The sequence below is a fragment of the Bacillus thermozeamaize genome (assembly GCA_002159075.1).
Classification (GTDB): domain Bacteria; phylum Bacillota; class Bacilli; order ZCTH02-B2; family ZCTH02-B2; genus Bacillus_BB; species Bacillus_BB thermozeamaize.
The window spans coordinates 1-93,906 of the sequence record LZRT01000066.1 but is presented as its reverse complement, the minus strand read 5'-3'; the positions used below and the strand labels follow the sequence as shown (position 1 = coordinate 93,906).

General features: G+C 56.1%; 87 protein-coding genes, 1 tRNA gene, 1 other RNA gene and 1 pseudogene. 81 read left to right on the top strand and 9 right to left on the bottom strand.

The window, feature by feature from the left end; all coding sequences use genetic code 11:
- Positions 1–311: 311 nt before the first annotated feature.
- The 9 genes from BAA01_14015 to BAA01_13975 all read left to right on the top strand — a co-directional run bounded on the left by BAA01_14015 (position 312) and on the right by BAA01_13975 (position 10,485).
- Positions 312–830 carry a hypothetical protein gene (locus tag BAA01_14015; protein OUM88116.1) on the top strand — a complete coding sequence of 173 codons (519 nt, stop codon included), beginning with the start codon at positions 312–314 and terminating at the stop codon, positions 828–830.
- Between the two features lie 47 nt (positions 831–877).
- Positions 878–1,642 carry a hypothetical protein gene (locus BAA01_14010; protein OUM88115.1) on the top strand — a complete coding sequence of 255 codons (765 nt, stop codon included), beginning with the start codon at positions 878–880 and terminating at the stop codon, positions 1,640–1,642.
- 241 nt (positions 1,643–1,883) lie between these two features.
- A complete protein-coding gene (locus BAA01_14005) occupies positions 1,884–3,071 on the top strand; it encodes a hypothetical protein (protein ID OUM88114.1) in 1,188 nt (395 codons plus the stop codon).
- A gap of 12 nt (positions 3,072–3,083) precedes the next feature.
- The gene (locus BAA01_14000) at positions 3,084–4,217 is read left to right on the top strand and encodes a hypothetical protein (protein ID OUM88113.1); all 1,134 of its coding nucleotides are present in this window, start codon (positions 3,084–3,086) and stop codon (positions 4,215–4,217) included.
- 56 nt (positions 4,218–4,273) lie between these two features.
- Entirely contained in the window at positions 4,274–5,029 is a 756-nt protein-coding gene (locus tag BAA01_13995) for a short-chain dehydrogenase (GenBank protein OUM88112.1), read from the top strand.
- A gap of 43 nt (positions 5,030–5,072) precedes the next feature.
- The gene (locus tag BAA01_13990) at positions 5,073–6,752 is read left to right on the top strand and encodes a hypothetical protein (protein ID OUM88131.1); all 1,680 of its coding nucleotides are present in this window, start codon (positions 5,073–5,075) and stop codon (positions 6,750–6,752) included.
- 94 nt (positions 6,753–6,846) lie between these two features.
- Positions 6,847–7,629 (top strand): gluconate 5-dehydrogenase, encoded by a 783-nt coding sequence (locus tag BAA01_13985; GenBank protein OUM88111.1) that lies wholly within the window; start codon positions 6,847–6,849, stop codon positions 7,627–7,629.
- 76 nt (positions 7,630–7,705) lie between these two features.
- Positions 7,706–8,869 carry an acetyl-CoA acetyltransferase gene (locus BAA01_13980; GenBank protein OUM88110.1) on the top strand — a complete coding sequence of 388 codons (1,164 nt, stop codon included), beginning with the start codon at positions 7,706–7,708 and terminating at the stop codon, positions 8,867–8,869.
- Positions 8,870–9,108: 239 nt separating this feature from the next.
- The gene (locus BAA01_13975; GenBank protein ID OUM88130.1) at positions 9,109–10,485 is read left to right on the top strand and encodes a 23S rRNA (uracil-5-)-methyltransferase RumA; all 1,377 of its coding nucleotides are present in this window, start codon (positions 9,109–9,111) and stop codon (positions 10,483–10,485) included.
- 278 nt (positions 10,486–10,763) lie between these two features.
- On the opposite strand, the gene BAA01_13970 is transcribed toward BAA01_13975, so the two are convergent.
- Entirely contained in the window at positions 10,764–12,458 is a 1,695-nt protein-coding gene (locus tag BAA01_13970) for a hypothetical protein (protein OUM88129.1), read from the bottom strand.
- A 1,572-nt stretch (positions 12,459–14,030) separates the two neighbouring features.
- Here BAA01_13970 and BAA01_13965 point away from each other — a divergent pair.
- Entirely contained in the window at positions 14,031–15,254 is a 1,224-nt protein-coding gene (locus BAA01_13965; protein ID OUM88109.1) for an alcohol dehydrogenase, read from the top strand.
- Between the two features lie 21 nt (positions 15,255–15,275).
- On the top strand, positions 15,276–16,361 hold the full coding sequence (locus tag BAA01_13960; GenBank protein ID OUM88108.1) for a ribulose phosphate epimerase: 1,086 nt from the start codon (positions 15,276–15,278) through the stop codon (positions 16,359–16,361).
- Between the two features lie 47 nt (positions 16,362–16,408).
- On the opposite strand, the gene BAA01_13955 is transcribed toward BAA01_13960, so the two are convergent.
- The gene (locus tag BAA01_13955) at positions 16,409–17,296 is read right to left on the bottom strand and encodes a lipid kinase (GenBank protein OUM88107.1); all 888 of its coding nucleotides are present in this window, start codon (positions 17,294–17,296) and stop codon (positions 16,409–16,411) included.
- 323 nt (positions 17,297–17,619) lie between these two features.
- Here BAA01_13955 and BAA01_13950 point away from each other — a divergent pair, with 323 nt between their 5' ends.
- The 10 genes from BAA01_13950 (at position 17,620) to BAA01_13905 (ending at position 26,428) form a co-directional block, all read left to right on the top strand.
- The gene (locus tag BAA01_13950) at positions 17,620–18,387 is read left to right on the top strand and encodes an ABC transporter ATP-binding protein (protein ID OUM88106.1); all 768 of its coding nucleotides are present in this window, start codon (positions 17,620–17,622) and stop codon (positions 18,385–18,387) included.
- 46 nt (positions 18,388–18,433) lie between these two features.
- Positions 18,434–20,350, top strand: coding sequence for a long-chain fatty acid--CoA ligase (locus tag BAA01_13945; protein ID OUM88105.1), 1,917 nt, complete (start codon positions 18,434–18,436; stop codon positions 20,348–20,350).
- Entirely contained in the window at positions 20,350–20,727 is a 378-nt protein-coding gene (locus BAA01_13940) for a hypothetical protein (GenBank protein OUM88104.1), read from the top strand. The genes BAA01_13945 and BAA01_13940 overlap by 1 nt, the downstream gene beginning before the upstream one ends.
- A gap of 24 nt (positions 20,728–20,751) precedes the next feature.
- Complete coding sequence (locus BAA01_13935) at positions 20,752–21,846, top strand: transposase (protein OUM88103.1); 1,095 nt, start codon at positions 20,752–20,754, stop codon at positions 21,844–21,846.
- 107 nt (positions 21,847–21,953) lie between these two features.
- Complete coding sequence (locus BAA01_13930) at positions 21,954–22,154, top strand: hypothetical protein (GenBank protein ID OUM88102.1); 201 nt, start codon at positions 21,954–21,956, stop codon at positions 22,152–22,154.
- 275 nt (positions 22,155–22,429) lie between these two features.
- Positions 22,430–23,494, top strand: a complete 1,065-nt coding sequence (locus BAA01_13925; GenBank protein ID OUM88101.1) for a fatty acid desaturase — start codon at positions 22,430–22,432, stop codon at positions 23,492–23,494.
- A gap of 67 nt (positions 23,495–23,561) precedes the next feature.
- Entirely contained in the window at positions 23,562–24,671 is a 1,110-nt protein-coding gene (locus BAA01_13920) for a histidine kinase (protein ID OUM88128.1), read from the top strand.
- A gap of 23 nt (positions 24,672–24,694) precedes the next feature.
- Positions 24,695–25,297, top strand: a complete 603-nt coding sequence (locus BAA01_13915) for a DNA-binding response regulator (protein OUM88100.1) — start codon at positions 24,695–24,697, stop codon at positions 25,295–25,297.
- 225 nt (positions 25,298–25,522) lie between these two features.
- Positions 25,523–26,008 carry an ECF transporter S component gene (locus tag BAA01_13910; GenBank protein ID OUM88099.1) on the top strand — a complete coding sequence of 162 codons (486 nt, stop codon included), beginning with the start codon at positions 25,523–25,525 and terminating at the stop codon, positions 26,006–26,008.
- Between the two features lie 72 nt (positions 26,009–26,080).
- Positions 26,081–26,428 carry a hypothetical protein gene (locus BAA01_13905; GenBank protein OUM88098.1) on the top strand — a complete coding sequence of 116 codons (348 nt, stop codon included), beginning with the start codon at positions 26,081–26,083 and terminating at the stop codon, positions 26,426–26,428.
- 52 nt (positions 26,429–26,480) lie between these two features.
- Here the strand turns inward: BAA01_13905 and BAA01_13900 are convergent, their stop codons facing one another.
- The gene (locus BAA01_13900; GenBank protein ID OUM88097.1) at positions 26,481–27,095 is read right to left on the bottom strand and encodes a coat protein F; all 615 of its coding nucleotides are present in this window, start codon (positions 27,093–27,095) and stop codon (positions 26,481–26,483) included.
- A gap of 461 nt (positions 27,096–27,556) precedes the next feature.
- Here BAA01_13900 and BAA01_13895 point away from each other — a divergent pair, with 461 nt between their 5' ends.
- The 27 genes and pseudogenes from BAA01_13895 to BAA01_13765 all read left to right on the top strand — a co-directional run bounded on the left by BAA01_13895 (position 27,557) and on the right by BAA01_13765 (position 51,364).
- Positions 27,557–28,576, top strand: a complete 1,020-nt coding sequence (locus BAA01_13895) for a hypothetical protein (protein ID OUM88096.1) — start codon at positions 27,557–27,559, stop codon at positions 28,574–28,576.
- A gap of 18 nt (positions 28,577–28,594) precedes the next feature.
- Positions 28,595–28,879, top strand: coding sequence for a hypothetical protein (locus tag BAA01_13890; protein OUM88095.1), 285 nt, complete (start codon positions 28,595–28,597; stop codon positions 28,877–28,879).
- Entirely contained in the window at positions 28,872–29,570 is a 699-nt protein-coding gene (locus tag BAA01_13885; protein OUM88094.1) for a thiamine-phosphate diphosphorylase, read from the top strand. Before BAA01_13890 ends, BAA01_13885 begins: the two co-directional genes overlap by 8 nt.
- Before the next feature lie 91 nt (positions 29,571–29,661).
- The gene (locus tag BAA01_13880; GenBank protein ID OUM88093.1) at positions 29,662–30,045 is read left to right on the top strand and encodes a hypothetical protein; all 384 of its coding nucleotides are present in this window, start codon (positions 29,662–29,664) and stop codon (positions 30,043–30,045) included.
- Between the two features lie 30 nt (positions 30,046–30,075).
- A pseudogene (locus tag BAA01_13875) lies at positions 30,076–31,125 on the top strand (selenide, water dikinase SelD).
- A 237-nt stretch (positions 31,126–31,362) separates the two neighbouring features.
- Positions 31,363–32,427, top strand: a complete 1,065-nt coding sequence (locus BAA01_13870; protein OUM88092.1) for a tartrate dehydrogenase — start codon at positions 31,363–31,365, stop codon at positions 32,425–32,427.
- A gap of 38 nt (positions 32,428–32,465) precedes the next feature.
- Positions 32,466–33,308: a fumarate hydratase gene (locus BAA01_13865; protein ID OUM88091.1), complete on the top strand. Its 843-nt coding sequence runs from the start codon at positions 32,466–32,468 to the stop codon at positions 33,306–33,308.
- Between the two features lie 54 nt (positions 33,309–33,362).
- Positions 33,363–33,917, top strand: coding sequence for a fumarate hydratase (locus BAA01_13860; protein ID OUM88090.1), 555 nt, complete (start codon positions 33,363–33,365; stop codon positions 33,915–33,917).
- Between the two features lie 115 nt (positions 33,918–34,032).
- Positions 34,033–34,866, top strand: coding sequence for a hypothetical protein (locus BAA01_13855; protein OUM88089.1), 834 nt, complete (start codon positions 34,033–34,035; stop codon positions 34,864–34,866).
- 73 nt (positions 34,867–34,939) lie between these two features.
- Entirely contained in the window at positions 34,940–35,920 is a 981-nt protein-coding gene (locus tag BAA01_13850) for a D-glycerate dehydrogenase (protein OUM88088.1), read from the top strand.
- A gap of 142 nt (positions 35,921–36,062) precedes the next feature.
- Positions 36,063–37,004 carry an HPr kinase/phosphorylase gene (locus tag BAA01_13845; protein ID OUM88127.1) on the top strand — a complete coding sequence of 314 codons (942 nt, stop codon included), beginning with the start codon at positions 36,063–36,065 and terminating at the stop codon, positions 37,002–37,004.
- A gap of 43 nt (positions 37,005–37,047) precedes the next feature.
- Entirely contained in the window at positions 37,048–37,953 is a 906-nt protein-coding gene (locus BAA01_13840; protein ID OUM88126.1) for a prolipoprotein diacylglyceryl transferase, read from the top strand.
- Positions 37,954–37,963: 10 nt separating this feature from the next.
- Positions 37,964–38,476: an acetyltransferase gene (locus BAA01_13835; protein OUM88087.1), complete on the top strand. Its 513-nt coding sequence runs from the start codon at positions 37,964–37,966 to the stop codon at positions 38,474–38,476.
- Positions 38,477–38,585: 109 nt separating this feature from the next.
- The gene (locus tag BAA01_13830; GenBank protein ID OUM88086.1) at positions 38,586–39,785 is read left to right on the top strand and encodes an ATP phosphoribosyltransferase regulatory subunit; all 1,200 of its coding nucleotides are present in this window, start codon (positions 38,586–38,588) and stop codon (positions 39,783–39,785) included.
- Positions 39,782–40,417 (top strand): ATP phosphoribosyltransferase, encoded by a 636-nt coding sequence (locus BAA01_13825; GenBank protein ID OUM88085.1) that lies wholly within the window; start codon positions 39,782–39,784, stop codon positions 40,415–40,417. The genes BAA01_13830 and BAA01_13825 overlap by 4 nt, the downstream gene beginning before the upstream one ends.
- A 26-nt stretch (positions 40,418–40,443) precedes the next feature.
- Positions 40,444–41,718, top strand: coding sequence for a histidinol dehydrogenase (locus BAA01_13820; protein ID OUM88125.1), 1,275 nt, complete (start codon positions 40,444–40,446; stop codon positions 41,716–41,718).
- Positions 41,718–42,320 (top strand): imidazoleglycerol-phosphate dehydratase, encoded by a 603-nt coding sequence (locus BAA01_13815; protein ID OUM88084.1) that lies wholly within the window; start codon positions 41,718–41,720, stop codon positions 42,318–42,320. Before BAA01_13820 ends, BAA01_13815 begins: the two co-directional genes overlap by 1 nt.
- Before the next feature lie 101 nt (positions 42,321–42,421).
- Entirely contained in the window at positions 42,422–43,183 is a 762-nt protein-coding gene (locus tag BAA01_13810) for a 1-(5-phosphoribosyl)-5-[(5-phosphoribosylamino)methylideneamino]imidazole-4-carboxamide isomerase (GenBank protein ID OUM88083.1), read from the top strand.
- A 19-nt stretch (positions 43,184–43,202) separates the two neighbouring features.
- Positions 43,203–43,970, top strand: a complete 768-nt coding sequence (locus tag BAA01_13805) for an imidazole glycerol phosphate synthase subunit HisF (GenBank protein ID OUM88082.1) — start codon at positions 43,203–43,205, stop codon at positions 43,968–43,970.
- A gap of 30 nt (positions 43,971–44,000) precedes the next feature.
- The gene (locus BAA01_13800) at positions 44,001–44,681 is read left to right on the top strand and encodes a bifunctional phosphoribosyl-AMP cyclohydrolase/phosphoribosyl-ATP pyrophosphatase (GenBank protein OUM88081.1); all 681 of its coding nucleotides are present in this window, start codon (positions 44,001–44,003) and stop codon (positions 44,679–44,681) included.
- Between the two features lie 34 nt (positions 44,682–44,715).
- Positions 44,716–45,669: a ribose-phosphate pyrophosphokinase gene (locus BAA01_13795; protein OUM88080.1), complete on the top strand. Its 954-nt coding sequence runs from the start codon at positions 44,716–44,718 to the stop codon at positions 45,667–45,669.
- Between the two features lie 117 nt (positions 45,670–45,786).
- Positions 45,787–47,394 carry a hypothetical protein gene (locus tag BAA01_13790; protein OUM88079.1) on the top strand — a complete coding sequence of 536 codons (1,608 nt, stop codon included), beginning with the start codon at positions 45,787–45,789 and terminating at the stop codon, positions 47,392–47,394.
- Positions 47,395–47,461: 67 nt separating this feature from the next.
- A complete protein-coding gene (locus BAA01_13785; protein OUM88078.1) occupies positions 47,462–47,944 on the top strand; it encodes an NUDIX hydrolase in 483 nt (160 codons plus the stop codon).
- 58 nt (positions 47,945–48,002) lie between these two features.
- Positions 48,003–48,884: an RNase adaptor protein RapZ gene (locus BAA01_13780; GenBank protein OUM88077.1), complete on the top strand. Its 882-nt coding sequence runs from the start codon at positions 48,003–48,005 to the stop codon at positions 48,882–48,884.
- A 136-nt stretch (positions 48,885–49,020) separates the two neighbouring features.
- Positions 49,021–49,998, top strand: coding sequence for a hypothetical protein (locus BAA01_13775; protein OUM88076.1), 978 nt, complete (start codon positions 49,021–49,023; stop codon positions 49,996–49,998).
- A 53-nt stretch (positions 49,999–50,051) separates the two neighbouring features.
- Entirely contained in the window at positions 50,052–51,044 is a 993-nt protein-coding gene (locus tag BAA01_13770) for a DNA-binding protein WhiA (protein OUM88124.1), read from the top strand.
- A gap of 56 nt (positions 51,045–51,100) precedes the next feature.
- Positions 51,101–51,364: a hypothetical protein gene (locus tag BAA01_13765; protein OUM88075.1), complete on the top strand. Its 264-nt coding sequence runs from the start codon at positions 51,101–51,103 to the stop codon at positions 51,362–51,364.
- Positions 51,365–51,469: 105 nt separating this feature from the next.
- On the opposite strand, the gene BAA01_13760 is transcribed toward BAA01_13765, so the two are convergent.
- Together BAA01_13760 and BAA01_13755 are read right to left on the bottom strand one after the other, a co-directional pair.
- Positions 51,470–52,063, bottom strand: coding sequence for an ATP-dependent Clp endopeptidase, proteolytic subunit ClpP (locus BAA01_13760; GenBank protein ID OUM88074.1), 594 nt, complete (start codon positions 52,061–52,063; stop codon positions 51,470–51,472).
- 154 nt (positions 52,064–52,217) lie between these two features.
- Positions 52,218–52,292 (bottom strand) — tRNA-Arg (locus BAA01_13755).
- A gap of 173 nt (positions 52,293–52,465) precedes the next feature.
- On the opposite strand from BAA01_13755, the gene BAA01_13750 reads away from it, so the two are divergent.
- The 16 genes from BAA01_13750 (at position 52,466) to ssrA (ending at position 68,450) form a co-directional block, all read left to right on the top strand.
- Positions 52,466–53,770: an RNA polymerase sigma-54 factor gene (locus tag BAA01_13750; GenBank protein ID OUM88123.1), complete on the top strand. Its 1,305-nt coding sequence runs from the start codon at positions 52,466–52,468 to the stop codon at positions 53,768–53,770.
- A gap of 78 nt (positions 53,771–53,848) precedes the next feature.
- Positions 53,849–54,130, top strand: a complete 282-nt coding sequence (locus BAA01_13745; GenBank protein OUM88073.1) for a hypothetical protein — start codon at positions 53,849–53,851, stop codon at positions 54,128–54,130.
- 51 nt (positions 54,131–54,181) lie between these two features.
- Entirely contained in the window at positions 54,182–54,895 is a 714-nt protein-coding gene (locus BAA01_13740) for a deoxyribose-phosphate aldolase (GenBank protein ID OUM88072.1), read from the top strand.
- A gap of 24 nt (positions 54,896–54,919) precedes the next feature.
- Positions 54,920–55,927, top strand: coding sequence for a type I glyceraldehyde-3-phosphate dehydrogenase (locus BAA01_13735; GenBank protein ID OUM88071.1), 1,008 nt, complete (start codon positions 54,920–54,922; stop codon positions 55,925–55,927).
- Positions 55,928–56,030: 103 nt separating this feature from the next.
- Complete coding sequence (gene pgk / locus BAA01_13730) at positions 56,031–57,215, top strand: phosphoglycerate kinase (protein ID OUM88070.1); 1,185 nt, start codon at positions 56,031–56,033, stop codon at positions 57,213–57,215.
- On the top strand, positions 57,216–58,016 hold the full coding sequence (locus BAA01_13725) for a triose-phosphate isomerase (protein OUM88069.1): 801 nt from the start codon (positions 57,216–57,218) through the stop codon (positions 58,014–58,016).
- Between the two features lie 16 nt (positions 58,017–58,032).
- Positions 58,033–59,577, top strand: coding sequence for a phosphoglycerate mutase (2,3-diphosphoglycerate-independent) (locus tag BAA01_13720; protein ID OUM88068.1), 1,545 nt, complete (start codon positions 58,033–58,035; stop codon positions 59,575–59,577).
- A gap of 134 nt (positions 59,578–59,711) precedes the next feature.
- Positions 59,712–61,001 carry a phosphopyruvate hydratase gene (locus tag BAA01_13715; GenBank protein ID OUM88122.1) on the top strand — a complete coding sequence of 430 codons (1,290 nt, stop codon included), beginning with the start codon at positions 59,712–59,714 and terminating at the stop codon, positions 60,999–61,001.
- Between the two features lie 709 nt (positions 61,002–61,710).
- Positions 61,711–61,941, top strand: coding sequence for a preprotein translocase subunit SecG (locus tag BAA01_13710; protein OUM88067.1), 231 nt, complete (start codon positions 61,711–61,713; stop codon positions 61,939–61,941).
- 144 nt (positions 61,942–62,085) lie between these two features.
- The gene (locus tag BAA01_13705; GenBank protein OUM88066.1) at positions 62,086–62,844 is read left to right on the top strand and encodes a hypothetical protein; all 759 of its coding nucleotides are present in this window, start codon (positions 62,086–62,088) and stop codon (positions 62,842–62,844) included.
- A gap of 36 nt (positions 62,845–62,880) precedes the next feature.
- Positions 62,881–65,157, top strand: a complete 2,277-nt coding sequence (locus BAA01_13700; protein ID OUM88065.1) for a ribonuclease R — start codon at positions 62,881–62,883, stop codon at positions 65,155–65,157.
- Between the two features lie 42 nt (positions 65,158–65,199).
- A complete protein-coding gene (locus BAA01_13695; protein OUM88064.1) occupies positions 65,200–65,667 on the top strand; it encodes an SsrA-binding protein in 468 nt (155 codons plus the stop codon).
- Positions 65,668–65,697: 30 nt separating this feature from the next.
- On the top strand, positions 65,698–66,027 hold the full coding sequence (locus BAA01_13690) for a sulfurtransferase (protein OUM88121.1): 330 nt from the start codon (positions 65,698–65,700) through the stop codon (positions 66,025–66,027).
- Between the two features lie 114 nt (positions 66,028–66,141).
- On the top strand, positions 66,142–67,413 hold the full coding sequence (locus BAA01_13685; GenBank protein ID OUM88120.1) for an MFS transporter: 1,272 nt from the start codon (positions 66,142–66,144) through the stop codon (positions 67,411–67,413).
- Positions 67,414–67,482: 69 nt separating this feature from the next.
- Positions 67,483–67,905, top strand: a complete 423-nt coding sequence (locus tag BAA01_13680; GenBank protein ID OUM88063.1) for a transcriptional regulator — start codon at positions 67,483–67,485, stop codon at positions 67,903–67,905.
- Between the two features lie 187 nt (positions 67,906–68,092).
- Positions 68,093–68,450, top strand: a transfer-messenger RNA (tmRNA) gene (ssrA, locus tag BAA01_13675).
- A 190-nt stretch (positions 68,451–68,640) separates the two neighbouring features.
- Here the strand turns inward: ssrA and BAA01_13670 are convergent.
- Positions 68,641–69,030, bottom strand: coding sequence for a glyoxalase (locus BAA01_13670; GenBank protein ID OUM88062.1), 390 nt, complete (start codon positions 69,028–69,030; stop codon positions 68,641–68,643).
- Positions 69,031–69,547: 517 nt separating this feature from the next.
- Between BAA01_13670 and BAA01_13665 the strand changes: the two genes are divergently transcribed.
- Entirely contained in the window at positions 69,548–69,934 is a 387-nt protein-coding gene (locus tag BAA01_13665; protein ID OUM88061.1) for a hypothetical protein, read from the top strand.
- Between the two features lie 93 nt (positions 69,935–70,027).
- Here BAA01_13665 and BAA01_13660 read toward each other — a convergent pair whose 3' ends face one another.
- Complete coding sequence (locus tag BAA01_13660; protein ID OUM88060.1) at positions 70,028–72,730, bottom strand: hypothetical protein; 2,703 nt, start codon at positions 72,728–72,730, stop codon at positions 70,028–70,030.
- A 175-nt stretch (positions 72,731–72,905) separates the two neighbouring features.
- Between BAA01_13660 and BAA01_13655 the strand changes: the two genes are divergently transcribed.
- Together BAA01_13655 and BAA01_13650 are read left to right on the top strand one after the other, a co-directional pair.
- A complete protein-coding gene (locus tag BAA01_13655) occupies positions 72,906–73,820 on the top strand; it encodes a 3-hydroxyisobutyrate dehydrogenase (GenBank protein OUM88059.1) in 915 nt (304 codons plus the stop codon).
- A 59-nt stretch (positions 73,821–73,879) separates the two neighbouring features.
- Positions 73,880–74,344, top strand: coding sequence for a hypothetical protein (locus tag BAA01_13650; GenBank protein OUM88058.1), 465 nt, complete (start codon positions 73,880–73,882; stop codon positions 74,342–74,344).
- 5 nt (positions 74,345–74,349) lie between these two features.
- On the opposite strand, the gene BAA01_13645 is transcribed toward BAA01_13650, so the two are convergent.
- Positions 74,350–75,027, bottom strand: coding sequence for a hypothetical protein (locus tag BAA01_13645; GenBank protein OUM88057.1), 678 nt, complete (start codon positions 75,025–75,027; stop codon positions 74,350–74,352).
- 395 nt (positions 75,028–75,422) lie between these two features.
- Here BAA01_13645 and BAA01_13640 point away from each other — a divergent pair, with 395 nt between their 5' ends.
- The 6 genes from BAA01_13640 to BAA01_13615 all read left to right on the top strand — a co-directional run bounded on the left by BAA01_13640 (position 75,423) and on the right by BAA01_13615 (position 82,515).
- Positions 75,423–76,574 (top strand): peptidase S1, encoded by a 1,152-nt coding sequence (locus BAA01_13640; GenBank protein ID OUM88119.1) that lies wholly within the window; start codon positions 75,423–75,425, stop codon positions 76,572–76,574.
- Between the two features lie 18 nt (positions 76,575–76,592).
- Positions 76,593–77,294, top strand: a complete 702-nt coding sequence (locus BAA01_13635; protein ID OUM88056.1) for a DNA-binding response regulator — start codon at positions 76,593–76,595, stop codon at positions 77,292–77,294.
- A 2-nt stretch (positions 77,295–77,296) separates the two neighbouring features.
- Positions 77,297–78,865, top strand: a complete 1,569-nt coding sequence (locus BAA01_13630; protein OUM88055.1) for a hypothetical protein — start codon at positions 77,297–77,299, stop codon at positions 78,863–78,865.
- Positions 78,852–79,814: a 4-hydroxy-3-methylbut-2-enyl diphosphate reductase gene (locus BAA01_13625; GenBank protein ID OUM88054.1), complete on the top strand. Its 963-nt coding sequence runs from the start codon at positions 78,852–78,854 to the stop codon at positions 79,812–79,814. The genes BAA01_13630 and BAA01_13625 overlap by 14 nt, the downstream gene beginning before the upstream one ends.
- Before the next feature lie 232 nt (positions 79,815–80,046).
- Positions 80,047–80,970, top strand: coding sequence for a glycosidase (locus tag BAA01_13620; GenBank protein ID OUM88118.1), 924 nt, complete (start codon positions 80,047–80,049; stop codon positions 80,968–80,970).
- A 69-nt stretch (positions 80,971–81,039) separates the two neighbouring features.
- On the top strand, positions 81,040–82,515 hold the full coding sequence (locus tag BAA01_13615) for a glycosidase (GenBank protein OUM88053.1): 1,476 nt from the start codon (positions 81,040–81,042) through the stop codon (positions 82,513–82,515).
- Between the two features lie 51 nt (positions 82,516–82,566).
- Here BAA01_13615 and BAA01_13610 read toward each other — a convergent pair whose 3' ends face one another.
- The gene (locus BAA01_13610; GenBank protein ID OUM88052.1) at positions 82,567–83,592 is read right to left on the bottom strand and encodes a hypothetical protein; all 1,026 of its coding nucleotides are present in this window, start codon (positions 83,590–83,592) and stop codon (positions 82,567–82,569) included.
- A gap of 165 nt (positions 83,593–83,757) precedes the next feature.
- On the opposite strand from BAA01_13610, the gene BAA01_13605 reads away from it, so the two are divergent.
- The 8 genes from BAA01_13605 to BAA01_13570 all read left to right on the top strand — a co-directional run.
- Entirely contained in the window at positions 83,758–84,729 is a 972-nt protein-coding gene (locus BAA01_13605; GenBank protein ID OUM88117.1) for a hypothetical protein, read from the top strand.
- Between the two features lie 46 nt (positions 84,730–84,775).
- On the top strand, positions 84,776–85,270 hold the full coding sequence (locus BAA01_13600; GenBank protein ID OUM88051.1) for a hypothetical protein: 495 nt from the start codon (positions 84,776–84,778) through the stop codon (positions 85,268–85,270).
- A 197-nt stretch (positions 85,271–85,467) separates the two neighbouring features.
- Positions 85,468–87,042 carry a phosphoenolpyruvate carboxykinase (ATP) gene (locus BAA01_13595; GenBank protein ID OUM88050.1) on the top strand — a complete coding sequence of 525 codons (1,575 nt, stop codon included), beginning with the start codon at positions 85,468–85,470 and terminating at the stop codon, positions 87,040–87,042.
- A gap of 173 nt (positions 87,043–87,215) precedes the next feature.
- Complete coding sequence (locus tag BAA01_13590; protein ID OUM88049.1) at positions 87,216–89,024, top strand: arginine--tRNA ligase; 1,809 nt, start codon at positions 87,216–87,218, stop codon at positions 89,022–89,024.
- A gap of 127 nt (positions 89,025–89,151) precedes the next feature.
- Positions 89,152–89,994 (top strand): hypothetical protein, encoded by an 843-nt coding sequence (locus tag BAA01_13585; GenBank protein OUM88048.1) that lies wholly within the window; start codon positions 89,152–89,154, stop codon positions 89,992–89,994.
- Positions 89,995–90,327: 333 nt separating this feature from the next.
- Entirely contained in the window at positions 90,328–91,626 is a 1,299-nt protein-coding gene (locus BAA01_13580; GenBank protein ID OUM88047.1) for an adenylosuccinate lyase, read from the top strand.
- Positions 91,627–91,646: 20 nt separating this feature from the next.
- On the top strand, positions 91,647–92,405 hold the full coding sequence (locus BAA01_13575; GenBank protein ID OUM88046.1) for a phosphoribosylaminoimidazolesuccinocarboxamide synthase: 759 nt from the start codon (positions 91,647–91,649) through the stop codon (positions 92,403–92,405).
- Positions 92,402–93,906: phosphoribosylformylglycinamidine synthase II (locus BAA01_13570; GenBank protein ID OUM88045.1), on the top strand; the 1,505-nt coding region annotated here is incomplete at its 3' end. The genes BAA01_13575 and BAA01_13570, both read left to right, overlap by 4 nt.

The following is a 93,906-nucleotide window of genomic DNA, read 5'->3' as shown; positions in this document are numbered from 1 at the left end:
GCTGAAGAAATCGCAAAGATCGCTTAACCGGAAACTCGTGATGGCAGGACACTAACGACGGCTTGACATGGGGCCCCTGCGGGCATGACTTCTTGCGATTGGGCGATGGTGGTAAGGCACATCGCATAGCTAATCAGCCTATCATGCCCGCCACCCAATATAAAGCCTACAAAAGGCTATAACGGTTACCACATAATGGAACCCGTGGTTTTGTTGCATTTAATATTGCAATTTAAGAAAGTAATATTTTTTCGAACATGTTAAAAATATCGGTGATCAGTCACGCGTGATGATCGGAGACGGGAGGCAGGATGGACATACAAACGGCCAAAGCGCAAAGAGAACAACTGAAGGAGTGGATTGAACGCTTTTCGGATCAGCAACTGGAGAGCCTGTATTACTATGCGGAGATTTTGGATAAGGCTTTTTCCGGGAGACGGGGTCCGGAAGGAAAAGTCATCGCGGGTTACCTGAGGATGGAAACGGAGGCGTCGGGGGAGAGGACGACGGTTTCCCGGTTGCCTGTCCGCTGGGAAATGTACAATGGCCTGGGAATTTTGCATGGAGGCGTATTGGCCACTTTTGTTGACAACGCCATGGGCCGGACCCTCTTTATGCTTTACCCCGGAACCATTCGCCGGCAGGTGACGGTGGACCTGAACATCCACTACCTGAAGGGGGCCAAGGGAAGGGAGCTGACGGCCAGGACCGAGCTGATCCAGGCCGGCAAAAGCCTGGCTGTTCTTGAAACAACCGTCTACGATGAAAACGGGGAGCCTGTCTGCAAAGCCATGGGAACATTCCGCATTTTCACGGAATCATCCGCATAGCATCAGAACAGACAGGTTGTCTGAATACCGCAATGGGGAGGATCGAGATGGCTCTGGCAGATTTTTCGGTCCGCGATCAGGTGATTGTGGTCACTGGCAGTTCGCAGGGCATCGGCAAGGCGCTGGCGATTGGCCTGGCCAAGGAAGGGGCCAAGGTGGCGATCAACAGCCGCAAGATGGAAAAGCTGCAGCCGATTGTCGAGGAAATCAAGGCTCTGGGCGGAAAGGTGCTGGCCTACCAGGCAGACATGCGGCTGTATGACGAAGTGGCTGCCTTCATGGAGGCCGCCAAGTTTCACTTTGGCCGGATTGATGTGCTCATCAACAACGCCGGAGGGAGCTTTGGGCATACGCTGGAAGAACTGAGCGCCAACGGGTTCAACGCGGTAGTGCAAAACAACCTCAACCAGGTGTTTCACGCTTGCCGGGCGGTGCGTCCGATCATGGCGGAACAGGGGGGCGGGAAGATCATCAACATCAGTTCGGTGGCCGGACTGCGTGGGGCTCCCGGACTGGGCGCGTATGGGGCGGCGAAAGCCGGCGTGATCAATCTGACGCAGACGCTGGCGATTGAATGGGCCAAGTACGGCATCCGCGTGAACGCGATTGCCCCCGGCTTGATTCTGACCGAAGGCGCAGAGGAAGTGCTGGTGCCCAACGAGGAAAAGAAGCGTGAATATGAGTCCCGGATCCTTGTCGGACGGTTGGGTGTGCCGGAAGACATTCTCAATGCCGTGCTTTACCTGGCTTCCGACGCTTCTTCCTATGTCAACGGCCAGACGCTGGTGGTAGACGGCGGAAGAATAGGTTGAGAGAAGGTTCGATTACCACCTTTTAGATCCCGGAAAAGTTGTGTTATATTTTTTTAGAGATAAGCTTTTTTAGAGATAAGCTTGATTTCAAAATTTGCAACCGCTAACATCTGTCGCTCATCACAGGAAGGGGATACCCTGAGCCAATCTGTGGATTGGCCTTGGTATCGGGTTCTTTTTTTCCGACGAAATGAATGAGCATTCAACCAGTACATCACATCAGACAAAGAGGTGAACATCGATGGATTTGTCGTTTACGCCGGAGCAGGAACAGTTTCGTTTGCGCGTGCGCCAGTGGCTGAAGGAGAACCTGCCGAAGGGATGGGGCACGCCCCATTTCAAGCTGCCGGAAGATGAGAAGGAACGCGGCAAGTGGTTAAGGGAATGGGAACGCAAATTGTACGATGCAGGGTTTGCCGGGTTGTCCTGGCCGAAGGAATACGGCGGCCAGGGGATGACCTTTGTGGAAGAGATTATTTTTGACGAAGAGGCAGGGAAGGTGAACGCCCCGCACAGCATCAACGTTCTCGGAAAGCTGTTGCTGGGGCCGACACTGCTGATGTACGGCACGGAGGAACAAAAAAAGCGCTTCCTGCCACCCTTGCTGCGGGGCGAGGAGGTCTGGTGCCAGGGCTTCTCCGAGCCCAACGCCGGTTCCGACTTGGCCAGTCTGCAGACGCGGGCGGTGCTGGACGGCGATGAATGGGTGATCAACGGCCAGAAGGTGTGGACCAGCTACGCCCACCATGCCGACTGGTGCTTCGTCCTGGCCCGTACCGATACCGAAGCGCCGAAGCACAAGGGGATCACGTTCTTCCTCGTGCCGATGAACAGCCCCGGGGTGACGGTCCGGCCGCTCGTCCAGATGAACGGCAACCGGGACTTCAACGAGGTGTTCTTCGACAACGTCCGGATTCCGAAGGAGAATGTGGTTGGCGGCGTCAACAACGGCTGGAAAGTGGCGATGAGTACCCTCGGATTTGAGCGGGGGACGCTGGCGCTCGGGCGGCAGGTGCGCTTCCAGCGGGAGCTGGACGAAATCGTCAGGGTCAGCGCCACGAAGCGGACCCCGGACGGGAGCCTGGCCATTGACAACCCCTACTACCGCCAGCGGTTGGCGCAGATGCAGGCGGAGGTCCGGATCTTCCGCTACCTGGGCCTGAAAACCATCAGCCAGCTGTTGAATGAGGGCAAGCTGGGTCCCGACGCTTCGTTGCAGAAACTGTACTGGAGCACGATGCACGTGCGGATGGGGAACCTGGGGATGGAAATCCTCGGACCGGAGGCACCTTATTGGGGTGAGGACAGCGTCAGCCGCGGCATGATCCAGCAGATTCACCTCACCTCGCGTGGGGAGATCATTTACGCCGGTTCCAGCCAGATTCAGAAAAACATCATCGCCGAGATGGTTCTCGGCATGCCGAAGTGAGGTGGATGAACCATGTTTTTTGGCTTTACCGAAGAAGAAAAGATGATTCAGCGCAGTGTCCGCGATATGTTGCGGGAACACTGCACCACGGAACATGTCCGGAAATTCATGGAACAGCCCAGGGTTTCCAGGGAATTGCAGGGGTTAATCGCGCAACAGGGCTTGCTGGGCATTTTGGATCCCAACGGCACCCAGGAAGAGGGCGGCAAAGGCGTGCTGAATGCGGTGCTCATCGCCCAGGAGGCGGGGCGCGCCCTGTTGCCGTTCCCGTTGCTGGAGAACATGGTCGGCCTGTATGCGTTGAAAACCTGCAAGCAGCACGGCGAGTTGATCGATGCGGTTGAATCCGGCCAGAAACTCCTCAGCATCGCCTGGGGCGAGGTGGACGCGCGGGCCTACCGGGAGGGGGACCAGTTTGTATTGTCCGGAACGCTCAAGGAGATTCCGTTTGCGGAGGATGTGGATGCGATCATCGCCAGTGTGCCGGTAGCCGGCATGGGCAACACCCCTCAGGATGAGGAGACCGTGATCGTGATCGACGCCAAGGATCCGGGTGTCAGTGTCCGCAATCGCAAGTCGATGGACGAAACCTATCCGCTGTACGAAATCTCGCTGAACCGGTATACCTTTACGACAAAGGCCATCGTCAAAGGGCTGGGGATGGGTGTCGGGCACAAGCTGATGGAAAAGCTGAAACAGCTCGGCGCACTGCTCATTTCTTCGGAAATGGTCGGCGGGGCGGAGCGGGCGCTCTACGAAGCGGTGGAATACACCAAGCAGCGCAAGCAATTCGGGACGGAAATCGCCCGCTTCCAGGCGCTCAAGCACATGGCGGCTGACATGTTCCTGCTGGTGGAAAGCGCCAAGGCAGCCGTGGAGTATGCGGGATGGGCCGTGGACAGCGACAGTGAGGATGCCGATCTGAGCGTCTCCATCGCCAAGTCGTACGCTTCCGATGCGGCGACGCAGGTGACGGGCGACGCCATCCAGATGCATGGTGGCATCGGCTTTACCTGGGAGAATGACATGCACCTGTTCTTCAAGCGGGCCCGTCGCAGCGCTTCTGTCCTCGGAGACGCCTATGCCCATCGGGAGAAGATTGCCCGTTACACGCTGGATCCGATCAAGGCGGAGGTATTGGCCTGACATTCTATACGCGCCGGCCTGAACCGTTTCAGGCCGCCAGAAGGGGGAAGGGTTGAATGCGCCTGGCAGGAAAGGTGGCCGTTGTCACCGGTGGTGCAAGTGGCATCGGCCGGGCAACGGCACAGCGTTTTGCCCGTGAAGGGGCAAAGGTGGTGGTGGCCGACGTCCAGACCGAGGGTGGCGAGGCGACCGTACGCAGCATTCAAGAAGCGGGTGGGGAAGCGATCTTTGTGCGAACCAACACGGCCAACTATGAAGAAGTGCAGGCCCTTGTGGATCAGGCGCTTTCCCGCTACGGACAGTTGGACGTCATGTTCAACAACGCGGGCATTTCCAGTGCGCGGGCCTCGGTTTTGGACATGCCGCTGGAGGAGTACCACCGTACGGTTTCGGTCAACCAGCATGGCGTCTTTTACGGGATCAAGGCAGCCGGCAATGCGATGAAGGAACGAGGCGGGGTGATTATCAATACCGCTTCGGTGTACGGCTTTTTGGCCGATCGGAAGCATTTCCCCTATCACGCCAGCAAGGCGGCAGTGGTCATGATGACCAAAGCGGCTGCCCTGGATCTGGCCCCTTACAACATCCGGGTGGTGGCGATCGCGCCGGGGCTGATTGAGACGGGCATCGTCACGGCCTGGAAGCAAATGCCCGACATTTGGGAGAAGGTTCAGCAGGCGCAGATGCGGCGCCGTGCCGGCACGCCGGAAGAAGTGGCCAACGTGGTCACCTTTTTGGCCAGTGACGAGGCCAGCTTTGTCAACGGAAGCGTGATCTTCGTCGATGACGGGGCGGCCTCGTTCAAAAAATGATGACGAAGGTCTTATCGAAGGATTTATCAGAGGGAAAAGAGGGATCCTGTTGCTGGGAAGAGACCTGGTCCTGCAAACCTTCAGGGAATACGGCGTCAAGTATCTGTTCGGCAATCCGGGGACCACGGAGCTGCCTTTGATTGACGGTCTCGTTCATTATCCGGAAATCGAGTACATCCTTGCCCTTCATGAGGATATCGCCGTAGGGATGGCCATGGGTTACGCCCAGGCAACAGGCAAGCCAGGTGTCGTCAACCTGCACGTCGCCCCCGGGACGGCGCATGGCCTGGGAAACCTTTACGAAGCCTGGCGCAGCAACGTGCCTCTGGTCGTGACGGCCGGCCAGCATGATTTGCGTTTGGCGGTGCAGGAACCGGGGCTGTGGGGGAACATGCTCAATATGGTCCGGGATGTGACCAAGTGGAGCTGGGAAGTGACGCGGGTGGAGGAATTGCAGGTGGTCTTGCAGCGGGCCTTCAAGGAGGCCTTAACCCATCCGCAAGGGCCGGTCTTTCTTTCCTTGCCCGTGGATGTGATGTGGCAGGAAACGGATCGCCTGCCTTTGCCGTTGACAGAGATCCGCCAGCTTCACTTTGCCGATCCGCAAAGCGTGGAGGAGGCGGCCCGGATGATCTGCCAGGCCAGGAATCCCGTTCTCGTCGTCGGCGACCGGGTCAGCCAAACCGGTGCGGTGGATGCCGTGATCCGGCTGGCTGAACTCATCGGGGCGCCGGTTTACCAGGAGCACATGAGCGCCGGCCTGAACTTTCCCTTTCATCACCCGCAGTTTGCCGGAAACTTTCCGCCCAATGGCCCGTACATCGCCAGGGTGTATGCCGAAGCCGACTTGGTTGTCTGGCTTGGCGTCACCAGCCAGGCGCCGCTCCTTTATTACGACAAGCCCCTGGTGCAGCCTGGTGTCCCAGTGATTGCCGTCGATTTGGACCCAAGGCAAATCGGCAAAAACATGCATGTGGATCTTCCGATCCTGGGGAATCCACGCGCCGTCCTTGAAAGCTGGACGGCATGGATCGGAGAACACGCTTCACCGGCCGAGCGGGAGCGCTTTGCGGCCGCTAAAACCCGGCTTCAGGAAAAGAGCGCCCGCTTTACGGCGCGAAAGGCGGAAGAACTGGCTGCGGCCAGTCGTCAGAACCCGCTGTCCCCTGCCGTTGTGATGGCCGAGCTGAACCGCTTTGTGGATGACCGCTTCATCCTGGTGGATGAGTCGGTGACCACCGGCGGCTTTGTCAACCGTTACCTGTCCCTCGCCCGCCCCGGAAGCCGCTACGCGCTCAAAGGCGGCGGGCTGGGGTACGGGATGGCCGCCGCGCTGGGCGTGCAATTGGGCCGGCCGGATGAACGGGTGGTGGCGGTTGTCGGGGACGGTTCCTCCCTTTATTACGTTCAGGCGCTTTGGGATGCGGCCCGGTACCGGTTGCCAGTCATCTTTCTGATTGCCAACAATACCAGCTACATGATTCTCAAGGGTGGCCTGATGTCCATTCAGGGGGAGTCAGCCAGGCGGGGCGTCTTTCCGGGGATGGACCTGGATCAGCCCCCGGTTGACATGGTAAAACTGGCTGCTTCCTTTGGCATCGAAGCGTTTCAGATTGAAAATGCCGAACAATTGGCTGCGGCCCTCAAGGAAGCCTTCAGCCATCGGAAGCCTTACCTGCTCAATGTGATGATTGAACGGACGCCACGTCCTGTATTGGCCTGAATTTGAGCGGGCATGTCGCGTCATCGAGGAAACAGCCGATGAACGACGATGGGACGACTGTCCAAACACTACCGGGAGAAAGGAACGTGCAGAAATGGCAGGAAAGAATGTCATGGAACTGTTCGACTTGTCGGGAAAAACGGCCATTGTCACCGGCGGCGGGCGCGGGCTAGGCGAGCAGATGGCCCATGCGCTGGTGGAGGCTGGGCTTTCCAATATTGTCCTTTGTTCACGCCGGGTGGAAAACTGTGAGGAAGTAGCCGAAGAGTTGCGGAAAAAAGGAGCCAATGCGGAAGCGATGGCCTGCAACGTGGCCGACGCGGCGGATGTGCAAAAAGTGGTCCAACATACGCTGGACAAATTTGGCCAGATTCACATTTTGATAAACAACAGCGGCACCTCTTGGGGAGCCGATGTGCTGGAGATGCCGGAGGACAAATGGGATCTGGTGTTTGACGTCAATGTCAAGGGGATTTTCCTCATGTCGCAGGCGGTTGGCCGTTCCATGATCGAAAACAAGTACGGCAAGATCATCAACATTGCCTCCGTGGCCGGCCTGAAAGGCGAACCGCCGGAAATCCTCAACGCCATCGGCTACAGCGCCAGCAAGGGGGCGGTGATCACATTCACCCGCGACCTGGCTGTCAAATGGGCGCGGCACAACATCACCGTGAACGCCATCGCGCCTGGGTTCTTCCCGACCAAGATGACAAAGGGCGTACTGGAGATGGTGGGGGACAAGGTCAAGCAACATTCGCCCATGGGCCGGATCGGCGATGAAAATGACTTGAAAGGCGTAACGGTGCTTTTGGCCTCTGACGCCTCCAAGTTTATCACGGGCGTTGTGATCCCTGTGGACGGCGGGGCCAGGGCTTGACAGACGGATAGCGGAATCGCAGGATAGGATAGCGTGGAAGAATGTAAAAAATATCTAACATTCAGGAGGAATCGTCATGCGGGAAGCTGTCATTGTATCTGCCGTACGAACGCCCATTGCCCGGGCAGGAGGGGCGCTCAAGGATCTGTTGCCGCACATTTATGGCGCGGAGGTGGTCAAGGAGGCGATCCGCAGGGCCAATGTGGATCCGCAGGAAATCGATGATGTGATCATGGGCAACGTGTTGTCGGGAGGAGGAAACGCCGCCCGCCTCACGGCCTTGCAAGCCGGTTTGCCCCTCGATATCCCCGGGATCACCATTGATCGCCAATGCGGTTCAGGGATGAATGCGGTCGCCCTGGCGGCGCAAGCGGTCCAGGCCGGCAGCGGTGACATTTTTGTCGCGGGCGGGACCGAAAGCATGACCCGGGCCCCCTATTTGATGGAGCCCCCTTCCAAAGCCTTCGACCGGATGCCGCCCAAGTTTGTCAACCGGCTCTTGTCGCCCGAACATATCGGCAATCCGCCGATGGGGATCACGGCCGAGAACCTGGCGGAAAAATACAATATCTCCCGCGAGGAGCAGGATGAGTATGCGCTGCGGAGCCAGCAGCGGATGGCCCACGCGATGCGGGAAGGCTATTTCAAAGAGCAGATCGTGCCCATCCAGGTGCCGCAGCGCAAGGGCGACCCCATCCTTTTCGACACCGATGAACACCCCCGTCCGGATACCACGCTGGAAGCTCTGGCCAAGCTGCCTCCAGCCTTTAAGAAAGGGGGCACGGTGACGGCGGGGAACTCCTCCGGGGTCAACGATGGCGCTTCCGCGCTGATCGTGATGGAACGGAAACTGGCGGAACAGCGGGGATTGGAAATCATGGCCAGCGTCCGCAGCTATGCGGTCGCCGGGGTGGATCCCAACATCATGGGTATCGGCCCGGTGCCTGCCGTGAAGAAGTTGCTGAAGAAAGAGGGGCTCACGCTGGATGACATCGATCTGATTGAGCTCAACGAAGCCTTCGCGGTGCAGGTGCTGGCCTGCGATCGGGAGCTGCACCTGGATTGGGAGAAGGTCAATGTCAACGGCGGCGCCATCGCGCATGGCCATCCGATTGCCGCCACGGGCGCCATGCTGGTCACCAAGCTGGTCTATGAAATGAAACGCCGCGACGTCAAGCGGGGAATCGTCACGGCCTGTATCGGCGGAGGGCAGGGAATTGCCGTGCTGCTTGAGCGGTAAGCTGCGAACGGCTTATGTTGACATCAAGCACCTGACAGCATCCATGTTGTCAGGTGCTTTGCTTTTGGTGTAGGTTACTGATGGGGTATCGGTTACAATAACCGTGGCGAGAAAGCCCGCAGGCTACTGCTGTGGGAGGATGCCGATGGGCACCCTATGGATCAGAACCACGCCAATCAGGATGTATCAGGATGTAGTGCATCCGATTCTGATGGTCATGGAAACGGGTGATGGAAAAATTGACAAGACAAGAACCGCATGTGGCAAAGAATGAGGTTTATGAGATAGAGATCACCGGGTTCAGCAACGATGGCTACGGCGTCGGAAGAGTGAACGGATTTACCTTGTTCGTTCCGGGGGTGTTGCCGGGAGAGAAGATTTTGGCGAAGGTGGTCAAGGTAAAGAAACAGTACGGTTATGGCCGCCTGCTTGAGCTGCGTTCACCCAGTCCCGATCGGGCAGAACCGGTTTGTCCGGTATATAAACGATGCGGCGGGTGCCAGTTGCAGCATCTTTCGTATGCAAAACAACTGGAATGGAAGCGGCAGTGGGTGGTGGACAGCCTGCAGCGCATCGGAGGGTTGTCTGATGTGTTGGTTCACCCGACGATTGGCATGTCGGCTCCATGGCGATACCGGAACAAGTCACAGGTTCCCGTTGGACAAAGGAATGGCCAGGTTGTGTCCGGATTTTACGCCCCCCGCAGCCATGAGATCATTCCGATTGAGCAATGCGGCATCCAGCATGAGGTGTCAGACCGGGTGCTGCGTCTGGTGCGCGAATGGGCCGGCGAATGGCAGATTCCGGTATACGATGAAGGGCGTCACCAGGGACTGTTGCGCCATGTGGTGGTCAAAACTGGTTTTGCCACGGGAGAGGTGATGGTGGTGCTCGTCACCAATGGCGAGCGCCTGCCGCACGGGGAGAAGCTGCTTAACCGGCTTCGGGAAGAGGTGCCCGGTTTGCAAAGCCTGGTCCAGAACATCCAGACGCGCAGGACCAATGTCATTTTGGGCGAACGGAGCAAACTGCTCTGGGGCAGGGAGGTCATTTATGACCGGATCGGCAACGTGCGGTTTGCCATTTCCGCCCGTTCTTTTTACCAGGTAAACCCGCTGCAGACAGAGGTGTTGTATGGGAAAGCGCTGGAATATGCGGCGTTGACCGGGGAAGAGGTGGTGATCGACGCATATTGCGGGATTGGCACCATCTCGCTGTTTCTTGCCCAAAAGGCGCGGCATGTGTACGGGGTGGAGGTGGTCCCGGAGGCCGTGGCTGACGCCCGCCGCAACGCGGCGCTGAATCAGATGCAGAACGTGACCTTTGTCGCAGGGGAGGCAGAAACGGTGATTCCCGAGTGGGCCAGCCAGGGTTTGCGCGCCGATGTGATGGTGGTGGACCCGCCGCGGAAGGGGTGCGGCGAGCCGTTGCTTATGGCCATTTTGGAGATGCGTCCCCGCCGGGTGGTGTATGTCTCCTGCAACCCGGCCACACTGGCCAGGGATTTGAAATATTTGTCCGAACATGGATATGTGGTTGCGGAAGTACAGCCGGTGGACATGTTTCCGCAGACGGTGCATGTGGAGAGTGTCACACTGTTGGTCAGAAAAGATTGAATGAACTTTTTGATCGTGCAGCCACTGCTTTTAATCTCAAAAAATTAGATACCCATCCCCATTGCCAACCAGAGCATGCCAGTGAGAAATCCTGATCTCCCGACCGGCAAAAGCAAGCGGATACAAATGATTCACGTGATGATTGGGACAAGTTTGCCTTGCAGCGTCTCGAGTCGGGGCATTCGGTGTCCAGGCCACTGGAAAAACATGAACCGAATCCGCATGATGAGCCAAACGCCGCTGCATGATCCGCGCCGCCGTCTGTGCGCAAAAAAGCCTTATCGGGAATTTGCTCTGAACAACCGTTCCGATATTTCCTTCGTCGTTAGCGGCGGACTCAACAGAAAACCCTGCGGCCCTTCACAGTCCAGCCTTTGCAAAATCTTTCTTTGTTGAGGGGTTTCGATCCCTTCTGCGATCACCGAGATCCGTAAATCGTGGGCCATTTGCAGAATCGCTTTGACGATGGAGAACGTTGCCCGGTTCTTTTCGATGCTTTGGGTGAAACTGCGGTCAATTTTGAGCGTGTCCACAGGAAAATCTTTTAGATAGCGCAGCGACGAGTATCCGGTGCCAAAGTCGTCAATCGCGATTCGGATACCTAAGCATTTCAATGAACGCATCGTTTCGATTGCTTCTTCAGGGTGATTCATAAACACGCTTTCCGTGATTTCTAATTCCAGCGATTCCGGTTTCATTTGGGTGATTTGCAGTATTTCTCTCACGTGATCAACAAAATCGCTTTGTTGGAATTGTGATGTGGAAATATTTACCGCAAGACGAATCGGTCGTTTCAGTTCCCATTGCCATTTCGAAAATTGCCGACAGGCCGTTTGTAAAACCCAGCGTTCAATCGGCTTGATTAATCCGGTTTCTTCGGCGATTGGAATAAACGTGCTGGGAGGAATCGGATCATTTCCTGCCGGCTTCCAGCGAATCAATGCTTCTATCCCGATGATCTCGCCCGTTTGGGCATGAAATTGCGGTTGATAGTGCAATTCGAAATCAGGATTTTGAATGGACTTCCGCAAAAGCGTTTCAAGCCGCATGCGATTGGTGTTGGATACCTGCATTTCGTCATCGTAGAAAACGACGCCGCCGCCGTTTTCCTTTGCCCGGTACATGGCGAGATCAGCATTTTGAATCAACGTTTCTTGATCTGTTCCATCCTTTGGATACACGCTTATCCCAATGCTGGCCCCAATCAAATATGGCCGACCGTATAAGTAGAATGGTTGTTCAATTTCTTCCAAAATGCGGTGCGCAACAACTTTCACTGCTTGAGGATCCGAAAATCCGGAGACAAGGATAACGAATTCATCACCACCGAATCGCGCAACGCAATCATACTCTTTGACTCCCTTCAGCAAGCGTTCGGCAACCTTCTGTAATAAACGGTCACCTGCCTCGTGCCCCAAGCTGTCATTGATTTGTTTAAACCGATCTAAATCCATGAAGATGACAGCCAAATGTTTTCCCGTTCGCTCGGCCTCGTTGATGACTGACTCAAGTTCGGCAAGAAATGCGGAACGGTTGGATATTCCCGTTAAAGGATCGTGATAAGCCTGAAAACGAATTTGTTCCTCCAACCGCTTTTTTTCAGTGATGTCTTTAATAAAACCTACAAAATGCGTGACGAATCCGGTTTCATCTTTGATGGCCGTGATGTTTAATTCTGCCAGAAACAACTCGCCATTCTTTTTTCGATCCCAAATTTCCCCGTGCCACATGCCGCATTGGTTCAATGACTGCCGTATTTCTTTGTAAAATTCCCGGTTATGAAGGCCGGACGACAGGATGACGGGTGTGGTTCCCAGTACTTCTTCCTGCTTGTATCCCGTTATATGCGTAAACGCTTGGTTGACCGAAATGATTGAACTGTTGCGGTCTGTCACGATCACCCCTTCTGACATGTTTTCCAGTATCCTGGTTGATACCCTTTCTTGTGTTTCATAACGTTTTTTTTCTGTCAGATCGCGTAAAGTGATGATGGCCCCGATTGGAACGGAAATCGATTGGGCAAGGATGGTCATTTGCATTTCGACGGGAATTTGGTTTCCGCTTCTGTTTTTTAAATGAAAAGTGAGGGGAAACTCCCACTTGTCTTGGCATTGTAAGGCTTGCCTCAATTTGTAGGTACAGTCTTCCCCGGATAATGGATGATAGATTTGGCAAATCTCGTCGATGGGTTTTCCAATCAACCGTTCCGGTGGCCATCCAATCAACTTTTCGGCCATCGGGTTGACGATCTGAATCTTGCCGAGCGGATCTGTTGCGAATATGGCTATCTCCGTATGGGCAAGTATGGTCTCCAATTGTTTTTCATGCTCCATTCTTTTTTGTTCCGAACGTTTCAGCCGTTCATAAGGGGCCTGGATGCCGTGCGTCAGGATGGTTGGCAGAAGAAAACCATGTGCGACGGCTTTATATACAAGACCTAGCAGAAGCAGAAAATCGTGAGAGGCTTGATGATAGTACATGAAAAACACTTCTCCGATTCCTGCCACCAAGATGAAGAGCAAAAAGGACGGGGACCGCAAAATAGCGGGAAGTTTTTCCCGACGCAACACCAGCCATGCGGCCCACAGATGCAATATTATGACACCCATCTCCATTCCTTGCTTAAGCCAGGTGGAGCCATATGTTTCACGAAAAGCAGCGGAAAAGAGATTTTCCCCCAAAAACACAATCCCCATGATCAAGAATAAGGACGAAAAACAAATCAAGATGAGCATGCTTTTGAACCAAGGACGATAAAACCGTTTCCAAGGCCAAAAGAGCACGACCAAAATCGACAGGCTTTCAACCAAGCGAGCCCCTAACCAAAAGTAGACGGCTTTTTCGGGAGAAATCGATGTGGCCAGATCCGTCATGCCAAGAAAAGACAAGATATGAGCCAAATCCAGCAATCCGACCTCCAGAAACGGAACCGCGATCAGCAAAACGAAAGGAGAATGGTTATATTGATAAGAGTGGCAGCCAATGATGAAAATTAACACGCTCACCAGAATGGATAACAGCTCCAACAACACATAGAGAGACGGATATTGAGAGAGGTTTTTGGGCAGGTGGGGGTAAAAGACGAAGGAAAGCACCAATACGAGCAGACTGCATGCGGTGACGAATACCACTCTTTTATTTAGGATGTCGGCCATGATGCGTTTTTGCTTGACCATTGTGATTCCCTCGCTGATTTCCTCACTATTGCGAATCCCACATCATAATTATCAGATATTGGTAATTATATACTATATAACAATTTGTACACGAAAACAATATAATTGACATCATTCAATTGATTGAAAAATTTATCGCTCTTGCCTTATCTTCAGCCCTCCCTCGCTTTGGTGAGGGCTTTTTCTTGCGCTCATTTTCTTGCGCTCAACGGATAAATCAGATGCTGTCTGGAAAAAACTAAGGAAAAAAGGTGCGTGCCTGCCAGTGTTCGCCAGTCTGGCGGCGCGAAGCCTAGACACATACACGTTGTGATCATGGATGTGTCGGTGTAGCATTGACCGCCAGCATCGTGGGAGGAAGTCTCAAATTTGAAAGCTGTCCAATTTGAGGTCAACAAGGTGCATTACGTTTTCAGCAAGGCAATCGGACGTTTTTTTCCGTCCGTATATTTCGGGCCGATGTCATGTCTTTCCTACCGCGACGTCGTGGAACCGGCTTTGCCCAATCAAGAATGGGTGAAGGTGCGGGTCAAGTATTGCGGCATCTGCGGCAGTGATCTCAACCTCATCTTTCTCCACGACAGCCCGGCCACTTCACCCTACGCTTCCTTTCCCTTCACCATCGGCCATGAAATCGTTGGCGTCATCGAAGAGGCTGGGAGTGAGGTCAAAGACCTGTCGATCGGGGAGCGGGTGGTCGTAGATCCCATCTTGTCATGTGAAGCAAGAGGGTTTCGCGAGCCTTGTCAGGCCTGTCTGCGGGGCGATTTGAGCCTGTGCGAACGAATGACCGCGGGCATTGTCTCACCGGGTTTGCTGATTGGCGCCTGCCGGGATACAGGCGGAGGTTGGAGTTCCCGTTTGGTCGCTCACCGCAGTCAGATTCTCAAGCTGCCTGCGGAAGTCAGTGATTTGAACGCGGTGATGATCGATCCGTTCGCCACCGCCTTGCACGGCATCATGCGCGACCCGCCCAAAAAAGGGCAAACCGTCCTGATTGTTGGTGCAGGGGTGATCGGGATTTGCGTGTTGGCCGCTCTCCGCGCGCTTGATATCCAAGCGCGTGTCGCCGTCTTGGCGAAGCATCCGTTTCAGGCGGAATTGGCCGGCCGATACGGCGCCGATGAAGTGGTTCTGATGAATTCCGATGGGGATTACGAACGCCGGCTGGCCGACATTCTCGGCGCGAAGGTGTTAAAGCCGATTTTCGGCCGTGCGGTCATCCAAGGAGGCGCCGACGTGGTCTACGAGTGTGTCGGCAAAGATCAAAGCATCAACGATGCGCTGCGCTTCGCAAAGAGCGGAGGGAAAGTGCACTTGCTTGGCGTGGCGAGCATTCCCCAGAAAGTGGATTGGACACCGATTTGGTTGAATGAATTGGAAATAAAGGGCAGTTTTGCCTGCAGCACGGAAGAATATCGCGGCCAGCGCCGGCGGACCTACGACGTGGCCATCGACCTTCTCAGCGCGGGAAAAGCGGACTTGGCGCCATTGGTGACCCATCGCTTCCCCTTGGACCATTACCGTGAGGCGCTTGCCACCGCCGCCGGCAAGGGAAAGACCAAAGCGATCAAAGTTGTTTTTGAACCGTAAAAACGTCAGGGGGCATTCCGTATGAATTTTTCTTTTGTCGGAGAGGTAAACAGTCCAAAAGGGAAATGGCTGTGCAACGGCATCACAGAGGAGTTAATGGCCAACGGGTTTCAATATTGTAAAGAACCTGCGGAGAACACACGCGTGATTTTTAATGTCTTAGATGGGGGAAACATGAAGCCGTATCGCCGCAAAGCGCAAGCCACTTTTTGTGTCGCCGTGGCAGAGACAGATCAAATTCCCTACAACATTTTGAAGGCAGGCTACCCGATCCTGGTGCGAACGCTGTCCAATCTGTTGTTGTACATGGTGCATGCAAAGGAAAGGCTTGAACTTTATTTCATTACCCTGGAACGCGGATGCTACTCGATCGCTTATGAAAATGGTGATGATCAGGCGTTTTTTCAGTGCGTTGTAGAAAGGTTGATCCCTTTAGCCACTTCCCGTTTGGTGATCAACAACGAATTTCACCCCAATTTGCCTGAAGAATGGTGGGACGGCGACGAAATAACCCTCCAACTGCGGGAGGCAGGGAGAAAATTGGACGAGTTGAATCTGTTGCCAGCTCCATTTCCTTTGGAAGAGCTGCTTACGGAGCAGGATTTGCGGCACGTGAAGCGGCTGTACGGGATTGGCGGGTTAAGTTACGGCAATCTCAGCGCGCGCAAAGATGGCCAGCGGTTTTGGATGAGCGCCAGCGGGGTAAACAAGGCAGATATGCGGGTGATCGGACGGGACATCCTGCTCGTAGACGATTATTGTGAGGAACGAAACGCGATGATCCTCCATATCCCGCCGAACATCGAACCCCGGAGGGTGTCTGTCGACGCGATCGAGCATTGGATGATTTACAGACGCCATCCCGAGGTCAAGGCGATTGTTCATATCCACGCCTGGATGGACGGGATCTCTTCGACCGAGATCAATTACCCTTGCGGCACATGGGAATTGGCAAAATCGGTGTCAGAATTGGTCAGCCAATCGGACGATCCGGCCAGGGCGATCATTGGCTTGAAGAACCATGGTTTAACGATTACCGGACGCTCATTGGAAGACATCTTTGAGCGGATTGACGGCCGCATCATTCGACAAGTCCCGATGACATGAGCAAAAAAATAAGGGCAGGATGTTCCTCTGGCTTATTCTCCTCTCGCTTATACGATGTAAAGGCCCTTTTGTTTGATATCCAATTCCAATGGGGTCTCGCCGAGAATCTCCCCGTCACCGTGGACGGTCAGCGGAACCGACGAGGTGATCTTGAACCGCTGTCCTGTCACTATCGTCACAGCCCGGTGATAGATATGTGTCCCGAAAAAGACGCGAGGGAACAAGGTGAGCAATTTCCAACGGGAAATTCCGTGAACGACACATACATGCAGCAGGCCATCGTCACATTTCGCCTGTGGACAGATCATCATGCCGCCCCCATAGTACGGGGTATTGGCGACGGCGACGAGCCACACATCTTTGAAGGTATGTTCCCGTTCATCAATAACCAGGCGTACTTCCGCAGGTCGGAAACGGAACAACTCCTTGAAAAAACCCACGACATAACTGACCGATCCTAACCGGAAGAGATTCAGCCATTTCTTGTATCGTGACTGGTTTGTCGCTTTTGCCACTTGCGCGTCAAACCCGATCCCGGCGGCAATGAGAAAGATATCCTGGTTGATATAGGCGAGGTCGATTTGCTGTTTTTCTCCAGACAACACGCGCTCTAGCGCTCGTTTGCGTTGTTTCGGTATTTGCAATGCTCTGGCAAAGTCATTGCCCGATCCCGCCGGGATGGAGCCGAGCGGGATTTCCGATCCCGCCAAGCCGTTGGCTACCTCGTGCAAGGTACCGTCCCCGCCAATGGCGATCACGGCGCGGACGTTTTTTTGTTGTGCCAGTTCCCTGGCGATATGGGTCGCATGTTTGGGCCCCTCCGTAAACACCACATCATAATCCACTTGTTTTTCCAAAAGCAGCCGCTCTACGTGTTTCCACACCCGGTGTCCCCTGCCGTTGCCAGAAACGCCGTTGACAATAAAACAGATCATGCCATCCCTCGCTATCTGCGTTGTTGACATTATTTTTGACGTGCCGCTGGCCCCTTAATCCACCCCGCAGCGTTTGTCGGAATCTCGCAATATTGATTGATGCAAAAAGTATAACGCATGGAGGCGATCCATTTCCATGTCGATCCGTTTTGTATTTGAAGGATTGTTCAAACTATAAAATAATAACATAAATATTAAGAACAAAAGTTTAAAAATGTGTAATAAAAAATTTGGAAAGAATCGATCTATTACTTGACAAACTAATCTAACTTTTGGATGATAATGATGTAGTTGAGATAACCACATCAACAAGGGGGTTCACGATGGGGCTGTTGGATGTCGATCAGGTCTCTTTGCAATTCGGAGGCGTCAAGGTTTTAACCGATGTCAGTTTCTCTGTCGAAGAGAATGAGATTTTTTCCCTCATTGGCCCCAACGGAGCGGGGAAGACCAGTATGCTCAATTGCATCAGCGGCCTCTATAAACCGTCGGGAGGTTCCATTTACTTTGACGGTAAAGAGATCACGAAAATGAAGCCCTATCAGCGTACGGCGCTGGGCATTGCGCGCTCCTTTCAGAACATCGAGCTGTTTAAGCACATGACGGTCTTGGAAAACCTGATGCTGGGCCGCCATGTGCTGATGAAGACGGGCATTCTTTCCGGCGGCCTCTACTGGGGAAAAGCGCAGCGGGAAGAAGTGGCCCACAGGGAAGCGGTGGAGGATGTGATCGATTTTTTGGAAATTGAGCATATTCGCCACCAGCCTGTAGGCATGTTGCCGTACGGTTTGCAAAAGCGGGTTGAACTGGGAAGGGCTTTGGTTTCGGAACCGAAGTTGCTGCTCCTGGATGAGCCGATGGCAGGGATGAACAACGAAGAAAAAGAGGATATGGCGCGTTTCATCCTGGATATTAACGAGGAGCGAGGCATCACCGTCGTCCTCATCGAACATGATATGGGTGTTGTCATGGAGCTTTCCCACCGCATCGCGGTTCTGGATTTCGGCAGGCGCATCGGTTACGGCAAACCGGAAGAGGTGCAAAATGATCCGCGTGTGATCGAAGCGTATCTGGGCCAGGAAGCGGTATGAGAAACGGCCACGACGGGTGATGTGAGGACAAAGGGGGGAGAGCGGCATGTCAGACGTGACGTTGCCCAAGTTGCTCAAACACAAAGCGGAGACGATGGGCAAGGCGGTTGCGCTCAGGGAAAAGGAGTTTGGCATCTGGCGGGAGTTTACCTGGGAACGTTATTGGGAAAATGTGAAATCGTTTTCATATGGATTGCTCGAACTCGGGTTTAAAAGAGGCGACCGCTTGGCCATCATCGGCGACAACCGGCCGGAATGGCTGTTTGGCGCCTTGGCGGCCCAGAGTCTGGGCGGGATTTCGGTGGGGATTTATCAGGATTCGCTCCCGAAAGAGATTGGTTATTACCTGAATCACAGTGAAGTCAAGATCGTGATCGCCGAGGATCAGGAACAAGTGGATAAGTTGCTGGAAATCAAGGACGAGATACCGGACGTGGAAACCATCATTTATTACGACCCGAAAGGGTTACGCTCATATACGACTGAGCGCTTGCTCAGCTTTCAGGACGTGCAGGACTTGGGCGAAACGTATCGGCAGCGTGCCGGCGCACTGGTTTTTGAAGAAGAGGTGGAGAAAGGCAAAGGCGATGATATCGCGATCTTTTGTTACACGTCCGGAACCACCGGCAATCCGAAGGCGGCGATGCTTTCTCATGACAATTTGATCAACATGGGGAAAAGCTTGATGCAGATGGATCCGATGAAACCTGGCGACGAGTTTCTCTCCTTTTTGCCGTTGGCCTGGATCGGGGAACAAATGATGAGCCTCTCCTCTGCCTTGAATGTGGGATTTGTCGTCAATTTTCCCGAAGAGACCAACACGGTGCAGGAGAATTTGCGGGAAATCGGTCCGCATACCATGTTTTCTCCGCCGCGCATATGGGAAGATATGGTTTCCCGTGTACAGGTTCGCATCCAGGATGCGGGCTGGCTGAAACGCCGTTTGTATGACTTGGCGCTGAAAGCCGGTTACAAGCGTGCCGATGCGATCCTCAACAAAAAACCCCTGGGGTTCTGGTCGAAACTTTCGTATCGGTTCTGGGACTGGCTGGTGTTAAGCGCTGTCCGGGATCATCTGGGATTGCTGCGCCTGCGCCGGGCTTATACGGGCGGGGCGGCATTGGGGCCGGACGTGACCCGTTTCTTTCATGCCATCGGCGTGAATCTCAAACAGATTTACGGCCAGACTGAGGTGGCGGGCATTGCCGTTGTCCATCCAGACGGGGACGTCAAGTTTGATACGGTGGGGGTCCCGATTCCTGGGACAGAGGTGAAGATTTCGGAAAAAGGCGAGGTGCTGATCAAAAGCCCGAGCGTGTTCAAAGGGTATTACAAGAATGAACAATCCACCCGCGAGACGATTGTCGATGGCTGGCTGCATACCGGGGATGCCGGCGAGCTGGACGAGGACGGCCACCTGATCGTCATCGACCGCCTGAAAGACGTGATTCGGCTGGCGAATGGGGACATGTACAGCCCGCAGTTCATTGAAAACAAGTTAAAGTTCAGCCCGTACATCAAAGAAGCGATGGCGGTGGGGACAGACCGGCCGTTCGTCGCTGCCATCCTGAACATCGACATGGAAAATGTGGGGCAGTGGGCTGAGAACAACCAGATTGCCTATACCACCTACACCGATTTGACGCAAAAGCCCGAAGTGTTGGAACTCATCCGCAAAGAGGTGGCGCGGGTGAACCGGGAGTTGCCGAAAACGGCCCGCGTGGAACGGTTTGTCCTGCTGTACAAGGAACTGGATGCCGATGACGAGGAGTTGACGCGGACCCGCAAGATCCGGCGCCAATTTGTGGCCCAGAAGTATGCGGATGTGATCGAAGGGCTGTATTCCGAGCAGCGCATCATTGATGTGAAAGGCACCATCCGTTACCAGGACGGCAGGGAGGTCGTGATTGAGACCCAGCTGGCCATCATTGATACCAGTCAGAAAGAGGAGGAAGTGGCTTAATGGACGTTTTCCTGCAAATTATGGTCAGCGGATTTGTCGTCGGGGGCATTTACTCGCTGGTGGCACTGGGATTTGTCCTGATTTATAAATCATCGGACGCGATCAATTTTGCGCAAGGGGAGTTTTTGCTCATCGGGGCATACGTCAGCCTGACACTGATTGCCACGTATCATGTGCCGTTGATTCCAGCGCTGATCATCACGTTGCTCTTCAGTGCCGCGCTCGGGTTGGCGATTGAAAGACTGGTCTTGAGACCATTATTTATAAAAATCGGGGAGGGTTTGGGAGGGGCAATAAAACCTACTCCTGTAGGGGTGGGATACATGGCCCTCTCCCAGCAAACATTTGTTCCATCTTCCTCTCCCATGGTATCATAAGGACAGAAAAGGAAGGTGGAACAAATGCACAAAACCTACCGATTCCGGATCTATCCCGACCGGAAACAGCGGGAACTCATCCATAAGACGTTCGGATGTTGCAGATACGTCTTCAATCACTTCCTCGCCAAACGGAAGGAAGTGTATGAGGCGGAAAGAAAGACGCTTGGGCATAATGCCTGCTCCGCTTTGCTCACCCGTCTCAAGAGAGAACTGGATTGGCTCAAGGAACCGGATGCCACGGCGTTGCAGACGGAACTGCGGCATCTGGATGACGCATTCAAACGTTTCTTCCGGGAGAAAAAGGGCTACCCACGTTTTAAGAGCCGGAAGAACCCGGTGCAATCCTATACATCCAAAAACAACAAGGGAACCATCACCATCCAAGGAAACCGGATTCGTTTCCCCAAACTGGGCTGGGTCAGGTTTGCCAGGTCCCGCGAGGTCAAGGGACGGATCGTCTCGGCCACCATCCGGCGGAACCCGACGGGAAAATACTTTGTGTCGGTGCTGGTGGAGACGGAAATCCAGCCGCTGCCGCCGTCAAACAGCCGGATTGGCATTGACCTTGGGGTAAAAGACTTTGCAGTGCTTTCCACGGGTGAGGCCATTGCCAATCCGAAGCATCTGTACAAACATGGACAACAGTTGATCTGCTGGCAACGCATCCTCTCCCGCCGAACCAAAGGCGGCAGGCGATGGGAGAAGGCCCGCTTGAAAGTAGCCCGTCTGCATGAGAAAGTGGGCAACTGCCGCAATGACTTTTTGCACAAACTGTCCACCCGGCTGATTCGCGAGAACCAAGTGATCTGCCTGGAGGACTTGCAGGTTAAAAACATGCAGAAGAATCACCATTTAGCCAAAAGCATCGCCGATGTGTCCTGGTCAACGTTTCGTGCCATGTTGGCATACAAGGCCGATTGGTACGGACGAACCATCGTGCTTGTGGACAAGACATTTCCATCAAGCCAACTTTGTTCCACATGCGGATACCGGAACAAAGAAGTGAAAAACCTGGCTTTGCGGGAATGGACATGTCCCTCATGCGGTACACCTCACGACCGGGACATCAATGCGGCAAGAAACATTTTGCAAGAAGGCTTGCGTCTGTTGGCTTAGCCAACTGAACCGTGGGACACACGGGGATAGCTCGGTCAAGAAGCGGCCGTTGGGTCGCTGTTCCCGAGAATCCCACGGCTTAAAGCCGTGTGGAGTGTCAACAGGCGGTGATCACGCATGCGCATGGACAGGACCGATTGACCATCAACCTTGAATTGAAGGAAACGCGTGCCGGTTCTCAGGATCAGCTGGAAGAATGGGCCAGAACGATTCAGAATGTCATTCGCGTCAAGCCGGATTTGAAAATCGTGCCAAACGGCTCCATTTCCAGGGAAGAAAAACAACTGGTGGATGCCCGATCGTCATAAGTAGATGAAAAACATCGTCTGGATGAAAAACCGACAGACCCCTCTGCCATCTGCATCAGGCATGGTGGAGGGGTTTGGCGTATGTTACAATCTTTCTTAAAACGGGACGCCCATAAAAGCGATTCAATCAAATTCATCAATATGACATTTGTCATATTCCCGGCTTGACGTTTATGACTTCAATCGCTCGCTTGCATCTTCTAGAATCAAAGGGAAACATGCCGCCGACATTCGGATGCGGTCATCTCACGTCAAGCCGAGGAGGAGCAACTGTGATGAACCAGTCCCATTTTTCCAGGCTGAAAAAAGACCTGGCTCCCTATGAGAGTGCGGACACGAAAAAGAGCATCATCCAGATCATCAATACCATAGGACCTTTTTTGCTGCTCTGGTGTGCCGCTTATTTCAGCCTGGCGGTATCGTACTGGCTTACGCTGCCGATTCTGATTATCGCTTCCGGGTTCCTAGTCCGGACGTTTATTATTTTCCACGATTGCTGTCACCAATCGTTTTTTAAGAGCCGTCTGGCCAATGACATCTTAGGCACCGTAACAAGTGTCCTCACCCTCGTGCCGTACCGGCAGTGGAGGCATTCCCATGCCGTTCACCATGCGACGAGCAGCAACCTTGATAAGCGGGGCACCGGGGACATCTGGCTTCTTACCGTGAACGAATATCTCGCCGCCCCCTGGTGGCGCCGGCTCGCTTACCGGATTTACCGGCATCCGCTCGTGATGTTCGGAATCGGTCCCGTTGCCATTTTTCTCATCGCCTACCGCTTTAACCGCAAAGGAGCGAAGCTTAGGGAACGAATGAACACGTACCTGACCAACGTCTGCAGCGCCGCTTTGTATGCGCTGCTCTGCTGGGCAATCGGCTGGCAGGCGTTCGTCATGATCCAGGGCCCGATCATTTACGTAGCCGGGCTGCTCGGGATCTGGCTGTTTTATGTACAGCATCAGTTTGAGGATTCCTACTTTGAGACCCAGGATGAATGGAGTTATGTGCTAGCCGCTGTGGAAGGCAGCTCTTATTACAAGCTGCCGAAGCTTTTACAATGGATAACCGGCAATATCGGGTTTCATCACGTTCATCATTTGAGCCCGAGAGTCCCCAACTACAACTTGGAGAAGGCGCATCACGCAGTGCCGCTCCTTCAGCAAGCGACGGCCGTCACGATCGGCACGAGCCTCAAGTCGCTGCGTTATCGCCTCTGGGACGAGAACAGCAAAACGTTCGTCAGTTTCAAAGATATCAAACATCAACTCCGCAAGCCTGATGCGGCTCCTCATTCTGTGAACGATCGGGCACGCAAGAGAGCAAGCTTGCAAAGAAATTAAACCGCTGTGAGGCAAAGGAGCATGCGAAAATCAAGTGAATAGCGGTGAAGGGAAAAGGGAGGGGAACATGCGGAGATTAAATCAGATGTTTATCAAAAACACGGGTCTCAGTCCGTATGTGTGGGTGGTTTTTTACATCCTCCCTTTTTACTTCATCTTTCGTTCTTCTTCTCCTTATCAAGCGGCCATCGGCATCGCGATGATCATCGCTTTTTTTGTTTTTTACTTGTTGTCCTTTGTTTCCAAAGGGTGGCTGGTGTACTTGTGGACCAGCGTGCAAATCGTGATTTCGACCGCGATGGGCCTGTTGTTCGGATATATCTATTTCTCCCTCTTCTTGGCGTTTTTTATTGGCAATCTCAAGCATCGGGCCGCATTTTTTACATTATATACCATCCATCTCGTCAGCACCTTTGCGACGATTAATTACAACTTTGTCACGCAAAATCCCGTGTTTATCACGCAGCTGCCGTTTGTGTTCTTAAGCCTGATTGCCGTCATCCTCCTTCCGGTCAGCACCTATAACAAAAATAAACAAGATAAGCTGCTGGGACAGTTGGAAGACGCGAACAAGCGGATTGCGGAACTGGTCAAGCTGGAAGAACGGCAAAGAATTGCCCGCGACCTGCACGATACGCTCGGCCAGAAGCTCTCGTTAATCGGCCTGAAGAGCGATCTGGCGGGAAAATTAATCAGCAAAAATCCGAAACAGGCGCTGGTGGAAATAAACGATATCCGTCAGACGGCCAGAACGGCGTTGAAGGAAGTGCGGGAAATGGTCACTCAAATGCGCGGGACGAAGTTGGAGGATGAAATGTTTCGCGTCAAGCAGATTCTGCAGGCGGCTCAAATCGATTTCATCCTGGAAGGAGATCCCAAGCTGACGCATTTATCCCCGATCACCGAGAATGTGGTGAGCATGTGCCTGAAAGAAGCGATCACCAATGTTGTGAAACATAGCAACGCTTCCACCTGCTCTGTCGTGATCGAGCCGCAACCGACCGAATTGGTGGTCAAGGTGAAGGATGATGGCGTCGGGACGACCCATCCTTCAGACAGTTACTGGGGGAATGGGCTGCGGGGGATGAAAGAGCGGCTCGAATTTGTGAACGGCAGTCTGGAAATCGTCTCTAACCATGGAACGACGGTTGTGATGAAAGTGCCGAACGTCCCCTGACTATACGGAAAAGGAGGAGGGATATGATTCGAATTGTCATCGCCGAGGACCAGAAGATGCTTCTTGGCGCGCTTGCCGCGTTGCTCGAACTGGAAGAAGACATGTCGGTTGTCGGAAGAGCGAGCAATGGCGAGGAAGCCGTCAAATTGGTTCACCTTCATCAGCCGGATATCTGTATTATGGACATTGAAATGCCGGGGAAGAGCGGGCTGGACGCGGCCGAGGAATTAAAGGGATGCGGCTGCAAAGTGATCATACTCACCACGTTTGCCCGTCCAGGCTATTTCGAACGCGCCGTGAAGGCCGGCGTAAGCGGATATTTGTTGAAAGACAGTCCCAGTGAGGAGCTTGCCGGTTCGATTCGCAGCATCATGGCCGGAAGGCGCATCTACGCATCGGAGCTGATAGAAGGGGCTTATCATCAGGAGAATCCATTGACGGAGCGGGAAAATGAAGTGCTGATGCTGATGGCCGACGGCAAAAGCACGAAGGAAATCGCCAGCCATCTCTACATCACAACGGGAACTGTCCGGAATTACATTTCCGCCATCCTCGACAAACTGGATGTCGGCAACCGCATTGAAGCGATTAAGCGTTACAAAGAGAAGGGATGGTTTAAATCATAAATCATAAAGGCGATGAAAGCAGAAACCAGACGCGCAGAGGGGGAGCTGGCCGGTGCAAGCGCACCTGGATCAGCTCTTTTTCTTTTCTATGATCCTTTTCTCGCCATCACCATCATAAAAACGTTGGCTTGAGGGGACAGAGCAGGTATAATGAGATTGTCAGATGTAAAGACAACAGACTATTCAAATGTAAAGATTCATGCAAACGAGAAAGGAGGGGTTGGGTTGAAGACACGCGAACTGGTCCTCAGCGCCATTTTGATCGCTTTCTCATTGATTATCCCGTTGTATTTTGTGAAGGTATACATTCCTCCCTTTTCGGCCACGATTGCCTCGCATGTGCCGGTGATGCTGGCCGTTTTTGTCAGTCCGTGGTCGGCCGTTTTGGTCGGTCTTGGCTCGACCGTGGGGTTTTGGCTCACATTGGGTCCGGTGATTGCGGCCCGGGCTTCTTCGCATATTGTCTTCGGCGGACTGGGAGCCTGGTTGTTTCGCCGCGGTGGCAAGCCGTGGCAGGCGCTGTTGGCGATGCTGCCCGTCCATGCCTTGATCGAATCGCTGATTGTCCTGCCTTTCGGCTTTTCGCTGTATGAGGGGTTCATCGTGGTGGGGATTGGCACGGCGCTGCATCATCTGGTGGACATGGCGATTACCCTCGCCCTGTTGCGTCCGCTTGGCGGGATGTTCCCGACAGGATTGGCAAAGCGTTAAGCGAAAAAGTGGTCATGTCTGCCTCCGTTTGTCCATACAATGGGAGTAGGGGATGGATGGGGGTGTCCGCGATTGAAGAGAGTGTATTGGGTTTTGGGACTGTTGCTGGTTGTGACAGTGGTTGTGCTAACGGTGCAAAAAAACATGCCGAAACAGACGCTGACCGATTTGGATGCGATGACCGCGGCCGGGGCGGCGCTGGAAGAGGATGTTCCGGAGTCTTACTTGTTTGACGACTACATCATTGACCAGCGACAGGTGCGAATCAACGACCAGGTACAGGATGCGATTGAGGTCAAGATGATTTACAGTCATCCCGAAACACGGGAACGCCTGCAGTATGTGGTCTATCTGGATCCGGAAAGTGCGGAACTTCTGGGATACGGGGCAAAAAGCGTGCTGGCGCCGGCCGCACAATGAGAAAAGCCCTCGGTTTTTCGTTTGGCAAAAACCGAGGGCTTTTTGTGTGAGGTTACTGCAGCGTTTTCCATGGCTGCTGCATCTGTTGGGGTGTGCTCCCCTGGATCATGGCGTTTTCGTTTCCAGGCTGGTAGACGTTCAGCATCGTCTGCGTCGTGTTCTCCATCATCGTCGGCACCTGATAATACCCTTTCTGGTTCATGAAAGACCATGTTTCGTAAGCCATTTCGGCACAGTTCTGGGCCGCTTGCAAGAGCATGCTGCGAAGCTGGGGATCGGAGCACTCCAGTGCCGCATGCATCCGCATGGCGGCGCTGCACTTGGCGCTGGAAAGCATGCAGGAGGCCACATCCCGATCATCAAACTGGGTGACGGAGGCGTTGGGAGCTGCCGGGGAAGGTTGGCGCAGGCCGTATTTGGGAGCCGCCGTTTTCTGGGCACGGTAAGGCACCGCTTGGCTTCTGCCTTGCGTATGCAATGTGTTGACCATGTTGTTGTATTCGTTTGCGAGAAAATCCAGTTGCCGATTCAAGATTTGCTTGAGCCCGGCGTCTGTGACGTGGTTTTGGAAGAGTTGGAAGGTGTTGATGCAATTGATGGTATCGGAGAGGACTTCGTGCATTTCCATGGTCTCATGCGCGCCTAAGGTTGCCGTCTGTTGATTCATCTTATTTTCCTCCTTCTAAATGGAAGTGTCTTTGAATGAAAAGGTTTTTTGGCCAGCAATAGTTTTTCCACTGCATTGGCGAATATGTACAAAAACCGCATTGAATGATGCAAAAACGGCGACGGATGGATACAATGAAAGGAAGATGCCGAAAACTAAAGGAGGATTCCAATGTACTTGACCGAAAGCGCCAAGCGCGTGTTGAAGCAATTCTGGCACGAGGAGCGTGAAGCAGGGGAAGCCTTGCGGATTCAGGTTTCGCCCGGGTGATGCGGTCCGCAATTTCGCTGGGTGCTGGATGCACCTCAAGAGGATGATGTGCGAATCAGGGTTGATGAGATGGAGCTGCTCATCGATCCAGTGACGCGGACGTACACCGAACGGCTGGTGGTTGATTTTGCGGAAACCCCGCACGGAGGACAGTTTATCTTTTCCGAGCGGTCCGAGCGGGATGAACAGCCGTGATCTTGATGGTCCTGCCTGCCCGCGCTCCTGAGAATGGAGGAAACTGGGTCCATGCCAGGCGTTTGCAAAAAGGCCTCCGCCAATGGGGCTGGGAAGTGGTGATCAAAACCCTGGAAAACGTGGAGGAGCGCGAGCTGGCCACGGCCGATCTGCTGCACCTGTTTAATGCCTACCGCACGGGGACGCCGTTGATGCCTGTCGTGCGCAAAAAATATCGGGAGAAACGGGTCATCATTTCATTGACGGGCACGGATATCAACGAATATCTGCATCATCCGTCAACGCGGGCGGATACCGTCCAGGCGATGGATTGGGCCGATCGCCTGGTCTGTATCACCCCGGCCGCACAACGCCGGCTGGCGCACCAGTTTCCGATGTGGCGGGAAAAGGTGACGGTTATCCCGCCGGCGGTCGATCTTCCCGTCGGTTCAGGGCATCTGAAGCGGGCAGAGCTGGGCTGGTCCGATGAGGAACTGATCTTTTTTTTGCCGGCCGGCTTGCGTTCGGTCAAAAACCCGCTGCTGGCCGTCGAGCCGCTCGGCCGCCTTTTTGCGGAGACGAAAAACATCCGTTTCTGTATCGCCGGCCCGCCGATGAATGGCAAAATTTTGGAAACCCTTCATCTGCTTGCGAGGAAAAACGCCTGGTTGACGTATTTGGGAACGATTCCTCAGAGCCAGATCGGCAATTATTACCTTTTGTCCGACGTGGTGCTGAACACGTCCCGTTCAGAAGGGCTTTCCCACGCTTTGCTGGAGGGCATGTTTTTCGGCAAGCCGGTTTTGGCCTCCCGCGTCCCGGGAAATCAGGATTTGGTCAGACATGGCGTCGATGGATTTCTTTTTTCGGATGCGGAAGAGATGTATGCGTATGCAAAGCGTTTGTACGAAGATCCCCAGTTGCGCATGGAGATGGGGCAGGAGGGGAAAAGGCGGGTCAGCGCCGAATACGTGCCTTCCGTTGAATGGCGCCGGTACCATGAACTGTACAGCGCCCTGCTGTCGGTTTACATATGAGCTGGAGAAGGGATCGCGATGCAAGTCCTGACAATCGAAATCTGCGGAAATAATGAACTCAGCTGGGAAGAGGGATGGCTGGACAAAATCAGGATGCTGGGCCTCCAGAAAGGGCTCGAGGTGCAGATTGATGTGAATGAGTGCCATGATCTGTGCAGCGAATGCATGATGTATCCCTATTTGATCGTCGAGCGCCACGTGCTGATGGCCGATTCGATTCCCGAGCTCTATCAGCGGCTGGTCAGGTACTTGGATGAAAAACTGAGTCAAGCATCGAGGCGGGAAGGGGACGAGCATGCCTGAATCCGGATGGTTGGAGAAGAAGCTGGCCGTCTATTTGTGTATGCCTGTGAAGGCCGGGGCGCAGGGGATGGAAGCGCTGCGTATTGCGGAGGCTGCCGTCGCGGGGGGCGTGACGGCGATTCAGCTGCGTGATAAAGAAAGTCCGTTGCCGGAAGTGCTGGCGCTGGGCCGAAAAATCAGAGCGATCTGCAGAGAAAACGGTGTGCTTTTTTTCGTCAATGATCGCGTGGACCTGGCCATGCTTCTTGATGCAGATGGGGTTCACGTCGGCCAGACGGATATTCCGGTGGCGGAAGCGAGAAAACTGCTCGGCGAGAAAAAATGGATTGGCGCATCGGCCGGCTCGCTGGAAGAGGCGGAGCGCGCCATCGCGCAGGGAGCGGACTATCTGGGCGTCGGAGCCATTTATGCCACCAGAAGCAAGGCGGACGCGGGAGAGCCGGTCGGTACAGGCCTGATCCGGGACATTCGGTCCCGCTGGGCCATTCCGATGGTCGGCATTGGCGGGATCAAGGCGGAAAACGCGGCGCCGGTCATCGAGGCGGGCGCCGACGGCGTCGCGGTCATTTCGGCCATCTTTGACGCCGCAGATCCGGAGGCGGCGGCCCGCCAGCTGCGCCAGGCGGTCGAGAAGACGCGTGCCGCTTTACCAGGTTGGCAGCATACTGTGAATGGAGAACGGCATGAATGACATGATATAATACTCGACGAAATCGGTTGTTCTGAAGGACGCGGCTGACCGCTATGTCAAGCGATGGCCAACACTGCAATGACTGATGCGTATGAAGAGGCTGATCCGTTACAGAAACAGGTATGAAAGGGATGAAAGCAGCGTGAAATCTGTGAGTAAGGAACCTGTATGCCCGATTGAGCGGACGTTGAATGTCATCGGTGGAAAATGGGTCATCCTCATCATTCGAGAACTTATCCAGGGAAAAAAACGTTTTTCCGAGCTGGAAAACGAACTGGGGGCCAGCTCCAAAATGATCAGCCAGCGGCTGAAGGAATTGGAGAAAAACGGAATTGTCAGGCGGACGGTGATTCCGGATGTGCCGCCCAAGGTGGAGTACACGCTGACGGAAAAAGGAGAAAGCCTGAACAAGATTCTGGATGCGATGGCGGAGTGGGGGCTGAGGTACGAATGCCCCAAGGATTCGGCCTCCTAAGGGCATCCATCGCAAGGGGGTGATGTCGGGATGGAACAATTCCTGGTCAAACTGACCAGCCTTTCCTCCAAAGCCGGGTGAGGGTGCAAAATAGGTCCGGCGGACCTGGCAGAGGTGTTGCAGTATCTGCCGTCTTCGCTCGGGGATCCGCGATTGCTCGTCGGCATGGAAACGTCCGACGACGCGGGGGTCTACCAGCTGACGGAAGACCTGGCTCTGGTCCAGACGGTGGATTTTTTCACCCCTGTGGTGGATGATCCGTATATGTTTGGCCAGATTGCGGCAGCCAATGCCCTGAGCGACGTCTACGCCATGGGCGGCAGGCCGTTGACGGCACTGAACATTGTCGGCTTTCCGGTGCGGAAGTTGGAAAAGCGGATTTTGGCCGAGATACTGCGAGGAGCGGCGGACAAGGTGGCGGAAGCGGGTGCCGTGCTGGTCGGCGGGCATACGATCGACGATCAAGAACCGAAGTTCGGGATGGCGGTGACCGGCGTGATCGATCCGCGACAGATTCGCCGCAACCGCGGTGCGGAACCGGGAGATGTGCTGATTTTGACCAAGCCGATTGGCGTTGGGATTTACACGACGGCCATCAAACGGGATCTGCTCAGCCCGAAGGAAATTCAGGAAGTGACGTCGGTGATGGCCGCTTTGAACCGGACGGCGGCAGAGGCGATGCGGGAATTTGATGTACATGCCTGCACGGATGTCACCGGCTTTGGCTTGCTTGGACACGCTTATGAGATGATCAAAGACACTACGATCGGCCTGGAAATTGACTATGAGAAGGTTCCGGTGCTGGAGCGGGCCAGGCATCTCAGCCAGCAGGGGGTCGTTCCTGGCGGCACAAAGGCCAATCACCAGTGGCTTCAGAATGTTGTGCAATACCGGGCCGGACTCATCAAGGAAGATCAGTGGGTGCTGTGCGACGCAGTGACCTCGGGAGGCTTGTTGATCGCCGTTCCGTCCGCGCAGGCCGAAGGGCTTCTCCAACGCCTGCATGAACAGGGAGTCTCGGCCGCCGCACAGATCGGGCGTTTTGTCGCGGATCATCCGGGATGCATCCGGGTGTTGTAAGGCTTTTCGAACCTCCTCTTTTGACCGTCCGCTCCCCTCTCACCTTTTCAGTTGCGAGAGGGAGCGGGCTTTCTTTTTTTGGAAAAAGATCTCATGTTTTGGAAAAAGATCGTGACGGCTTTACGTGATGAAACAATTTGGATTTAATATAAATGTATAGATGAAACGGGAAATGGATATTGTATACATTTTTCCCTGTTTCTTTTCTTTGAAGCAGAACATAAGGAGTGGAGAAAAATGAAAACGTTTGACATTGCGGTGATTCCCGGGGATGGGATTGGTAAAGAGGTGGTCCCGGCGGCCCTGAAGGTTTTGGACGCCGCCGCAGAGAGCCATGGCGGGATTGCCTTTCGATACGCCACCTACAACTGGGATTGTGATTATTATGTCAAACACGGGAAAATGATGCCGGAGGACGGCCTGAGCATCCTGGCCGGGTATGAGGCCATCTTTCTGGGAGCGATCGGCAACCCCAAGCTGGTCCCCGATCACATTTCGCTGTGGGGATTGCTTCTGAAGATTCGCCGCGAGTTTGAGCAGGTGCTCAATGTCAGGCCGGCGAAGTTTCTCAAAGGCTTGCCTTCACCGCTGGCCAACCCCCAAGCGTTTGATCTGGTTGTGGTCCGTGAGAACTCGGAAGGGGAATATTCGGAGATCGGCGGCCGTATTTTCAGAGGAGAAGAGGAGATCGCGATCCAGAACAACATCTTCACCCGCAGAGGCGTGGAGAGGGCGATGCGCTATGCCTTTGATCTGGCGAAAAAGCGGCGCCGGAAAGTGGCTTCTGCCACCAAGTCCAACGGCATCTTCCATACCATGCCGTTCTGGGATGAGGTGTTCGAGCAGGTGAAGGCGGATTACCCCGATGTGGAAACGGCCTCCTATCATATTGACGCGCTATCCGCCTTTTTTGTCACACGGCCGCATGCGTTTGACGTGATTGTGGCCAGCAACCTGTTTGGGGACATCCTCTCGGACCTGGGCGGTGCCATCATGGGCAGCATCGGTGTGGCGCCGGCGGCCAATGTCAATACCAACGGCAAATATCCCTCGATGTTCGAACCGGTTCACGGTTCCGCTCCCGATATCGCCGGCAAGGGAATCGCCAATCCGATCGGGCAGATCTGGACGGCCAAGATGATGCTGGATCACTTCGGGTATCCTGAACTGGGGGACAAGGTGCTGGAAGCGATTGAACGGACGCTGGAGAGCGGCGTGAAAACGCCGGATCTGGGAGGACAAGCGACAACGGCCGAAGTCACGGAGGCGGTGATTGGCCACCTGAAAGCGATCACCTCCTGAAGCAATCGCCGGGAACGCAGGCGGAAAGGAGGCGGCTTGTGCGAGAGGTGCACTATGACCAAATTGTGGAAACCGTGGCCCGCCTCTGCCAGGAAGCCAATTACGACCTCGGCGCAGATACGGTGCACGCCTTGCGGCATTCGCTGGAACAGGAAACGTCCGAGGTGGGCAGGGATATTTTGCGGCAAATCCTGCTCAATGCGGAGATTGCGGCCGATGAGCGGGTGCCGATGTGCCAGGACACGGGATTTGCCGTTTTTATCGTCGAGTTGGGGCAGGATTGCAGAATCACGGGGGGCAGCCTGTACGATGCGATCAATGATGGCGTCCGGCGAGGGTACAAGGAGGGGTATTTGCGCTTCTCGATGGTGGAGGATCCCATCAGCCGCGTGAATACCGGCGACAACACGCCGGCGATCGTGCATGTGGAGCTGGTGGCGGGTGACCGGCTTACCATTCACATGGCGGCCAAAGGAGGAGGCAGCGAAAACATGAGCTTCCTGCGGATGCTGGCGCCTGCGGAGGGGATGGAAGGGGTTAAGCGCTTTGTCGTTGAAGCGGTCAAGGAGGCGGGGCCCAATCCTTGCCCCCCGATCGTGGTCGGCGTCGGGATCGGCGGCAATTTTGAGCGTGTGGCATACTTGGCGAAAAAGGCGCTCTTTCGTCCGCTCGGGCAGCGGCATCCGCGGCAGGACATCGCGGCGCTTGAAGAAGAGCTGATCCGGCAGATTAACGCGCTCGGGATTGGCCCGCAGGGGATGGGTGGAAGAACGACCGCGCTGGATGTGCATGTGGAAATATTCGCCACGCACATTGCCGCCTTGCCTGTTGCCGTCAATATCAATTGCCATGCCAACCGGCATAAAACCGCCGTACTCTAGCCGTGTTTTAACGGCGGAAGCCGCCAGATGACGAAGGCAGAGGAGGGGCTCCTGATGGGCGTGATTCATTTGCGCACCCCGCTGACAGAAGAGACCGTTTTAGACTTGCGTGCCGGGGATCGCGTGTTGTTGTCGGGCAAATTGTTGACGGCTCGGGATGCCGCCCATCGGCGGATGGTGGAGGCCCTGGAGCGGGGAGAAGCCTTGCCGGTGACGTTGCGTGACCAGGTGGTTTACTATGTCGGCCCGACTCCGGCCAAGCCAGGCCAGGTGATCGGGTCGGCCGGTCCGACGACCAGCGGGCGGATGGATCGCTACACACCCCGGCTGTTGGAACTGGGATTGCGGGGGATGATCGGCAAAGGCAGGCGCAGCGATGAGGTGAAAGCGGCTTTGCAAACCTACCGGGCCGTCTATTTTGCTGCTGTGGGGGGCGCGGCCGCCTTGCTGGCCAAGTGCATCCGTTCCGTCCGCCTGCTCGCTTATGAAGACCTGGGGACGGAGGCGATGCGGGAGATGGAAGTGGAGAACATGCCGCTGGTGGTGGTCAACGATGCGCATGGCAATGATTGGTATGAACAAAGCCAGCAGGCATTTCGCAACGGGTGATTTCCGGCAGAGAGCAATCGTTCGTGATGCGGGGCTTGATTTTGCCAGAATGGGTTTTGTTTTTACATAGCGCCGAGATTCGAAAGCATCGAGATGCAAAAAGGAGGTAGCCAGGTTGCTTCATCGTTCCTACTTGTTTGTTCCTGGCCGCGACCCGCACCGGATTCGCAAGGCGCTGGAGAGTCCTGCGGATGCGGTGATCATCGATCTGGAAGACGCGGTGGCCTATGAGGAAAAGGAGGCGGCGCGCCAGACGGTTTGCCAGGTGATGCGAGAAGGCGGGGCGGCCCGTTCCAATGTCTACCTGCGGGTCAATGATGTGAACAGCCCGTTCTGGCAGGCAGATTGTGTTTGTGCCCAGGAGGCAGGATTTCGGGGGATCATGTTGCCGAAGGTAGGCTCTGCGGAGGACATCCGCCGGGTGAGCAGGGAGCTGTCCGAACGGATGCAGATCATCCCCCTCATTGAAACGGCCAGGGGGGTATATTTTGCCCACGAGATTGCCAGCGCCGACCCCGCGGTGGTACGGCTCGCTTTTGGTGCCGTGGATTACAGCCTGGATTTGGGAATTTCGCTCACGTACGAACAGCAGGAGCTTATTTTTCCCCGTTCGCAACTGGCGGTGGCCTCCCGGGCTGCAGGCATTGATCCGCCGATTGACACTGTCTTTGTGGATCTGAACCATGAGGAGGGCCTGATCCGCGAGGCGAGAATGGCCAAGCGTCTGGGTTTTCGCGGAAAACTGGTGATTCACCCGAAGCAGATCCAGCCGGTTCACGCCGTGTTTTCACCGACCAAGGAAGAACTGGAGTGGGCGCAAGCGGTTGTCGAGGCGTTCCAGGAGGCGGAGAAAAAAGGGGTGGGAGCCATCTCCGTGCAGGGGAAGATGGTGGATTACCCGGTGTACAAGCAGGCTTTGGCCATTCTGCAGCTGCAGCATGACGCTTAAATCCGGGATGGCCATGGCAGCATGGTGATGAAACAAACGACCCGTCTGGGGATGATGGAGGGGAGGAGCCCGCGTGAAACCGACGGTTGTCATTACGGGGCCCATTCGGCAAGTGGCGCTGGAGAAGATCCGCCAGCATGCCGAGGTGAGAATCTGGGAGTCGACGGAACCTGTTCCAAAAGAACTGTTGCGAAGATGGCTGGCCGATGCGGAGGGGCTGTTTCTCTCCGGCAAGATTCGCCTGGATGAGGAATTGCTCTCTTTCGCGCCGCGTTTGAAAGTGGCGGTCCAGGCTGCGGTCGGCTATGACAATGTGGATGTAGAGGCCTGCACGCGCCGCGGCATTCCCTTTGGCAACACCCCTGGTGTGCTGGTGGATGCGACGGCCGATCTGGCGTTTGCCCTTGTGCTGAACAGCATGCGGCGTATCACCGAAGGCTGGGACATGGTTCGGCGCGGGGAGTGGAAAAACCTTTTTGACATTCCGTTTGGCAGCGATTTGGCTGGAAAATGGCTGGGGATTGTCGGGATGGGCCGGATTGGCGAAGCGGTGGCGAGGCGGGCGCAGGCATTCAAGATGCGGGTGCAATACACCAACCGCAAGCGGCGCGCCGATGAAGCGGAGATCGGGGCCGTTTATGTGCCCTTCGAGCAGTTATTGCAAACGTCGGATGTGATCGTGGTCTTGACGCCATTGACAGATGAGACGCGTGGCATGTTCGGGGAAGAGCAATTCCGGCTGATGAAGCCAACCGCCCGCTTCGTCAACGTGGCTCGCGGCGCCATCGTCCAGACGGAGGCGCTGTACCGCGCCCTCAAGGAAGGCTGGATTGCCTATGCCGCTTTGGATGTGACCGACCCGGAGCCGCTCCCGGGGGATCACCCGCTGCTGCAACTGCCCAATCTCCTGATCACCCCGCATGTGGGCAGTGCCACCGATGAAACCAGAGACCGGATGGCGCTGCTTGCGACCGATAACCTGCTGGCAGGGTTGGCTGGCAAGCCGCTGCCCGCCTGCGTGAATGAAAGTGTGAATTACAGGCACGAAAACTGACGCCAGGAAACGATGACAGTCAGACGGCGGTGCCGGTTTTGTCGCGCGAACGGTTGAAGGTGCCTTTGGCGCGACAGGATCGGCATCTTTGCTTTTCTTTCCTTTTCACATCCTTTATCATGAGGAGAAAGAGGTGAGGGCGTTGGGATCGAAAGTGACGGTGGAGCAGGTTGTCAAGCGTTTCAACCTGGAAGTGCTGACAGGCGAAAAAAGCTTGCGGCGGCCCATCACGGTCAGTGACATCCACCGGCCAGGTCTGGAGCTGGCCGGTTATTTTGAATACTACCCGGCCGATCGGGTGCAATTTTTGGGACGCACGGAACTGAGTTTTGCGGAGAGCCTTCCGTCCGGGGTTCTGTTGGAGCGTTTCCGGTTTCTCTGCAAGGAGGAAACCCCTTGCTTTTGCATCACGCGCGGCTTTCCTGTCCCGTCCGAGCTGTTTGTGGCGGCGGAGGAAAGCCGCACCCCGGTGCTGCGGACCTCATTGTCAACGACGCAATTCATCAGCAAGCTGACCTATTACCTGGAAGAGATGCTGGCTCCCCGGACGACGATCCACGGCGTGTTGATGGATGTGTACGGGGTGGGGGTTTTGCTCATGGGTTCCAGCGGCATCGGCAAGAGTGAGACCGCCCTGGAGCTGGTCAAGCGGGGCCATCGCCTGGTGGCCGACGATGCGGTGGAAATCCGCCAGGTACACAACCGCCTGATCGGCAATGCCCCGGAGCTGATCCAGCATCTTCTGGAAATTCGCGGGGTGGGCATCATTAACGTGATGACGCTGTTTGGCGCCGGTGTGGTGCGCACGCATAAGAAAATTTCCCTTGCCGTTCGCCTGGAGGCCTGGGAAGAGGGCAAGCATTACGAGCGGCTCGGGATGGATGAAGAGAAGATCAAAATCTTGGATATCGACATCCCGATTGTCACCATACCGGTCCGTCCGGGAAGGAACCTGGCGGTGATCGTGGAAGTGGCGGCGATGAACCACCGGCTCAAGGTGATGGGCCACAACGCGGCGGTCCAGTTTGCGGAACGGCTGAACAAGGTGCTGGAAGATGACGATCCGGCCGAGGACCTTTTCTGACATGCTTCCTTTTTTCAGCCTGCCGGATGAAGGAGGTCAAAACATGGTTCTGGATCCAATCGCCTTTCAATTTGGTCCGTTTACGGTACACTGGTACGGCATCATCCTCGGCCTGGCGGCGTTGGCTGGCCTGGGGCTGGCCGTCTGGCGCGCGAAGCGGATCGGGTTTGACCATGAACTGTTGTTGGATTTCATGATTTTTGCGGTCCCGGCCGCCATTTTCTGCGCGCGGGTCTATTACGTCCTGTTTCAATGGGATTATTATTCGCAGCATCCCGGTGAGATCATCGCCATCTGGAAGGGCGGGATCGCCATTCATGGCGCGCTGATCGGCGGGATTGTCACGGCGGTTCTCTTTTCCCGCTTCCGCAGGGTTTCTTTCTGGCAACTGGCCGACATCGCCGCTCCTGGGCTGCTTTTGGGCCAGGCCATCGGCCGCTGGGGCAACTTTATGAACCAGGAAGCGCATGGCGGGCCGGTCTCCCGGGAGTTTCTCGAAAGCCTGCACCTGCCGGAGTGGATCATCGAGCAGATGAATATCGGCGGGGTGTATTATCATCCCACCTTTTTATATGAGTCCCTCTGGAACCTGTTGGGCGTGGCCGTTCTTCTCTGGCTGAGCGGGCGCAACCCTCGCCGTGGCCTGGTATTTTTGAGTTACGTGATTTGGTATTCGGTGGGGCGTTTTTTCATCGAAGGCCTGCGGACGGACAGCCTGGCTTTTGACGGGCCCCGCTGGCTGGAGGGGCTGCTCAACGGCTTGTGGACGCCGATGCGCTTATTGTTTGAACCGGGGGCGATGGCCTACGGGAACATCCGGACGGCCCAGCTGGTCAGCCTGTTGCTGGTCTTGCTGGCGGTTGGGCTGATGGCGGTCAGGCGGCTGAAAAGATGGGACAAAACCCGCTACCGGGACGTGGAGACGAGGCTTCGCAGGAAAAAAGGATAGAGGTGAGCGGATGAGGCGAACGAGGAGGTTTCCCGTTTCGGGGAGCAATTCGCTCTGGCAGGTTTACCGGACGGTTTCCTTTTTTAAGGTGGTTCGCAATGTGCTGATCATCGAGACGGCCCGTTTTCTGCCCTTTTTCTCCTGGAAGAACGCGCTCTACAGGCTGCTCGGAATCAAGGTGGGCCGGCAGACGGCGATTGCCTACAAGGTGACGATGGACATTCTCTTTCCGGAGCTGATCCGCATCGGCAGGAACACGATTATCGGTTACAACACCACCATTTTGGCGCATGAGTACCTGATCGACGAATACCGCCTGGGCGAAGTGGAGATTGGCGATGAAGTGATGATCGGCGCCAACAGTTTAATCCTTCCGGGGGTTCGCATCGGCGATCAGGCGGTGGTTGCCGCCGGCTCGGTCGTCACCAGGGATGTGCCGCCAGGCGCCTTTGTCGGGGGCAATCCGGCCCGTCCCCTGAAGCGGCGGTCCCAGGAAGCGGCGGATGAGGGGAATCGCGGGTGACGGAAAGAAGGAGAAAGAGGGCGGGCACCTTTTTGTTGTGCGTCATACTTTAGTTTGGTAGAATACTAAAGTGATCAAGGGCAGGGACTGTCCCCGAGGAGGGTTTGGCTTGTCGGAACCGAAAGTGTTTGAAAAACCGCTGGGTATGCGGGACTTTCTGCCCGACATGGCAGAACGCAAGCGATTTCTTGAATTGCGGATCCAACGTGTGATGGAGCAGTGGGGATACCGCGAAATCATCACGCCGACGCTGGAGTTTTACGATACGGTGGGTGCGGCCAGCGCGACGTTGACCAACAGGATGTTCAAGCTGCTGGATCGGGAGGGGCATACGCTGGTCTTGCGCCCCGACATGACGGCGCCGATTGCCCGCGTTGCCGCTTCCCTGACGGATGCGCCGTATCCCTTGCGCTTTCTCTACCATGCCAGTGTCTACCGCGCGCAGGAACAAGAGGCCGGGCGCAACGCCGAGTTTTACCAGACCGGCGTGGAATTGCTCGGTGAGGCCAGCCCGGGGGCCGATGCCGAGGTGTTGGCGCTGGCCCTCTCTTGCCTGCAAGAGGCGGGGGTCAAGGGGTATAAGCTGGCTCTGGGGCATGTCGGGCTGTTGGACGGCCTTTTGGAGGAAAACGTGGATGATCCCCGGCTGCGGGCTGAATTGAAGGAAGATCTGCTGCGGCGCGATTATGTGGCCTTCCGGCAGCGCCTGGAGCAATCCGCGCTGTCTTGCGGGCAGCAGGAGCGATTGCTGGCTTTGCTTCACGTCTACCGCGGCGAGGAAGGGTTGAGCGCGTTGTCCCGCCTGGTCGGGGGACCGCGTTCTCAGGAGGCGCTCGTCAACCTGCAGGAGATTTGGGAACTGCTCAACGGCTACGGCGTGTCACAGGATGTGATCCTGGATCTGACTTTGATCGGATTTTTGAACTATTATACCGGAGCCGTGTTTGAAGGATTTGCCGAAGGGTATGGATTTCCTGTCTTGAGCGGCGGAAGATACGATCACCTGTTGCGGCGTTTCGGGACAGATGCGCCGGCGACGGGCTTTGCCCTGAAGGTGGACCGCCTGCTGGAGGTCAGCCAGATCCAGCCGGAGCAGCCGGAACGGGTGGTGGTTGCCTACAGGCCGGGCCAGATACGGCAGGCGATCGCGCGGGCGCAGGCTTTGCGCCGGGCGCAACCGCCCAAAGCGGTGGAGATGATCGCGCTGCCGGATAGCTGGGAGGCGGAGCGGCGTGCGGCGTTTGTAGCCCGGCAAAAGCGCCGTGGCGTGGATGAAGTGGTGTTTCTGGAAGGGGAGGGGTTGACATGAGCCATCTGGTCATCGCCCTGCCAAAGGGGCGGATTCTCGAAGAGGCGCACCAACTCCTGACAAAAGCCGGCCTGCCGCTCCCGCCCGAGCTGGAGGATTCCCGCAAGTTGTGGGTGCGCATTCCGGAGACCGCGATCGAAATCATCCTGGCGAAGCCGATGGATGTGCCCACCTATGTGGAGTACGGCGCGGCCGATGTGGGCATCGCCGGCAAAGATGTCCTTCTGGAACAGAGCCGTGACGTCTATGAATTGCTGGACTTGCAGATTGGCGCCTGCCGGCTTTCCGTAGCGGGACTGGCTGAACAGGCCGGCCGCCCGTTGCGCCGGGTGGCCACCAAGTACCCGCAAATTGCCTCCCAGTATTTCCGCGCCAAGGGGCAGCAGGTGGAAGTGATCCAGCTGCATGGCTCGATTGAACTGGCTCCCTTGACGGGGCTGGCCGAGGCGATCGTGGATATCGTCTCGACCGGGAGGACCCTGCGGGAGAATGGCCTGGTGGAGTTGGAGGAAATGATGCCGATTACGGCCCGCCTGATTGCCAACCGGGTCAGTTACCGGATGAAATACCGTCAGATCGAGATGCTGTTGGACAAGATGAGACGACAGTTGGCGAAGGAGAGTGGATCATGATCCCCGTCCTGACACTGGAGGAGCTGATGGCACGACGGGATGCGGCGGCGGAGGACCTGGAAGAGATCCGTCAGCGCGTGCGGGAGATCCTGGCATCCGTGCGCGCGGAAGGGGATGCCGCCCTTTTGCGCTGGACGCGGCGGCTGGACGGCGTAGAACTGGAGAGGCCGGCGCTGCCCGAAAGATGGCGCCAAAAGGCCAGGGAAGCGGTCCATCCTGCCTTTGTCGCTTCGCTTAAGAAAGCAGCGGACCGGATACGGCGTTTCCACGAGCAGCAGCGCCAGCGTTCCTGGATGCATACGGAAGAGAACGGCACCATCCTCGGCCAGCTGGTACGGCCTCTGGAACGTGTAGGGGTCTACGTGCCGGGCGGGAAGGCGGCCTACCCCTCTTCCGTCTTGATGAACGTGATTCCGGCACAGGTGGCCGGGGTGCCTGAGATCGTCCTCGTGACGCCCCCCCATCCTGACGGCATCTCGCCCCATGTGCTGGCGGCGGCCGAGCTTCTGGGAATCGAGGAGATCTATTGTGTCGGCGGAGCGCAGGCGGTGGCTGCACTGGCTTATGGCACGGAGAGCATTCGTCCCGTGGATAAGATCGTCGGACCAGGAAACATCTATGTGGCGCTGGCCAAACGGGAAGTGTTTGGCCAGGTGGGCATCGATCTGATTGCGGGACCCAGCGAAGTGGTGGTGGTGGGTGACGGAACCGTATCCCCGGCCTATGCCGCCAGCGATTTGCTGGCGCAGGCAGAGCATGATCCGATGGCTTCAGCCATTTTGATCGCGACCGACGAAGCGTGGGCCTTCGCCGTGCGGTCGGAGGCGGAGCGGCAGCTGGCCACCTTATCGCGCGCGGCGATTGCCCGGCAGTCCCTAGAGGAGCGGGGCGGCATCCTGCTGATGCCTGATCTGGCGCAGGCGGTGGCGGCGGCCAATCGCCTGGCGCCGGAGCACCTGGAGCTGCTCATCGCCGATCCCTGGGCCTGGCTGCCGCAAATCAAACATGCCGGGGCTGTCTTCCTTGGCGCCAATAGTCCGGAACCGGTGGGTGATTACCTGGCCGGTCCGAACCATGTGTTGCCGACCGGTGGCACGGCCCGTTTCGCTTCTGCGCTGAGCGTGGACGATTTTGTCAAAAAGACCAGCCTGATCGCCTGCAGCGAGCCGCTTTTCCGGGAGGTGGCGGAGGATGTGATTCGCCTGGCGCAGGCTGAAGGTCTGGATGCCCATGCAAAGTCGATCGAAATCCGCTTCCATCAGGGAACCGGGATGAATCCATCTGAGAGGATGAGTGAATGATGAGCCAAGCGGCTGACCGGCGGGTTGCAACGGTGGAGCGGCAAACGAAAGAAACCCAGATCCGGCTGACCCTCTGCCTGGATGGTCAGGGAACCGCCGAGCTGGACACGCCGGTGCCTTTTTTGAACCATATGCTGCATGCCTGGGCCCATCACGGCCGGTTCGACTTGCGGCTGCATGCGCGCGGCGATGTGGAAATCGACGATCACCATACGGTGGAGGATATCGGCATTTGCCTTGGCCAAGCGTTCCTGCAGGCCCTGGGGGACAAAAGGGGAATCGAACGGTACGGACAGGCCTGGGTGCCGATGGACGAGGCGTTGGCGCAGGTGGTGGTCGATCTGAGCAACCGTCCGCACCTGGAGTTTCATGCAGCGTTTCCCGACAGGCAGGTAGGCCGGATGCCCAGTGAATTGGTGCATGAGTTTTTCTGGAAATTCGCATTGGAATCCCGGATCACCTTGCACATTCTCCTCCATGCCGGCCGCAATACGCATCATATGGTAGAGGCCATTTTCAAGGCATGCGGACGGGCGCTGCGAGAGGCCGTCAGAAGAGACGCCGCTTTTGCCGCCGTGCCCTCGACCAAAGGCGTTCTGTAAAAAGGGCCGTTGTTGAAAAATGGACTGCGATCCTGTAGCCCGGAATGCTATAATGAAATGGCTGGAAAGCGAGATGCCAATCGGCGGTAAGGGGGATGAGGTTGGCCAAGTTTACCATATACCCGGCAATTGATTTGCGAGGCGGCCAATGTGTGCGCCTGTTTCAAGGAGACTACGCGCAGGAGACGGTTTACGGCGACCCGGTCGAGGCAGCCCTGCGCTGGCAGAGCCAGGGGGCGGAATGGCTTCACGTGGTGGATCTCGATGGGGCCAAGTCGGGACACCCGGTCAATCTGGACGCCATCGAAGCGATTGTCCGACACGTCTCCATCCCGGTGCAGGTGGGCGGAGGCTTGCGCAAACTGGAGCATCTGGAGATGCTGTTTGAGCGTGGCGTAAGGCGCGTGATCCTGGGAACCGCGGCGATTGAAAACCCTGAGCTGGTGAAGAGGGCCCTGGAAAACTACGGCGGGCAGCGGGTGGCCATCGGCCTGGACGCCCGTGACGGTTACGTGGCCACCTGGGGCTGGCTGAACAAAAGCCGGGTGCGGGCAGAGGAACTGGCGCGCCAATTGGCCGCAAATGGTGCGGAAACCTTTATCTTCACCGATATTTCCCGGGACGGCACGCTAAGCGGTCCCAATCTGGAAGCCATCCGTTCGTTAGCCCAAACAGGGGCCGGCGAGGTGATCGCTTCAGGAGGCGTGAGCCGGCTGGAAGATCTGTCCGCATTGTGCCAGCTGAGCCCACTGGGTGTCCGTGGCGTGATCATTGGGAAAGCTTTGTACAGCGGCGCGTTTTCGCTGAAGGAGGCGATCCGGGCAGTGGAAGACCGCGATTTGAGCCAGGATGTCCGGAATTAATGGGAAGGAGAGCGCTTGAGTGCAAACCATCAGAGTGATACCATGTCTCGATGTGAAGGATGGGCGTGTCGTCAAAGGCGTTTCTTTCGTGGGATTGCGGGATGCCGGCGATCCGGTGGAATTGGCCTCCTTCTACGTGCGTGAAGGAGCGGATGAGCTGGTGTTTCTGGACATTTCGGCGACCAACGAGGGGCGGGCCACGATGGTGGAGGTGGCCGCCAAGGTGGCTGAAGTGGTGCCGATTCCATTTACCGTGGGTGGCGGGATCGGTTCGTTGGAGGACATGGAGCGGGTGTTGGAGGCAGGCGCGAATAAAGTTTCCATCGCCTCTGCCGCTGTCCGTGATCCCGAGCTGATACGCGAAGGGGCAAAACGGTTTGGTTCGGCCCGCATCGTGGTAGCCATTGATGCGCAAGCCACCCATGAGGGGAAGCGCTGGGAAGTGTATACCCACGGCGGACAGCGCGCCACGGGCCTGGATGCAGTGGAATGGGCCAGGCGGGTGGAAGAACTGGGCGCGGGCGAACTTCTCTTGACCAGCGTGGAGCATGACGGCAAGAAAGAAGGATATGATCTGGAGCTGCTCCGTGCAGTGGCAGATGCCGTGAACATTCCCGTCATCGCTTCGGGCGGCGCCGGCAAGCTGGAGCATTTTCTCCAGGCGGTGAAGGAGGGCCGGGCGGATGCGGTGCTGGCGGCCTCGCTCTTCCACTTTCGGGAATTGACCATCCGGCAGGTGAAGGAGTACCTGGCCGCGGAAGGGATTCCGGTCCGCTCGCTCGAATGAGCAAGAGGTTTTCAGGGTCTGGATGAGGAGATGAGTGCGGTGGTGCAACCGAACGAATTGGACAACCTGCGCTGGAACGAGCAAGGGCTCATCCCTGTGATTGTACAGGATGTCCAGAGCAAGGCGGTATTGATGCTGGCGTATATGAACCGGGAATCGCTGAAAAAAACGATTGAGACAGGAAACACTTGGTTCTGGAGCCGGTCGCGCCAGCGGTTGTGGCAAAAAGGGGAAACGTCCGGGCATGTACAGCGCGTGCGGGAGATCCGCGTGGACTGCGACCGGGATACGCTGCTGGTCCTGGTGGAGCAGTCCGGACCGGCTTGCCATGAGGGCACATACAGCTGCTTTTCACGTCCGCTTGCCGAGACGTTTTCTTCGCTTTCCAAAGAATCGGAGCCAGAGCGTTTTGCCATCCTCAACCATCTGGAAGCGGTGATAGCGGCCCGGGATGCAGAGCGGCCTGAGGGGGCCTATACCACCTACCTCTTTGAAAAAGGATTGGACAAGATCCTGAAAAAAGTGGGCGAAGAGGCGGCCGAAGTGATCATCGCCGCCAAAAACCGCGACGCGAAGGAATTGCGCTGGGAAATCAGCGATCTGATCTACCATCTTCTTGTCCTTATGCGGGAACAACGGCTGCCCCTGGATGATGTGTTGCAGGAACTGGCAGAGCGGCATCAGGGCGGCAAGGCTCAGGACAAGACTTGAGCCGGAACAATACTTAAGGAGGAACCTCTTTCAAATGCAGGAGAATCGTGCGTTTCGGGTGTTCTCAGGGACATCCAACCCACGCTTGTCTGAACAGATCGTCAGGCACTTGAAAATTCCTTTAGGAAAGGTACAGATCTCACGTTTCAAAAGCGGGGAGATATACGTTCATTACGAAGAAAGCATTCGGGGAACGGATGTCTTCTTGGTTCAGTCGTTTTCCCATCCGATCAACGAACATTTTGTGGAGCTTCTGGTCATGGTGGATGCCGCAAAGCGGGCTTCGGCACGCAGCATTACAGCGGTGATCCCTTACTATGGGTATGCGCGGCAAGAAAAAAAAGATGCCCCGCGCGAACCGATTTCGGCCAAAATGGTGGCCGATGTCCTGACAACGGTCGGGGTGCACCGGATTGTGACCATCGATCTGCACGCCCCTGCGATCCAAGGTTTCTTCAACATCCCTGTGGATCATCTGACGGCTCTAGACATGCTGTGCGATTATCTGGTCAGCAAGCAGATTGAAAATCCCGTGATCGTCTCGCCGGACGCGGGAAGGGCCAAAACGGCCGAAAAGTTGGCGGCCGCCATGGGAGCTCCCTTTGCCATTATGATCAAGAGCCGGCCTGCCCATAATCAGTCCAAAATCACGCATGTCATCGGCGAGGTGGCCGGGCGGACGCCGATCATCATTGAAGACATGATCGATACGGGGGGAACCATTGTCAACGTAGTGGAAGGGCTGCGGGAAAAAGGAGCCAACCCAGCCTATATCTGCGCGACGCACGCTGTGTTTTCTGATGACGCGGTCAAGCGCCTCGAGCATCCCTGGATAAGGGAAGTGGTCGTTACGGACACGTTGCCCTTGCCTGCCAACTGTTCGGACCGGTTTGTCGTCCTCTCCGTCGCACAGTTGTTGGCCAAAGGCATCCATTTGATCGAAGAAGGGGGTTCCATCAGCAGTCTTTTCCGGATTCAAAAGGTATAGGTCAGCGCGCATTTTTGCGAGAGCGGATACATGGTTCCGCTCTTTTTTTGTGAACTTCAAAAAAGCGTATGATATAATGAAGCAAGAACAGGGCCCGATTGGGACACGGAGGGACATATGGAAAAACAACACCGCGACAACGTCATTCCGGTTGAGATGGATGCCAACTTCTTTTTTGAACGGGCATTGCAGTACCTCGACCGGAATAACTACAATAAAGCGTTGAAATATTTCCAGCGTGCGGTTGATCGGGAGCCGGACAACCCGGTCAATCACTGCAATCTCGCTGGTGTTCTGGCGGAAATGGGGTTGTTTGAGGATTCCAATCAAATCCTCCAGTATGTGTTGGAAAAAGTGGATCCCAACTTTACGGAAGGTTATTTTTATATGGCCAATAATTGGGCTCACTTGGAGGAGTACGAGCTGGCCGAGGAATGCGTGCTGCGTTATCTGGAAGAGGACCGGGACGGGGAGTACAGGCAGGAAGCGGAAGAGATGCTGCAGATGCTCAGCCAATTTCTCGGCCGTCCGCCACGCACCGTCCGCCCGCGGCAGCAAACGCTGCTGTTCAGCATTCATGACCGGGCTCGCCTGTGTTTGGAAGAGGGACGGTTCGCAGAGGCGACGGAGCTCCTGGAGCGGATCGTGGCAGAGGATCCGGGGTTTATTGCGGCTCGCAACAACTTGACCCTCGCTTATTATTACCAGGGCAACCTGGGGGCGGCCTTTCAGATGGTGGAGGCGGTGCTGAAAGAAGACCCCGGAAATGTCCATGCGCTATGCAATTTGGCTGTGTTGTACGGACACCTGGAGGAACGTGATGGACTGCAAAACGTCTTGGAACGGCTGAAAAAGATCGTCCCGATGCAGGTGGAACAGATGTTCAAGCAGGCCACCACCCTGGGAATCCTGGGTGAACACGAGGCGGCATACCGGCGCTTTCGGCAATTGATTGCGCTGGGTGTCGTGGACGATATCTGCCTCTATCACTATACCGCGGTGGCTGCGGCCAACACGGGACGCTATGAAGAGGCGATCAAGTGGTGGAATACCGTCGCGCAGAGGGATCCGCAATCTCCTGTTCCGCGTTTTTACTTGCGCGTGATGGAGGAGCTGCATTCCCACAAGCTGCCCCTCCTCCCTTATCAGTACCACCTGCCGATTGAACAGTTGCGCCGCATTCCCTCTGCTTCATGGTCTGAACAGACGCATGTCCAGTATCCTTGGCTCAGGGCGATGCTTCACTGGGGATTGCGATTTGGCCATGATGAGATGAAGCTGCAAATTCTCCAGGTTCTGGGATCGATTGGCGATCAGGAAGCCATCCTGACATTGAAGCAGTACTTGAAAAACCCGGAAGAGGCGAGCACATTAAAACGTGTTGCCCAGTTTCTCCTCGCCTTCCTCGGTGAGCCGGTCGAGGGCGTGCATGTGCAACCGTATCAGGCCGTTTTGGAAAGGGTGTCGCAGCGCTTTTCACGGCATGCGCCTGGCTATGTGTCGGAGGCTCGGCATATCTGGATCAGTTTTCTGCTGAGGGTTTATCCACACCTCCCTCGCCTGCACAAACCGGAAGGATGGAGTGCCGCTGTGGAATATTTGACGCGGAAGCACTTTGGCGAAGCGGTGACGCAGCGGGAAGTGGCGACATCCTACCAGGTATCCGTCAGCACACTGGCCAAGCATGCGCAGACGATCCGTTTTTACCTCCGCCAGCCGGATTGATTTTGCCGTCTGCCCTGCCAAGCGATCTGTCTTCGATGTATCCTTCCATAAGATGAGGTGAAACAGGGTGCAGCGTGTGGCAACTTGTCTTTATCGCCGGAACGATCAGGTACTTTTGCTGCAAAAACCAAGGCGCGGATGGTGGACTTGCCCGGGGGGCAAAATGGAACCTGCCGAGACGGTCATCGATACCGTGCATCGAGAATATAAAGAGGAAACGGGGCTGGAACTGATTTCTCCCCAATTGCGGGGCGTTTTTACCATGGTGATGGAAGAAGAAGGGATGTTCCAGCATGAATGGATGCTTTTTCTCTTTCTTGCGCAAGAAGCGGCCGGTGAGATGCTGGTCCATTCTCAGGAAGGTCTGCTGCAATGGCATCCCATCTCGATGCTGGATCAACTGCCCATGCCGGAAGGGGATCGCCTGTTTATCAAACAGGTGTTAAACCATGATCGGCTGCTGGTCGGGCGTTTTCATTACACGCCTGATTTCCAGCTTTTGGATTACCATCTGCACGATACGCAAGAATGCCTTTGCGCCTCCTCTTGAATGGCGTGGCGGTTGGTTTGGTGCTGACCTCCTGTGCGGGAAGTGAGGTGTTTGCAAGATGCAAACGGTGGAGCTGGTGATTGTAACCGGCATGTCAGGCGCCGGGAAAACGGTCGCTGTCCAAAGCCTGGAAGACCTGGGCTTTTTTTGTGTGGATAATTTGCCGCCGGTTCTGATTCCAAAATTTGCCGAAATCCTGCAGCAATCAGGCGGGAAGATTGGCAAGGCGGCGCTGGTGATCGACCTGCGAGGGGGGGAATTTTTTTCTGCCCTTTCTGAGGCATTGGACGTATTGAAACAGATGGACTATCTGCGCCTCCAGATTCTTTTTCTGGACGCTGACGATCAGACGCTGGTTCGTCGCTACAAGGAGACGAGACGGCGCCATCCTTTGGCTGCGGCCGGTTCCCCATTGGAGGGCATCCAGCTTGAGCGGAAAAAACTGCAGGCGATCAAGGAGCAGGCTCACTTGATCATCGACACCAGCCGCTTGAAACCCCGCGAATTAAGGGACAAGCTGGCCAGTATCCTCATTTCCAGAGAAGAGGAACGGCTGGCGATCCATGTGTTGTCCTTCGGTTTTAAGTTTGGCGTGCCGATGGATGCCGACCTGGTATTTGACGTCCGATTTCTGCCCAATCCATACTACGAAGAGTCCCTGCGTGCCCTTTCCGGAAAAGACGAGCCGGTATACCGGTTTGTCATGGAGTCGGAAGGGGTCGACGCCTACCTGGGGCGGCTCAGCGATTTTCTCCTCTACTTGTTGCCGCTTTATGCCAGGGAAGGGAAAAGCCAATTGGTGATCGGAATCGGTTGCACAGGCGGACGGCACAGGTCCGTGGCCATCGCGGAGTATATCGGGAAACTGTTGCGGGAACGGCACTATGATGCGCGCGTGGAGCATCGCGATATTCACAAAGATGTGCTGAAAGAGGGTTGATGGGCCAGAGAACGAAAAATGCTTAGAACAACGAATCATATAACGGATAAATGAACGTATAAACGGAGTCACCCACAAATATAAAGAGTTTATAAAGATTTGACAAAAAGAACATCCTGAGAAAGGCGTTGGGAGAATGAAGGAACCTGTCTGCCCCAAAGTGGTGGCAATCGGCGGGGGAACCGGTCTTTCTACGATGTTGCGCGGCCTCAAATACCGCAACTGGCATTTGACGGCCGTGGTCACGGTAGGAGATGATGGAGGCAGTTCGGGGCGGTTGCGCACCGATCTGAACATGTTGCCGCCGGGAGACATTCGCAATGTGCTGGTGGCCCTGGCTGATACGGAACCGCTCCTGGAGAAGATGCTGCAGTACCGTTTCAAGCAGGGAGAAGGGTTGATTGGCCACAGCCTGGGAAATTTGCTGCTGGCGGCTTTGAACGACGTGACCGGCGATTTTGTGAAGGGGATCAAGGAATTGAGCCGTGTCCTGGCTGTCAAGGGGAAAGTGCTGCCTGCCAGCAACCAAGCGGTCGTCCTGAAGGCGACCATGACGGACGGCACGGAGGTGGTGGGAGAGTCCCAGATTCCGCTTGCCGGAAAAAGGATTCAGCGGCTTGAGCTGATCCCCGGCGATGTTGCTGCCAACGAAGAGGCGGTCAAGGAGATCATGGATGCAGACTGTCTGATTGTCGGGCCAGGCAGCCTGTACACCAGCCTCCTGCCTAACCTGTTGGTCAAAGGGCTTGTGGAGGCGGTGCGAAGATCGTCCGCCTTGAAAATCTTTGTCTGTAACCTGATGACGCAGCCGGGGGAAACAGACGGACTGAATGCGGTCGATCACCTGAAAGTGTTTGACGAGCACGTTGGCAACAACCTCTTTGATCTGGTGATTGTCAACTGTGCCGAGTTGCCGCCTTCCATTGCCCGCCAGTATGCAGAAAAGGGATCCTATCCGGTCGAACCGGCGGTGGAAGCCCTGGCCGCCATGGGGTATCAGGTGATTGCCGATAATCTGATCAGTTATGAAACGTATCTCCGTCACAACGCCAACCGGTTGGGCGATCTGATTGAACAAGCGCTGAAACAATGGCTTGAAAACCGGCGCAACTGAGGAATCCAACCGGGATCATGCCACCTGACCTGGTGGCCAGCGGGGGTGCCAGCATGTCATTCGCAGCAGAAACCAAAAAAGAATTGACCCAGATCGAGAGCAAACCCTGTTGCCAGCGTGCAGAATTGAGCGCCCTGGTAAGGATGAACGGCAGCATGCGATTCGCGGGAAGCCGCCAGACCATGGACATTCAGACGGAAAACGCGGCCATTGCCCGGCGCATCTACACCCTTGTCAAACGTGCCTACCGCATTCAAGCGGAAGTGTTGATCCGGAAAAAGGCCCAGTTGAAAAAAAACAACGTCTACATTGTTCGGATTCCCATTTCCCGGGGAAAGGAAGCCGCCGGTTCATCCAGTGATCAGCGGGATATCCTGCTGGATCTGGGCCTGGTTCGCGATAGCAACAACCGGCTGATCATCGTCAGCGGCATCGACCCGAAGATCATCCGGAAAAACTGTTGCAAACGGGCCTTTCTGCGAGGGGCTTTTCTGGCAGGCGGTTCGGTCAACAACCCTGAACGCAATTCATACCACCTGGAAATCAGTTGTTTTTCAGAAAGCCTGTGCCAGCAACTGAGTGAACTGGCCAACCAATTTGATGTGAACGCCAAATGCATCGAACGGAAAAACAGTTACGTCCTGTACATGAAAGAAGGGGAGAAGATCACCGCCTTCCTGAATGTCATCGGCGCGCATCAGGCGCTGTTGCATTTTGAAGATGTGCGGATTGTCAAAGATATGCGCAATTCGGTGAATCGGCTGGTCAACTGTGAGACGGCCAACCTGAACAAGACCATTCAGGCTTCTATGAAGCAGGTAGCCAACATCCGGCTGATTGAGAAGGTATGGGGCCTGGAAAACCTTCCCCCAAAATTGCGCGAAGTGGCCGAGGCGCGATTGGCCCATCCCGATCTCAGTCTCAGCGAATTGGGACAGCAGTTGCCTGGGGGGGCGATGAGCAAGTCAGGGGTAAACCATCGATTGCGAAAATTGGATGAAATCGCGGCGCGAATCCGCCAAAAATGTCCTCAAGATATGTTATAATGAGAATTGATATCATGATGAATGAAAGCAACGGATTATGATATAGGTGGGAGGTTATGGGATTGTATACCAAAGAGGTGGTGGTGAAGTTAAGAAACGGGCTGCACGCTCGGCCCGCTGCCCTCTTTGTTCAGGAAGCCAACCGCTTTTCCTCCGACATTTACCTTGTGATGGAAGACAAGCGAGTGAGCGCCAAGAGCATCATGGGCGTGATGAGTCTGGCCATCAATCAGGGAACCAGCGTGACCATCGAAGCGGAGGGGCCGGATGCGGCACAGGCCGTTGAGTCGCTGGCTGTCATGATTTCAAAAGAGGATTGAACATGACTTGAAGTTGACAGCCATTGTCCGTGTGCCGATTTATGAGAACGCTTCCATGAAAGTGAAAAAATCACCCCTGTTCATGACAAGGGTGATTTTTTCGTTTTACTCGGAACGGGGTGCCGAGGTGATGATCTCATCGATCAGACCATACTTTTTGGCTTCTTCCGCGGACATGAAGAAATCCCGGTCGGTATCCCGTTCGATGACTTCCAACGGCTGGCCTGTGTTTTCCGAGAGAATCCGATTGAGGCGATCCCGCATCTTCAAAATGTGCCTGGCGTGAATCTCAATGTCTGTCGCCTGGCCGCGCGCGCCTCCCAGCGGCTGGTGGATCATCACTTCGCTGTTGGGCAGGGCGAACCGTTTTCCCTTGGCCCCGGCGGCCAGGAGGAAAGCGCCCATCGAGGCGGCCATGCCGATGCAAATGGTGGAGACATCCGGCTTGATGTACTGCATGGTGTCGTAAATGGCCATCCCCGCAGTAATGACTCCTCCAGGACTGTTGATGTAAAGGTAGATGTCCTTGTCTGGATCTTCAGCCTGCAGAAACAGCAGCTGGGCCACGACGCTGTTGGCTACCAAATCGTCAATCGGCGTTCCGAGAAAGATAATCCGATCTTTCAGCAATCGCGAGTAGATGTCGTAAGCTCTCTCGCCGCGATTGGTCTGTTCGATGACGGTGGGAATGAGATGCATCCGCGCTCTCCCTTTCCTTTTCATAGATAGGTATCACTTGCAAGAAGGCTGCTTTGCCCTTATTGTAAATGCAAGATTTCGCCGGGTCAAACCGGCGAAAAAATAAAAAAGCTATCCCATGAGACAGGACAGCTTGTTCTCCTAGTAAATAAAATGGCGCGCTCGGAGGGAATCGAACCCCCGCTCCTGGCTCCGGAGGCCAGTGCTCTATCCGCTGAGCTACGAGCGCATCCCGAAAGAACAACACCATTATAACAAGGAATTTTTCAAGTTGCAAGGGGTACCCAGACAGCCCTGTTCCCGTGTATACTGAAAATATATAAAGACAATTGATGAAAAGGAGGAGGGGAAGTACTGGTTTCAAAAATGGAAGCGCTTTAGAAACCAGGAGTGACTATGGCGATGGAATTGAGTTTTAACCTCAAACAGGAACAAACGCTGAAATTGACCCTCACTCCCCAGCTGCGGCAAGCGATTGAAATCCTCCAGTTCTCATCCCTTGAACTATTAGAATATTTACACGAGCAACAGATGGAAAATCCGCTGATCGAACTGGAGGGGCTGTACCAGTACATTCACGATGTTCCGGTTGAATCATCGAGAACGCAGACAGAAGAACGGAACTGGTTCAATCAGGTGTTGTCCGCGGAAGCCACGCTGCAAGAGCGGCTCGAGGCCCAGCTATTGGAGTTCCCGCTGTCTGACGAGATACAACAGATCGGCAGATTTCTGATCGGCAATGTGGATGAACGAGGATACCTGGATATCTCGGTCACAGAAGCGGCAGCCTGTGCGGGAGTGCCGGAAGCGAAGATTGAGGAAGCCATCGCCTGTTTGCAGCAGATGGATCCCCCTGGGGTGTGCGCCAGGGATCTCAAGGAATGCCTCCTCCTTCAATTGCGTCGCCTGGCTCCCGATGATTGGCTGGCCATGCGCTTGGTGGAAGAATCCCTGGAGGAGCTGGCGCAGGGAAAAATTCAGCAGCTTGCCCAGTGGTATGGTGTGTCACCGGGAGCGATTCAGCGAGCCTATGACCGGATCCAGTCTTTAAACCCGCATCCCGGGCTGGCGTATAGCGCGGAAGCCCCGCGGTACTTGATTCCGGATGTGCAGATTGAAAAGGTGAACGGAGAATATGTGGTCATCCTCCTGGATCATTGGTTGCCTCACTTTCGGATCAACCCGGCCTACCATCAGATGATCCAACATGCCGATGAGCAGGTTGCCAGCTACCTGCGGGAAAAGCTGAATGCGGCACTCTGGATCGCCAAGAGCATCGAGCAGCGGCGGCTGACCCTTTACCGCGTCGTGGAGTGCCTCGTTGAGGAGCAGCGGGACTTTCTTGAAAAAGGCAAGGCCTATTTGCGTCCGTTGACCCTAAGGCAAGTGGCTGACAAGCTGGGCATGCACGAGTCGACCGTCAGCCGGGCAACCAGCGGCAAGTACGCACAGACGCCACGCGGTCTGATTGAGCTCAAGGCCTTTTTTTCACACGGCATCGGCACGGAGGATGAGATCTCGCCTGAGCGGGTGAAATTGCGGATCAAAGAACTGATCGACGGCGAAGACAAGCGCAAGCCGCTGTCGGATCAGAAATTGGCGGAATTGCTGTCGGCAGAGGGGATTTGCCTCTCTCGCCGGACCGTGGCAAAATATCGGGAGGAAATGCGAATTCCCTCTTCTGCCAAACGCCGGAGATATGTGTGAGCGAAGCGGCTGGTTAGGACAGGGAGGGAGCGAGGAAATGGCATGGAAATCACATGAAACAAAGGGGATGGAACTGGCGTGGAAGTGACGTTGTACACGCGTCCGGGATGCACGCTTTGTGAGGAAGCCAGGCAGGATATCGAGGCGCTGGCAGAGGACTATGAGTTTCAGTTCCGGCAGGTCAATATTGACGAGGACCCGGTGCTGTTGGAGAAGTATTCCTCCAGGATTCCGGTGGTGGCGATTGACGGCGAAGAGGTACTGGTCACGCGGGTCAGTCGCTATCGCTTCCGGAAGGCGCTGGAGGCGCGCCAGGGACGGGCGGTGGCAGGGAAGGAAAGTGTGGATCGGGAGCGGTAGCGCAGGAAAGCTACCGTTTTTTCTTGCAATCAGAAAGGAGAGAGGCAGTCCATGGCGGAAGAGGGAGTTGTTGTCAGGCACATTCACCGGGTGATTGACCATACACTATTACATCCGGCCGCCACCGAGGAAGCGATTCGGGACTTGTGTCAGGAGGCCAGGGACTATCTGTTTTGCGCGGTGTGTGTCCATCCTCACTATGTCTCCCTGGCCGTCAGGGAATTGGCCGGTGCGGATGTCAAGGTATGTACGGTGATCGGGTTCCCGTTGGGCCTTCATTCCTGCGGCGTGAAGCTGCTGGAGGCTGAGGAGGCGGTGGCGCGGGGGGCTTGCGAGCTGGACTTTGTGACCAATTTGGCCCATGTGAAAAACGGCGATTGGCCAAAGGTGGAGGAAGAAATGACGGCGTTTCGCCGGTTGAAGGAACGAGCCGATGGGCATCTCGTGCTCAAGGCCATCCTGGAGACCTGCTATTTGACGGATGAGGAACTGATCCGCCTCTGTCAGATGGCCGTCGCTTGCGGCCTCGATTTTGTCAAGACGTCGACCGGCTTCGGCCCCAAGGGAGCCACGGCCGCTCAGGTGGCGCTGATGAGACGTGCCGTAGGGCAGCAGATCGGCGTAAAGGCGTCGGGTGGCATTCGCACCTATGCGGATGCGGTGCGGATGATCCAGGCGGGTGCCAGCCGCATCGGAACCAGTTCCGGCGTGCAAATTGTCCAGCAGGCAGCGCGTGCAAATTGTTCGGCAAGCAGGACACACTAACGGTGAACGGCTCAAGAAGGGGAGATGATGATGCGTGTAGGGATCAACGGCTTTGGAAGGATCGGGAGAAATGTGTTTCGGGCGGCGTTGAAGCGGGGGATGAATCTGGAGATTGTGGCCGTCAACGATCTGACCGATGCCGAGACGCTGGCCCATTTGTTGAAGTACGATTCCGTCCATGGCCGGTTGGAGGCGGATGTGGAGGCAAGTGACGGCGCGCTCAGGGTGAATGGGCGGACGGTGCAAGTGCTGGCGGAACGGGATCCGGCCGCCCTGCCCTGGGGAGATCTGGGTGTCGATCTGGTGATCGAGTCGACAGGACGTTTTACCAAACGGGTCGATGCGGAAAGACACTTGCAGGCAGGCGCGAAAAAGGTGATCATCACCGCGCCGGCAAAAGAAGAGGATCTGACGGTTGTCATGGGCGTCAATCATCATCTTTATGACGGTTCCAGGCACCACATCATATCCAATGCCTCCTGCACGACCAACTGCCTGGCACCCGTGGCCAAGGTGCTGCTGGAGCACTTCGGCATCCGCCGCGGATTGATGACGACGATTCATTCCTATACCAACGATCAGCAAATATTGGATCTGCCTCATAAGGATTTGCGGCGGGCCAGGGCGGCAGCAGAGTCGATCATTCCGACCACGACAGGAGCGGCGCGTGCGGTTTCTCTCGTTTTGCCGGAACTGGAAGGAAAGCTCAACGGGATGGCGATCCGGGTTCCCACTCCCAACGTCTCCGTGGTGGATCTGGTAGTGGAGCTTGAACGGTCGGCCAGCAGGGAGGAAATCAATGCGGCCCTGAAGGCGGCTTCCGAGGGCGAGTTGAAGGGCATTCTCGCTTATTCCGAGGAGCCCTTGGTCTCCCGCGACTACAACGGGGATCCGCACTCATCCACGGTGGATGCGTTGTCGACGATGGTCATCGACAAACAGATGGCCAAAGTGCTGGCCTGGTACGATAACGAATGGGGCTATTCCAACCGGGTGGTCGATCTGGCCCTGTACATCTCAGGCCGATCATAGCAAAAGCGGTTTGGCATCCGTGTCGAATTCTGGTAGAATCGTCATGGATCAATCTCGTAACGAAAACGTTGCGTGCAGTGACTAAAGGGGAGCGAACGGTTGTATGAAGAAAAAAACCATAGCAGATGTGGAATTGGCTGGCAAGCGCGTTCTCTGCCGGGTGGATTTCAACGTGCCGATGGAGAACGGGAAAATCACCGATGACACCCGGATCAGGGCCAGCCTTCCCACGATTCAATACCTGCTTCAACAGGGAGCGAGGCTCATTCTCGTCAGTCACCTGGGAAGACCGAAAGGGAAGGTGGATGACTCACTGCGGCTGGCCCCTGTGGCTGAGCGTCTTGCGGAGCTGCTGGGGAAACCGGTGCGTGCCCTGCCGGAGTCGGTCGGTGAGTCGGTGGAGATGGCCTGCCGGTCCCTTGCGCCCGGGGATGTGGTGCTGCTGGAAAATATCCGCTTCTATCCGGGCGAGGAGGCCAACGATCCCGCTTTTGCAAAGCAGCTGGCCAGTCTTGCTGAACTGTACGTCAACGATGCGTTTGGCACGGCACACCGTGCCCATGCTTCGACGGCAGGTGTGGCGGATTACCTTCCGGCTGTCGCCGGGTTTTTGATGCAGAAGGAACTGGAAATTCTTGGAAACGCACTGCAATCACCGCAGCGGCCCTTTACCGCCATCATCGGGGGAGCCAAGGTCAAGGATAAAATCGGCGTCATCGAAAACCTGCTGCAAAAGGTGGACCGCCTCTTGCTCGGCGGCGGCCTGGCCAATACCTTTCTGAAGGCAAAAGGATTTGACATCGGCGCCTCCTTGTACGAAGAGGACAAGGTGGAGGTGGCCAAGCGCCTGCTCGCGCTTGCCGAGGAGAGAGGAATCCAGCTGGAGATTCCGCGTGATGTGGTGGCGGCGGATCGCCTTTCATCCAACGCGGAGACCCGGGCGGTGGCGGCGGATGCGATTCCCCAAGGCTGGATGGCCTTGGATATCGGCCCGGAAACGGCAAGCCGCTATCGGGAGATGATTCAGTCCTCTGCGTTAGTCATCTGGAACGGACCAATGGGCGTTTTTGAGATGAAGCCGTTTGCTTCCGGAACCTTTGCGGTCGCCAGGGCGATGGCGGAGACGCAGGCCACCACCATCATCGGCGGGGGAGATTCGGCGGCCGCTGTCGAAAAGGCGGGCGTGGCAGATGCCATCACACATATCTCAACCGGCGGCGGCGCCTCCCTGGAATTCATGGAAGGCAAGATCCTGCCGGGCGTAGCCGTGCTGGAGGATCAGGCGTAAATGACGCGGCCCATCCTTGTCGCAGGGAATTGGAAGATGAATCATTCCCCTCAGGAGACCCGCGCCTTTCTGCAGCGCTTTTTGACCCAGGAGTTGCCCGAGGGGATTGAAGTCGTGATCTGCCCGCCTTTTACCTCTCTTTCCGTGTTGTATGAAGCGTTTCAGAATCTGCCTGCCGTACGCAGGGCCAGCCTCTCGATCGGGGCGCAGAACCTCCATTGGGCGGACAAGGGGGCCTATACGGGTGAGGTCAGTCCGCTCTTTTTAAAGGCCTGGGGAGTGAGCTACGTCATCGTGGGTCACTCTGAACGGCGGACGCTGATGGGCGAGACGGATCAGCAAGTGGCCCGCAAGGTGGCTGCCGCCTTTGCGCACGGGATGGTGCCCATCCTGTGCGTTGGCGAGGACAGGGAGGAGCGGGACCGTGGCCAGACGGAGGAGAAAGTGCTGCGCCAGGTGCAGGCCGGATTGGAGCCGTTGCGGCCGGAGCAGGCGGGCCAAATGGTGGTGGCGTATGAACCCATTTGGGCCATTGGCTCAGGGAGAACGCCGACCCCGGGTGAAATCAGCCAGGTCCTGGGCAGCATCCGGCGGCATGTAGCCAGCCGGTTTGGCCGGGAGGTTTCCGAACGGTTGCGGCTGCTTTATGGCGGCAGCGTCGATCCGGAGAATATCTCCTCCCTGATTGGCGAACAAGAGGTGGACGGGGTCCTGGTTGGCGGGGCCAGCCTGGATCCGGAGCGGTTCTTGCAGATTATCCAGCGTTCCAAATCGAGCGAAAAAAGAAGGGGTAACCAGTGAAAAGAAGGGATGTGCCATGAAGCGGCCCAAACCTGTGGCACTGATCATTCTGGACGGATTCGGATGGCGCCAGCAGGTGGAAGGAAATGCCGTCGCGCAAGCCCGCAAACCCAATTTTGATCGGTATTGGCAGGAGTATCCTCATGCCATTTTGCAGGCAAGCGGAGAAGCGGTGGGCTTGCCGGACGGCCAGATGGGGAACTCGGAAGTGGGCCACCTGAACATTGGCGCCGGGCGGATCGTGTATCAGGATCTGACACGTGTCAACAAGTCGATCCGGGAAGGCAGCTTTTTCACAAACGAGGTGTTTTTGCGGGCGATCGAACACGTGAGGCGGGAAGATGCCGCGTTGCACCTGTTTGGGTTGCTTTCGGACGGCGGTGTACATAGTCATATCGAGCATCTGTTCGCGCTGTTGGAGCTGGCCAGGCGCAGTCAGCTATCCCGTGTGTACGTGCACGCCTTTCTGGACGGACGGGATGTGGCGCCCGACAGTGCGCGGCGTTACATTGAACAGACCCTTGCGAAGATGAAGGAGCTGGGCGTCGGCCGGTTTGCCACGATCCAGGGCCGCTACTACGCGATGGACCGGGATCGGCGCTGGGAGCGGACCGAGAAGGCGTACCGGGCGCTTGTCTATGGAGAGGGGAGAAAGGTGCGGGATCCGATCCAGGCCCTGGAGGCATCTTACGAAGAGGGCATTTATGACGAGTTTGTGCTTCCCTCTGTCCTCGTGGATGAGCAAGGGAAGCCGGTCGGGCTTGTCCGTTCCAGGGATGCCGTGATTTTTTACAACTTCCGCCCCGATCGGGCGATCCAGATTTCCCAAGCGTTTACGAATGACGATTTTCGCGGCTTTGACCGGGGACCCGGGCGGCCGCGGGATCTCCACTTTGTCTGCCTGACCCATTTCAGCGAGACGGTCAACGGGTATGTGGCCTACAGACCCACCAATCTGGACAACACTTTTGGGGAAGTGGTTTCCCAGCATGGGTTGCGGCAGCTGAGAATCGCCGAGACGGAAAAATATCCTCACGTCACCTTCTTTTTCAGCGGGGGCCGGGAAAACGCCTTTCCGGGCGAAAAGCGGGTTCTCATTGACTCTCCGAAAGTGGCCACGTACGATCTCAAGCCGGAGATGAGCGCTTACGAGGTAACCGATGCGTTGCTGCAAGAGCTGGAGCGAGGAGAGCAGGATGTGATCATCCTCAACTTTGCCAATCCGGACATGGTGGGTCATTCCGGGAAGATGGAGCCTACGATCCGGGCTGTGGAGGCGGTGGACGAGTGCCTCGGCAAAGTGGTGGATGCGGTGCTGTCCCAGGGCGGGGTGGCCGTGATCATCGCCGATCACGGAAATGCCGATACGATGATCGATGACAACGGCAATCCCGTCACCTCGCACAGCACGGCGCCCGTGCCGATGATCGTGACAAAGAAGGGCATCCGGCTGCGGGAGGAGGGCATTCTGGCCGACGTGGCACCCACCTTGTTGCATTTGCTGGGGATAGAGCAGCCTCCGCAAATGACCGGCCGTTCGATGATTGCCGGCGAGGAGTGAGGACGTTCGTACTTTCATCGAGCCGCTCGTCATTGAGGCGGTCGTGGACTGTGAGTGCAAGGTTGAGCATGTGAGTTCGGTGAGAAAGGAGACATGCAGATATGCCGGATCATGGATTTTCAAGCGCGGGCCGGATGATTGAAGAAGTGCTGGCCAGGGAGGTGCTGGACTCGCGGGGCAACCCGACTGTCGAGGTGGAGGTCTACCTCGAATCCGGCGCGATGGGGCGGGCGATCGTTCCTTCCGGCGCCTCCACAGGCGCCCACGAAGCGGTGGAGTTGCGCGACGAGGATGAGGGGCGTTACCTGGGCAAGGGGGTCCAACAGGCTGTCCGCCATGTCAATGAAACCATTGGGCCGGAATTGCTGGGCCTGGATGCGTTGGATCAGGTCGGCATTGACCAGCTGATGATCCAGCTGGACGGGACACCCAACAAGGAAAAGCTGGGGGCCAACGCCATTTTGGGCGTGTCGATGGCGGTCGCCCGGGCGGCAGCTCAACACCTCGGAGTGCCCCTGTATGCGTATCTCGGGGGATTTACCGCCCGCACCTTGCCCGTGCCGATGATGAACATTCTCAACGGCGGCAAACATGCGGACAACAATGTGGACTTCCAGGAATTCATGATCATGCCGGTTGGTGCGGAAGATTTCAGGGAGGCGCTCCGGATCGGCGCAGAGGTGTTTCACCACCTGAAAAAGGTGCTCAAGGCCAAGGGATTGAGCACTGCGGTGGGCGATGAGGGGGGCTTTGCGCCCAACCTGTCATCCAATGAGGAAGCGATCCAGACCATCCTCGAGGCGATCAAGCAGGCCGGCTACGAGCCGGGGAAAGATGTTTTTCTCGCGCTGGACATCGCTTCGACCGAGTTGTACCGGGACGGGATGTACCACTTGGAAGGGGAAGGCGTCAGCCGGACCAGCAGCGAAATGATCGACTTCTACACCCACCTGGTGGAAAAGTACCCGATCCTCTCCATTGAAGACGGAATGGCGGAGGATGACTGGGAAGGCTGGGCCCGCCTGACCGACCGCCTGGGCAAGCAAGTGCAGCTGGTCGGGGATGATCTGTTTGTCACCAACACCAGCCGCCTGCGGCAGGGAATCGAGCAACATGTGGGCAATTCCATCCTGATCAAGGTGAATCAAATCGGCACCCTGACGGAGACGTTTGAGGCGGTGGAGATGGCAAAGCGGGCCGGATACACGGCGGTGATCTCGCACCGTTCCGGCGAAACGGAGGACACGACGATTGCCGATCTGGCCGTGGCGACCAACAGCGGACAGATCAAAACGGGTGCGCCGTCCCGCACCGACCGGGTTGCCAAGTACAACCAGTTGCTTCGGATTCACGATGAACTGGCAGGGATTGGAAAGTACGCAGGCCTGGAGGCCTTTTACAACCTGCGCCGTTTCAAAGGATAGCGCTTGTGGACCGGGGCGGTGCACCGGGGCAGTGTCGCCCGAGGTTGTTCATTTTCAACATCCGTGGTAATATCTAAGTAGGTAAGTAGGTACATGACAGATGCATGGTGTCAAGTTCAAGGGTGATATGCTTTTGCATGGCAATCTGCCCAAAATGTGCCAGGATAACGGTAAACACGTTTATTTTGCCGGTAACGTACGTACAATGAAAGTGACCGTAGGTGCGGCAACACCTATGACCGAAGTACAATAGATGCCCACACAAGGGCGTCGGCTCAAGTGAAGGGAATGTTAGATCACCAGCCCTCCAGGCTCAAGGGTGATCTACTTTTTCTATCATTTGACAGCATGGCAATCAACATGCCGAAAGCAATCATCAATGCGATTGCTTCATATACTGTCATTTTCTCACCCCCTTCCCTTGCGGGGTAAAGAGGTGAGCCGATCCCCCTTGAGGAGCCGTCCTATTGTACAAGCCCCATAATAACACTTTGAATACTTTTGGTTAAATTATGATCAGATTGACGATCCCATAGATATCGATAGTCAAAGAGACAGACCTCCCCTAACCTCATGTGTTCAGGGAGGTCTCTTTTCTTTATGGGCGCATGTAAGACGAAAAGGCGGTGATGGCTTTTCCTTGCCAGTCTCTCTTGAAGTATGCTAAAATACTGGCGTGTTTGTGGAGCGTTTGGAGGAGGTAGAGTGCATGATCCCATTGCTCATCACCTTGCTGGTCATCTCATGCTTGGGAGTCATTGCTACGGTGCTTCTGCAGGAAGGAAAGAGCGCCGGCTTGTCGGGCGCGATCGCCGGTGGCGCGGAACAGCTGTTGGGCAAGCAGAAAGCGCGGGGTATCGATGCGCTGTTGCACCGTCTGACGATCGTATTTGGGGTGGCCTTTTTCATTCTGACGGTACTGCTAGGGTATTTCCTGTGATGGTTGCCGGATACAACGAACATTCCGTCCTTATCCATGGAACAGCAGGGAAGCGCATTTCTTTCTTGCTGTTTTTCTTTTTTCCGGATACAGTACGATCAGTACGATCATGACGTTGTTGTGCGAACAAAGAGGGGGAGTACCATGCGCATTCATGCCCGCTCGCCGGAATCTTTCTTTCTTCAGGGGACAAAACCGGTCGGCCTCCTCCTGATTCACGGGTTTACCGGTTCTTGCGCGGAAATGAGCCTCCTGGGCGACTATTTTCACCAGCGCGGGTATACCGTTCATGCGCCTCTCCTGAAAGGGCATGGGACACGGGCGGAAGATCTGGAGAGGACCACGGCGGACGACTGGTGGGCCAGTGTCCTGGAGGGGTATCAGCGGCTGAAGAGGGCAGACACTTCAAACCTGTTTGTCATCGGTTTGTCGATGGGAGGGTTGCTCGCCCTGAAATTGGCGGCCAACCAGCCCGTCCAAGGCGTCGTTGCCATGGCCGCGCCGGTCTTTGTTTACGAGCGCCTGATCGGGCTCTCCAGGTGGGTTTATCCGATTTACCGGTATCAGAAGCATATCGGCAGGGATCCCAACCCGGAGGTGGAAGCATACAAATGGAGTTATGACCGGACGCCGGTCAAGTCGGCGGCCCATCTGTACCGGTTGATGAAAGAGGTGAAAAGGCTGCTGCCGCGTATTCAGGTTCCGGCATTGATCATGCAGGGGACCCGGGACCGAACGGTGAGTCCCAGGAGTGCCCAATACATCTATGATGCGCTGGGTTCCACGGATAAACAATTACGCTGGTACAGCAATTCCGGCCATATCCTGACCCTGGACAGGGAGCGGCAGCAGGTATTTGAGGAGGTTGAGGAGTTTATCCGCCGTTGTTTGAGTGAACAATAAGAAAGAACGATATGACGGAGGAGACATAAGGAGCGAATGCAGATGCCCATGACGGAAGAGGAATTGCTGGAATTTATGCGGGAGGAAGCCTACAAGCCATTGACGATTCACGAGCTGGAGGCGGCATTTGGGCTGGAGAGTGCCGCCGACTTCAAGGAATTGGTGCAGCTGGTTACCCGGTTGGAGGAAGAAGGGAAGATTGTCCGCACCCGTTCCAACCGTTACGGCGTGCCGGAACGGATGAATCTGGTGCGCGGCCGGCTGGAGGCCCATCCCAAAGGGTACGGCTTTGTGATCCCGGAAGAGGAGGCCGAGGAAGATATCTACATTCATGCCCTGGATATGAAAGGGGCGATGCATGGCGATACGGTTTTGGTGCGGGTGCAGAAGAGAAACCGTGATGGGCGCGCGGAAGGGGAAATTGTCCGGATTCTCAAGCGGGCCAACCAGACCGTGGTGGGAACCTATCGGGATGAACGCCATTTTGGGTTTGTGATTCCGGATGACAGGCGGATCACGACAGACATTTTGATTCCCCAGGGGGCCTCCAGTCAGGCGCAGGAAGGGCAAAAAGTGGTGGTCCGAATCACCAAATATCCTGAAAAGCGCTTGAGCGCGGAAGGAGAAGTGATTGAAATCCTGGGTTACAAGCATGAGCCCGGGGTGGATATCCTTTCCATCATCCGCAAGTATGACTTGCCGGAGCAATTTCCCGCTGAGGTGCTGGCCGAGGCGGAGCAGGTGCCGGAGGAGGTCGCGGCGGAAGAGATAGCCCAGCGGAAGGATCTGCGCGGCAAATCGATTGTCACGATAGACGGGGAGGATGCCAAAGACCTGGATGATGCCGTCTCGGTCGAACGCCTCCCGAACGGCAACTGGCTTCTCGGCGTGCATATCGCCGATGTCAGTTACTATGTCAAGGAAGGGAGCGCCTTGGATCGGGAGGCCTACCGCCGAGGCACCAGTGTCTATCTGGTTGACCGCGTGATCCCCATGTTGCCGCCGCGTCTGTCGAACGGGATTTGCAGCCTGCATCCGCGGGTCGACCGGCTGACCATCAGTTGCGAAATGGAGATTAATCCGCAGGGCGAAGTGGTCAACCATGCCATTTTTCCCAGTGTGATCCGTACGGTCGAGCGGATGAGCTACCGTGATGTCTACGAGCTGCTGAAAGGAAGCGCAGACGCGGAAGGGGATGTCGCCCGCCATGAACAGCTGCGCAAGCGGTATGAGGCGCTCCTGCCGATGTTTCAGGAGATGGAACGGCTGGCTCTCACGCTACGCGCCAAACGCATGCGACGAGGCGCGGTAGATTTTGATTTCCCGGAAGCCAAGATTCTGGTGGATGCCTCCGGCAAACCGGTGGAAATCTTGCGGAAGGAGCGGACCATTGCGGAACAGATCATTGAGGAGTTCATGCTGGCCGCCAATGAGACCGTGGCAGAGCATTTTTACTGGCTGCAGCAGCCTTTTCTTTACCGGGTCCACGAAGATCCGGACAGTGACAAGATGCTTTCCTTTGCGCAGTTTATCGCCAGCTTCGGGTATCACCTCCGCGGCGTCGGCAACCGGATTCATCCAAAGGCGTTGCAGCAGGTTCTGACGGAGATTGCCGGCACCCCCGAGGAACAGGTGATCAGCACGGTCATGCTGCGCTCGCTGAAACAAGCCAGATACGACGAACAGAACCTGGGCCATTTCGGCCTGGCCGCTTCTTACTATACGCATTTCACTTCCCCCATCCGTCGCTATCCCGATTTGGTCGTGCACCGGATGATTCGCCAGGTGCTGCTGGAACGATCGATGACAGAAGAGCGGGCGGAAAAACTGCGCAAAAGGATGCCGGAAGTGGCTGAGCACGTCTCGGTCCGGGAGCGCATCGCGGTTGAGGCGGAGCGGGAAACGGAAGATTTGAAAAAAGCCCAATGGATGTCAGAGCACATTGGCGAAGCGTTTGAGGGGATTATCAGCGGCGTGACTCCCTTTGGCATATTCGTCCAGCTGCCCAACCTGGTGGAAGGACTGGTTCACGTCAGCTACATGACCGATGATTATTATCACTACCTGGACAGCCAATATGCGTTGGTCGGGGAACGTACCGGGAAAATGTATCGGATCGGCGATGAGGTGCGTGTCCGCGTGCTGGCGGTGGACGAGGATGAGCGGCGGGTGGAATTTGAGCTGATTGAAGGCAAGGTTCGCAAGCGCAAAAAGAAAGCGCAAGCCAAAGTGATCATCGCATCCCAGGCGAAAGAAACGTCCAAAAGGAAAGGGAAAAAGGCAAAGGGGAAGCAGAAAAAGCAACGGATGTAAAGAAACAAAGAAACAGCATTTTTCTTTGGGAGGGACGAAACGATGGGGAAGGGAATCGGAAAAGTGATCGCGCAAAACCGCAAGGCCACACACGATTATTTTATTGAGGAGACCTACGAGGCGGGGATGGTGCTGAAAGGAACGGAGATCAAGTCCATTCGCGCCGGCCGGGTCAACCTCAAAGACAGCTTTGCCCGCGTTGAAGACGGCGAAGTGTTTCTCTATGGTTTGCACATCAGTCCTTATGAACAGGGAAACCGGTTCAACCACGACCCGGAACGGACCCGCAAATTGCTGCTTCACAAGGAGGAGATTCGCAAGCTGATCGGGGCGACCAAGGAGAAAGGATACGCGCTCATTCCCCTGAAAATTTACATTCGAAACGGGTTTGCCAAGGTGGAACTGGCGCTGGCGAAAGGGAAAAAGCTGTACGACAAGCGCCAGGCGATGGCCAAACGGGACGCGCAGCGCGAGATCGAACGGGCCTTCCGGGAGCGGCAAAAGATATAATGAGCAGGGGAAATCGGGGTGCATGTCAGGATGCGTGTGGTGGAGATGTTGCCTGCGGAGTTGCAGAAGAAATTGGAACAAGGGGAACCAATCCAGATCATCGATGTCCGTGAACCGGAGGAGGTGGCCATGGGGATGATTCGCGGTGCCCGCCACATTCCTCTGGGAGAACTGCCTTATCGCATGAAAGAGATCGATTCCGACACGGAGGCTGTGTTGGTCTGCAAAATTGGCTACCGCAGCAGAATCGCCTGCCAATATCTCATGGCACAAGGCTATACCAACGTCAAAAATTTGCTTGGCGGGATGCTGGCTTGGTCAGATGAGGCAGGGAGAAAAATACGCTTGACAGACAAATAACAAGTGATATTATTGCTTTATCGCAAATAATTTGTACACATATCATTTGTATTCAAATCATTAACAGGGAAGATAATAACCCATGCAAAAGGGTGGATTTCGTTGAAGATGGGATTGAAAAAGTCGGAATCATCAAAATTACATTATGGATGGCTTGTCGTATTGATCGTGTTTGTGACCCTGATGATATCGGCCGGGATCCGTTCTATCCCGGGCATCTTTATCATGCCTTTCGAAGAGGAGTTCGGCTGGAGCCGTTCCGAAGTATCCACCGTCGTCGCGATCAATATTTTTTTATATGGTCTTACAGGTCCTTTTGCCGCGGCATGGATGGAACGTTTCGGCATTCGCCGAACGATGGTGGCTTCCCTGCTGCTATTGGCAGTGAGTCTGTCGCTGACGCCGTTTATGAACGCATTGTGGCAATTTGACTTTCTCTGGGGCATTGTTGTGGGCGTGGGGGTAGGCGCACTGGCGAATGTGCTGGGCGTGACGGTGGCCAACCGGTGGTTCGTCAAACAGAAAGGTCTTGTGGTCGGGATGCTTACGGCGAGCGCTGCGACCGGGCAGTTGCTGTTTCTGCCTTTGTTGGCGAAAATCACGGAGGAGGTTGGCTGGCGGTATTCGGTTTATGCCGCTGTTGCCGCCCTGGTTGTGTTGTTGCCGATCGTTGCCGTATGGATGCGGAATCACCCCTATGATATAGGCGTGGCGCCTTATGGCAGCGACCAATTGGTCAAACCGCCTGCATTCCAAGGGAATCTGTTCCTTGAACCGTTTCGTGTTCTTCGCATTGCTTATCGGAGCAAAACGTTCTGGCTGCTTGCGGGTTCGTTTTTCATCTGTGGGTTCACGACGAACGGATTAATCGGCACGCATCTTATCGCCGCTTGCGGCGATTTTGATATTTCGATGGTGACGGGGGCAGGGCTGCTTGCCTTAATGGGCGTTTTTGACCTTCTTGGCACGACCATATCGGGCTGGCTATCCGACCGTTTTGACAACCGCTTGCTTTTGTTCTGGTACTATGGTCTTCGCGGCCTATCCCTGATTTATTTGCCGCAGGCGTTGGGGCTCGGGCCAATGCATCTATTCGTCTTCGCCGTATTCTATGGTTTGGATTGGATTGCTACGGTACCGCCTACGGCAAAACTGACGACCGAGGCCTTCGGTAAGGAGCGTGCAGGCATGGTATTCGGCTGGATTGTCGTGTCCCACCAGCTGGGAGCCTCAACGGCGGCTTATTTCTCAGGGGTGTTGCGGGATTGGTTTGGAGATTATATCATGGCTTTCGTCTTGGCCGGATTCCTTTGTTTTTGCGCGGCCATGATGTCCACCAGGATTCGGATGGCCGATACGGCGATCCAAAGAGGGCTGAGCGTATAGTTGCGAAATTGCATGTCATTGTCCTGAGATCAAATGAAAATTTGGCGCTTCGGAGAGAGTGGTCCAATCATGGAAAGGATTGAAGACTGCATCAACTTTCTTTTGGGGAAAGCTTATCAAAAAGCGAACCAACTGAGCAAACAAAAGTTGAGCTCCTACAATCTTACTTCTGTGCAGTTTGCAGTGTTGCATTTACTGTGGGAAAAAGATGGCCGGCATGCTGCTGAATTAGGTGAGCGTCTGCTGCTGGATGGGGCCACCATGACCGGTCTATTGGATCGCCTGATTCAAAAAGGGCTCATTGTCCGCCGCCCAGATCCGAATGATCGCCGCGTCAATCGGATATATCTCACCAATAAGGGAAAGCGGTTGGAGCAAAAGTTGAATCAAAAGATGGACGAGGCGAATGAAGAACTATTAAAGCACTTTACAGAGGCGGAAGTGGCGTCATTAAAGCGGATGTTGGCCAAAATCGGCGGAGTGAACAAGTGACGTTGTCAGCGGGACCGGATTGGGCCATTCGGCGCCAGGGGAGTCTGCGCGATGGCCAAAGCGAGCGATGGCGGAGTGAGTATTGATCTTTTTGACAAGGTAGCATATAATAATAAGCCCAGACAGGGAGTGGCGCTGATCATCGACATGAGATCTTGAGCCTCTACCAAGGTTGAACCATGAACAAGGGGGCGTTTTGGGATTCGACGGGGGTGTTACGTGCATCAGTAGCGAGCCAAGGGGCCGCGACCTTGTCTAACGCGGAGCCAAATGTAAACGGCAAAAAACAAGAATCTCTCGCACTGGCTGCTTAAGCTGTGCGGCTCCATCCCGCCATCGCCCACGTGGCGGACATGGGGCTCAACCCTTGTGGGCTAGCCTTCCAGCCTGTTCCCGGCTGGTAGGCGAACAGAAGGGAACTCGTCTGGCGAAAGGCCTGTCACTGGGCAATTCGCTGGATTAAATCGCAATACAGTGACTGCGCTCGGAGAAGCTGGTGTGAACGTTGCCTCCGGACAGGGGTTCGACTCCCCTCGCCTCCACCATGTCATGAAAAGCCCGACCTCATGCGGTCAGGGCTTTTCTTATGCCCGAAATCGATTCATTGCCGACGTCACGCGTTGGATGAAAAAGGCGGTCGACTATCCCCGTCGACCGCCTACGCCTAAAATGGATATAGGTTCAGTTCCCAGTTCCGAAAAAGGCACGATAAGCAATGCGGATCGTTACTCCGTTTTATGAGCCGTTTATTTTTTCCATTACGGCAAAGTAATTTTGTTCATTATCTGCAAAGTTAAACACTCTGCCGGAAGGCATATTTACAATTTCTCCGACTTTGACATTTTTATTTGATAAGTCTCTATGCAATTCATCGATATTTTCCGAAAAAAACAATAAAGAAGGTGTGCCAAGATTTAATTCGGGTTCCATTTTCGCGACGAATTCCTTATTATGGAGAACGATGCTTGTTTCTGTGCGCTTTGTCGGAGCAATTTCAATCCATCTCATTCCTTGACCGTGATTTTCTTCAGAAATGACACTGAATCCCATTTTTTCTGTCCAAAATTTCACTGCCTCATCCTGGTTGTTTACATACAACATGATTTGACCGACTTTACTAATCATATACTTTTCCGTACCTTCTCATAATAATTTAAAATCAAATAATAAAGAAAACATCAAAGCCGCTGCTCCGATTCCTTTCCATCGCCAAAGTTTCTGATATCTAATGACAGCTTATTCCGACACCGGGCGGTTGATTAAACAAATTTTTGTCGTACCGATTTTGACGGGTCAAGCGCTATATTGCCATTTCCCATAAGCGCCGTGCCGACCAGCAAAAGGGTCCGCTATCCCGCTTAACCCCCTTTCCGGCTTGTCTCCATTGCTTCCTTATATCATAACATGTAAAATGCGTCGTGCATACTTTCCGTTAGCGTCATTTGAATCATCGTTGCGTCATACCTTTGCCAGAGTGATGTGCGCGGCAGGGCAGATCGCGGAGAGGGGAACATGGTTTCGGGAATGCTGAACGATAGCTCTGTGCATCGTTTTCAGATGGAGGGAGATAATATCATTGGCTTGGGGCGGCTACGCCAGCCAGCCGATGCAATCCACTCAAGTTCGCCTAGGAGGGGAAATCATGGCCAACGTGTCGATGGTGATGAACCAGTTGCATCAGATTCAGCAAATCTTCAACCAGGCACAACAAGCAGAGCAGCAGATCCGGTCTCAGATTCAGCAGTTGGCACAGGTGGAACAACAAAATTCGCAGCAATTGTTCCAGCTTGGCCAACGAGAGCAAGATACCGTGCAACAGTTGCAGCAGCTCTATCAGCAACAACAGCAAATCTGGAAGTCGATCCAGCAGTGCGAGCAGCTGATCATGCAAGCGGAACAGCAAATGAGATTGTTTCAGGGAGTGGTTCAGCCTTCGGCCACTTCCCAAACGCAAACCGGTTATTATACAGGTGCGCCGTATCAAACCACTTCCACTTACAGATCCTATAACCAGTATCGGCAACAATAACGCTTTTTTTGGGAGAAAATGGGAAAGAGACTGCCTTCGGCATGGGGCAGTCTCTTGCGTTTGCGATGGATAGCGGCGGGTGAAGACAGCCGTCTATTGGGGAGGCGTTGTCTCTTCGGGTGAAGACGGGCCGCCGTCATTCGGGGGTGGCGCCGGCACGGCCGGAACGCCTGCCTCAGCCCAGGCCGACTCTTTTCCTGCGACGTCAACGGCGGTCACCCGGTACAGATACATGCCCGCAGCAGAATCCGTGAATTGGAGCGGTTCGCCTGCGAGGACGGCACCCACTTTGACAAAATGCTGTCCATCACTGGAGCGGTATACGCGGTAACCCACGACATCCGATTCCGGATTGGCTTGCCAGGCCAGGGTGGCTCCCTGAAGGACCACCCCTCTGGGGGCGGATGGGGGATGGCCGTCATCCTGGCGTGGATCCATCTTGTTCGGCAAGGTATCTTTCCAATCCAGCGGCCTGTACCTGTCCGCGGAACCGCCGGGAGGAACGTAATAGGGCTGCCGTTTGATGAACACGCCCTCCCGTACCATGTCCGCCGGCGTGGCTTCCTGCGCCAGGTAGTTTTCATTGTTGTAAAAGACGAGACGGGCCTTGACGTGGACGTCGCAGCTTTCTTTCGGCAGATGGTCGCGTTCAAACCAATCGGTGGTCAGGGTTCCGGCCAGGCGGCAGAGATCGGTGGGCAATTTGCCCGACAGTGAACAGACCGTTTGCTTCACCAGACCGTCCGGTTTGGGGAACGTGGCCTCCTTGGGAGAAAGGCTGGGATCCAATTCCATCAGACGATTGAACAGCAGCACCCAGATTTTCTTGGCGCGGTTGGCATCGCTCATTCTGTGGTTGATTTCATAGCCTGTCCACACCCCAAGCGAGATTTCCGGGGTGTAGCCGATGAACCAGAGATCCACGTTCCGGTTGGTGGTTCCGGTTTTCCCTGCCAGATCCCTTTTGATTTTCAGCTTGTTGTATATTTGTGAGCGGGCTGTTCCTTCCGTCACCACGGTGCGCAACATGTCCGTGATGAGATAGGCGGTCTGTTCCCGGAAGACCGGTTTCTTTTGCACCTTGTGCTGGTAAATCAGCTCGCCGTTCGGTCCCTCGATCCGTTCGATCAGGTAAGCGTCGATAAAATTTCCCTGGTTGGCAAATGTGGCATAGGCGTTGGTGATCTCCTCGACAGTCAGCCCGTAAGCCAATCCCCCGATCACGCCGGTCTGGGCGGCATAGTCCCCTTCGGTGAGGGTGTTGACGCCCAGTTCCTTGACGTATTTCAAGCCCTCCTGGATGCCCAAAAGATCGTTGTACACCTTCAGGGCAGGAATGTTGTAGGATTTGTTCAGGGCGTGACGGGCGGTCATCAGCCCGTGATATTTGCCGTCGTCGTTTTTCGGGATGTGTCCGGAAAGCACAATCGGGGTGTCGTCGATGGCGGAAGCAGGCTGCAGCTTTCCTTCTTCAATGGCGGGTGCATAGGCCGCCAGCGGCTTCATGGCCGAGCCGGGCTGTCTTGGCGACGTGGCGAAATTGACCTGGGAGATGTCAAAGCCTCTCCCTTCAACCATTCCAAGTATCGCGCCCGTCTTGTTATGGATGAGGACGGCCCCGACCTGTTCAGGAGCATTGGTGATTTTGCGGCCATCCGAAGCCGTGTAACTTTTGTTCGGGCCGAAATTTTTCGGGTTTTGGGCGATTTCCTGCATCGCATCATAGATTTTTTTATCAATGGTGGTGATAATGCGGTAACCGCCGCGCAGCACTTCCTGCCGTGTCTTGTTTAAGGCCTCTTGATAATTGGGATCGTCCCGCCGGATGCCCTTTTGTTCCAACAGTACCTCGGCAGCCCGTTTTTCGATTTCCATCGTCAGATAGGGATACCGTTCAAATGCTTTGGGAGTGCGCTTGGCCAGCGAAGAGGCGATGTCAAAGGCAAGCGCCTCTTGGTATTCTGCAGGCGTGATGAAGCCCATTTCCAGCATCCGGTTGAGGACCGTCTTCTGCCGTTCCAGCCCGCGTTTGATGCCGTCTTCCTTGAAGGGGGTGTAGGCGGCCGGATTTTGCGGGATGCCGGCCAAGTAGGCGGCCTGGGCAAGGTTCAACTGGTCCACATCGACGCCGAAGATCCCCTTGGCGGCTGCCTGCACGCCATATACATGCGTGTTGTTGGCGCTGGGTCCGAAGTAGATTTCGTTCAGGTAGGCGGTCAGGATTTCTTCCTTGGACATGATCCGGGTGAGGCGAAGCGCCAGAAAGATCTCTTTCGCCTTGCGCGCGTACGTTTGGGAAGGATCTTCCAGCACCGCGAGCTTAATCAGCTGCTGTGTGATGGTGCTGCCCCCGGTCTGCACAGGCGCGCGGGTGAGCTGCTGCAGCACTGCGCGCGCGAGACCGCGCACATCTATCCCCGGGTTTTCGAAAAAGGTGCGATCCTCTGTGGCGATGAAGGCTTTGATCAGATGTTCCGGAACTTGATCCAGCGTGACGTTTTTCCGGTCTTCATCTGTTCGCAATTGTCCGATTAATGTTCCGTCGCGAAAGTAGATGAAAGTGGTCTGGTGGTTGTTGGTGACCAGGTTGATCATTTCCTCCCGCCCCAGAACGGGCTGATCCTTGACCAACGCGCTGACCAGCCCAAAACCGGCGCCGGCGGCAAATACCGCCCCTGCCAATCCGAGATAGACAAGCAGCCCGAACGTGATGGCAGCTGTCCGGAGAAGCCGGCGCCACGGGAACGGCTGTCCGGCGGGCTGGGATGGTTCCTGTTTCTCCTTATCCTGCTCCATGCGCTTCCTACCCCCTTGTTTAAACAGGATCATTATACCATAAGTTCTAGATTGCTTGATGAAATGGTAAAAATCTTCCAGCGAGATCAGGGGGTAGAGTGGTCGCCTCGTTTGCTCTGGGGGGCCATCTGGCATTACAATGAGTATTGAAACATCCTTTGAGGAGGAACCGTGGATGAGAGTAGGGTACGTTGGTCTGGGAAAAATGGGGCTGCCCATGGCGAAAAATCTGCTGAAAGCCGGTTATGAGGTCTGGGTCGTCAGCCGTTCACGAGGCCCGATTGAGCAAGCCTTGGCGGCCGGGGCAAAGGAGGCGGCCAGCCCGGCAGACCTGGCCAGCCGGGTGGATGTGGCCCTCACTTGTGTTCCGCTGCCGCAGACAGTGGAAGAAATTTATCTGGGGGAAAACGGCCTTCTGGCAGGTGCTCATGAAGGATTGATTCTGGCCGATCACAGTACGGTGGGGCCGGAACTGAACCGGAAGATCGAGGCTGCGGCCAGAGAAAAAGGCGTGGCTTTTCTCGATGCGCCAGTCAGCGGCGGACCGATGGGGGCAGAGGCGGGCACGCTGAGTATTATGGTAGGTGGAGACGAGTCGGCCTTTCAGAAAGTTTTGCCCGTTTTTCGGGCGATGGGACGGCATGTGGTCCACTTTGGCCCGAGTGGCAGCGGCAGTGTGGTGAAGCTGCTGAACAATATGCTGGTGGGGGTTCACGAGCTGGCATTGTCGGAAGTGTTGCTGATGGCCAGCAAAGCCGGGATCGATATTCACCAGCTGTATGAATTGCTGATGAACAGCACCGGGGCCAGTGCGATGCTTGCGCGGAGTTTTCCGTTTATTGCCGAGCGGGATTTTGCGGCCCGTTTCAGCATTGACCTATTGTTGAAGGATCTGGGGCTGCTCTTGGAGATGGCGGGCCAGCTGGGCATTCAGCCGAAAACCGGTCAGTTGGCTTATGAAGCCGTTGCGGCGACCAAAGCTTCCGGATATGGAGAGCTGGATGTCGCCAGCATCCTGTTGCCTCTGGAAGAAGCATACGGCGTCAAGGTGTGCGCTGGCGAGAAGACAGAAGAGAGGAAGGATGGATAGGCTGTCGCCTCGGAGGTCTAGGCAGACGGGGAATTTGCATGCGAGAGGAGGATGGACAGATGGGGGAAGGACCGTCGGGTTGGACGCCTGAAAAAGCCTTTGAAAAACTGCAGGAAATCTATACCGACAAGTTGATGCAGGATGAAAAGCGGTGGGTGTTGCGGTTGCTGGAAAACCGGCTGCGCCGGCTGTTGCAGGATCTCGGTATTGAAGAGGCCCTGGAACCGTACGAAAAGCGGCTGACATTTTTCCGGGAATTTGCCCACATTCCCGGGGACAGCATCTTCGATTCCATCCAGTATGTATTCAATCTGGTCCGCGGCAACAAGGAGCCGGATCCGGGTGTGACCCAGATGCATCTGAACCGGATATACCATGCGTTGTTCACTCCGCCCGGGCTGAAAAATCCGTGCATCCCGGAAACGTTCTGGATGACGCCGCTGGGGATCGCTTGCCAGGTTGCCGAAAAAGGAGTGGAATCGGTGTATCCACTCCTCGACGAACTGGAACTGGATGAGCGGTAGCCGGCTTAAAATTGAAGGTATCTGACGTTTCCCGCCGCCTGTTCCTGCTGTTCGGAAGGGCGTGGCCTTTTTTTTAGGATAAACTCCGCGATGTCTTCCGGATGACGGTGGGTCCACTGCGGCGGAATGTAGCCGTTGTAGGGATGATAAAGAAAATATTCCAGCATCCATTCCAGCAATTCCTCAAAGGGGTGAAGAGGATACCGCTTTCTGATCAGGATGCGCAGGACGGACCAGAGAAGGCCAGGGGTCATGCCGCGTTCCAGCAATTCCTGCACCAGCTCGGGTGCATGGCTCTTCGCCTGTTCCAGCCATTTGACGACGCCTTGGAAACTGAGCAGCTGTTCCAGCTTGAGGTAACAGATTTGACGGATGTGGTCCAGCAGCCTTTCTTCGTCTTCGGCTGCCTCAATGGATGTATCTTCAAACAGGCTTCCCTCACCAGCTGGCTGTCCGCGAAGGAGTATCCGATATTGTTTGGGCTGGCAATCATCACCGCGGCGAATCCGGATCGGAGGCAGAAAAACGCCGGTTTTGGCAAGCACCTCCTTGCGCAATTCCTGGACGCGGCCGGTGAATGACGAGCCGGTACATAGCCGTTCGTACAGTTCATTGCCCATTTGCAAGGTCAGGACATCCGCTTTTTGCTGTTGATAGGCTTCTGCAGGACTCCATTCATTCATTTTGCTCAGGACCCCCTTTCAACAACATCGGTGGCCTCTTCTATCGCACCTCGGTATTTATGTGAGAGATGTCGCTGATGGGCATGGGATCAGTTCACAAATTTGTTCACATATGATCATTTTATGTGTTCATTTGAAAGATGTCTATATACGGGGTGTCCGCGGTTCTCAGCCGAGTTTCGCCGATTTTCAGCTTCTTTTAAGGTTTGTCTGGCAAGATGAAGTTGAAAAACCTTAGAGCAGGGAAGTGATGTGGGATGTCAGACTTTGATCGGAAACCGGAGGAATCTCTGGCAAACCAGGTATCGATGCGCGAGGGAGGGGCCGTTGAACCGGCCAGCACCTGGAGGACCGTTCCCGCCCCGCGTTCCAAGCGGCGATTTCCCTGGGTTCCGGTGCTGCTCGCCTTTGTGTTCGGCGTGGTGCTGGTGTCAGGTGTCGTGATGTGGATCGGCAATGCGCAATTTTTCGCCGCCAAGGAGCCGGGGGAACAGGAGACGAATTTGTCACAAGCACCGCAAGCGACGGAGGAACCCACCTCCATGCCCGTGGTGTATCCGAATCACATTGCTGACATCGTGGACAAGGCAGGCCCGGCCGTGGTGAAGATTGATACGAAGGTGACGACGGAACAGTCTCAACCCTTGAATCCCTTTTTCAACGATCCTTTCTTCCGCCAGTTTTTCGGCGATACAGGACCTGGCCAGCAACGCGTGCAGGAGGGCATGGGGTCGGGATTTATCATTTCGGAAGACGGCTATATCCTGACCAACCAGCATGTGGTGTCGGGCGCTTCCGAGATCCTGGTGACGGTGGTCGGTTACGAAGAACCGTTTAAGGCGCAACTGGTCGGCGAGGATTTTGACCTGGATTTGGCGGTGATCAAGATCAAGGCGCCAAAACCGTTGCCCACGCTGAAGATGGGAGATTCGGACAAGGTGAAGGTGGGCGAATGGGTGATCGCCATCGGCAACCCCTACGGCCTGGATCACACGGTGACCGTTGGCGTTGTCAGCGCCAAGGGAAGGCCTGTCAATATTCCCACCGAACAGGGGATGCGCCGCTACAAAAATCTGATGCAGACCGATACGGCGATCAACCCGGGCAACAGCGGCGGGCCGCTCCTGAACCTGAATGGGGAAGTGATCGGGATCAATACGGCCATCAATGCCAATGCCCAGGGGATCGGTTTTGTCATACCCACTTCGACGATCCGGCCGGTGCTGGATGAACTGATCGAAAAAGGAAAAGTGATCCGGCCCTTCCTTGGCGTCACTGTTCAGGACGTCACACAAGAGCTGGCCGAGTATTTCAACCTGAAAGAGGCTGCCGGTGCGATTGTGACCGATGTGGTTCCGGGCAGCCCGGCGGACCAGGCAGGCCTTCGGCGCGGTGATGTCATTTTGAGCATTGATGAACGTCCGGTGAAAAACGCCGAAGATCTGGTCAACCAGATTCAATCCAAGAAGGTGGGAGCCAAGTCGGTGCTCCTGTTGTCGAGGGAAGGGCAGACCATGTATGTCCAGGTGACCATTCGTGAGAAATAATCCATCGAGGTGAAGAGGGTGGGAAGGGAAACCATTCTCGTCGTGGACGATGACCTGAAGATCACCGCCCTGCTGCGGCGGGTTTTGGCGGCTGACGATTACCAGGTCCGGACGGCCAATGATGGGCAAAGCGGGCTTGCGATGGCCCTGGATGAAGAAGTGGATTTGGTGGTGCTGGATGTGATGCTTCCCGGAGTCTCCGGCTGGGAGATTTGCCGCCTGATTCGGCAAAAACGCTCGGTTCCCATCCTGATGCTGACGGCTAAGGGCCAGGTGGAAGACAAGGTGAAGGGCCTCGACAGCGGCGCCGACGATTACCTGGTCAAGCCCTTTGCCCTTGAAGAGTTTCTCGCACGCGTCCGCGCCTTGCTGCGGCGCCGGCGCACATCAGGGGAGGCTGGAGTCGCCAGGCAGGAGAGGGAATGGTTGCAGTTTGCCGATCTGCGGCTGAATCGCCTGTTGCGGGAGGCGGAGCGGGGAGGTCGGAAGATCAGCCTGACGTCCAAGGAATACGAATTGCTGAGCTGTTTTCTGGAGCACCCGAATCGGGTGCTTTCCCGTGACTTTTTGATGGAGCGCGTCTGGGGATATGACTTTGAAGGCGAATCCAATGTCCTTGAAGTATACATCGCCAATTTGCGGCAAAAATTAGAGGAATCAGGAGAGTCTCGCCTGATTCACACGGTGCGCGGGGTAGGCTACGTTCTCCGGGAGGGATGAGCATGCACGTCCATCTGTCGATTCGCTGGCGGCTGACTTTGTGGTACTGTGCCATCCTGATCCCGGCGTTGTTGCTTCTGGGGTCCTTTGTCTATCTGTTGGTTGCCCGCACCCTGGCCCTGGAGTTGGATAACCACCTTAACACGACGGCACAAGAGGTGGAAAAGACGATTCGCGTGGTTTCTTCTTTTCCTTTCCCATGGGAAAATCTGGTTCTTCCGGACGTGAATGTGTTCGCCGACCCGGACACCTTCTTGCAGGTGGTGGATTTCTCGCGGAATGTGATAGTTTCCAAATCCCGCAACCTGGGGAATCAGACGCTCCCGGTTCGCGCCTCGACGATTCAACGGGCTGCCGCCGGGGAGCGGTTTTATCAGACGTTGACCGTGGATGGACAGTCGATTCGCCTGTACAACGTGCCGCTCAAGCTGGATGGCCAGCTGGTGGGCTTGCTGCAGGTGGGCAGCCCCCTCTCCGGCATGAAGCGTTCCTTGCAAAACCTGCGCTGGGCCTTGTTTGCCGGGGGGTTGATCATGCTCGGCCTGACGGGCGCTGTCGGCTGGTGGATGGCACATCAGGCCCTGCGCCCCATCGAACAGATCGCCCAGACGGCCGCTGAGATCCAGGAAGGGAAAGACCTGGCCCGGCGCATTGCCGTCCCGCCCATCCGTGACGAACTGGGCCAGCTGGCAGAAACGCTGAACTCCATGCTGGAAAGGCTGGAGCAGGCTTACCGCAGCCTTGCCGAATCCCATCATTTCCAGCGCCGCTTCATCTCTGACGTTTCTCACGAGCTCCGCACGCCTCTGACCACCATTAAGGGAAATCTGGATCTGCTTTACCGTCTGCGTGCCGGAAAGGAACAGACGGACGGGGATGCTGCCGGGCATCAGACAGCGGCGGAGCGTGGGCTCAAGCTGGACCCTGATGATGAGCTGGAGATGCTGAATGACGCACGGACGGAAGTGGACCGGATGATCCGCCTGATCCAAGACTTGCTGACGCTGGCACAGGCGGATACCGGCGTCGGTTTTGAACTGAAGCGGGTGAAAGTGGCTGACTGGCTGCCGCAGAGCCTGCGTCTGGCGGAGCGGCTTCCCCGTAGCGCTGCCGTGACCTATCAGACCGAGATTGACCCGGCGCTTTTGGAACGCACCCATCTGGCCGACACCGATGCGTTGCAGCAGCTGGTTTACATTCTGGTCGAGAATGCATTCAAATACACGCCCCAGGGCAAGGTGACCGTTACCGCCAGTGCAGCGGGGGAGATGCTGCAATTGCTCGTCGAGGATACCGGAATAGGGATGCCTCCCGAGGTGCAAAAACACATTTTTGAACGCTTTTACCGGGCTGACCCGGCGCGCAGCACGCCCGGCACGGGACTGGGCCTGTCGATCGCCGAACGTATCGTCGCCGCACACCGGGGCAAGATTGAAGTGAACAGCCGGGAGGGAGAGGGCAGTTGTTTCCGGGTGCTCTTGCCCTTGCAAACGGCAGAAAATTGCTTGCCAGTCCTGATGGAGTCAGATATGATGGGGAAAAGGGGAGGGATGGCAAATGAACGTGATTAAAATTTCCCCGCGCGGATACTGTTACGGCGTGGTGGATGCCATGGTGTTGGCTCAGCAGGTTGCCAGTGATGCTTCGTATCCGCGACCCGTTTACATCCTCGGAATGATCGTGCACAACAGTCATGTGGTGGAGGCATTTCGCCAACAGGGGATCATCACTTTGGATGGTGAAGACCGTCTCTCCCTGCTGGATCAGATCGATCAGGGAACCGTCATTTTCACGGCTCACGGGGTCTCGCCCCAGGTACGGGCCAAGGCGGCCGCCAAGGGGTTAACCGTAGTGGACGCCACCTGTCCGGATGTGATGAAAACCCATCGGCTGATTGAAGAGAAGGTGGCCGACGGATATGTCGTCATCTACATCGGCAAAAAGGGACATCCTGAACCGGAAGGGGCCGTCGGCGTGGCCCCCGACAAGGTGTTCCTGGTGGAAAATGAAGAGGATGTCCGGAATCTGGACTTTCATCATGACAAGATCATCGTGACCAACCAGACGACCATGAGCCAGTGGGATACCCGGCATCTGATGCAGCTGATCGTGGAAAAGTACCCGCAGGCTGAGGTGTATAACGAAATCTGCCTGGCAACCCAGCAGCGTCAGGAGGCGGTTGCGGAGCAGGCTGAGGGTGCGGATTTGGTGATTGTGGTCGGTGATCCGCGCAGCAACAATTCCAACCGCCTGGCCCAGGTGGCGCAAGAGATCGCCGGTGTGCCTGCCTATCGGGTAGCGGATGTCACGGAGATTGACCCGGAATGGCTCAAGGGTATCCGCACGGTGGCCGTCACTTCCGGAGCATCTACGCCGACACCGATCACCAAAGAGGTGATTGACTACCTGGAACAGTTTGACCCGGAACGGCCGGAAACCTGGCAAATCCGGCGAACGGCGCAGCACACCCGTCTTCTCCCCCGTTCGCGGACTGGGAACGAAAGCGTCTTGAAGGGTTGAGTTTTGGCAGATTGAATCTTATAATGGTAAACCACTTGGACTGGCACAATGCCAGTTTTTTCTTACTAACATAAAATATGAACAGTTTTTTCGCGTTTTGAATCGGCAGGTGTAGGAAACCCTATCATCAGAACGCCAGGGAGGAACGTGTCCAAATATGGAACCGAAACAGCCCACCCGATCAGATTTCTCTGCGCGAACGGAGCAGGCGGTAAGTCAACGAGCGGAATGGATCAGGCGTTATGAAGGGAATCCCATCTTGACGAAAAAACAGGTTCCCTACCCGGTGGAAACGGTTCACAATGCGGGGGTCGTCAAACACGACGGCCGGTATATCATGCTGTTTCGCGCCCATCAGCGGAATGGCCGCTCGATCATCGGGCTCGCCGAGAGCCCGGATGGCTACCACTTTACCGTACGTCCGGAACCTTTTCTTACACCCGCCACCGAAGGGGATTTTGCCCTCTATGAGGAGTTTGGCTTGGAGGATTTGCGGATTTGCCCTTTGGAAGGGGAATATCTGCTGACATACAGTGCCTATTCGCGGTATGGGGTACGCATTGCCCTGGCCAAAACCCGTGATTTTGAGCGTGTGGAGCGGGTTGCCCTGATTTCGCAGGCGGACATGCGAAACGTGGTGATCTTTCCGGAAAAAATAAACGGCCGCTATGTCCGTCTCGACCGGCCGCACACGCACATCGCTCCCTGGTCCATCTGGATTTCCTACTCACCAGACTTGATTCATTGGGGAGATTCGAAAGTGGTCATTCAGCCGGCGCCGTATCATTGGGACGAGATGAAGGTGGGCCCCGGCGCGACGCCGATCAAGACGCCGCATGGCTGGCTCAATATTTACCATGGCGTGTTTGAGACGATGGATGGCGCCATCTACCGCCTGGGAGTGGCCTTGCATGACTTAAACGATCCTTCCCGGATCCTTGGGGTGGCTGATGAGTGGGTGCTGCAGCCCGAAGATCCATGGGAAGTGACGGGTTATGTGCATAACGTGGTGTTTACCTGTGGAGCGGTGCCGGAAGAGGATGGGACGGTGAAGATCTACTGGGGAGGAGCAGACACGGTCATGTGTGTGGGAGTTGCCGAGATCGAGCAGCTGGTCCAGCTCTGCCTGAAGCATCCCCGGCCGCCGCTTCGCTAGCAGGATCGTGTAATGTGCCCAGAGTTTGCCATGATCCATAGGGGGAATGAGCGAAAGGATGGGGTGAACATGACGCTGAAACAGGAAGCACTGATGGCCAGAAGGAGAACGGAGATACGAAATCCGGATTGTACGCGAATCATCGCCAAATTCTTCCTTCCCGGCGACGAACACCGTGTCCGGGGGATCATCCAAAGGGTTCTGGCACTTTCGGAAGATGAGGTTCAGGCGATGTTGGATCAGGTGATGAAGGAGTTTTCCCATCGCCACCGCCGCTTCCGGCACATCCTGGAAAAGCATTTTCACGCGGTTACCTCGCTGGTTCCGGTTCCCGATACGCTTTCAGAAGCCAGAAAGCTGCTGTTGGGCGCCTATTTTACGAATGAATACTCGGTCCAATGCGCCGGACTGTTTAATCCGTCCATTGTTCCGCACCCGGATCAGTCGGGGATGAAGGCGGACAGCTTGCGCTTTATCATGTCTTTCCGCAGCATCGGAGAAGGTCATATTTCCTCGCTTGAGTTTCGCAGCGGGATTCTGGATGAGGACAGCGAAATCATTCACGAATCGATCAGCCCTTTTCTGGAAATGCCGGATGTGGTGTTTCCGCAGGACGTGGATCGTTCGCTGCTGATTGCCCGTTTAAGCGAAGAAGGCCTGAGCCAGTCCGTCCAGGAGCAATTGCAAAAAAAATTGCCGAAGCGATGCAGGAAGGATGAGCTGGTGCAATTGGCCAAGAGTCTTTCTTTGCCGGAAGAAGAGAAAAACGGTCTGTCCGAGAAATTGGTAAAAGTGGCGGATTGGTTTCTTCAAAACAATTATGAGATTCGGTTTGATCCGGAGACCCAACTGTCTGAACGAGTGATTTATCCCATTTCCCCCAATGAGTGCAAGGGGCTGGAAGATGCCCGTTTCGTCTATTTTCAGGAAGATGACGACAGCGTCACCTATTATGCCACCTACACCGGTTACAACGGCTACACCATTCAACCGAAATTGCTGGAGACCAAGGATTTCGTCACCTTCAAGGTGACGACGATGGCCGGCCCGGCCGTGACCAACAAGACCATGGCGCTGTTTCCCCGGCGCATAGGCGGCAAATATGCCATGCTTTCCAGGCAGGATGGCGAAAGCATGCACATCATGTTTTCCGACAACTTGTATGTATGGCAAGAATCGGAAGTGATTCGCACCCCCTCCAGCCCATGGGAATTGATTCAGATCGGCACGGGCAGTCCGCCGATTGAAACGGAAGAGGGATGGCTGGTCGTCAATCACGGTGTCGGGCCGATGCGGAAGTATTGTATCGGTGTGGAATTGCTGGATCTCGAGGATCCGCGAAGGGTCATCCGCCACCTTGAGGAACCGATTCTCTCGCCGAACGAAAAGGAACGGGAAGGGTATGTCCCCAACGTCGTCTACACGTGCGGGGCGTTGATCCACGGCGGGGAATTGATCATTCCCTATGCCATGTCGGACTGGGCTTCGGGAATTGCTTCCATTCCGGTGAAGCCATTGCTGGATCAGTTGGTCGAGCCAAGATAAGGCCCCCTCTTCCTCTTCCTTTCCTTTTTTTCTTTTTTGTTTTCTGATTTTTTATTCGTCCAATTCCTCAGGCGCGCAGACGACTCGGTTTCCTCCTGCCCGTTTTGCCTGGTAAAGGGCCTGGTCCGCGGCACGGATGAGGGAAGACGGATGGGACGCAGGGCGCGGGCGGGTGGCTGCCACGCCAAGGCTGATGGTGATATATCCGGCAATCGAAGAATACTTGTGTTCGATGAACATCGATTCGACGTCTTGCCGCATCCTTTCCGCCACGACAGTCGCTCCTTGCAGATCGGTGTTGGGCAGGATGACGGCAAACTCCTCGCCGCCGTACCGGGCTACCAAATCCCCCGAACGTTTGACCGCGTTTTGCAACGTTTGCGCGACGCGAATAAGACAGACGTCACCTGCTTGGTGGCCGTAGTGATCGTTGTATGGCTTGAAAGCGTCGACATCCAGCAGGATCAGTCCCAGCCACTGTTGATTGCGTTCCGCTCTGCCCCATTCGATGGCTAAATATTCGTCAAATTGACGCCGGTTGGCGATTCCGGTCAAGCTGTCCTGGTTGGAAAGCAATTGCAGCTTGCGGTTGGCCTCTTCCAACTGGCGGGTCACTTCCAGCAGTTCTTTCTCCCGTTCCTTTCGCCGGTCCATTTCCCTCTTCAATGTCAAGGCGGACCGGATTCGGGCGAGCAACTCGACCTTGTTCAGAGGTTTGGAAATGTAGTCCATGGCACCGGCGGCAAACGCGGTCTCCAGGACGCCGATTTCCGTGCGTGCCGTCACCATGATCACCGGGATGTCCCGCAGCTTGTGGCAAGCTTTGATCCGGCGGCAGGCTTCAATGCCGTCGATTTCCGGCATGACGACATCCATCAAGATCAACTCCACGTCGGGTTCTGGTTCTGGTTCGGCCGAGCACTGGTCATCCTCCAGGCCATCCTGCGGAATGCCCAGCTGGCGAAAGGCTTCCGCGGCGGAACTGGCTGTGCGTATATCAGTAAAACCGGCCTCCTGGAGTATGGACTTTAGAAGCAGTTGGTTGAATCGCGAGTCGTCCACAATCAGAATGCTCATCGAACAATCCTTTCCTTGCGATGGTGCGCCTGTGCTCCCTTTTTTGATATTTTTTTAAACCATTATATCAATTATATCATATCTATCATGTTCTTCTGCGTGACGGTACCCTTCATTTACAGGGAGAAGTTTTGGATGCAGATCCATATCATCGGGGGTGTTTTTATGGGGGAACAGCCGGATGTGCTGATCATCGGCGGCGGACCGGGGGGGATCGCCAGCCTGATCTGGTCGCTGCGATTGGGGCTGAACGCCCTTCTCCTGGAGAAAGAGGAGGAATTGGGGGGGCAGCTGCTGCAGGTTTTCAATCCCATCATCGATTATCCTGGCCTGCCGGTAGCTGACGGGCGGGAGCTGCAACAACACTTTGTCAACCATCTCCGCCACTGGGAGCATTGTGTCCGATGCAGAGTGGAGGCGGAATCCCTGGATCTGGCTGCCAGAAAGGTGCACTCGCGGGGCGAAACGTATCAGTCGCGCTTCCTGATCCTGGCACTGGGTGCCCGTCCCCGCCGGCTGGGTGTTCCCGGTGAAGAGGAGATGCTGGCCCGCGGCGAAGTATATTCGGTGGCCAGGGATCGGGAGAGGTTCCGAGGCAGGCGTGTGGCGGTCGTCGGAGGCGGAGACCGGGCTCTGGAAGGGGCCTTGTTGCTGGCTGAGGAAGGCGCGGAGGTGCTTTTGATTCACCGCAGCGACCGCTTTCGGGCGAGGCAGGAGTTTCTCGGGCCGGTCCGGCGCCATCCGCGGATTCGCCTCTTTACACATGCGGTTGTCCGCGAAATCGTCGGCCGCCAGCGGACGGAAGGTGTCGTTGTGGCCCGCCTGCCAAGGGGCGAAGGAGGGCGCGAGCAAGGCGCGGTGGAGGACTTTTTCCCTGCAGAAGCGGTGTTCGTCCGGATTGGCGTAGAGCCAAACAGCCATCTGTTATCCGGTCAATTGCCGCTGGATGAGGACGGTTATGTGGTGGTGAACGAAACGGGAGAGACGGGTGTGGAAAACGTGTTCGCAGTCGGCGATCTTTGCACGCGGCCGCAGTTTTCCAGCATTTCGATGGCCACAGCGCAGGGGATGGTGGCGGCCAAAACGATTGCCTCCCGGCTGGCCGGGATAAAAGGGGATAAGAGGAAAAGGGTATAAAAAGAAACGCGCTCGTCCACAGTAAGCCAAAAAGGGGTGTCGACCCATGAATCCCTGGTACTGGAGCTTGATTCAATCGATCGATCGTTTGGGTGAAGGCATGGTCCGCCTGCAGCAGAAATACCAAGACCATCCTGCCGAATCGCCCGAGACAGCGCAGCAAATCAGGCAGGCTTCGACGGACATCCAGGACGCGTTGCAACGCTTGCGCGGCCTGTTACAGGAAGTGGCGCAAAAAACGGATCGGGGCATCCCTGCCGCGTGGGATCTGGTGGCCGTCGTTCCCGCTGATGAGGGGAATCCGGAGCAGGCGGAACACAGCGGCGAGCTTCCGGAGGTGGAACACCTCAGCCAGGCTTTTGAACAGGGAATGGACGGGTTTTACCGGATGAAGGAACTGATCAAGACGCATAGCCGGCTCGGGAAGGAGGAGCGACTGGGATGGGCGGAACAGGTGGAGGAGCTGGGCAAGGAGTTTCACCGGATGTATCAACTTGCCCGGGATGCGCATGATGCCAACTGGTACGACACCTATGACTGAGTCCCTTGCCTGGGGCGGCGCATGACCACTTGCCCCAAACTCGATTCATGCCCCTGCCACTCACATTTTCGTCACAAAATGTGCTGAACTAATCGAAGAAATGTGTTATACTATTTTTGACTTCAAAAATACAATCTTGTTTTTTTGCAAATGGGATATCAGGGGATATTATCGAGTTAAAGGGGTAAGGAAGGGAAATGGAAACCAAACAGATGAAATCCTTGGAAGAATCCTTCCGGACTGCGAAGGTACACGTCAATCTGCCGGTCAGCCGGCTCGTTGAAGAGGCCATCAGGCGGCGTGAAGGGATTCTGACGGCACAAGGAGCCTTTCGTGCCACGACAGGTCAGTATACCGGCCGTTCCCCGAAGGACAAGTTTATCGTCGATGAACCGGCCGCCCGCGAGATCAACTGGGGAAAAGTGAATCAGCCGCTGTCCAGCAGCCATTTTGAACGGCTATATCAGGACCTGATGCAGTATGTGGGCAAGCGCGAATGGTTTTTGTTCCAGGGGTTTGCCGGTGCCGATCCGGCCTATCGCCTGCCCATTCAGGTGTTGACAGAGTATGCCTGGCATAATTTGTTCGCGCATCAGTTGTTTATCCGCCCGACCCGGGAGGAGCTGGCGGGTTTTCGTCCCTCGTTTACCGTGGTAGCCGCCCCGGGCTTCAAGGCCGACCCGAAGGTGCACGGGACGCGGTCGGAGACGTTTATTGTCCTGAGCTTTGAGCATCGCGTCGTATTGATCGGCGGAACGGAGTACGCCGGCGAGATCAAAAAATCCATTTTTACCGTGATGAATTACCTCCTTCCTCAACAGGGCGTTTTCCCGATGCACTGTTCCGCCAACATCGGTCCGCGTGATGATGTGGCCCTGTTTTTTGGCCTTTCAGGGACGGGGAAGACGACCCTTTCTGCCGATCCGGAGCGCCGTCTGATTGGCGACGACGAGCATGGCTGGTCGGATCGCGGCGTCTTCAATATTGAGGGCGGGTGCTACGCCAAGTGCATCAACCTTTCCGCGGAAAAAGAACCCCAGATCTGGCAGGCCATCCGCTTCGGTTCCGTGCTGGAAAACGTGGTGGTGGACGAGGCGACGCGCCAGCCGGATTACGATGACGCTTCCTTGACGGAGAACACCCGTGCCGCCTATCCGGTGGATTTCATTCCCGGCGCGGTGATACCGGGCGTGGGAGGGCATCCCGAGGTCATCCTCTTTTTGACAGCCGATGCGTTCGGTGTCCTGCCGCCGATTGCACGCTTGAGCAAGGAACAGGCGATGTACCATTTCCTTTCCGGGTATACCAGCAAGCTGGCTGGCACCGAGAGGGGCGTCACGGAGCCGGAAGCCACCTTTTCCACCTGTTTCGGTTCACCATTCCTGCCGCTTCACCCTTCCGTTTACGCCAGGATGCTGGGTGAGAAGATCAGCCGCCACAATACACGGGTGTACCTGGTGAATACCGGTTGGTCCGGCGGCCCGTACGGCGTCGGCAAGCGAATCGATCTGCGCTATACGCGGGCGATGGTCGCCGCGGCCATTAACGGAACGCTGGAGGATGTGGAGACAGTGACCGATCCGGTTTTCGGCCTGCAGATCCCCGTGCATTGTCCGGGCGTTCCCGCAGAGGTGCTGCAGCCACGCAACACCTGGTCCGACAAGCGCGCATACGACAACCAGGTGCGGGAGCTGGCCAGACGTTTCATTGAGAACTTCGAGAAATTTTCCGATATGGCGCCCGAATTGAAGGCGGCCGGTCCCAAGCTTTAAAACTGAAGGAGGAGTGCCTGTGTCAGGACATGGGCCTCCTTTTTTGTTCGTCCGGACCCATGCGATTGGAGGCTTCCTTGTTTTGGTATACAATACTTTGGTATACACCTGTTGTGATAGGAAAGGTACTTGCGATACATACGCAACCTTGCGGAAGGAAAAGGAGGATCATCATGCTGTTTGAATGGGCTGCCAGGCTGCTTCAGCCGCACGTCCAAATGAGCGAGGAGGAGGTGCTCCGGCTTCTGGCGCGACCGCCCAAGCCGGAGATGGGAGATGTGGCTTTTCCCTGCTTTTCGTTGGCCAAGGTATGGCGCCGTTCGCCGCAACAGATCGCCGTGGAGTTGCGGGACCGGTTGCTTGCCGCCGGCGGAACGGATGACACGAACCGCGAGCACGGCCGTTTTGGCCAGCCATTGAAGCAAGTGGAGGCGGTGGGCGGTTACCTGAACCTGTTTTTTGACCGCGCCGCGCTGTGGCCGCGGATGCTGGCGCAAGCGCTGAACGCTCCCCTGCCGCAGCCCGGCGAGGGAAAGACGGTGGTCGTGGAGTTTTCCTCGCCCAATATCGCCAAGCCCTTTGGGGTGGGCCATCTGCGTTCCACGGTGATTGGCCACGCCCTGGCGCGCATCTATGAGGCGCTGGGTTACCGGGTGGTGCGGATCAACCATCTGGGGGACTGGGGGACGCAGTTCGGGAAGGAAATCGCCGCCTACAAGCGCTGGGGCGATCCGGAGCGGATCAAGGCCAACCCGATTCCGGAACTGCTGGCCCTGTACGTGCGTTTTCATGAGGAAGCGGAGCAAAACCCGGAATTGGAAGAAGAGGGCCGGGCCTGGTTTAAAAAGCTGGAGGAGGGTGACCGGGAAGCCCGGGAACTCTGGCAATGGTTTGTCGATGAGAGCCTCAAGGCGTTCCGCCAGACATACCGGCTTTTGGGAGTGGAGTTTGATCATTACACCGGCGAGAGCTTTTATACCGATCAGATTCCCCGGGTGGTGGACGCCCTGCGGGAAAAGGGCCTGTTGCAGGAAAGCGAAGGGGCCTGGGTGGTGGATCTGTCGGAGCGGGAGATGCCGCCCTGCCTGATCCTCAAGGCGGACGGCACCACGATCTATGCGACGAGGGATCTGGCTGCCGCCATTTACCGGTATGAGCAGTTCGGCTTTGAGAAGATGCTTTATGTGGTGGGCGCGGAGCAAACGCTGCACTTCCGCCAGGTGTTTGCCGTCCTGGAAAAGATGGGACATGCCTGGGCGAGCCGGTGTGAACACGTTCCCTTCGGCTTGATGCAAATCGAGGGGAAAAAGATGTCCACCCGGAAAGGCCGGGTGATTTTCCTCGAAGAGGTGTTGCAGGAGGCGGTGGAACGGGCGGAGGCGATCATCCAGGAAAAAAATCCGTCGCTTCCTGACCGTCAGGTGGTGGCCCGGCAGATCGGCGTCGGTGCCGTCATTTTCCACGATCTGAAGACCCATCGGATCCACAATGTCAACTTTTCCTGGGATGAGGTGCTGAACTTCGACGGGGAAACCGGCCCCTATGTCCAGTACACCTACGCCCGCACGCAGAGCGTGCTGCGCAAAGCGCGGGCGCTAAGGGAGGGGGCGGATGCCAGGGAGGCAACGACGGCCGGCGGAGATGGGGTGAACGCCGCCGGGGATGCGGCCATCGCCGGGGATCAAGCCGGCGCATGGGAAGCCCCCCCCTGGTTGGAGCACAGTAAAGCATGGGAGGTCTGCCTGCATCTGCTGCAATTCGGCAAAGCGGTGGAACGGGCCGCCGCCGGCAACGAGCCCTCGCAGGTGGCCCGCTACCTGCTGGATCTTTGCCAGTTGTACAACCGCTTTTACCATGACGAGCGCATCCTGGTGGAGGACGCGCAGGAACGGGAGGCGAAGCTCCGTCTGACCGAAGCGGTCGGACAGGTCCTCAAGCGGGGACTGTACCTTCTCGGCCTGGAGGCGCCTCCCCAGATTTGAGACCGACCGGCAGGGAGCGCCTGTTGGCGGAATCAGCGGGGCAGGCGAAACATCGGGGAAGGCGGAAGCATCGGGGAAGCGCGTCGCTGCAGCATGTCGCATGAAGAGGAGCGCGAGGAGAGTGAAGATGGCACAGATCAGCCAGGCTGACGAACAGCGGATTCAATGGGCGGTCAACCGGTCCCAAGAGGCCGGGGCGATCTTGATGCGGTATTTTCGCGGTTCATTCAGCAAGCGAAGCAAGAGCTGGACACTGGACCTTGTCACGCAGGCAGACGTGGAAGTGGAGCGCTTTTTCCAGGAAGGCTTGCAACAGGCGGACCCGGAGGCCGTGCTGGTCGGGGAAGAGGCCGTGGCCGAAGGAAAAAGTCCTGACCTGGAAGAGGCCCTCCGTGCCGGAAAGCGGGTTTGGGTCATTGATCCTTTGGATGGGACGGCCAATTTTGCCCACGGCATCCCCTTTTTCTGCACCTCCGTGGCCGTTTTTGACGAACACGGCCCGCTGGCCGGCATCATTCACCAGCCGATTGAACGGGAGACGTTCCTGGCTGTCCGTGGCCGGGGAGCCACGTTGAACGGCCGGCCGATCAGGGTATCAGACGCTCTCCTGCATGAAGGAATGTTCGGGTACCGGCTCAAGATCCGCAATCAGCGGGAATGGGAACGGATACGGGAGAAGGCCCCCCGCTTCGGCATCCTGCGTTCCCTCGGCGCGGCGGCCCTGGAGCTGGCCTATGTCGCCGCCGGGAGGCTGGTGGCCTATACGGAGCGTTCCCTCAACCTTTGGGACATCGCTGCCGGTGCCCTGCTTGTCCAGGAGGCGGGCGGGGCGGTGTGGTGCCGGCACCGCGGCAGCGGCCGTTCGCTGCAGGAGGCGGGCTGGGGTCTGAAAGGCTGGGACATTCTTGCGGCCAATCAGGCGGCGGGCAAGGAGCTGGCCGCCCTGTTCCAGTGGGAATCCCGGCCATAGCCCTTTTCATGTTCTGACGCTTATTATGTTCGAATTTCATGTTCGAACGCTTGTCATGTCCATCCCTTTTCAATCGTCAAAATCCGAACGATGTTGAAATAACGGATAAAAACGTTCGATTTTTCATTGACTTTCCGGGGGCGCACTGTTACACTTTTTACGGAAGGTGTGGCAGGAGTACTCCCGACACCTGTTGAACGTTCGAGGTCGGTAGTCGCCGACTGCGGCAGCTTCCCGTTCCGACGAGCTGCCTTTTTTTGTTTGGCGCAGCGCCGTGCGCAAGGCAACCTTCATGATGAGGGAAGAAGCACGATAAGACCTGGAGGGAAACCGATGATCGAGCGATATACGCGTCCAGAGATGGGAGCCATCTGGACCGAGGAAGGAAAGTTCTCCAGCTGGCTGGAGGTGGAGATTCTCGCCTGCGAGGCCTGGGCGGAGCTGGGCGTGATTCCGCGCGAGGATGTGGCCGCCTTGCGGGCCAACGCCCGGATTGACGTGGCCCGGATCGCGGAAATCGAACGGGAGACCCGCCATGATGTGGTGGCCTTTACCCGCGCCCTCTCCGAAACGCTGGGGCCCGAGCGCAAGTGGGTACACTATGGTCTGACGTCGACCGACGTGGTGGACACGGCGCAAGGCTACCGGCTGAAGCAGGCCAACCGGATCTTGCGCCAGGATCTGAAGGAGCTGATCCAGGTCCTGAAGGAGCGGGCCCGCGAGCACAAGATGACGGTGATGATGGGACGCACCCATGGCGTCCACGCTGAGCCGATCACGTTTGGCCTCAAGCTGGCCCTTTGGTATGCGGAAATGCTGCGGAATCTGGAGCGCTTTGAAGCGGCGGCGGAACAGGTGGAGTACGGGAAGATTTCCGGCGCCGTGGGCACGTACGCCAACATTCCGCCCTTTGTCGAGTCGTATGTGTGCGAAAAACTGGGGCTCAAACCGGCGCCGATTTCCACCCAGACGTTGCAGCGGGACCGGCACGCCCATTACATGGCCACGCTGGCCCTGATCGCCACCAGCCTGGAGAAGTTTGCGGTGGAGATTCGCGGCTTGCAGAAAAGCGAGATCCGGGAAGTGGAGGAGCGCTTTCACCCGGGACAGAAAGGCTCTTCCGCGATGCCGCACAAGCGCAATCCGGTGGGCGCCGAGAACATCACCGGCCTTTCGCGGCTGATGCGCGGCTACATGCTGGCCGCCTATGAGAACGTGCCGCTTTGGCATGAACGGGACATTTCCCATTCTTCGGTGGAACGGGTGGCGCTGGCCGACGCGACCATTTTGCTGGACTACATGTTGCACCGGTTCACCAACCTGATCCGGGAGCTGACCGTTTTCCCGGAGAACATGCGCCGGAACATGGAACGGACCTTTGGCCTGATTTATTCGCAGCGCGTGATGCTGGCCCTGATCGAAAAGGGGCTGAGCCGCGAGGAGGCCTATGACCTGGTGCAGCCCAGGGCGATGCAGGCCTGGGAAGAGCAGCGTCCGTTCAGGGAGATCCTGGAAGCAGACCCGCGCATCGCCGGCCTGCTTTCGCGGGAAGAGCTGGATGATTGTTTCGATTATCGTCATCATTTGCGGCATGTGGACACCATTTTCCAGCGTCTGGGTTTGAATGATTAGCATCGAACGGAGGGCCGACGATGAGTGCCGAACCGATCCGCAAGGAGTTGCTTTACGAGGGCAAGGCCAAGCAGATCTACGCGACGAGTGATCCGGAACTGTTCTGGGTGCGTTACAAGGATGATGCCACCGCCTTTGACGGCAAGAAGCGGGCCACCATCCAGGGCAAAGGGGAACTGAACAACCGGATCAGCGCCATTTTCTTTGAACATCTGGGCAAGGCGGGGATTCCACACCATTTTGTCCGCCTTCTCTCGCCGACCGAACAGCTGGTTCGCAAAGTGGGCATCATCCCCCTGGAAGTGGTGGTGCGCAACCGGGCCGCCGGCTCGATGGCCAAGCGCCTCGGTTTGGAGGAAGGGATGCCGCTGGCCCGCCCGATTCTGGAATTGTATTACAAGGATGATTCCCTGGGCGATCCGCTGGTGAACAGTGAGCACGCGCTGGTCCTCGGCTGGGTCAAGGAAGCGGAGCTGGCGGAGATGAGGCGGCTGGCGCTGGCGGTGAACGAGGCGCTGCAGGGATTTCTTGCCGTGCGGGACGTCCTCCTCATCGATTTCAAGCTGGAGTTCGGGCGGACGGCGGACGGGCAGGTCATCCTGGCGGATGAGATTTCTCCCGACACCTGCCGGTTCTGGGACAGCCGGACGCTGGAAAAACTGGACAAGGATCGCTTCCGCCGCGACCTGGGCGGTGTCCAGGAGGCTTATCAAGAGATGTTGCGGCGTCTTGGCGGTGTGGAAGAGGGGCGTCTTGATCGAGGGGGATCTATTATATGACCAACCAGGAAAAACGAGCCGGCCAATCTGCCGAATCTGTCCAAGCGGCCCGTTCCGATCGGTCGGCCGGCCAACCCGTTTCCCGTCCGGTGACACTGGCGGGGGAACCGTCGCCGGAAGCGATTCGGGACGCGCAGATCTACCGCGCATTGGGCCTGACGGATGCGGAATACCAGCGGGCCGTCCGGATGCTGGGGCGGCTGCCCAATTACACGGAAACCGGACTCTTCAGCGTGATGTGGTCGGAACACTGCAGTTACAAAAACTCCAAAAGCCTGCTCCGGCAACTGCCGACCAGCGGGCCGCGGGTGTTGATGGGCCCGGGTGAGGGGGCCGGCGTGGTGGATATCGGCGACGGCCAGGCTGTCGTCTTCAAGATTGAAAGCCACAACCATCCTTCGGCGGTGGCCCCCTTTCACGGTGCTTCCACCGGCGTCGGCGGCATCGTGCGGGACATCTATTCCATCGGCGCCCGGCCGATCGCGCTGCTCAATTCCCTGCGCTTCGGCCGGCTGGATTCGGCCCATATGCGGCACCTCTTCAAAGAGGTGGTACGGGGGATTGCCGACTACGGCAGGCGCCTGGACGTGCCCACCGCAGGCGGGGAGGTGGCCTTTGCCTCCACCTATGAAGGCAATCCGCTGGTCAACGCGATGGGCGTCGGGCTGGTGGCCCATGACAAGGTGCAGAGGGGCATCGCGAAGGGGGCGGGCAATCTGGTCCTGTATCTCGGCCGGCCAACCGGACGGGACGGCATCCACGGCGCCACCTTTGCCTCGGAAGAGCTGAATGAGGACACGGAGGCCACCTTTGTCACAGGGGATCCGGAATTTGGCAAGCGGCTGATGGAGGCCTGCCTGGAAATCGTGGAAAAAGGCCTCCTGGTGGGCATTCAGGATATGGGGGCTGCGGGTCTGACCTGCTCCAGTTCGGAAATGGCGGCAAAGGGCGGCCACGGCGTCGAGCTGGATCTGGATCAGGTGCCCCTTGCGGAGAGCGGTATGACGCCATACGAGATGATGCTGTCCGAGACGCAGGAACGGATGCTGCTGGTGATCCGGCCGGAGGACCTGGAGCGGGTGCAGGACATTTGCCGGCGCTGGCAGGTGCCGGCTGTGGCGATTGGCCGCGTGACGGAGGATCAACAGTTGCGCCTGCTTTATCAAGGCCAAGTGGTGACCGAAGTGCCGGTGAAGGCTTTAACGGATGGCCCGGTGTACGAGCCGAAGGCGGAAAAGCCGGAATGGGTGGCCAAGTATGAGGTCTGGGATGCGGTGACGACCGTCTGGCGGCTGTGGCAGAAGGTGAAGGTGGCGCGGCTGGACCATGCCAAGGGGGCGCGGCAGACCGTAGGCGGGTTTGAACCGGTGCTGAAAAAGCTGCTGTCCTGGCCGAACGTGGCCAGCAAGGCCTGGGCCTACCGGCAGTTTTCGTCCGATGCGGACCGGCGGTTGGCCGTCTTGCCCGGTTCGGATGCCGGTGTGGTGCGCCTGCCTGGAAC

Bases quoted from the DNA above. Each gene is read 5' to 3' on its own strand.
- BAA01_14015 (OUM88116.1), top strand. From the start codon at position 312: ATGGACATACAAACGGCCAAAGCGCAAAGAGAACAACTGAAGGAGTGG.
- BAA01_14010 (OUM88115.1), top strand. From the start codon at position 878: ATGGCTCTGGCAGATTTTTCGGTCCGCGATCAGGTGATTGTGGTCACT.
- BAA01_14005 (OUM88114.1), top strand. From the start codon at position 1,884: ATGGATTTGTCGTTTACGCCGGAGCAGGAACAGTTTCGTTTGCGCGTG.
- BAA01_14000 (OUM88113.1), top strand. From the start codon at position 3,084: ATGTTTTTTGGCTTTACCGAAGAAGAAAAGATGATTCAGCGCAGTGTC.
- BAA01_13995 (OUM88112.1), top strand. From the start codon at position 4,274: ATGCGCCTGGCAGGAAAGGTGGCCGTTGTCACCGGTGGTGCAAGTGGC.
- BAA01_13985 (OUM88111.1), top strand. From the start codon at position 6,847: ATGGCAGGAAAGAATGTCATGGAACTGTTCGACTTGTCGGGAAAAACG.
- BAA01_13980 (OUM88110.1), top strand. From the start codon at position 7,706: ATGCGGGAAGCTGTCATTGTATCTGCCGTACGAACGCCCATTGCCCGG.
- BAA01_13960 (OUM88108.1), top strand. From the start codon at position 15,276: ATGAATTTTTCTTTTGTCGGAGAGGTAAACAGTCCAAAAGGGAAATGG.
- BAA01_13955 (OUM88107.1), bottom strand. From the start codon at position 17,296: ATGATCTGTTTTATTGTCAACGGCGTTTCTGGCAACGGCAGGGGACAC.
- BAA01_13950 (OUM88106.1), top strand. From the start codon at position 17,620: ATGGGGCTGTTGGATGTCGATCAGGTCTCTTTGCAATTCGGAGGCGTC.
- BAA01_13945 (OUM88105.1), top strand. From the start codon at position 18,434: ATGTCAGACGTGACGTTGCCCAAGTTGCTCAAACACAAAGCGGAGACG.
- BAA01_13940 (OUM88104.1), top strand. From the start codon at position 20,350: ATGGACGTTTTCCTGCAAATTATGGTCAGCGGATTTGTCGTCGGGGGC.
- BAA01_13935 (OUM88103.1), top strand. From the start codon at position 20,752: ATGCACAAAACCTACCGATTCCGGATCTATCCCGACCGGAAACAGCGG.
- BAA01_13925 (OUM88101.1), top strand. From the start codon at position 22,430: ATGAACCAGTCCCATTTTTCCAGGCTGAAAAAAGACCTGGCTCCCTAT.
- BAA01_13920 (OUM88128.1), top strand. From the start codon at position 23,562: ATGCGGAGATTAAATCAGATGTTTATCAAAAACACGGGTCTCAGTCCG.
- BAA01_13915 (OUM88100.1), top strand. From the start codon at position 24,695: ATGATTCGAATTGTCATCGCCGAGGACCAGAAGATGCTTCTTGGCGCG.
- BAA01_13900 (OUM88097.1), bottom strand. From the start codon at position 27,095: ATGAATCAACAGACGGCAACCTTAGGCGCGCATGAGACCATGGAAATG.
- BAA01_13890 (OUM88095.1), top strand. From the start codon at position 28,595: ATGCAAGTCCTGACAATCGAAATCTGCGGAAATAATGAACTCAGCTGG.
- BAA01_13885 (OUM88094.1), top strand. From the start codon at position 28,872: ATGCCTGAATCCGGATGGTTGGAGAAGAAGCTGGCCGTCTATTTGTGT.
- BAA01_13880 (OUM88093.1), top strand. From the start codon at position 29,662: ATGAAGAGGCTGATCCGTTACAGAAACAGGTATGAAAGGGATGAAAGC.
- BAA01_13870 (OUM88092.1), top strand. From the start codon at position 31,363: ATGAAAACGTTTGACATTGCGGTGATTCCCGGGGATGGGATTGGTAAA.
- BAA01_13860 (OUM88090.1), top strand. From the start codon at position 33,363: ATGGGCGTGATTCATTTGCGCACCCCGCTGACAGAAGAGACCGTTTTA.
- BAA01_13840 (OUM88126.1), top strand. From the start codon at position 37,048: ATGGTTCTGGATCCAATCGCCTTTCAATTTGGTCCGTTTACGGTACAC.
- BAA01_13835 (OUM88087.1), top strand. From the start codon at position 37,964: ATGAGGCGAACGAGGAGGTTTCCCGTTTCGGGGAGCAATTCGCTCTGG.
- BAA01_13825 (OUM88085.1), top strand. From the start codon at position 39,782: ATGAGCCATCTGGTCATCGCCCTGCCAAAGGGGCGGATTCTCGAAGAG.
- BAA01_13820 (OUM88125.1), top strand. From the start codon at position 40,444: ATGGCACGACGGGATGCGGCGGCGGAGGACCTGGAAGAGATCCGTCAG.
- BAA01_13815 (OUM88084.1), top strand. From the start codon at position 41,718: ATGAGCCAAGCGGCTGACCGGCGGGTTGCAACGGTGGAGCGGCAAACG.
- BAA01_13800 (OUM88081.1), top strand. From the start codon at position 44,001: ATGAGTGCGGTGGTGCAACCGAACGAATTGGACAACCTGCGCTGGAAC.
- BAA01_13795 (OUM88080.1), top strand. From the start codon at position 44,716: ATGCAGGAGAATCGTGCGTTTCGGGTGTTCTCAGGGACATCCAACCCA.
- BAA01_13790 (OUM88079.1), top strand. From the start codon at position 45,787: ATGGAAAAACAACACCGCGACAACGTCATTCCGGTTGAGATGGATGCC.
- BAA01_13780 (OUM88077.1), top strand. From the start codon at position 48,003: ATGCAAACGGTGGAGCTGGTGATTGTAACCGGCATGTCAGGCGCCGGG.
- BAA01_13775 (OUM88076.1), top strand. From the start codon at position 49,021: ATGAAGGAACCTGTCTGCCCCAAAGTGGTGGCAATCGGCGGGGGAACC.
- BAA01_13770 (OUM88124.1), top strand. From the start codon at position 50,052: ATGTCATTCGCAGCAGAAACCAAAAAAGAATTGACCCAGATCGAGAGC.
- BAA01_13765 (OUM88075.1), top strand. From the start codon at position 51,101: ATGGGATTGTATACCAAAGAGGTGGTGGTGAAGTTAAGAAACGGGCTG.
- BAA01_13760 (OUM88074.1), bottom strand. From the start codon at position 52,063: ATGCATCTCATTCCCACCGTCATCGAACAGACCAATCGCGGCGAGAGA.
- BAA01_13750 (OUM88123.1), top strand. From the start codon at position 52,466: ATGGAATTGAGTTTTAACCTCAAACAGGAACAAACGCTGAAATTGACC.
- BAA01_13740 (OUM88072.1), top strand. From the start codon at position 54,182: ATGGCGGAAGAGGGAGTTGTTGTCAGGCACATTCACCGGGTGATTGAC.
- BAA01_13735 (OUM88071.1), top strand. From the start codon at position 54,920: ATGATGATGCGTGTAGGGATCAACGGCTTTGGAAGGATCGGGAGAAAT.
- pgk (OUM88070.1), top strand. From the start codon at position 56,031: ATGAAGAAAAAAACCATAGCAGATGTGGAATTGGCTGGCAAGCGCGTT.
- BAA01_13725 (OUM88069.1), top strand. From the start codon at position 57,216: ATGACGCGGCCCATCCTTGTCGCAGGGAATTGGAAGATGAATCATTCC.
- BAA01_13720 (OUM88068.1), top strand. From the start codon at position 58,033: ATGAAGCGGCCCAAACCTGTGGCACTGATCATTCTGGACGGATTCGGA.
- BAA01_13715 (OUM88122.1), top strand. From the start codon at position 59,712: ATGATTGAAGAAGTGCTGGCCAGGGAGGTGCTGGACTCGCGGGGCAAC.
- BAA01_13710 (OUM88067.1), top strand. From the start codon at position 61,711: ATGATCCCATTGCTCATCACCTTGCTGGTCATCTCATGCTTGGGAGTC.
- BAA01_13705 (OUM88066.1), top strand. From the start codon at position 62,086: ATGCGCATTCATGCCCGCTCGCCGGAATCTTTCTTTCTTCAGGGGACA.
- BAA01_13700 (OUM88065.1), top strand. From the start codon at position 62,881: ATGCAGATGCCCATGACGGAAGAGGAATTGCTGGAATTTATGCGGGAG.
- BAA01_13695 (OUM88064.1), top strand. From the start codon at position 65,200: ATGGGGAAGGGAATCGGAAAAGTGATCGCGCAAAACCGCAAGGCCACA.
- BAA01_13690 (OUM88121.1), top strand. From the start codon at position 65,698: ATGCGTGTGGTGGAGATGTTGCCTGCGGAGTTGCAGAAGAAATTGGAA.
- BAA01_13680 (OUM88063.1), top strand. From the start codon at position 67,483: ATGGAAAGGATTGAAGACTGCATCAACTTTCTTTTGGGGAAAGCTTAT.
- BAA01_13670 (OUM88062.1), bottom strand. From the start codon at position 69,030: ATGATTAGTAAAGTCGGTCAAATCATGTTGTATGTAAACAACCAGGAT.
- BAA01_13665 (OUM88061.1), top strand. From the start codon at position 69,548: ATGGCCAACGTGTCGATGGTGATGAACCAGTTGCATCAGATTCAGCAA.
- BAA01_13660 (OUM88060.1), bottom strand. From the start codon at position 72,730: ATGGAGCAGGATAAGGAGAAACAGGAACCATCCCAGCCCGCCGGACAG.
- BAA01_13655 (OUM88059.1), top strand. From the start codon at position 72,906: ATGAGAGTAGGGTACGTTGGTCTGGGAAAAATGGGGCTGCCCATGGCG.
- BAA01_13650 (OUM88058.1), top strand. From the start codon at position 73,880: ATGGGGGAAGGACCGTCGGGTTGGACGCCTGAAAAAGCCTTTGAAAAA.
- BAA01_13645 (OUM88057.1), bottom strand. From the start codon at position 75,027: ATGAATGAATGGAGTCCTGCAGAAGCCTATCAACAGCAAAAAGCGGAT.
- BAA01_13630 (OUM88055.1), top strand. From the start codon at position 77,297: ATGCACGTCCATCTGTCGATTCGCTGGCGGCTGACTTTGTGGTACTGT.
- BAA01_13625 (OUM88054.1), top strand. From the start codon at position 78,852: ATGAACGTGATTAAAATTTCCCCGCGCGGATACTGTTACGGCGTGGTG.
- BAA01_13615 (OUM88053.1), top strand. From the start codon at position 81,040: ATGACGCTGAAACAGGAAGCACTGATGGCCAGAAGGAGAACGGAGATA.
- BAA01_13610 (OUM88052.1), bottom strand. From the start codon at position 83,592: ATGAGCATTCTGATTGTGGACGACTCGCGATTCAACCAACTGCTTCTA.
- BAA01_13605 (OUM88117.1), top strand. From the start codon at position 83,758: ATGGGGGAACAGCCGGATGTGCTGATCATCGGCGGCGGACCGGGGGGG.
- BAA01_13600 (OUM88051.1), top strand. From the start codon at position 84,776: ATGAATCCCTGGTACTGGAGCTTGATTCAATCGATCGATCGTTTGGGT.
- BAA01_13595 (OUM88050.1), top strand. From the start codon at position 85,468: ATGGAAACCAAACAGATGAAATCCTTGGAAGAATCCTTCCGGACTGCG.
- BAA01_13590 (OUM88049.1), top strand. From the start codon at position 87,216: ATGCTGTTTGAATGGGCTGCCAGGCTGCTTCAGCCGCACGTCCAAATG.
- BAA01_13585 (OUM88048.1), top strand. From the start codon at position 89,152: ATGGCACAGATCAGCCAGGCTGACGAACAGCGGATTCAATGGGCGGTC.
- BAA01_13580 (OUM88047.1), top strand. From the start codon at position 90,328: ATGATCGAGCGATATACGCGTCCAGAGATGGGAGCCATCTGGACCGAG.
- BAA01_13575 (OUM88046.1), top strand. From the start codon at position 91,647: ATGAGTGCCGAACCGATCCGCAAGGAGTTGCTTTACGAGGGCAAGGCC.